109 protein-coding genes (2 of these 109 running past the window's edge) are annotated in these 115,343 nt (G+C 42.6%); 56 read left to right on the top strand and 53 right to left on the bottom strand.

Annotation, left to right across the window (positions count from 1 at the left end; all coding sequences use genetic code 11):
• Both clpX and J0L60_05205 read left to right on the top strand, forming a co-directional pair.
• Positions 1-123, top strand: the 3' portion of a protein-coding gene (gene clpX / locus J0L60_05210) for an ATP-dependent Clp protease ATP-binding subunit ClpX (protein ID MBN8545517.1). It extends 1,128 nt beyond the left edge of the window; the window shows 123 of its 1,251 coding nt (coding positions 1,129-1,251); its start codon lies off the left edge, out of view; its stop codon occupies positions 121-123.
• A gap of 2 nt (positions 124-125) precedes the next feature.
• Positions 126-1,388 (top strand): asparagine synthetase B, encoded by a 1,263-nt coding sequence (locus tag J0L60_05205; protein ID MBN8545516.1) that lies wholly within the window; start codon positions 126-128, stop codon positions 1,386-1,388.
• A 428-nt stretch (positions 1,389-1,816) separates the two neighbouring features.
• Here the strand turns inward: J0L60_05205 and radA are convergent, their stop codons facing one another.
• The 5 genes from radA to J0L60_05180 form a co-directional block, all read right to left on the bottom strand.
• Entirely contained in the window at positions 1,817-3,157 is a 1,341-nt protein-coding gene (gene radA, locus J0L60_05200) for a DNA repair protein RadA (GenBank protein ID MBN8545515.1), read from the bottom strand.
• Positions 3,154-3,906, bottom strand: coding sequence for an NAD-dependent deacylase (locus tag J0L60_05195; GenBank protein MBN8545514.1), 753 nt, complete (start codon positions 3,904-3,906; stop codon positions 3,154-3,156). The genes radA and J0L60_05195 overlap by 4 nt, the downstream gene beginning before the upstream one ends.
• A gap of 38 nt (positions 3,907-3,944) precedes the next feature.
• A complete protein-coding gene (locus J0L60_05190) occupies positions 3,945-4,715 on the bottom strand; it encodes a tetratricopeptide repeat protein (GenBank protein MBN8545513.1) in 771 nt (256 codons plus the stop codon).
• A 29-nt stretch (positions 4,716-4,744) separates the two neighbouring features.
• A complete protein-coding gene (locus tag J0L60_05185) occupies positions 4,745-6,526 on the bottom strand; it encodes a PAS domain-containing protein (GenBank protein MBN8545512.1) in 1,782 nt (593 codons plus the stop codon).
• 172 nt (positions 6,527-6,698) lie between these two features.
• Complete coding sequence (locus tag J0L60_05180; protein ID MBN8545511.1) at positions 6,699-7,640, bottom strand: DUF4097 family beta strand repeat protein; 942 nt, start codon at positions 7,638-7,640, stop codon at positions 6,699-6,701.
• A 389-nt stretch (positions 7,641-8,029) separates the two neighbouring features.
• Here J0L60_05180 and J0L60_05175 point away from each other — a divergent pair, with 389 nt between their 5' ends.
• The 5 genes from J0L60_05175 (at position 8,030) to J0L60_05155 (ending at position 10,796) form a co-directional block, all read left to right on the top strand.
• Positions 8,030-8,419 carry a HEPN domain-containing protein gene (locus J0L60_05175; GenBank protein ID MBN8545510.1) on the top strand — a complete coding sequence of 130 codons (390 nt, stop codon included), beginning with the start codon at positions 8,030-8,032 and terminating at the stop codon, positions 8,417-8,419.
• Entirely contained in the window at positions 8,395-8,703 is a 309-nt protein-coding gene (locus J0L60_05170) for a nucleotidyltransferase domain-containing protein (protein MBN8545509.1), read from the top strand. The genes J0L60_05175 and J0L60_05170 overlap by 25 nt, the downstream gene beginning before the upstream one ends.
• A 181-nt stretch (positions 8,704-8,884) precedes the next feature.
• Positions 8,885-9,016: a 30S ribosomal protein THX gene (locus J0L60_05165; protein MBN8545508.1), complete on the top strand. Its 132-nt coding sequence runs from the start codon at positions 8,885-8,887 to the stop codon at positions 9,014-9,016.
• A gap of 78 nt (positions 9,017-9,094) precedes the next feature.
• On the top strand, positions 9,095-9,994 hold the full coding sequence (locus J0L60_05160; GenBank protein MBN8545507.1) for a rhodanese-related sulfurtransferase: 900 nt from the start codon (positions 9,095-9,097) through the stop codon (positions 9,992-9,994).
• A 43-nt stretch (positions 9,995-10,037) separates the two neighbouring features.
• A complete protein-coding gene (locus J0L60_05155; protein ID MBN8545506.1) occupies positions 10,038-10,796 on the top strand; it encodes a TonB family protein in 759 nt (252 codons plus the stop codon).
• On the opposite strand, the gene J0L60_05150 is transcribed toward J0L60_05155, so the two are convergent.
• The gene (locus J0L60_05150) at positions 10,793-11,932 is read right to left on the bottom strand and encodes a 4-phosphoerythronate dehydrogenase (GenBank protein MBN8545505.1); all 1,140 of its coding nucleotides are present in this window, start codon (positions 11,930-11,932) and stop codon (positions 10,793-10,795) included. The two genes, J0L60_05155 and J0L60_05150, sit on opposite strands and share 4 nt — an antisense overlap.
• Before the next feature lie 144 nt (positions 11,933-12,076).
• Between J0L60_05150 and J0L60_05145 the strand changes: the two genes are divergently transcribed.
• A complete protein-coding gene (locus tag J0L60_05145) occupies positions 12,077-12,418 on the top strand; it encodes an STAS domain-containing protein (protein ID MBN8545504.1) in 342 nt (113 codons plus the stop codon).
• Positions 12,418-12,990 (top strand): ATP-binding protein, encoded by a 573-nt coding sequence (locus tag J0L60_05140; protein MBN8545503.1) that lies wholly within the window; start codon positions 12,418-12,420, stop codon positions 12,988-12,990. Before J0L60_05145 ends, J0L60_05140 begins: the two co-directional genes overlap by 1 nt.
• Before the next feature lie 11 nt (positions 12,991-13,001).
• Here J0L60_05140 and J0L60_05135 read toward each other — a convergent pair whose 3' ends face one another.
• Positions 13,002-13,487: a TlpA family protein disulfide reductase gene (locus tag J0L60_05135; protein MBN8545502.1), complete on the bottom strand. Its 486-nt coding sequence runs from the start codon at positions 13,485-13,487 to the stop codon at positions 13,002-13,004.
• Between the two features lie 53 nt (positions 13,488-13,540).
• Between J0L60_05135 and J0L60_05130 the strand changes: the two genes are divergently transcribed.
• Positions 13,541-14,524: a D-glycerate dehydrogenase gene (locus tag J0L60_05130; protein ID MBN8545501.1), complete on the top strand. Its 984-nt coding sequence runs from the start codon at positions 13,541-13,543 to the stop codon at positions 14,522-14,524.
• Positions 14,525-14,701: 177 nt separating this feature from the next.
• On the top strand, positions 14,702-16,978 hold the full coding sequence (locus J0L60_05125; protein MBN8545500.1) for a hypothetical protein: 2,277 nt from the start codon (positions 14,702-14,704) through the stop codon (positions 16,976-16,978).
• A 61-nt stretch (positions 16,979-17,039) separates the two neighbouring features.
• Here J0L60_05125 and pepT read toward each other — a convergent pair whose 3' ends face one another.
• Positions 17,040-18,290: a peptidase T gene (gene pepT, locus J0L60_05120; GenBank protein MBN8545499.1), complete on the bottom strand. Its 1,251-nt coding sequence runs from the start codon at positions 18,288-18,290 to the stop codon at positions 17,040-17,042.
• Between the two features lie 170 nt (positions 18,291-18,460).
• Between pepT and J0L60_05115 the strand changes: the two genes are divergently transcribed.
• Positions 18,461-19,672 carry an ATP-grasp domain-containing protein gene (locus J0L60_05115; GenBank protein MBN8545498.1) on the top strand — a complete coding sequence of 404 codons (1,212 nt, stop codon included), beginning with the start codon at positions 18,461-18,463 and terminating at the stop codon, positions 19,670-19,672.
• 2 nt (positions 19,673-19,674) lie between these two features.
• A complete protein-coding gene (locus tag J0L60_05110) occupies positions 19,675-20,355 on the top strand; it encodes a hypothetical protein (GenBank protein ID MBN8545497.1) in 681 nt (226 codons plus the stop codon).
• A 76-nt stretch (positions 20,356-20,431) separates the two neighbouring features.
• Here J0L60_05110 and J0L60_05105 read toward each other — a convergent pair whose 3' ends face one another.
• The 11 genes from J0L60_05105 to J0L60_05055 all read right to left on the bottom strand — a co-directional run bounded on the left by J0L60_05105 (position 20,432) and on the right by J0L60_05055 (position 37,031).
• Positions 20,432-22,240, bottom strand: coding sequence for a M48 family metalloprotease (locus J0L60_05105; GenBank protein ID MBN8545496.1), 1,809 nt, complete (start codon positions 22,238-22,240; stop codon positions 20,432-20,434).
• A gap of 223 nt (positions 22,241-22,463) precedes the next feature.
• Positions 22,464-22,628 carry a hypothetical protein gene (locus J0L60_05100; GenBank protein MBN8545495.1) on the bottom strand — a complete coding sequence of 55 codons (165 nt, stop codon included), beginning with the start codon at positions 22,626-22,628 and terminating at the stop codon, positions 22,464-22,466.
• A 61-nt stretch (positions 22,629-22,689) separates the two neighbouring features.
• Positions 22,690-24,405, bottom strand: coding sequence for an aryl-sulfate sulfotransferase (locus J0L60_05095; GenBank protein MBN8545494.1), 1,716 nt, complete (start codon positions 24,403-24,405; stop codon positions 22,690-22,692).
• A 34-nt stretch (positions 24,406-24,439) separates the two neighbouring features.
• Positions 24,440-26,662 carry a DUF1566 domain-containing protein gene (locus J0L60_05090; GenBank protein ID MBN8545493.1) on the bottom strand — a complete coding sequence of 741 codons (2,223 nt, stop codon included), beginning with the start codon at positions 26,660-26,662 and terminating at the stop codon, positions 24,440-24,442.
• Positions 26,663-26,709: 47 nt separating this feature from the next.
• On the bottom strand, positions 26,710-28,419 hold the full coding sequence (locus J0L60_05085) for a metallophosphoesterase (protein ID MBN8545492.1): 1,710 nt from the start codon (positions 28,417-28,419) through the stop codon (positions 26,710-26,712).
• A gap of 16 nt (positions 28,420-28,435) precedes the next feature.
• Entirely contained in the window at positions 28,436-30,175 is a 1,740-nt protein-coding gene (locus J0L60_05080; GenBank protein ID MBN8545491.1) for a metallophosphoesterase, read from the bottom strand.
• Complete coding sequence (locus tag J0L60_05075) at positions 30,172-31,038, bottom strand: periplasmic heavy metal sensor (GenBank protein ID MBN8545490.1); 867 nt, start codon at positions 31,036-31,038, stop codon at positions 30,172-30,174. The genes J0L60_05080 and J0L60_05075 overlap by 4 nt, the downstream gene beginning before the upstream one ends.
• Before the next feature lie 11 nt (positions 31,039-31,049).
• Positions 31,050-31,364: a hypothetical protein gene (locus J0L60_05070; GenBank protein ID MBN8545489.1), complete on the bottom strand. Its 315-nt coding sequence runs from the start codon at positions 31,362-31,364 to the stop codon at positions 31,050-31,052.
• Positions 31,365-31,378: 14 nt separating this feature from the next.
• A complete protein-coding gene (locus J0L60_05065; protein ID MBN8545488.1) occupies positions 31,379-31,954 on the bottom strand; it encodes an RNA polymerase sigma factor in 576 nt (191 codons plus the stop codon).
• Between the two features lie 423 nt (positions 31,955-32,377).
• Positions 32,378-34,699 carry a caspase family protein gene (locus J0L60_05060; protein ID MBN8545487.1) on the bottom strand — a complete coding sequence of 774 codons (2,322 nt, stop codon included), beginning with the start codon at positions 34,697-34,699 and terminating at the stop codon, positions 32,378-32,380.
• Between the two features lie 4 nt (positions 34,700-34,703).
• Positions 34,704-37,031, bottom strand: a complete 2,328-nt coding sequence (locus J0L60_05055; protein MBN8545486.1) for a CotH kinase family protein — start codon at positions 37,029-37,031, stop codon at positions 34,704-34,706.
• Positions 37,032-37,348: 317 nt separating this feature from the next.
• Between J0L60_05055 and J0L60_05050 the strand changes: the two genes are divergently transcribed.
• From J0L60_05050 to J0L60_05005, 10 genes are all read left to right on the top strand, one after another.
• A complete protein-coding gene (locus tag J0L60_05050) occupies positions 37,349-38,083 on the top strand; it encodes a TerC family protein (GenBank protein ID MBN8545485.1) in 735 nt (244 codons plus the stop codon).
• A 119-nt stretch (positions 38,084-38,202) separates the two neighbouring features.
• Positions 38,203-38,481 (top strand): DUF2752 domain-containing protein, encoded by a 279-nt coding sequence (locus J0L60_05045; GenBank protein ID MBN8545484.1) that lies wholly within the window; start codon positions 38,203-38,205, stop codon positions 38,479-38,481.
• Between the two features lie 8 nt (positions 38,482-38,489).
• Positions 38,490-38,738, top strand: coding sequence for a hypothetical protein (locus tag J0L60_05040; protein MBN8545483.1), 249 nt, complete (start codon positions 38,490-38,492; stop codon positions 38,736-38,738).
• Positions 38,739-39,388: 650 nt separating this feature from the next.
• Entirely contained in the window at positions 39,389-40,063 is a 675-nt protein-coding gene (locus J0L60_05035) for a methyltransferase domain-containing protein (GenBank protein MBN8545482.1), read from the top strand.
• A complete protein-coding gene (locus J0L60_05030; protein ID MBN8545481.1) occupies positions 40,060-41,013 on the top strand; it encodes an FkbM family methyltransferase in 954 nt (317 codons plus the stop codon). Before J0L60_05035 ends, J0L60_05030 begins: the two co-directional genes overlap by 4 nt.
• On the top strand, positions 41,010-41,999 hold the full coding sequence (locus J0L60_05025) for a glycosyl transferase (protein MBN8545480.1): 990 nt from the start codon (positions 41,010-41,012) through the stop codon (positions 41,997-41,999). The genes J0L60_05030 and J0L60_05025 overlap by 4 nt, the downstream gene beginning before the upstream one ends.
• Positions 41,999-42,367 (top strand): FdtA/QdtA family cupin domain-containing protein, encoded by a 369-nt coding sequence (locus J0L60_05020; protein MBN8545479.1) that lies wholly within the window; start codon positions 41,999-42,001, stop codon positions 42,365-42,367. The genes J0L60_05025 and J0L60_05020 overlap by 1 nt, the downstream gene beginning before the upstream one ends.
• Positions 42,364-43,446 carry a DegT/DnrJ/EryC1/StrS family aminotransferase gene (locus J0L60_05015; protein ID MBN8545478.1) on the top strand — a complete coding sequence of 361 codons (1,083 nt, stop codon included), beginning with the start codon at positions 42,364-42,366 and terminating at the stop codon, positions 43,444-43,446. The genes J0L60_05020 and J0L60_05015 overlap by 4 nt, the downstream gene beginning before the upstream one ends.
• 2 nt (positions 43,447-43,448) lie before the next feature.
• Positions 43,449-43,964 carry a hypothetical protein gene (locus J0L60_05010; GenBank protein MBN8545477.1) on the top strand — a complete coding sequence of 172 codons (516 nt, stop codon included), beginning with the start codon at positions 43,449-43,451 and terminating at the stop codon, positions 43,962-43,964.
• Between the two features lie 23 nt (positions 43,965-43,987).
• On the top strand, positions 43,988-44,941 hold the full coding sequence (locus J0L60_05005; GenBank protein ID MBN8545476.1) for a hypothetical protein: 954 nt from the start codon (positions 43,988-43,990) through the stop codon (positions 44,939-44,941).
• Between the two features lie 65 nt (positions 44,942-45,006).
• On the opposite strand, the gene J0L60_05000 is transcribed toward J0L60_05005, so the two are convergent.
• The 3 genes from J0L60_05000 to J0L60_04990 are packed head-to-tail and all read right to left on the bottom strand — an operon-like array spanning position 45,007 to position 48,265.
• Positions 45,007-45,507, bottom strand: coding sequence for a YhcH/YjgK/YiaL family protein (locus J0L60_05000; protein ID MBN8545475.1), 501 nt, complete (start codon positions 45,505-45,507; stop codon positions 45,007-45,009).
• Between the two features lie 16 nt (positions 45,508-45,523).
• Entirely contained in the window at positions 45,524-46,900 is a 1,377-nt protein-coding gene (locus tag J0L60_04995) for an insulinase family protein (protein ID MBN8545474.1), read from the bottom strand.
• Between the two features lie 12 nt (positions 46,901-46,912).
• Positions 46,913-48,265, bottom strand: a complete 1,353-nt coding sequence (locus tag J0L60_04990; GenBank protein MBN8545473.1) for an insulinase family protein — start codon at positions 48,263-48,265, stop codon at positions 46,913-46,915.
• A gap of 214 nt (positions 48,266-48,479) precedes the next feature.
• Here J0L60_04990 and J0L60_04985 point away from each other — a divergent pair, with 214 nt between their 5' ends.
• Together J0L60_04985 and J0L60_04980 are read left to right on the top strand one after the other, a co-directional pair.
• Positions 48,480-50,192, top strand: coding sequence for a hypothetical protein (locus J0L60_04985; GenBank protein ID MBN8545472.1), 1,713 nt, complete (start codon positions 48,480-48,482; stop codon positions 50,190-50,192).
• Positions 50,193-50,203: 11 nt separating this feature from the next.
• Positions 50,204-50,632, top strand: coding sequence for a hypothetical protein (locus tag J0L60_04980; GenBank protein ID MBN8545471.1), 429 nt, complete (start codon positions 50,204-50,206; stop codon positions 50,630-50,632).
• A gap of 4 nt (positions 50,633-50,636) precedes the next feature.
• Here the strand turns inward: J0L60_04980 and J0L60_04975 are convergent, their stop codons facing one another.
• The 3 genes from J0L60_04975 to J0L60_04965 form a co-directional block, all read right to left on the bottom strand.
• Complete coding sequence (locus tag J0L60_04975) at positions 50,637-53,993, bottom strand: hypothetical protein (GenBank protein MBN8545470.1); 3,357 nt, start codon at positions 53,991-53,993, stop codon at positions 50,637-50,639.
• Positions 53,994-54,090: 97 nt separating this feature from the next.
• Positions 54,091-54,687: a dihydrofolate reductase family protein gene (locus J0L60_04970; GenBank protein MBN8545469.1), complete on the bottom strand. Its 597-nt coding sequence runs from the start codon at positions 54,685-54,687 to the stop codon at positions 54,091-54,093.
• Positions 54,688-54,714: 27 nt separating this feature from the next.
• A complete protein-coding gene (locus J0L60_04965) occupies positions 54,715-55,329 on the bottom strand; it encodes a DUF4159 domain-containing protein (GenBank protein ID MBN8545468.1) in 615 nt (204 codons plus the stop codon).
• A 216-nt stretch (positions 55,330-55,545) separates the two neighbouring features.
• On the opposite strand from J0L60_04965, the gene J0L60_04960 reads away from it, so the two are divergent.
• The 8 genes from J0L60_04960 to J0L60_04925 all read left to right on the top strand — a co-directional run bounded on the left by J0L60_04960 (position 55,546) and on the right by J0L60_04925 (position 62,632).
• Positions 55,546-57,777: a T9SS type A sorting domain-containing protein gene (locus tag J0L60_04960; protein ID MBN8545467.1), complete on the top strand. Its 2,232-nt coding sequence runs from the start codon at positions 55,546-55,548 to the stop codon at positions 57,775-57,777.
• A 91-nt stretch (positions 57,778-57,868) separates the two neighbouring features.
• Positions 57,869-58,213 carry a winged helix-turn-helix transcriptional regulator gene (locus J0L60_04955; GenBank protein ID MBN8545466.1) on the top strand — a complete coding sequence of 115 codons (345 nt, stop codon included), beginning with the start codon at positions 57,869-57,871 and terminating at the stop codon, positions 58,211-58,213.
• A gap of 36 nt (positions 58,214-58,249) precedes the next feature.
• Positions 58,250-58,915, top strand: coding sequence for a protein-tyrosine-phosphatase (locus J0L60_04950; protein ID MBN8545465.1), 666 nt, complete (start codon positions 58,250-58,252; stop codon positions 58,913-58,915).
• Complete coding sequence (locus tag J0L60_04945; GenBank protein ID MBN8545464.1) at positions 58,902-59,147, top strand: thioredoxin family protein; 246 nt, start codon at positions 58,902-58,904, stop codon at positions 59,145-59,147. The genes J0L60_04950 and J0L60_04945 overlap by 14 nt, the downstream gene beginning before the upstream one ends.
• Positions 59,148-59,149: 2 nt before the next feature.
• Complete coding sequence (locus J0L60_04940; GenBank protein ID MBN8545463.1) at positions 59,150-60,163, top strand: permease; 1,014 nt, start codon at positions 59,150-59,152, stop codon at positions 60,161-60,163.
• Positions 60,164-60,179: 16 nt separating this feature from the next.
• Positions 60,180-61,262, top strand: a complete 1,083-nt coding sequence (gene arsB / locus J0L60_04935; protein ID MBN8545462.1) for an ACR3 family arsenite efflux transporter — start codon at positions 60,180-60,182, stop codon at positions 61,260-61,262.
• A gap of 24 nt (positions 61,263-61,286) precedes the next feature.
• Positions 61,287-62,201, top strand: coding sequence for a cation transporter (locus tag J0L60_04930; protein MBN8545461.1), 915 nt, complete (start codon positions 61,287-61,289; stop codon positions 62,199-62,201).
• A gap of 17 nt (positions 62,202-62,218) precedes the next feature.
• Positions 62,219-62,632 carry a GIY-YIG nuclease family protein gene (locus J0L60_04925; protein ID MBN8545460.1) on the top strand — a complete coding sequence of 138 codons (414 nt, stop codon included), beginning with the start codon at positions 62,219-62,221 and terminating at the stop codon, positions 62,630-62,632.
• Here J0L60_04925 and J0L60_04920 read toward each other — a convergent pair.
• Positions 62,611-63,075, bottom strand: coding sequence for a hypothetical protein (locus J0L60_04920; GenBank protein MBN8545459.1), 465 nt, complete (start codon positions 63,073-63,075; stop codon positions 62,611-62,613). The two genes, J0L60_04925 and J0L60_04920, sit on opposite strands and share 22 nt — an antisense overlap.
• 154 nt (positions 63,076-63,229) lie before the next feature.
• Here J0L60_04920 and J0L60_04915 point away from each other — a divergent pair, with 154 nt between their 5' ends.
• Positions 63,230-64,666, top strand: a complete 1,437-nt coding sequence (locus J0L60_04915) for an aldo/keto reductase (protein ID MBN8545458.1) — start codon at positions 63,230-63,232, stop codon at positions 64,664-64,666.
• Between the two features lie 25 nt (positions 64,667-64,691).
• Here the strand turns inward: J0L60_04915 and J0L60_04910 are convergent, their stop codons facing one another.
• From J0L60_04910 to J0L60_04860, 11 genes are all read right to left on the bottom strand, one after another.
• Positions 64,692-65,411: a fatty acid desaturase gene (locus tag J0L60_04910; protein ID MBN8545457.1), complete on the bottom strand. Its 720-nt coding sequence runs from the start codon at positions 65,409-65,411 to the stop codon at positions 64,692-64,694.
• On the bottom strand, positions 65,412-66,062 hold the full coding sequence (locus tag J0L60_04905; protein ID MBN8545456.1) for a carotenoid biosynthesis protein: 651 nt from the start codon (positions 66,060-66,062) through the stop codon (positions 65,412-65,414).
• Complete coding sequence (locus tag J0L60_04900; protein MBN8545455.1) at positions 66,041-67,153, bottom strand: glycosyltransferase; 1,113 nt, start codon at positions 67,151-67,153, stop codon at positions 66,041-66,043. The genes J0L60_04905 and J0L60_04900 overlap by 22 nt, the downstream gene beginning before the upstream one ends.
• Positions 67,153-67,812, bottom strand: a complete 660-nt coding sequence (locus J0L60_04895; protein ID MBN8545454.1) for a lysophospholipid acyltransferase family protein — start codon at positions 67,810-67,812, stop codon at positions 67,153-67,155. Before J0L60_04895 ends, J0L60_04900 begins: the two co-directional genes overlap by 1 nt.
• A 14-nt stretch (positions 67,813-67,826) precedes the next feature.
• The gene (gene crtI / locus J0L60_04890) at positions 67,827-69,350 is read right to left on the bottom strand and encodes a phytoene desaturase (protein ID MBN8545453.1); all 1,524 of its coding nucleotides are present in this window, start codon (positions 69,348-69,350) and stop codon (positions 67,827-67,829) included.
• Positions 69,350-70,018, bottom strand: coding sequence for a lycopene cyclase domain-containing protein (locus J0L60_04885; protein MBN8545452.1), 669 nt, complete (start codon positions 70,016-70,018; stop codon positions 69,350-69,352). Before J0L60_04885 ends, crtI (J0L60_04890) begins: the two co-directional genes overlap by 1 nt.
• 10 nt (positions 70,019-70,028) lie before the next feature.
• Entirely contained in the window at positions 70,029-70,583 is a 555-nt protein-coding gene (locus J0L60_04880; GenBank protein ID MBN8545451.1) for a hypothetical protein, read from the bottom strand.
• Positions 70,577-71,416 carry a phytoene/squalene synthase family protein gene (locus J0L60_04875; GenBank protein MBN8545450.1) on the bottom strand — a complete coding sequence of 280 codons (840 nt, stop codon included), beginning with the start codon at positions 71,414-71,416 and terminating at the stop codon, positions 70,577-70,579. The genes J0L60_04880 and J0L60_04875 overlap by 7 nt, the downstream gene beginning before the upstream one ends.
• Positions 71,403-72,887 carry a phytoene desaturase gene (gene crtI / locus J0L60_04870; GenBank protein MBN8545449.1) on the bottom strand — a complete coding sequence of 495 codons (1,485 nt, stop codon included), beginning with the start codon at positions 72,885-72,887 and terminating at the stop codon, positions 71,403-71,405. Before crtI (J0L60_04870) ends, J0L60_04875 begins: the two co-directional genes overlap by 14 nt.
• An 82-nt stretch (positions 72,888-72,969) precedes the next feature.
• Positions 72,970-74,445, bottom strand: coding sequence for an FAD-dependent oxidoreductase (locus J0L60_04865; GenBank protein MBN8545448.1), 1,476 nt, complete (start codon positions 74,443-74,445; stop codon positions 72,970-72,972).
• Positions 74,442-74,825, bottom strand: a complete 384-nt coding sequence (locus J0L60_04860; protein ID MBN8545447.1) for a DUF2203 domain-containing protein — start codon at positions 74,823-74,825, stop codon at positions 74,442-74,444. The genes J0L60_04865 and J0L60_04860 overlap by 4 nt, the downstream gene beginning before the upstream one ends.
• Positions 74,826-74,898: 73 nt before the next feature.
• Between J0L60_04860 and J0L60_04855 the strand changes: the two genes are divergently transcribed.
• A complete protein-coding gene (locus J0L60_04855) occupies positions 74,899-75,861 on the top strand; it encodes a YpdA family putative bacillithiol disulfide reductase (protein MBN8545446.1) in 963 nt (320 codons plus the stop codon).
• Positions 75,862-75,932: 71 nt separating this feature from the next.
• On the opposite strand, the gene rmuC is transcribed toward J0L60_04855, so the two are convergent.
• From rmuC to J0L60_04840, 3 genes are all read right to left on the bottom strand, one after another.
• Positions 75,933-77,339, bottom strand: a complete 1,407-nt coding sequence (rmuC, locus tag J0L60_04850) for a DNA recombination protein RmuC (protein MBN8545445.1) — start codon at positions 77,337-77,339, stop codon at positions 75,933-75,935.
• Between the two features lie 230 nt (positions 77,340-77,569).
• The gene (locus J0L60_04845) at positions 77,570-79,285 is read right to left on the bottom strand and encodes an AAA family ATPase (GenBank protein ID MBN8545444.1); all 1,716 of its coding nucleotides are present in this window, start codon (positions 79,283-79,285) and stop codon (positions 77,570-77,572) included.
• Positions 79,286-79,681: 396 nt separating this feature from the next.
• Positions 79,682-80,566, bottom strand: coding sequence for a DMT family transporter (locus J0L60_04840; protein ID MBN8545443.1), 885 nt, complete (start codon positions 80,564-80,566; stop codon positions 79,682-79,684).
• Between the two features lie 104 nt (positions 80,567-80,670).
• Between J0L60_04840 and J0L60_04835 the strand changes: the two genes are divergently transcribed.
• Positions 80,671-82,575, top strand: coding sequence for a T9SS type A sorting domain-containing protein (locus J0L60_04835; GenBank protein MBN8545442.1), 1,905 nt, complete (start codon positions 80,671-80,673; stop codon positions 82,573-82,575).
• Positions 82,576-82,582: 7 nt separating this feature from the next.
• Here J0L60_04835 and J0L60_04830 read toward each other — a convergent pair whose 3' ends face one another.
• Positions 82,583-83,017 carry a hypothetical protein gene (locus J0L60_04830; protein MBN8545441.1) on the bottom strand — a complete coding sequence of 145 codons (435 nt, stop codon included), beginning with the start codon at positions 83,015-83,017 and terminating at the stop codon, positions 82,583-82,585.
• A gap of 335 nt (positions 83,018-83,352) precedes the next feature.
• Between J0L60_04830 and J0L60_04825 the strand changes: the two genes are divergently transcribed.
• From J0L60_04825 to J0L60_04760, 14 genes are all read left to right on the top strand, one after another.
• Positions 83,353-83,859 carry a cytochrome c gene (locus tag J0L60_04825; protein ID MBN8545440.1) on the top strand — a complete coding sequence of 169 codons (507 nt, stop codon included), beginning with the start codon at positions 83,353-83,355 and terminating at the stop codon, positions 83,857-83,859.
• A gap of 20 nt (positions 83,860-83,879) precedes the next feature.
• A complete protein-coding gene (nosZ, locus tag J0L60_04820) occupies positions 83,880-85,832 on the top strand; it encodes a Sec-dependent nitrous-oxide reductase (protein MBN8545439.1) in 1,953 nt (650 codons plus the stop codon).
• Positions 85,833-85,897: 65 nt separating this feature from the next.
• Positions 85,898-86,476, top strand: a complete 579-nt coding sequence (locus tag J0L60_04815; GenBank protein ID MBN8545438.1) for a hypothetical protein — start codon at positions 85,898-85,900, stop codon at positions 86,474-86,476.
• Positions 86,473-86,913: a nitrous oxide reductase accessory protein NosL gene (locus tag J0L60_04810; GenBank protein ID MBN8545437.1), complete on the top strand. Its 441-nt coding sequence runs from the start codon at positions 86,473-86,475 to the stop codon at positions 86,911-86,913. Before J0L60_04815 ends, J0L60_04810 begins: the two co-directional genes overlap by 4 nt.
• Position 86,914: 1 nt before the next feature.
• Positions 86,915-88,132, top strand: coding sequence for a nitrous oxide reductase family maturation protein NosD (locus tag J0L60_04805; protein MBN8545436.1), 1,218 nt, complete (start codon positions 86,915-86,917; stop codon positions 88,130-88,132).
• Entirely contained in the window at positions 88,129-88,851 is a 723-nt protein-coding gene (locus J0L60_04800; protein MBN8545435.1) for an ABC transporter ATP-binding protein, read from the top strand. The genes J0L60_04805 and J0L60_04800 overlap by 4 nt, the downstream gene beginning before the upstream one ends.
• The gene (locus J0L60_04795; GenBank protein MBN8545434.1) at positions 88,839-89,630 is read left to right on the top strand and encodes an ABC transporter permease subunit; all 792 of its coding nucleotides are present in this window, start codon (positions 88,839-88,841) and stop codon (positions 89,628-89,630) included. The genes J0L60_04800 and J0L60_04795 overlap by 13 nt, the downstream gene beginning before the upstream one ends.
• A gap of 7 nt (positions 89,631-89,637) precedes the next feature.
• Positions 89,638-90,117, top strand: coding sequence for an Rrf2 family transcriptional regulator (locus tag J0L60_04790; GenBank protein ID MBN8545433.1), 480 nt, complete (start codon positions 89,638-89,640; stop codon positions 90,115-90,117).
• A gap of 33 nt (positions 90,118-90,150) precedes the next feature.
• Positions 90,151-90,699, top strand: a complete 549-nt coding sequence (locus tag J0L60_04785; protein MBN8545432.1) for a DUF2249 domain-containing protein — start codon at positions 90,151-90,153, stop codon at positions 90,697-90,699.
• A 1-nt stretch (position 90,700) separates the two neighbouring features.
• On the top strand, positions 90,701-91,966 hold the full coding sequence (locus tag J0L60_04780) for a hypothetical protein (protein MBN8545431.1): 1,266 nt from the start codon (positions 90,701-90,703) through the stop codon (positions 91,964-91,966).
• A 7-nt stretch (positions 91,967-91,973) separates the two neighbouring features.
• The gene (locus J0L60_04775) at positions 91,974-92,279 is read left to right on the top strand and encodes a metal-sulfur cluster assembly factor (protein ID MBN8545430.1); all 306 of its coding nucleotides are present in this window, start codon (positions 91,974-91,976) and stop codon (positions 92,277-92,279) included.
• 62 nt (positions 92,280-92,341) lie between these two features.
• Positions 92,342-92,659, top strand: a complete 318-nt coding sequence (locus tag J0L60_04770; GenBank protein ID MBN8545429.1) for a cupin domain-containing protein — start codon at positions 92,342-92,344, stop codon at positions 92,657-92,659.
• Between the two features lie 129 nt (positions 92,660-92,788).
• Positions 92,789-95,017: a TonB-dependent receptor gene (locus J0L60_04765; protein MBN8545428.1), complete on the top strand. Its 2,229-nt coding sequence runs from the start codon at positions 92,789-92,791 to the stop codon at positions 95,015-95,017.
• Positions 95,014-95,982: a DUF4249 family protein gene (locus tag J0L60_04760; GenBank protein ID MBN8545427.1), complete on the top strand. Its 969-nt coding sequence runs from the start codon at positions 95,014-95,016 to the stop codon at positions 95,980-95,982. Before J0L60_04765 ends, J0L60_04760 begins: the two co-directional genes overlap by 4 nt.
• Before the next feature lie 409 nt (positions 95,983-96,391).
• On the opposite strand, the gene J0L60_04755 is transcribed toward J0L60_04760, so the two are convergent.
• Positions 96,392-96,796, bottom strand: coding sequence for a hypothetical protein (locus tag J0L60_04755; protein MBN8545426.1), 405 nt, complete (start codon positions 96,794-96,796; stop codon positions 96,392-96,394).
• 206 nt (positions 96,797-97,002) lie between these two features.
• Between J0L60_04755 and J0L60_04750 the strand changes: the two genes are divergently transcribed.
• The 3 genes from J0L60_04750 (at position 97,003) to J0L60_04740 (ending at position 100,361) form a co-directional block, all read left to right on the top strand.
• Complete coding sequence (locus J0L60_04750; GenBank protein MBN8545425.1) at positions 97,003-97,422, top strand: DoxX family protein; 420 nt, start codon at positions 97,003-97,005, stop codon at positions 97,420-97,422.
• 201 nt (positions 97,423-97,623) lie between these two features.
• The gene (locus J0L60_04745; protein ID MBN8545424.1) at positions 97,624-99,714 is read left to right on the top strand and encodes a T9SS type A sorting domain-containing protein; all 2,091 of its coding nucleotides are present in this window, start codon (positions 97,624-97,626) and stop codon (positions 99,712-99,714) included.
• A gap of 77 nt (positions 99,715-99,791) precedes the next feature.
• Positions 99,792-100,361: a hypothetical protein gene (locus tag J0L60_04740; GenBank protein ID MBN8545423.1), complete on the top strand. Its 570-nt coding sequence runs from the start codon at positions 99,792-99,794 to the stop codon at positions 100,359-100,361.
• An 8-nt stretch (positions 100,362-100,369) separates the two neighbouring features.
• On the opposite strand, the gene J0L60_04735 is transcribed toward J0L60_04740, so the two are convergent.
• Together J0L60_04735 and J0L60_04730 are read right to left on the bottom strand one after the other, a co-directional pair.
• Positions 100,370-101,098, bottom strand: coding sequence for an esterase family protein (locus tag J0L60_04735; GenBank protein MBN8545422.1), 729 nt, complete (start codon positions 101,096-101,098; stop codon positions 100,370-100,372).
• A gap of 17 nt (positions 101,099-101,115) precedes the next feature.
• Entirely contained in the window at positions 101,116-101,799 is a 684-nt protein-coding gene (locus J0L60_04730; protein ID MBN8545421.1) for a response regulator transcription factor, read from the bottom strand.
• A gap of 254 nt (positions 101,800-102,053) precedes the next feature.
• Here J0L60_04730 and J0L60_04725 point away from each other — a divergent pair, with 254 nt between their 5' ends.
• Positions 102,054-104,351 carry a TonB-dependent receptor gene (locus tag J0L60_04725; GenBank protein MBN8545420.1) on the top strand — a complete coding sequence of 766 codons (2,298 nt, stop codon included), beginning with the start codon at positions 102,054-102,056 and terminating at the stop codon, positions 104,349-104,351.
• Between the two features lie 612 nt (positions 104,352-104,963).
• On the opposite strand, the gene J0L60_04720 is transcribed toward J0L60_04725, so the two are convergent.
• Genes J0L60_04720 through J0L60_04700 form a run of 5 tightly spaced genes read right to left on the bottom strand, consistent with a single transcriptional unit; the run spans position 104,964 to position 110,701 of the window.
• Positions 104,964-105,458 carry an NADH-quinone oxidoreductase subunit I gene (locus J0L60_04720; protein ID MBN8545419.1) on the bottom strand — a complete coding sequence of 165 codons (495 nt, stop codon included), beginning with the start codon at positions 105,456-105,458 and terminating at the stop codon, positions 104,964-104,966.
• A gap of 9 nt (positions 105,459-105,467) precedes the next feature.
• Positions 105,468-106,499, bottom strand: coding sequence for an NADH-quinone oxidoreductase subunit NuoH (gene nuoH, locus J0L60_04715; GenBank protein ID MBN8545418.1), 1,032 nt, complete (start codon positions 106,497-106,499; stop codon positions 105,468-105,470).
• A gap of 16 nt (positions 106,500-106,515) precedes the next feature.
• A complete protein-coding gene (locus J0L60_04710; GenBank protein MBN8545417.1) occupies positions 106,516-108,186 on the bottom strand; it encodes a (2Fe-2S)-binding protein in 1,671 nt (556 codons plus the stop codon).
• Positions 108,187-108,198: 12 nt separating this feature from the next.
• On the bottom strand, positions 108,199-109,449 hold the full coding sequence (locus tag J0L60_04705) for an insulinase family protein (protein ID MBN8545416.1): 1,251 nt from the start codon (positions 109,447-109,449) through the stop codon (positions 108,199-108,201).
• Positions 109,450-109,504: 55 nt separating this feature from the next.
• Positions 109,505-110,701, bottom strand: coding sequence for an aminotransferase class I/II-fold pyridoxal phosphate-dependent enzyme (locus J0L60_04700; GenBank protein MBN8545415.1), 1,197 nt, complete (start codon positions 110,699-110,701; stop codon positions 109,505-109,507).
• A gap of 201 nt (positions 110,702-110,902) precedes the next feature.
• On the opposite strand from J0L60_04700, the gene J0L60_04695 reads away from it, so the two are divergent.
• Both J0L60_04695 and J0L60_04690 read left to right on the top strand, forming a co-directional pair.
• On the top strand, positions 110,903-111,913 hold the full coding sequence (locus J0L60_04695) for an RNA ligase (ATP) (protein MBN8545414.1): 1,011 nt from the start codon (positions 110,903-110,905) through the stop codon (positions 111,911-111,913).
• Positions 111,914-111,933: 20 nt separating this feature from the next.
• Positions 111,934-112,254 carry a DsrE family protein gene (locus J0L60_04690; protein ID MBN8545413.1) on the top strand — a complete coding sequence of 107 codons (321 nt, stop codon included), beginning with the start codon at positions 111,934-111,936 and terminating at the stop codon, positions 112,252-112,254.
• Here J0L60_04690 and J0L60_04685 read toward each other — a convergent pair.
• The 4 genes in view from J0L60_04685 to J0L60_04670 are tightly spaced (at most 18 nt apart) and all read right to left on the bottom strand, a layout consistent with a single transcriptional unit that may run on beyond the window.
• Positions 112,251-113,114 carry a hypothetical protein gene (locus J0L60_04685; protein MBN8545412.1) on the bottom strand — a complete coding sequence of 288 codons (864 nt, stop codon included), beginning with the start codon at positions 113,112-113,114 and terminating at the stop codon, positions 112,251-112,253. The genes J0L60_04690 and J0L60_04685 overlap by 4 nt on opposite strands.
• Positions 113,115-113,122: 8 nt before the next feature.
• Positions 113,123-114,295: a serine/threonine protein kinase gene (locus J0L60_04680; protein MBN8545411.1), complete on the bottom strand. Its 1,173-nt coding sequence runs from the start codon at positions 114,293-114,295 to the stop codon at positions 113,123-113,125.
• A gap of 18 nt (positions 114,296-114,313) precedes the next feature.
• Entirely contained in the window at positions 114,314-115,324 is a 1,011-nt protein-coding gene (locus tag J0L60_04675) for a Stp1/IreP family PP2C-type Ser/Thr phosphatase (protein MBN8545410.1), read from the bottom strand.
• A gap of 13 nt (positions 115,325-115,337) precedes the next feature.
• On the bottom strand, positions 115,338-115,343 hold the end of the coding sequence (locus J0L60_04670; protein ID MBN8545409.1) for a VWA domain-containing protein. It continues 1,602 nt past the right edge of the window; 6 of the gene's 1,608 nt are visible here — the last part of the coding sequence; its start codon lies beyond the right edge, outside the window; it ends in the stop codon at positions 115,338-115,340.

The following is a 115,343-nucleotide window of genomic DNA, read 5'->3' as shown; positions in this document are numbered from 1 at the left end:
ATGGTTGATATTATGTTCGATCTCCCCGAGAAAAAGGAAATCGGCAGATGCATCATCACCCGAGATGTCGTGTTTGATGGCGCAGAACCAATCTACCTTGAAAGAGAAAAGAAATCAGCCTGATAATGTCAAAGCCTCTCCCCATATTATTTTTTGTCATCTTGCTTTGGGTGAATGCCCTTCCCCAAAGCAAGATTCTCATCCCCATGGATCTCGCCCAAACAGACCACCTGAAAGCTTATGGAGTTACTTATCGTGCCCTCGCCAAAGGCTATACAGCCGATTGGCTCCTGAACTACCGGGGCGGTTCTTTTGCGATCGATAAATCAGATGAAGTGCTGCTCGACTGCCGGCTTCAGGGTGTAGCTTTTGAAGTGCTTGATCCCGGTGCTGCTGTCGAAATTTACTCTTTTGTGCAGCAGGAGGATCAGAACATGGATGTTGTCAGAATGGAGAAGGCTCCCAAAGTGGCGGTATATGTTCCACCCGGCTTCCACCCGTGGGATGATGCCGTTACCCTTGCACTCGAATACTCGGGTATCCCCTACGACAAATTCTGGAATGAGGAAATTCTAAAAGGAGACCTCTCAAAATATGACTGGCTCCACCTCCACCATGAAGATTTTACGGGACAGTACGGAAAATTTTACGCAAGTTACGCAAATGCTCCCTGGTACATCGAAAATCAAAGAAGATACGAAGCTGATGCTAAAAGACTGGGGTATGCCAAGGTCTCAAAAATGATGCTCGATGTGGCGAAGGGAATCAAAAGTTTTGTGGCTTCAGGCGGGTTCCTCTTTGCAATGTGTTCGGCGACAGATTCTTACGATATCGCACTCTCCGCCGAGGGTACCGACATCGCCGCTCAAATGTTCGACGGAGACGCTGCAGACCCCCAGGCGCAATCTAGACTCAACTACAGCACCACACTCGCATTCACCGATTTTATTCTCGAACAAAATCCCTATGTTTACGAGTACAGCGACATCGACATTCAGCCAACCGAGATTCTCGACTTCGGAAATGACTACTTCACCCTGTTTGAGTTTTCCGCAAAATACGACCCCATTCCCACAATGCTTACACAGTGCCACACAAATGTGGTGAAAGGCTTCATGGGACAAACCACCATGTTCAGAAGAAACCGTGTTAAAAAATCGATCATCGTCCTCGGTGAAAGAAAAGATACCGACCAGCTCAAATACCTTCACGGCACCTTCGGCAGAGGTTTCTTCACCTTCTACGGCGGTCACGACCCCGAAGACTACCAGCACGCAGTCTCCGATCCTCCGACCGACCTCAACCTCTTCAAAAACTCCCCGGGCTACCGCCTGATTCTCAATAATATCCTCTTCCCCGCAGCCAAAAAGAAAAAACAGAAAACCTGACGATTTAGGTATTAGGTTTTAGGTATTAGGTATTATTTTTTTTGATTTGCTTTGATTTGGGGCTAAATTCGGGGTTTTTTCATGTTTTATTTAATCTAAACCTCATCCTCAGAATACAATATTATTTTGTAACAAAACCTCATCCTCGGAAAAGGAGCGACAATCGTCCTCGATTGTCCTACCGAAAATGTTAATGAAAATTTGCGGCAATATGTGGGTAGAATAAACAACAAATCAAATCAGAGCCCTTGCAGCGACATGTGAGTAGAACCCCGGCACCCAACCCAAAAAAGCCCTCTGGGCGACACATGGGTAGAAAACAGCCATTATCTGTATGAAATATCCGGACAATTTTGCAATCCGATTGCAAATTTGTCCAGCTTTTAAACTTTGTTAAGAGATTTGTTGGGGAAGGCTGAAGAACTCCTCTAACCCACCGCCTCCTCTATCGTGGCAACGGCTTTGATTTTCACGCCGGTTTTCCCTTTGGTTTCGGGGAGATTGGCTTTTGGGATGATTGCGGAGGTGAAACCGAGTTTTTCCGCTTCCTTTAGACGGGCAATGATTTGCGAAACTCCCCTTATTTCCCCTCCGAGACCGACTTCCCCGATTACGATCATTCCTGCGGGTAGTGTCTTCTCCTGAGCTGATGAGATTACACTGAGGCATATAGGCAGATCGGAGGCAGGTTCGTCAATGCGCATGCCACCCGAAACATTTATGAAGACATTTTTGTTGGAAAGGTTTATTTTCGCTCTCTTTTCGAGGACTGCGAGAAGTATCGAGAGTTTTCTCTGGTCGAATCCGCTGGTGATTCGAGAGGGATTCCCGAAATAGGAAGGAACCACAAGTGCCTGAACTTCCGTAAGAATAGCCCTCGTCCCCTCGAAAACGGCAGTGATGCAACTCCCTGAATTTACGGTTTTATCTTCGTTAAGGAAGACGCCCGATGGATTCAAAACCTCCATGAGTCCGCTCCCTTGCATTTCAAAAACGCCGATTTCATTGGAGCTGCCAAACCTGTTTTTGATCGCCCTGATAATCCTGAAGAGATTGTTGCTGTCTCCCTCAAACTGCAGAACGGTGTCGACCATATGTTCGAGTATCTTGGGACCCGCAAGCGAACCCTCTTTTGTGACATGACCAATGATCACGGCGGTTCTTCCCGTGGTCTTGGCATTTTCCATGAGCGCGTAGGCTGATTCCCTGATCTGGGAAACAGTTCCGGGCGAGCTCATAAGTTCGGGATTGTGGACGGTTTGAATGGAGTCGATCACGAAAAGTGAGGGGGAAGTGTCGTTTATGGCACCCAAAATCTTGTTCACATCGGTTTCTGCAAGGATGGTGATAAGGTCAGAACGAATACCCAGTCTCTCCGCCCGCATCTTGATCTGCTGGAGCGATTCCTCACCCGTAACATACAATGAGGGTTTTGCAAGAAGTGCAAGCGACTGAAGCAGGATGGTCGACTTCCCTATTCCCGGTTCACCACCAAGAAGGATCACCGAACCGGGCACAAATCCACCGCCGAGTGTCCGGTCAAGTTCACCAATACCGGAAGAGAAACGGGCAATTGAAGAGGATTCTATCTTTTCAAGTTTGCTCATGTTCAACGAACCAGAAAAGGGCCTTTTCCCTTTCGGCTCCTCTTTTACAACGAGTTCCTCACTGAAACTGTTCCACGAATCGCACTCGGGACACTTCCCAAGCCACCTGATGCTCTCGTAACCGCAGGAGGCACAAACAAATTTTGTTTTATCCTTTTTCAATATTCTTTCAGTCTTTTCACTTCGTCGAATATTGCCGGTAACACATCACCCGATCTGCCGTTGATAAAAAGTCGTCTTCCCTGGTGATGGTCCGATTCGTCAATGTTGATATCGACCACCATTGCTCCCGATGAAAGGGCAGCAGAGGGGAGAAGTGCGGCAGGATATACCACACCCGAGGTTCCCACGACTATCATCACATCACACGATTCACAGTCTTCCTCAGCCATCTCATAGACACCACCGGGGAGGTTTTCTCCAAACCACACCACATCGGGTCTGATGAGCGCTCCACAGTCGCATCTTGGCGGTTTATTGTCGTTCAAATCGATTTCGGTGTCATATCTTTTGCCGCAGAGGGTGCATTTATTGCGGGTGATGTTGCCGTGCAGCTCATGCACGCGGGAACTTCCCGCTCTCTGGTGAAGATTATCCACATTCTGGGTGACAACGGTGACATCGAAATATTTCTCAAAATCTTTGATTGCACGATGACCGGAGTTGGGCCGGGCTTCATTAATTATTCGGCGCCTGTACTGGTACCATTCCCACACCAACTCCGGATTCTTCATGAAAGAGTCGAAATTTGCCAGTTCCTGGGCACTGAATTTTTTCCACAAGCCATCATCACCGCGAAATGTGGGGATACCACTTTCGGCACTGACACCCGAACCTGTAAAAAAAACCACTTTCCTCGAATCAGCCAGTCTGTTTATCAACTCCTTCGGTATTACTATATCATAAGACATTAAAGTTTTGTTCTCCCGTAAAACTTCATACCTGAAAGTTATTTTCCTTTGATCTCATTAAGCAGGTTTTTTGCCTCTGCGAGAACTGTCGCATCATCTTCATCAAGGAAAGGAATCCCCGCTATTTTATTCAAATGTGTGCGGGCTTTGTCATACTGATCATCTTCAATATATGCTTTTGCTATCTCAAGATGGAACATTCTGAAATTTGGACGGAGCTTGATCGCTTTATTCAAATACTTTATTGCTTCATCAATATCACCCCAGCCCAGACCAAGAGGAGCTCTAAAGATATAAGCTTTTTCACAAAGTTTATTGTGAGTTCTGCCCAGAACATAATTCGCTGTGGCCTGAATCTCTGATCCGCCGTTACCGAGCTGAAGAGCTTTTTCCACATCAGCTTTTACCGAATTAACTATTCCTGCTGCGCTGAACACATTTTTAAAGAGTGCAATTCTGCCGTTTGCAATAGCCCGTCTGAGGTAGTTGACAGATTTGTCCGGAGCAAGTTTTATCGCTTTCGAGGCATAGCTCTCAGCGGTTTCAAAGTTTGAAAGCTGTGAATTTCCGCCGGAGTGCTCACCGATGTCAACATAGGTTCTGCTGAGTCTCCAATAGATCTCCCAGTTGTTGGGTGAAAGTTTGTCTGCTTCTTTAAACTTCTTAAGAGCATCGTTGTTTTTAAACTGCTTTGTAGCAAGTTTATCTCCCTCTTCGACGAGTTTTTTCCAGTCCTGGGATTGTAAACTTCCTGCGTTGAGAATGACAAGTGCTGCCAGCAAAAAGAAAAAAAGTTTGGTTTGTTTCATGCCTGATTGCCTCTGTTGGTTTGACAATGTTAGTTGATTATTGATTTTACTGCCTCTGTTAGTTTGGTCTTGTCTATTGGTCTCTGAAGAATTGCTTTTACTCCCCGCTCCGAATGGAAATCTGAATCCACTCTCCCGTCATCGCTTAGCAGGACAACAGGAGTTTTGAAGTGGCTGTCTGAAGGATTTACAGCTTCGATAAATTGCTCGCACGACATAAGCGGCATGTTTTTCCCCGCAATAATCAGTGCCGGGGCACTCTCTTTTAACAGATCGACTGCCTCGTAGCCGTTATCCACACTCACCAGTTCGTAATCCTTAAATTCCGTATGAATCATCTCCCTGAGGGATTTCTCTTCGTCCGGTTCTGAATCGACTATCATTATGGTGTTCGCAGGTACAGGCAGGGTGAAGTGGAACTCACTTCCGCTGTCCTCCTCCGAATAAAACCATATCTCCCCGCCGTGTTTTTCCACTATCTCTTTCACAAGGGTCAGGCCAAAGCCGCTCCCTTTTTCCCCTTTCGAACCCTCTTTCGAAACAATCTTGTCGAGGTTGAAGAGTTTCGCCTTGTCATCAGGTGAAATTCCCATACCGTGATCTTTTACGATAAATTCCACCTGACGGGTATTGAATAGCCCTGCGGTAATCTCCACTTTACTGTTCTCGTAAGAGAATTTAATTGCGTTGTTCAGGAGATTTGAAATCACCTGACCTGCGAGTCTCTCATCGGCATGGACATATAAATCTATAGGCACATCAAGCACAATCTCAATATTTTTCCTGATGGCATTTCCCGTAAGATTTGAAACACAGTTATGAATCAGTGCATGAGCCGGCAATCTCTGACTCTCGGGTTTTAATTTTCCCGTTCTAAGTCGTGACCAGTCCAGCAGATAGTTAATGAACTGCAACTGACTGACCGATGCCTCATAGATATATGTAAGATATTCAATCTTCTCATGTTCAGGGAGATCGGGCTCATTCAGAAGGATCTCTGCAAACCCCAGGATACTTGTATATGGACCCCTGAGATCGTGAGATAGTATATTGATAAATCTGTCTTTGGAATCGTTCAACCGTTTAAGGTTTGTCTCCGATTCCTCGAGGTTGAACTGCTTGAGCTTGAGCTTTGTAATATCGGTAACAATTCCCGACACTTTTTCAGGATCACCCTTGCTGTTTCTCGTGATGGTCCGTTGCTCTGATACCCAAATAACCTCTTCACTTTTCGTAACCAGTCTGAATTCAAGTTTTACTTTGTGCTGGGCATGGTTGTTTTTCGCTTCATTCAATACCCGTAGAACATTCGTAACATCTGCCCGGTGAATTATCGAGAAGAGCCGTCCGTGCATTTTATTCAACTCAACGGAAGTGTAGCCTGTTATTTTTTCCACCTGATCATTAAAACTGACGGGTGCATTGGGATTCATTGGATCGCTGTCCTGCCACAGGAAAAAATCGATATCGGTGTGAGCCGAAAGCAGGTCCTTCAGTACCGGGTCACTGAGTTCATTTTCAGAAGTGGTGAGAAAAAAACCGTAGGCTGTGAATCCTTCTTCTTTGGGCACTATCTTTATGAACATTCCATTGCCCGGAATTTCCCTCGATAAAAAGGATCCGGCAAAACCGTTTTTTAATATCGATTCTATGTCGAAAGCTGCGGCGCTCGTAACAGGACGAAAAACTTCCCTGAAACTTCTTCCGTGAAGTGCTGATGCAGAAAGTCTTCTTTCTTTCCCCTTTGTTTCAACACTTTTTATCCTTAACCGGTCGTCGAGATCAATTAGAAAGTCGCTTGTTTGCTGCATTTATTTGTATCGTGAATTTGTTAAAACCAAAGTTCAAAATAAATCAAATTTGCATCACTACAAAGTATAGAATTGGGGTTCTTTCTCTGAATATCAGAATAACCCGTTTAAAAGGAAAAAGCATGCCGGATTTCTCCAGCATGCTCTTTATTCGGTTGTTCTCTTTGGAAAACTATTTGAGCTTGTTCAGCGATATTGATCCACCGCTGGTTTTGCAAATGAGGGGAACACCACCACCGTTTACGCTGCCTGTGAAACTGCTGTTGCCTGTCTTTACATTCGATGCTGGAAGTTCGCAACTTACCGATCCGCCTGAGGTTTTCAGCATCACATCTGCCTTGAAGGATTCAGGGACATATACATCAATGTCACCGCCTGAGGTTGAGCATTCAATTCCCTGATTCTCTCCCGTATATTTGAGGCGAATGCTTCCGCCTGATGTCTTTGCAACGATGGAGCCTGACTGACTATCAATCTCGACATCTCCACCCGAAGTGCCTGCTTCAACAGAACCTTCAACATCCTTAACCTGAACATTTCCACCTGATGTATGAAGTTTTGCAGAACCTTTGAATTTACCAAGCTTCACATCACCGCCACTTGTTCTGGCATCAAGTGATCCTGAAGAATTGGCAACTCCGATGTTTCCGCCCGAGGTTTTAAGAGCAAAGCTTCCGTTCATGTCTTTCAATTTGATAAATCCGCCGCTGGTCTTCACTTCAGCACTGTAGCTTGCGGGTGTTTTCACTTCAACCCTTAAATCGAGATTGCTCAGGCTTTTCAAAAAACTTTTCTTCTCTATGGATACCGAAACTGTGTTACCTGACTGTTCGACTGCGATGTCCACCTTGTCAAGAGCATCCTCATCACCGTAAATCTTTACGCTTACTTCATTCTGGTTCCATGTGGTTACTTCGACATCAGCCGCCACTACTTCAACTCCCAGCTTCCCGCCTGCCGTAACCTGAAATGACTTTTCAAGAAGCAGTTTGGCTACTACATCCTTGTGATCATAGTCGCTGTAGTGGGTTGAGCATGAGGATGAGATCAGGGATACCGCCAACAGAGGGAGTAAAAAGATCGTTTTTTTGATTGTGTTAATTGAAGATTTCATGTGATTTTCCTTGTTATTAAGTTCTGATCTTTTGACCACGAAATATCATAAAAGGTTGCTTTATATTCCACCTTTTTTTAACCGCCCGTAACTTTATTTTGCCGTTCGTTTAGGGGATTCCTTTTCCCTGCGGCAGTCTGACATGTTTTCTTCTTTTACCCTGCTTAACATGATGAAAAACCATGACAAAATGTAATGCGGCTCGATTCATAGACGGGCGAAAAACTGTCCCAACCTTCTTGATCACTCTACAAAAGAACTGTCCTACGGAAACAAGAGAAACAGGTGAATATCCAACCCTCCTCTGTGCCATAGCTTTTTTATTAATCGCTTATTTATTAAGTTTAGGTTCATTTACAATTCATTTTGGATATTTCTTGACCGAAGAGATCAAAAAAAAAGTTAACTATTGGTTTGAAATGGTTTTCTATGATTTGGAAACTGCAAAAGCCATGCTTGAGTCAAAGAGGTATCTTTATGTCGGATTTTTTTGCCATCTAATTATTGAAAAGGCTCTTAAGGGTCATTTTTGGTTTAAAATTCAAGAAGAGCCGCCATTCACTCACAATCTGGTAATTTTAAGTGACCGTTCAGGTCTGTCGAATTTGCTCACGATTGAACAAAAAATACTTTTATCTGAGTTGATGCCTCTTAACATTGCGGGTAGATATTCGCATGAAAAAGAAGAAATTGGAAAAATCCTGACAAAAGAACATTGTAATTTATTGTTAAATAAAACTGAGGAGTTGGCAAATTGGATACTGAAACAATCTCAGTAATCGACAGATTCATATTAAAAATAAAACAATCTTTCAGTCCCAAATATGTCATTTTATTCGGTTCGTATTTAAGGGGAGAGCAGAAGGAATTTAGTGACATAGATATTGCTGTAGTTTTTGAAAAGTACGAAGGCAAGAACATTTTGGAAGATAATGCTTTTTTATTTCGACTGGCCTGGGAGGTGGATGCCCGTATTGAACCCGTAATCCTGTCTCTTGAAAATGATAATAGTGGTTTCGCTGAGTCTGTTGTAAAAAATGGTAAAATTCTATACGCTGCGTAAGAAACCTTGATTGAAATTCACAACTAAATGTAAACAGTTGCAGAATTTAAGTAAGATTCTCTCCTATCATCCAATATTTAATGCTGCCTTGCCCGGGGCAGGCGTATTTTTATTTCCCTCTTGATTATTAACTGATTAAAGTGTATTTTTGCAGACTGTTTATCAATTAAAAAGGTGCATAATGGGCAAAGGCGACCCAAGAACAAAAAGAGGAAAGATCTTTAAAGGATCCAACGGCAAATTCAGACCTACCCTGAAGAACATCAACAGGGCGAAAAAAGAAACTGCCCAAGGCGAAACCTCAGCAAAATAGTCAGTTTTTTTTGAGTTTTGGCAGTACACAGTAGTTTGTATATTATTTTGTACTGCTTTTCTATTTTAAAAGGAAGCCATTCTGTCCGATAACAACAGCTGTGTAGTTATTACTTTTTACAAATACACAAAAATTGAAGACCCTGAAGAATTTCAGCCGGTTCTCCTTAATTTCTGCCTGCAGGAAGAGATTAAGGGGAAAATCTATCTCGCCAATGAAGGAATTAACGGTTCCATTTCAGGTGAGAGAAAGAAGATCGAAATTTTCAAGCAGTATCTTCAGGCTTTTCCCTTCATTGGCGAGATTATTTTCAAGGAAGATCCGATAACCGGACTCTGCCACGAAAAAATGTTCGTGAGAGTGCGAAAAGAGCTCGTCAACTCGGGGGCAAGGGATATCGACCTTAGCCTCGGTGGCAAGAGACTCTCTCCTGAACAGCTCCTGAAATTCTACGAAGAGGGGAAGGAATTTGTAATTATCGACACCCGCAACTGGTATGAAAGCAAGATCGGCAGATTCAAAAACGCTCTGACACCCCATATCGAAAACTTCAGGGACTGGCCCGGTTTCGTTGACCAGATTGAAGACCTGAAGGACAAAACCGTCATCACATACTGCACAGGCGGCATCAGATGCGAAAAGGCATCCGCTGTTATGGTAGAAAAAGGTTTTAAGGATGTCTGGCAGCTCGATGGCGGAATCGTCAGTTACCTCCACAAATATCCCGATACCTACTGGGAAGGCGGCATGTTTGTGTTCGATAACCGGAGGGTTGTCGAAGTAAATACCAAGGAGGAGTTGAAACATGTTGCACAGTGCGAACACTGCGGCAAACCAACCTCCAAATACATCAATTGCCACAATCTGATCTGCGACCGGATTTTTGTATGCTGCGAAGACTGCCGTAAGGAAATGGATTATTCATGCAGTGAAGAGTGCATGAAATCACCCCACAGGAGATCGAAGTATTACGACTAAAAAACTCTTTATCCTGACGGTTTTCATTGCCGCTATTTCACCATTGCTGAATGCTCAGGACACATTAAAAAATTTTCACCCCAATGGTGCTGTTTCCGAAATATTTGTTCTTAAAAACAAAGTAAGAGACGGAGTCGGCAGGATTTTCGACCCTGCAGGTAATCTTGTTTCCGAAATACCCTATATATCAGGGAGAGTTGAAGGAGTTGTAAAAAACTATTACAGCAACGGAAGCGTCATGGAATCTTTTCAGATAGTTGACGGAAGAAGAACGGGGATATATGAGAAATATGACTCGCTTGGAAACCTGGTTGCCACACTTAATTTTTATAACGGCGCCATAAAAAAGTCAGACCCCGTTTCTCCCGACAATCAGTTTGCCGGAGATGAAAGTGACAACAAAAAATATGATCTCGCCTCGGTAAAACTTACCAAAGAGGAAGTGGCGTTTCTTCAAAAATACAAACCTGTAATTCCTCCCGGAGATCCCGCGATTTACGACTCATATGATGAGCCCGCCCGTTTTCTAAGAGGTGAAGAGGAATTCTACAGCAGGTTGTTCTATCCTTCCCGTGCACTCGAAGACGGACTTGAGGGAACTGTTGTCATCCGTGCCCTGATTAACACCGAAGGAGCAGTCGAAAAAACAGAAGTGATAAAATCTCTCGGGCTGGGATGCGATGAGTCTGCAGCAATCACTGTGCGATATACCTCATTCCTCCCCGCAAAATTAAAGGGTCGAGAAGTAAACGCATACACCGATATAACAGTCAACTTTAAGTTACCCGGAAAAGGGAATTAACTCCCGGTAAAATTGTATCTGAGGGACTGAAGCCCCGCTTTTATCACCGGGTCAACAATTTCCCCTTTAATGATATAATTTGTATACTCCCGCCTCAGTTTGTAGTTTTTTCTCAGTCCGTCAAAAGCAGCACCTCTCTCGAGGTCAGGAAGCTTGGCAGTTTCACGCATAGCTGTGGTATCCAAATCAGGATCATAATAAGAACAGAGAATCCTCTCGACAGTTTCCTCGAAACTTCCTGTATCCATGTACTCCACAACATTGTTTTCCACTACAGGCAAGGCCGGAGGCAGTTGCCTTTCCAAACCGAGGAAGTCGCACAAGGCATCATGAATAATCACAGTCCCATTTATCTTTCCTTCAAGCGAGTAACCTGCGACATGGGGTGATGCTATGAAAGTTTTGGCAAGAAGTGAAGGTGAAAAAACAGGTTCCCCCTCCCATACATCCAAAATGGCAGTAACATTACTCTCCGAAAGTTTGAGGTCAAAAGCAGTGTTGTCAATCACCTCTCCTCTTGAAGCGTTGATTACGATCGCATCGTTTTTAAGGAGTTTCATCCCCCCCTCATCAAGAAGGTGAAATGTGCGATCAACTCCCGTGCGGTTAAGTGGTGTATGAAAAGTAATTATGTCACACCTTAGAGCTTCCTCGAGGCTGCGGAATTTTGGATCTCCCGTCTCCCGCTGAAGTGGCGGATCATTAACAACCGTCTCAAATCCGAATGCTTTAGCTATTCTCTCGACACGACTCCCGATGTTGCCACACCCCACAATTCCAATTGATTTCCCTTTTAGTGTAATCCCTTTTCTAACGGCGGCACGGAATATCGAAATAAAAACATACTCAGCAACAGCATCTGAATTGCACCCTTTTGCTGATGAAAATCCAATCCCCTTTTCGGCGAGGTATCCGGTATCGATATGGTCGGTTCCTATCGTTGCAGTCCCTACAAACCGAACCCTGCTCCCATCAAGGAGATCCTTGTTTACCTGCGTTATCGACCTTACAATCAGAATGTCGGCATCCCTGACAATGTCGGAAGTGATTTTTCTTCCATGTACAAGTTCTGTTTGTCCGAGATATTCGAATGTTTGTCGGGCGTTTTCTATGTTTTCGTCTAAAATAATATTCAATTTCATTCAGTATAATTAGTTTTGCTTGAAAATCAATTAATAAATTTAATCTTTTTTAATTTATGATACAATTATATTTGATTTGTTCACGAAATCAACTTAAGTTTAGGATATGGTTTTTATTTCTTCAACAGAGTTGACAAAATGAACTTCGACATAATGATACACAGCGGAATTAAGGTTTTCCGTATTCATAACCCGCGCGCCACTTCAACGATTGCACCTGAATTCAGGAACCTTCTTATCGAGGAGATTACCATGAACCCGGGAGCGATAATAGCAATTGATTTTTCCAAAGTTGACTATATCGATTCCTCTTTTATCGGGTCACTTGTAGCCGGATATAAGGAATCTCTCAAGTACAATGTTACAATAAAAGTTTTTGGGACACAGGAAAGAGTTGAATCAACATTCGAGTCGACAAAGCTTTACAATTTGTTCGAAATATTCAAAAACTTTACACAGCTCAAGAAAACACTGGAATAATGGACCCCTGCAAGGTATCTCTTAAATTACCGGCTTCTGCCAAACATCAAGTCTTCTTCTCGGAAACGGGAATCAGGATTATTGAGTCCTTCGCCGGAATTGAGAAATCTGCGGATAACACAAAATACCTTTCAGACTGCAAGCTCCTTCTCCACGAACTTTTCACCAATGCAATAAACCATTCCGGCACCCCGGAGGTGGAATTTCAATTTTCATTCGAGGAAAACTGGTTTAGTATCGAAATGATTTTTGAAGGAGCCGGATTCACAATAAAACCGGTAAAGGAAGACAGCACTCCGGGAGCCGTAAAACATCAGCCGCCATACAAGGGACTCCAGGGCGAAAATTTCATCCTCCATCTCGATGCTGATTTTGAAGTGGTGTGTGAAGTGACGGGAGAGCATGAACTTACTCTTAAGAACAGGGAACGAACCTCACCAAAAGCGGAAGACAGGTTTTCAATCCCCGAGCATTTCGGATTGTTTATTATTACAATGCTTGGACACGATGTACATTATAAAAGGGACAAGGAAGGGAAGAACTTTTTCAGCCTGAAAAAATCCCTCCCCTGAGAGGTTTTAACCTACTTCAGTAATCCTTCAATGTCTTTTTCGTATTCCGCCTTGGGAATCAGCCCCACATGTGTTTTCACGATATTACCATCACGATCAATTACAAAACTTGTTGGTATCGACTCGATATTCCCAAACAAAGCGACTGTCTTTTCGTCACCATAAACCACAGGATAGTTTATTTTATACTTGGTTACAAACGGTTCCACATCCTTAATGGTTCTTTTGTCATCGAGACTTATCCCGATAATAACCAGGTCCCTTCCGTACTTCTCCTGTAATTCAACCAGATCAGGTATCCCTTTTCTGCAGGGAGGGCACCAGGTAGCCCAAAAATCTATGATCACTATCTTTCCCTTGTAATCGGAAAGTTTAATCATCTTGCCGTCAGTGGCTTTCAGCTCGAAATCGGGTGCCTTGTCATACACTTTAAATCCGAATGAGAATAAAACGGTAACCACTGCCGTCAAAAATATTAAGCCGGATTTACGCGTCATTTTTGCTCCATTAATTTGGTTGAAATAAAAACCATGATATAAATTAAATTTGAATGGTCAAATTCATAAATTTATTCCCTAAAGATACACCTGTGAAAGTATTTTCAACATATCACCTTCCCGGCAACCTCGAAGAAAAGTTTCAGAAACACAACATTCAATATTCTGAAAATCCGTTTAACCGCTCATTAGCCAAAGACGAAATAATTCAAATGGCAAAAGACTGCGACGGACTAATAGCCCTTCTTAGTGATAACATAGACAATGAGGTCATCGGTTCCTTGACCAACTGCAAAATAATTGCAAACTATGCAGTTGGATTCAACAATATCGATCTGGATTCAGCAAAAGCACATGATATCGTGGTAACAAATACCCCGGGTATTCTGACTGATGCCACCGCGGAAATCACATTCGCCCTCATTCTGGCTGCTTCAAGGAACCTAAGAGCCGGCGAAATGATGGTCAGGGAAAACCGATTCACCGGATGGAAACCGGAATTACTGACGGGTCCGGGTCTTACCGGGAAAACCTTGGGAGTGGTCGGAGCAGGAAGAATTGCACAGGCAGTTGCACGGATAGCGGTTGCGTTCAAAATGAGGGTGATTTATTATTCCCGGAGCAGGAAACCTGATATGCCTGGAGAATTCACAGATTTGGAAAACCTGATGCGAACCTCCGATTTCATTTCCCTCCACATCCCGCTTAATCCGGAAACCAGAGGACTAATTTCCGCCCCGTTGCTCGACATGATGAAAAAAGATGCGGTTTTCATTAATACATCCAGAGGTGAAGTAGTGGATGAAAAACATTTAATTGGAATTTTGAAGAATAATAAAATATATTCAGCAGGATTTGATGTCTACACAAATGAACCCGCAATTGACCCCGAACTCCTCCTGCTGGACAATGCTGTACTCCTCCCCCATCTCGGAAGTGCCACATTTGAGACCAGAAAAGCGATGGCTCACCTCGCTGCTGACAACATTATTGCGGTTCTTAACGGCAACAGACCTCTCACTCCGGTCGGCTCCTGATATGATTTATAATACAAAGTTTTACCATTAAAGGATATTTTATTCCCTTCCCTCAAATATTTTTTGGAAGCAATCTAATTTATTAGTATTTTGCCGTTGATAAAGTTGATATGTTTTGATTATTCTCAATTCATATTTAATATCAATTTTTAACCGAACTATTTAAACGATGCCATTATGAGATATTCAATTACATCCGGTGATGAAAACCAGGAATTCAGACTTCTTTCTACACCACTTTTTTGCGGAATCAACCCAATAACCCCGGATGAATCAATTTTCCCTGTGGAAATTGATGCGTCACTGTTTCCAAAGAATTCACAAAGACTCTTTGAACTGACCGGGGCGAAAGAGTACAGGGACATACTGAATATTCATTATGTTACCTTATTAAGGGACCGCAGAGTCAGAAAGGTGACCATCGATCAGACCCGTAACCTGATTGCCGAACTTTTTTACGGTGAACCGGGCAGGTTTCTGAAGGAAATTGATAAGAGAAGTGCTCTCAAACTAAAGGAAACATTCCCTGAAAAAATATTTCTTGACGGTCATGAAATGGAAATTACTCCCGTTTTAAGGGAAATCCTGGATCATCCGGCAAAAAGATACCTCCTGAAGTTCAGTACAAAAAATAAAAAATATATTTCCAGCAATCTCTGGATCAAAAAAGTTTACCACATCCACAACCTGCTCGCTTTCTATCCCGATGAATACCTTAAAAATGTAACAGTACCCAAGGAAAGCCTGACTGATATGATTCGCTCTTTCATGTCGATTATCTCGAACCAGACCACGGATGTTTACTCTTCAAAAACTTCCCACAAAGATGTAATCGCTGAAGCAGCTCTTATTCTTCAGGCACTGCACGACATCCAGGATGACAGAACCAAAGACTTCATTCACCTTCGTTTTGGCCAGGGTCTGGATATGAAGGTTATTGGTAAAAAACACGGTATCTCATCAGAAAGAGTAAGGCAGAAACTTGTCGCTTTCATCGATGATGCCCGTCACGACATTTCTCCGCTCGAAAGAAAACTGCAGGCTCACATACTGAACCAACTGGTCAAGCAACCCGAAGTGCTGCAACCTGAGTTTTTTCACAATGATATAATGGAAGTGGATACTTTCGTCAGAATGTTGAATACAATCTACCCGAGTATTCCATCATATTGTAACAAGTTTTTTGTATCCCAAAATATTTATCGCGAAGAAAACCCTCTCTACGCCCATTATCTGAGACTCCGTGAATATTTCAAGGAAAAAGATGGCGTCACCATGGAACAATTCATGGAAGACTTCTCTGATGTTAAGGGATGGGAAAAACTTAATATTTTCAGAATCCTTCTGGCTATCAAATATTTTAAAATTATCCGAAAAAACAACACATGTATCCTCAGAGGGAGATTGAGTCTGCCAGAAATGGCTGAACACACCCTTCAGGGCAGGAATGAGGCGATGAAAATAAAAGACCTCATCTCTCTTATCAAAGATCTATACGGCAGAGAGTACCATGATTTGAAAGTCTCCCTGTGCCACATCAGAATGAACCCCAATGTGCTGCAGCTCGACCGGGATACTTTCGGCGTAGAAAAACATCTTTCCTATCAGGGTGATGAGTCGCTTGCTATCCAAAAACTTGTTGCAGATTTTCTCGAAGAACAGAAGAAAATTGTTGATGCCTCCGTTCTTTTTAAGCTCGCTAAAAAACAGTTCCCCCGGATCAGGTCAAAATATGAGCTGGTACAAATTCTTAGAAGAGGGAAGGATATTGTCGATCTGGGATTCTTCTGCTTCATTCACAGTTCTGTAAAAATGGACCAAAGGAAGATTGTGAATGAGTACCTTGTCGAAGTATTGAGTAAAAACAACTTTGTAATGCACGGGAAAGAACTTCTGGCTGAGATCAATAAAAAGAGGGTTGTCAGCGTTACCGGGTTCTCCAGCAAACTACAGCATGTCGATTTTATCGATTCCTACGGTGGAAACTATTACGGTTTGAAAGACCACAGGGAAGAGAATAAAAAAACCATCGCGAAAGATCCCCTGTTCATTAGCAACTTCCTCTTCCAGTCGGCATATCCCGATATGAGATTATCGAAGGTACCCGAACTCTTTAAAGAATTCGATGTGGAAACCATTACAAATACAATCCTGACGAGTGATCTTTTCATTCTCTTCGATCATCCTGGTGTACGGGATAAACTCATCCTCTCCAAAAACTGGAAAAGGAATAAACTGTTCTATATCATTCTGTACGCTCAGAAACGGGCTATCACACTCGATGAACTCAACAGTTATATGCAGCCACTGGGATATGATTCAGCAGTTCTGCCAAAAATAAACTTTTATGCTCTTGGCATCGAAGTGGCAAAAGAATACTGCTGGATTCGGGGAAAAACTCCGGTTCCGAAAGACCTGCCAAGACGACGCAGAACACGCAAAAAGAAAGCTTAAACAAAAAAAGGCTGCCCCGAAAGAGACAGCCTTTTTCAATTTTAGGACTCTAAACGAAGGATCAGGAATTTGTTTCCCAGACATTTGCCAAAGTAACAATGTTCTTTACCGACATTTCCATATCCTGAATTGCGACCCATTCTGTCGCTGCGTGGAAATTATGCCCTCCGGCAAAAAGATTAGGAGTGGGCAAACCCATAAAGCTGAGTCTCGAACCGTCTGTGCCTCCTCTTATCGCTGACTGGATTGGTTTTATGCCAAGCCGTTTTAGTGATTCAAGCGCATTGTTCTCAATTTCTGGATGCTGATCAAGTATGTATTTCATGTTTCTGTACTGTTCCATAACCTGAAACTCGTAATTAGCGCCAGGATATTCAGCAATAACATCCTTCAACAGGTTCTCGAGGAATCTCTCGTATTCTTTCAGTTTATCATCTATGAAGTCACGAATGATAAATTTCATCACTGTCTTTTCTTCAGTTCCGTTAAAAGCTACACAATGGACATATCCTTCCCTGCCCTCGGTGGTCTCAGGACAGAGTGAATCTTTCGGCAATTTTTCCATGAAACGGGAAGCAACCCGAATCGAATTGATCATTTTACCTTTTGCGTAACCGGGATGGACATTCTTTCCGAGAATTGTGATCGCCACAGCGTCAGCACTGAATGTCTCTGTCTCCACTTCGCCACGGGTTGAGCCATCGATTGTGTAGGCATACTTCGCACCAAAACCCTTTACATCAAAGTGTTCGGTTCCTCTGCCAACTTCCTCATCTGGAGTGAAGCAGATTCTGATTTTTCCGTGCTTAACTTCAGGATGTGTAACAAGATAGTTCATTGCGTCCATTATTTCAGCAATTCCGGCTTTGTCATCGGCTCCAAGAAGTGTGGTTCCATCTGTTGTAATGATATCAAATCCTGCCATTTCCTTCAATTCCGGATTCGATTCCACATCAATTACCTTTGTAGGGTCTCCGGGCAGAACAATATCCGTACACTGATAATTTCTATGGATTACAGGCTTCACATCCTTTCCGCTGATTGCCGGGGATGTGTCAACATGGGCGATAAATCCTATTACCGGCACATCCTTCTCACTGTTTGAAGGAAGTGTGGCGTAAACATATCCGTGTTCGTCAAGAACTGCATCTTCAAGTCCGATAGCCTTCAGCTCCTCTACGAGTATGCGCGAAAGGTCCATTTGCTTCGCAGTGGTTGGGAACCCCGGAGCATCATCATCAGATTGTGTATCCACTTTTACATAGTCTAAAAAACGGTCTGTTACTGTAAACTTATAATTTGGGTCAAACATCTCTTTCTCCCGATTTATTTTCAAAATAGACTTCAATAATAGAGAAAATTTACACCATTTTCAATTGTTTTTTTATTCCTCACCCATTTTATTTTTCACAAATGGATGCCATAAATCTTAATTATTCCTTATCTTTTACTTTTTAATATCAAAAATTAACAGGTAACCAGATGTCAAACTTAAAGAAGAAAACAATCCTTTGTATCTCAAGTTTTTATAAAGGTTCCGACTTTTTGGTCGCTGCTCATGAAACCGGCTGGCATGTTATTTTTATCACTTCGAGAAGCCTCGAGTATGAAAACTGGCCGAGAGAAAGCATCGATGAAATCTATTATATGCCCGACAACAATAAGGAATGGCATCTTCCCGACCTTATTAAAGCGGTAAGCTATCTCGCACGGCATGTCGTTATCGACAGAATTGTAGCCCTCGACGATTTTGATGTTGAAAAAGCTGCCGCACTTCGGGAGCACCTCCGTGTCCCCGGTATGGGTGAAACCACCATGAGATACTTTAGGGACAAATTCTCGATGAGAATGCTTGCAAGGGAAAAGGGGGTACTCGTTCCAGACTTCATCCATGTCCTGAACTACGATGAAATCAATAAATTTATGGACTCAACAGAACCCCCCTATATTATGAAACCCAGAATGCAGGCTGGTTCGATCGGGATGAAAAAACTTGAATCGAAAACTCATGCCTGGGATGTAATTAATCAACTGGGTGACGAACAGTCAGGCTACCTGATGGAGAAATTCATCCCCGGTGACATTTATCATGTCGATACCATTATTCAGGATCATGAGATCAAGTTTGCTATCTGCAGTGTTTACGGCCTCCCTCCCCTCGAGGTTGCACACCAGGGAAGGGTTTTTACTACCCGCACGGTGCTCAGAGGGAGTGATGATGAAGCCGCACTTCTAAAATTGAATGAGACAGTACTTAAAGCTCTCGGTATGAAAACAGGTGTCAACCATACTGAATTTATCAAAGGAAAAGACGGGCACCTCTACTTCCTGGAAACTTCAGCCAGAGTTGGTGGTGCGAACATAGTGGAACTCGTAATGGCTGCCAGCGGAATCAATCTCTGGGCTGAGTGGGCAAAACTTGAAACCCTCGATAAAGGAAAGAAATATAAATTACCGAAAGTGAAAAAAAATTACGCTGCACTACTGAATTCCCTCGCAAAACAGGAGTACCCGGACCTTCACGCTTACAATGATCCTGAAGTAGTGTGGAGACTAAATAAGCAGTATCATGCCGGACTCGTTATCTCGTCCCCCAAATATGACAGGATTACAAATCTCCTCGATGAATATGTGAAGAGATTCTATGTCGACTTCTTCCATTTTGTTCCGATGGGTGACAAGGCGGCGAACTGACTATGACGGATAAAATGAAATTGAACGGGTTATCTTTTTACATCATCCTTGTCAGTTCCCTCATGATTGCAGGTTGCCTGAATTATTCACAGGAAACTCAACTGAACAGGGATGGCAGTGGCAATATGAAGCTGAGCTACTCCTTTCCCGCAGGCTCTCAACAGGGAAGAGAACTGTCACAGCAACTTGACACTGCTGAAATCAGGAAACAGGTTCAGGATACCCTCTTTACCATTAATAAAATCTCCACCAAAACGGGAGAGGGCGGTGCCTGGTCTGTTCAGCTCGAAATCGGTTTCAAATCGATAGAGGCGCTAAACAACACCCGTCTCTTCAACATGTTCGATATCTCGTTTCAGGACGGGGCTCCGGGTCAAAAAAAATTCCTCCAATTTATAAGACCATCTTCTGAAAGACCTGACCCCCGAATCGAATTTACAAGAACTTTCATCTTTGAGTTCGACGGCGAAGTTATCACACACAATGCTCACAAAGTTGATGAAAGCAAGTATATCTGGGAATTCAAATTCAACGATATTGGTGATGGTAAATATATCGAAGCCACTTTCGCTCCACAGGAACCGAATTATATCGTTTTCTACATCCTTGGTGCTCTGGTTGTGGTTGCGGCTTTGGTATTCTTCGTGCTTAAAAGACGAAAATCGAAACCTGTTATTGAGTAATTTTTCAGCAGAATTGTTTAAAACAAAAAGAGGCTGCCTTTTCGGGCAGCCTCTTTTTTTTGGAATTGTCTTGTTTTTAGTAGACCATTATTCCTGCAATTATTCCGTCGATAGCGTAGATAATTACACCGTAATCTTCGAATACCAGTTGCTGTTCTGATCCAAAATCGTCAACATATGAAGCTTCGCCGAGCAGATTTAGTGCATCCTGAAGATCATCATTTACGCTGAATGATTTACCGTTTATGGTCAGTTTAAGTGAAGGATCGAAAGATACAACTCCTACAACTTTATTGTCACTGTCGAAGTAGATGATAGCTGCTGGTGTATCGTATGACCAGATGTCGCCGTATTCATCTTTGGTCTTTGAAGCAGGGAGTTTCAGTTTGTTAAGTACATCACTCTGGCTCATTCCCATGTTCAGACCGGCGAGTGAAGGAGCGTTCTTGGTGGCACCGGCTTTGAATTTGTTTTTAGGTCTGGTGTTTGGTCTGTCATCTTTCTTTGGAGCAGGGTCTTTTTTCTTGTCAGCAGTCGGAGCTTTTTTGCCTTCGAGTACATCAAGTTTCTCTTTAGCCTGCTGAGCATAATAGCTGTCCTTGAACTTCTGGATGAAGTTTTTCCAGGTGCTGATGGCTTCATTTTTCATCTGACCGTAGGTGTAAGCAAGTCCCATGTTGTAGAGAGCCTCAGGTCTGCTCGGATCAGTTGTGTTGGCAGTCTTAAAGATATCGGCCGCTTCTTTGTATTTGTTCAGCTCGAGCTGCAGGAATCCTTTTGCAATCATCACATCGTATGATTTCTTGGAAACAGATTCAGCCTTGGTAATTGCTTCGGTTGCTGCTTTTGTATTTTTGGTCAGTGTGTTCAATACTGCAAGGTTAACATAAGCCTGGATGTATTTAGGATCGAGTTCAAGAGCCTTTGTAAGAGCTTTTTCAGCCTCTGCAAGTTCGGCGTTCTTCAAATTATATTCGCCTCTCTTAGTATTTACGGTGAATATGTTTGTGAAGAAGTCAACTTTTGAAAGTGTTGTCGGGAGCAGCACTTCAAGCTGGATTCCCTTTTGATTCAATTTCTGTGAAAGTACTGCAACAGCGAGGTTGTTGTATCCTTCTTTGAAGTTAGGATATGCAGAGATGAATTTGTTGAAAGCTGTGATCGAGTTTTTGTAGTCACCTGAGTTAAGGTAGATCAAACCAAATTCGAAATTTCTTGCGTATTCATAGTAGGTAGCGATGTGTTTGAAGACTTCAACGACTCTTGCAGTAAAGTTAGGATGTGTTACATAACTCATGGTGTGAGGTGTGTACTCGTATCCCTGATTAGTCATGAAGTTGAACCATTCGATTCCGCCTAATGGTGAATATCCGGCTCTCATTGTGTAAAGTACTGCATATTTGTCAGCTTCGAATTCCATCTCACGGCTCAGTTTCAGGAATTGCTCTTCTGTGGCATTGGGGTTCTTATTCAAAAATTCGTCGCCTTTTGCAGGGTGTTTCATCAGAACATGTGCAAGTTCATGGGCAAGTACAAATGCGAGCTGATCGATGCTGTTTCCAACCGATTTGAACAATCCGGTGTGAACATAGATGCTGTCGTTGATGTAAGCAAAAGCGTTGATCTCTTCGTTTTGAATCAGCTTAAACTTAATGATGCTGCTTCCGGTAAGTCCGGCTGCCTTGTTAAGTACTTTGGCAATCTCCTGGATTTTTTTGTACTGTTCTGTTCCGTAAACAGGTTTTCCATAAGTTGCAATAACGATACTGTCGTGATTAATCTCGACCTGGTTTTTCTTCCTCTGTGCCGTTAAGTCGGGGGATACAAAGGATGCGATTATAAGCAAAGCAAAAAGCGCTGCTACAAAGTTGAATGATGTTTTCATTGTGGTGTCTCCGGGTTATTAAATTTGAAATTGTTTAATATTTCTACTTACAGGGAAGAAACATGTTCCGGGGTTGTTTCATCCGTGTGACAAACGGCATATTTGTGTGATGATCGTTATTTTTTTGATGTAAAGAAAGTGATGAGTTTTTCGAGTTGCAATTTAGGAAAAGAATCTGTAAAACAAAAAAAAAGCGTCCGGGGGAACGGACGCCTTTTAAAACTTATTTTATGTCCGTTACTTTTGACATGTCGTCAAGTTTTACGAATTTCTCGTTAAACTTGAAGGAACCTTTGTCAGTCTTCACCGACTTGATCACCTTAACCGATGTAAACGGATCTTTTTTCTTGCCTTTTGCTTTATCGCCGAAGGATTGAACTTTTGCCATTTTTTATTCTCCAATTATCAAGACTACAAAAATAAGGATATTTGCACGATCTGCAAAATATTTATTTCAAGAATAACATTTTCTTCGTTTGTACAAAGTCTCCTGCCATAATTCTGTAGAAATAGACTCCTCCGGGCAATGATTCACCGTTAAATTCCAGCCTGTGTCTTCCGGCTTGGACCATGCCATCGACAAGGCTCATCACCTCTGTTCCCAAAACATCGAAAACACTTATCTTTACATGCGATGCCTCTTTCAGACTGTATTCAATTACGGTAGAGGGATTAAACGGGTTTGGATAATTCTGATACAAAACTATTGATGAAGGGAGCTCTCCATCCTCTTCTTTGATTGATACAGGGTATTTCTCCAAAAAATCGCCCGGAGTGAGATCTTTTCCAACAAGTCCGGGGTGCGAAGGCGAGTACCTTTGTGCACGGAACACCATATTCAATTTTTCTCCCGGGTGTGTCGGGTCATCCGGGATGCTGTCACCCTGAAACACGGGTCCTGTATTGATTACGGGACTGACATATTTCCAGACAATCTGACCTGCAGATGTGACCTCAGTCAGAATACCATGAATTCCGTCGCAAACGAGTGTGTTGCCGTTTTGTAATCTCTGGGCTCCCGAGATAGCCCAGGAATACATGGAGGCTGGTGGACTGGCAAACCAGGTCCAGGTTAAACCTGCAGGACCAAAAGCTGTTCCCGACACTCTCGAGTAGAAACCAAGACTGTCAACGGGCGGAACGAACTCATCTGCCGACGAGTAATTTCTTCCCAGCCCGTTGTTGAAGACAAGGATATTTCCCTGGCCAGGTAAACCCGGGTCGATCCATTGTGCATCATGTTGCTGGAACAGTTTTTGATTGCCTGCATTTCCCATTTTGTAGCAGATTGGATTTCCCCACCTGTACAAAAGGTCACCACCTTTTCCATATCTTCCTCCGGAGTGCCCTGCCGACTGGGCAGTCGTAGTCGAGTGATCGATTACCCAGACCTCACTGTTGCCTCTGACGCTCATAATAATCTGATCAAACTGTGCATTATAATTGACCGAGTTCATGTGATTCCAAAAAACAGGAAGTTGTTTTCCGTCGCCATCGGCATCAATCAATTCAGGATGATTAACCACCACACCATAGTTCAGCTTTGTCGAGTCGAAATCCTGAATTAAATGGTCCCATGTATGCCACTCCCAGACAACATTTCCTCCAACGGGGAAGGTTTTTTGAACCTCAACCACGAAATCGGGGAGCATGTACCCTTTGGTGTTTATTTCAGGTTGGAACTTGGCTGAATTAAATCCTGATGCCAGCAATTGGGCAACGGTTTTTTTCTCAACCGCCAGCATGATAATATTTCCGTTTGGAAGAGGTCGAATGTCATGGTGCGACATATAATTCGCGGTTGAATAGTCAAACTGCCACACGAGGGAATCATTCCAGTCATACTCCTCAACCCTCCCTCCTTCACCTCCACCGCTGCTGAGAGACCCGTGGGTCATGCAGGAGCGTAAAAGATGACCGTTTGGAAGCAAATAGACGGATTGACCGGGGGGGAGAGTGCTCTTTGTCCATTTGTGGACGACTCTTCCCTCATTGTTAAGGAGATATGTGGCTGTGTATAATTTTGGAGCCAGAAGTGTATAACCCTTCCACGCCTGCAATGTGTCGTGAACAAACAGACCAACAGTGCGGGGTTGAGCCTGTGTGAAAGTAGTGCATAAAAACAACACTGTGATAAATAAAGCTTTGAACTTGAAGTTTTTCATAAATGTACCTCTGTGGATATAAGACAGATTGTCGCTATTTGAGTAAAATCATTTTTTTAACTTCAGTGAAGTTGCCTGAGGAAATTCTGTAAAAATAAACCCCGCTTGAAAGGCCTGACGCATCGAATCTTGCTTCGTAGGAACCCGCCTGTTTATAGTCATTGACCGGAGTGCTGACCAAATTTCCTATGTTATCATAAATCTCCAGCCTGACCGTCCTCGCAACAGGTATCGAGTACCTGATTGTTGTTGAGGGGTTGAAAGGATTCGGGAAATTTGGATACAGGCGGTACTCTCCCGGTAGCGCCCCCTCATCCCCGATATCAGTTGGAGATGAAACGAAGTACCTGGCAACCCTGAACCCGATATGGTACCAGGGATGGTTTGGATCCTGGGGCCCGCGATAGTACGAAGGGTTCCTGTTTGCAACCCTGGAATGCCCCCACTGACCATTGTACCAGTTCCCGCCCCTCATCCCCCTGTACGGCTTGCCGTCGGGCATAATAAAGCCTGTTGCGGGTCCTTTGGGATTGTCAACGGGACTGATTGAATAGTAGTTTTGACCGTACCAGTCGTTTACAAACTCCCAGACATTCCCCGCCATATCAAAAAGTCCGTAGGCATTCGAGCCGTTCGATGTCTGGTAGGAAGTCTGACTTCCGGGCCAGTTATATTCTGATTTAAGTTTTAATTCACCGTTGTAAAACCCGACAGGAGTCGTCCACGGATAGTTGCCTGTTTCATAGGGATCACCTGAGTTGGGCCAGTTGGCTAACGATACATTCGTCGAGTCATTTCCCCACGGGAAGACATAGTAGGGATTGTACCGACCTCCTCTTCCGGCGTATTCCCACTCTGCCTCGGTCGGCAAACGGTATCCCGGTTTTGTGAAGTCACAACTCCATGTGGAAAGATTGTAGCATGGGACGAGTCCCGCCTGCTGACTCAACCAGTTGCAATATGCTGCCGCTCCGAACCACATAATTCCCACAACGGGGTGTTTTGCCCGGAAATCAGCAACTGAAAATGCCGTTCCGTTCCAAGCTATGCTGCTGTATGAAGCATAAAGACTGGTGTAGCAATAGATGTTTGTGTCACCCGTCGCATAAACAATGTTGTTTCTTACTTCGATTAAGCCCTGCGATTTTGCAGAATTTAGAAAATCACAAAATTGTTGATTGGTGAGTTCGTACTTTCCTATGTAAAAAGAGTCCAAGTGTACCTGATGCAGCGGGAGTTCATCACTCGGGTGCTGAGGATCGACATAACCGTGGTGATCTCCCATTACAAAGTTACCTCCTGCGATAAGTACAACCTCGGGGAGTGATGCCGGCAGTGCCGACTCGCCTCTTACACAAATCACCCTTTGAGACACATTTTTGGTTTCGTAAGATGTTAAACCGTATGAAAAATTCAGATACCATGCCTTGGTGGTGGTACCGTTAAGGGTTGTCGAAGACCAGTAGTTCGCCGGTGAAATATTTCCAAAGAAGGATGTGTCAATCGAAGGATTTTTCAAGATCTCACTGTTAAGTGACTGCAGTTCCTTGATGTTCGGCAACCGCCAGTCTGACTTCCCGCCGAGTGAGAGGTTCTCGCTGTAATTCAGGGCATCATCCCAGGTAAGGGTGTTTGTCCCCGGGTTGCTTTGCCAGACAAGACCTGTTGATCTGTCCAGAACAGTCCCGTCGTTGTTGTTAAGAAACCTGGTTGATACCGAAGGATTAGTGGATACGGTTCTTACCGCACGGACATGAAATCTTTTTGTTCCTCCGGCGCTGATTGTTTCGGTTTTGGGGTGAGCCCCTATTCCTCCACCGGCATTTGTGACCCATATTTTTGCAGCATTGTCAACCTGTTTGTCAGATGACCACCAGTATTCGGCAGTTGTCTTGGTGAAGTAAGCGGTATCAAGAGCGGGATTGGTTTTCCCGTGATTCAAAATGGAGAAGAGTTCGTGGCAGGTTGGCAAACGCCAGTCGCTGTAGCCGCCAAGAACAAGGTTTTCACAGTAAACCGCAGCCGACTCCACGGTCATCTCTCCACCGTCAACCTTTTGCCACATGAGACCCGCAATGTTGTCGGTTACTGTCCCGTTTCCGTTATCTGTGAAGGATGGTGCATTTATCAGGTAGTCCGAGTCCTCGCCAAAGATTGCGGTATAATTGGCGGTCTGACCCGTGTCAGGCAATTTTTGAGGTGTAATCGCCTGTCCTGACGAAATATTGTTTGACAGGATCAAAATTATCGCAGTCAAACATATCTGAAATTTTAACTGAAACACAAAATTTCTCATCTTGCAAGTCATTTTAATAAAAGCATTCTCTTTGTTGCGGAGAATGCACCTGAAGAAAGTCTGTAGAAATAGATCCCGCTCGATAAATTCTTCGCGCTGAATTTATATTCGTGAGATCCGCCCTTTTGGACTTCATCTACAAGTGTACTTACTTCGACTCCGAGCATATCGTACACTTTTAATGACACATACCCTTCAACCGGCAGTTCGTATCTGATAACAGTTTCACTGTTTCCAGAGGGTGAACCGGCTGCAAACGGATTTGGATAATTCTGATGAAGTTTGTATTCATCGGGTATGGTCTGAGGCTCCTGCTTTATTCCCGTGGGACTTTTTATTATGGTGTACGAATGACCAATATCACCATTGTGTCTTTGTGAATTCTCTTCTGAAGGCAAATATGTCCTTATATATTCCACTTTTGCGCTGGTATCATTCACCGTCAGGAGTAAGTAACCCCGACTGGGAAGAAATACACCATTGACATAGCCATACTGGGTGGCTGAAATATTCGTAAAACTTTTCGATGATGGCTGAGGGACTTCCTGATAGATAACCCCATCCTTTTCCTGTCTGCCATAAAAATGATCGTGACCGTGAAAGAAAATGGAAACATTATTCTCCACCATTAATGAGTGAATTGGTTTCTCCCATCCGGGCCTGTTCGTGAAAAAGCCCCATGTCGAGTCGAGGTTCAAACCTCCCATTTCAAACAGACCGGCATACTCTGTACCGCCTCTGCCGTCGTTCCCGTTTCCACCGACAATCTGATGGCAAAATACGAACTTGAACTTTGCCTGGCTTGTGGTAACCACACTCTTAAACCAGTTGTATTGTGTTGCACCGAGAGTCCACCCCCATCCCGGTTTTGTTTTTGTGTACCAGTACGGGTCGATAACTATAAACAGGGCATCACCCCACTCCCAGGCATAATAGTTCTGACGGAGCCCGACAAATTGTTCGGGCGTGGAATTTCCAGAATAAAAGGCATCAGGTTCAGGATTTGGATAATACAGTTTCCGTGTATTCGATGCCAGAACAGGAAGACTTGTTGCTGTTCCGTCCAGTCTCCATCCAAGTTCCCCTTCGTGATTCCCGATAGTAAGAAACAGAGGGATTGAATGGCATGCATGATCGAAATACTCACGAAGCAGGAGGTGCCTTTTGGTTATTTCGAGCTGAGTCTGCGAAGCGAGTTTTTCTGACATAAAAGTATCGCCAAGATCCAAAAGAAAATCAGGTTTTTTGGAAAGAATATTCTGAAGGGTAAGAGTATATACTGCCGGGATTGAGTTTGTATCCAGATGTGGATCAGCCTCAACCGCGAAAGTAAATGTAGATCCAGCGGGCCTTGCAGTGTGAAAAGTATGTGTCCCCCTTGCGAAGAAGTTGGTCATCCCAATTTCACGGTACCGCATGCGATAATAGTATTGTGTATTCGGACTCAGATTTCCCAAAACTTCAACAAACGGTATGCTGTCCAAACACCTCTTTACATTTGTGGAATTTGTGAAGTTGAGTGAATCGGTACCATATTCGAAATAAACATCCAAATCTCTGTTCGTGCAGGCATGAATTGTAATCGAGTTTGCTGTCGGTCTTCCCAAAAGCTCCCCGCAAGTAAAGGGGAGAGTGTCAGAAACGGCAGTAAAATCCGAGGCAAAACATGCGATGCTGAAAAGAAATGTGATTAAAATTGTTCTGATACTTTTTTTCATTGGTAATCTTGTTGGATTATTTTATAAAAATCGCTTTTTTGGTAAGAACGGTTGAGTTCATTTTCAACTGATAAATGTACACACCCGATGAAAAGCCTGTGTTGATGCCATCCCGTTCTTCACTAGTCAATCTGAACTGATATCTATAGTGCCCGGCTTCTTTATACTCATCAGCCAAAATCGAGACTGTCCGCCCGAGAATATCATAAACTTTCAGCGTGACATGCCCCGCCTCAGGAACACTGAAACCTATCACGGTTTCGGGGGTTCCTCCCGGGGAGGAAGCTGAAAAAGGATTCGGGTAGTTTTGATCAAGTTTCATCGTCGTCGGCATTTCATGGGACTCTTCAACTGAAACCGGATTCGGAGCAACCTTGTATGAGAAAGCCACTGCTCCATTATGGAAAATGGAATTCGTATCCGCAGGTAACCATGCTGAAACAAATTCCACTTTTGCACTGTCGCTGTCAACTGTTACCCTGATATGCCCTGTCCCCCGGACTTTAACAGAAGTGTACGCATCGGCATTGGCGAGCATTCCGATTTCATATGTTGAATCGCTCGGCATGGGAATTTCCTGATACACAACTCCGTCGAGTATCTCCTGAGCAAAAAGATGATCATGTCCCTGAAAAAAGATGTTCACTCCGTGATTGACCATCAGTTGATGTACGGGCGCTGCCCATCCGGGACGGTTTGTGCTGAACCCCCATGATGAATCCATGTTTCTACCGCCCCATTCGAAATATCCGGCAGGAATTATGCCACCCCTTCCCCATCCCCTGACATGATGAGCGAATACAAACTTGTACTTTGAAGTGCTGTTTTCGAGGGTTTGCTTGAACCAGTTGTACTGCTCCTGACCAAGAGTCCAGTCCCAGTTACCGGAACTTGCACTTGCGAACGAGTATCTGTAGGCATCCAGGACTATGAACTGAGCGTCACCCCAGGTCCAGGCATAATAATTCTCGGGCTGACCGATGCCAAAACCTTCAACATTCTGATTGCCTGTGTAAAATTGATCGGGCACCGGATTTGCATAATAAAATTTTCTTGCCAGTGTGCCCCAAATTGCCAGATTATTTGGCGGATTCTGTATCAGGAAGTACCCGTTTTCCCCTTCATGATTCCCCAGGCAAAAGAAATAATGAGAGGAATTTGCTGCCATCCCGATATAAGGAAGGTAGTTCAGATGCAGCTTCATCATTTGTTGTTGAGTCATCGCCGGTGGATTTCTGTCATCTCCAAAGGTATCTCCCAGATCCATCACAAAATCAGTTGTGTCGTTCTTTATGTTCTGGAGAGTCACTTTCATTGCGGAAGAATTCCCTTTTTTATCATAAAGGTGGGAATCCGACATCAAATCAAACTTAAAACTGCTCCCTTTGGCTCTCTGTGTGTGGAAAGTACACTCCGGACCGCTTAAAAACTGGGTGTTGCCGCTCTCCTTGTATCTTATTCTGTAAAACCAGCGGCTGTTTGGGGTTAGTCCCGAGATTTCATACCGCACAGGTGTATTGGGCACCGATGACCGGGTTACAGTCTGATATGAATAAACAGAAGGAGCAGTCCCGTATTCAAAATAAATCTGCATCACTTTTTTTGGCACTATTGAGACAGTAACCGAAGTGGCAGTTGGACGACTCAACACTTGTTCACTAACGAACAACGAGGTGTCCAGACCTGCCGGAGAAGCGAACAGGTTCGCAAGATTAAAAAGTGTTAAAGCGATTAAATATTTGAATAATAGTCTCAAAGGGTCTGGTTCCTTCTTTTTTGCAACATTTTCTGAAATTCAATTTTCTGATCAGAATCCAGAATTTCCATTACTGCTGCATCTTCCTCGTTTCTAATCTTTTGTTTCTCTGCTTCTCTTGTCTCGCGATCATTCATCTTCTGATTTCTTAACTGTTCTCCCTTTTGATTGGAGCGGATAAATATCTGACGGATTTTCTCAGTCTGATCGGGAGTCAGATTAAGCCTGTTGACATATTTGGCAACTTTCTCATCGATGGACGGAGGTGCGGGTCGAACCTTTTTTGGTGAATCCTGTTTTGCATCGGGCCTTTCCTCCTCAATTTTCTTCTCCGGCGGTTCCTTCCTCTGCTTGTCAGGTTTCACATCTTTCCCCTCCTTGGGTATATCCTTTGGAGGTTTTTTACCAAAGAATTCCACCAAAACAGGTTTCAGTTTCTCTTTTTGCTCCGGTGAGCAAATCGAAATCAGATCATTAAAATGTTCGAACCTGAGCAATTCGACTTCAGTCTGCAGTCTGCCAATCTCGAGCGCAAATATCTTTGCGGCAGAAGTGTCCGGTTTATCTTTAAACAACTCTTCAGCCAGCAGTTTTTTCAGTGTGGTAAGCGAGTCGTTCCTCAATTTAATCTGTTCAACTTTGTTCGTCTGCATTTTTTCCAATCGATCGGTTTGATCGCTGTTAAGATCAAGGACTTTTTTCATTAGATTAATCGACTCGCTGCCCCCTTTCGATTGCTGTTTGGGTGGAGTCTCCCTGTCTTTTGAAGTGTAGATCCAAAAGAGTGAAAGTGTTACCAGATTTACCACAACAAGAAAGGCTATCAACCAACTCTTAAATTTGTTCTGATTTATCCAATCCATGTCTGTCTCATCTAATAATTAATCCGGTCTTGTTCAACCTGAAAAACTTCCTTTAAGTCTCTTACAAGTTCTTTTTGGGTTTCATTTTGCGAGTTTACCTTAAAAAACCAGATAAGCGTTGCACAATTAATGAGAATGATCAGGATCATCAGCAACTGGCCAAAACCCGGGACCAGTCTGTACGCAGGTCTCCTTATCTCCAACTTTCGTGCCCGGTTCTCCATTACTCTGGTATATAAAAACGGGTTCCCGTCAAGTTTCTTCATATGGTCCAGGGAATTCAGCGTCTTCTCAACCAGATCGAAAATTTGTTCATTTTTTGTCATTATCAGCCGTATTTCTAAAGATTTTTTTTGTAATAGTTGAATAGAATCCTTCTCAGGTTTACCTTTGCTCTGTGGAGCAGTGACTCAACTGCCGAAATGCTCAGATTCATTACTTCCGAAATCTCTTCATAACTCATCTCATCATTCTTGGAAAGGAGAAATGCCACCTTTTGGTTTTCAGGCAACCGGTCCAGGGCAAGATTCAAAACCGCTATCATTTCTTTTTTTTCGAGTTCACCCGCAGGAGTATCAGATTCTTTGCCCGTTACCCGATCCTCCACATTTTCTTTACCGAACAACCTTATCGTAATCGCAAACCTTTTCTTCCTTTTTGCGCTTTTCAGGAAATTCAACGATTTTGAGATTGTAATTCTGTATATCCAGGTCGAAAGTTTTGATTCCACGCGGAATGAGCCAATCGATTCGAAAACCTCGATAAATACATCCTGGGTGATATCTTCTGCTGATTCTTCATTCTGCAAAAACTTGTACGCACAATTCATCACCATATTCTGGTAGCGATCAACAACAAAACGGAATGCTTCACTATCACCGGCTTTAAGTCTGCTTACTATCTCGAGGTCATTCATTCAGGGAATTGTTGTTTTGTACATTCATTTGACAATTAAATTATTCAAAACTTGCGGTGACAACTTGAAAAAATTTCAGGTTATTGTTTCTTATCCATGGGTAAGTGAAATCAACGGTATGAGAAGAAAGAATCCTGTTCTTCAGAACGAAAGAATTTGCCTGGGAACTGCTCGGAGGAACTGTTGACTGTTCTAAATTAAATTCGATTAAATTGTTAGATAGTTGAAATTACCAACAGGTTTAAAATAAAAAACGGAATTCTCTTTGGGAAAGAAAAATCCGTGTCATATGTGCTGAATCAGTGGGATCCGAGAGTAATCAGCTTCCTAAAAGATAATTACATCTTCACAATCTCCTCTGTGTGCTTTGTGTTTATTTTACTCTTTGCGTTCTTTGTGTTCTCTGCGGTTGAAGATATCTCCCTAATCGCACACCTTTATGGGGAAGTCATTCAAATATTCCCAACTCACTGGACGCTGGGGAGTAATATTAAATTTCTGTGCCGTTTCCTTAACTTTTTTGTTGACGAACATGTTCAGTTCCTTCACATTTATGACACCGTCTTTATCAAAGAAATCAGCGGCACATTTTAACCCTTCGATGAGGGAGAAGGTAAAAACCCCGTGCCCGAGGTCCTTTATCTCTTTTGCGGTCTGGTCAGCTTCGGAAGCTGCCATGATATACAAACCTCTGCTTTTTGAAAGGTCAATAATTGCCTTTTCAGATTGAGCACCTCGCATGGCAAAATTCTCGAGAGCCTGCCCTGATTGACAGGCATCAATAAGTATCAACTGTTTCTGCGCTTTTATCTTCAGCGAATATTCTTTCATTTCCTTTCCTGAAAGTGCGTAGGGATTTCTGGCAGAAGGATTTCCGTAAATTTGTTGCACTTCATGAAGAATAAAATAAAACTCCTGCATGTTTTGATCGGGATCATCATCCGAGGCACCATGTCCTGAGAAATAAAAGACAAATGTATCCTCGGGTTTTGCGTTCGCCACAATGGTGTCGAGAGCGGCTCTTACATTTTTAATCGTAGCTTCCGTGTCATACAAGGTTTTTACAACAACGGACTTGAAAATATTGTTCTTTACTCCGGAGATTTCTTTGCTGATCAGTTCAGCATCAGCACCGGCAAAATTCAGATTATATTTACTGTTCTCATACTCGTTAACTCCAATAGCAAGGATGTAAAGGTTGGAAACGGGTTTTGGTGCATCATACTTGATTAAAATTGTGTTCGATTTTCCCTCAAGCCTACCCTTGCTGAAGGCACTTGCTTTAAAGATATTGTTGCCAACCGTCAATTGTGCAGGAAACACTTCTTTTATTTTGTTACCGGCCTTCGGTTTGTTGTCTTTGTAATATTTTACATCGACCAGTTTACCATTCTGATAAAGCCTCAGTTCGTCGATGCCTCCACCCTCATCCGAGATGGTTATATTTACTGTTTCTTCGGGATTTTTCGAAATTTTTGATTCGTTTGTGGAAGTGAGCTTTACTGACGGGGGAACCATCACATTGGTAAAAATTTCCTTTTTTGTTGGTATATAACTTTTGGAATCGCCTCCCGCTCTGACCGATCTAAAGAGGGAGGGGATGTATGACTGCTCAAAATATGCCTCAAGAGGAATGATATCCAGTTCCTGAACATAATACAAGAGTCCCATAGCCCCCTGTGATGCATCAAAATAGCCATCAGGTGTTACCACTGCCCAGTCGGTTGAATCGAATGCAAAAAGAGTCATCACCTCTTTGCCGGTCTGTGTTTCGAAAAACTTTACACTTCCGTCCATCTCCCCCGTGAGGAAATACTTCCCCTTCGGATCAACGGCAAGCGGTTGAAAATCATTGGGTGAGAGAGTAATTGAATCAGTAATTTTCATCGACACCCTGTCGAGAAGTTTCAACGCTTTCCCGCCTCTAAGTGCCACCTTTTTGCCGTCTTTTGTTGCCGTTGCACGGTAGGGTGTGAATTTCAAAGGAACAAATTTCTCCTGAACCTCTGTTGCCAGGTCCCACTGCGTTATCATGTTTGCATGAAAGGCAATCACTTTTCCTGCCTCATGCAAGACAATATTTCCAATGGAATAGTCACGAACAGCCATCATCATCAGGCTGTCTTCAGACATCCCGGGTTTATAATCATCACTTGTTGTCCGGGTCCCGTTTATTTTCTTAACTTCTTTTCCTGATGCAAGCTCGATTACCGGGATGGTCCCTTCCATTTGTCCGATAATGATTTCTTTCCCCGAAGGTGAAAAATCGACAGAGTGCACCAAAGCCGAGGCAGGCTCAAACTCCCTTAGAGCCTTCCCTTTATTAATGTCCCACAGAATAATTTTGTTTTTATAGTCGAGCGAGACAAAATATTTTCCGTTTTTTGCGACCTTCAACTCCTTTACCATGTAGGAGTGCCCAAAATATGTCGTGGTTTTTGTCAGGGTTTCCAAATCCCAAAGTTCGACATTGTTGTTTCCCATCGCCATCAGAAGTGATTTCGAGTCGGTCGTAAATCCCATCGAATAAACCGGATAAATCAGGTTTTTAATGCAGTTTATCAGTCTTCCCTCTTCCAAATCCCAAATGAACACCTTTCCGATCGAGCCCGTCGCCAGGAATTTCCCGTCATCTGATACGGCAAGGCAATAGACCTGAGATGTGTTTTTTAGCTCTACTTTAAGTTCAGGTGCCTGAGCAAAAAGCGTAAATGCAAAGAGGAGGAAGAAGAAAATTCTGACCATTCGATCACCTTAAAAGAATCATTTTTCGTGACATTGAAAAACCGTTTACTGAAAGCCTCAGGAAATAAACCCCCGATGGCAGATTTTGTGCATTAAACTCTGTTTGATAACTGCCGGCAGGTTTGAAATCGCCACCCAGTTCGGCTATTTCCTCTCCGAGAGAGGAGTATACTTTCAGCGAGACCATCCCGCCTTCCTTCAATGAATAGCGAATTACAGTTGAAGGATTAAAAGGATTAGGGAAATTTTGCATCAGACCGTATCCTGCAGGAGCAACTTCATCCTCAACCGAGACGGGTACATTGGAATATCCGGGTGTTGGCGCCATCTGCATCCAGACACCGGCTCCGTCTATGGTTCTTGCAAGGGACATATTTGTTGTTTGAGGTCCAAACGAAATTGAATCAATGATATCAACCCCGTTGGTATCGGTCAGAAAGACAAGTTCACCCGACTTGCTTAATTTGAAATTTGTGTGAATACCCGGTTCTGTTTCCTCCTCATCACACCAGATGACCAGAAACTGCTTCGGAACCATCTTGAGTCCCGGTTGTGTAAATCTCCACTTTACCAGATTATCACTCTTGTCGGTAAGATATTTCCCGGTCAAAAGAATTGTATCATTAGAGGAATTGTAGAGCTCTATCCAGTCGTCGAAATCACCTGAACTGTCGGGGATTGTCGTGTTATCCGCCAGCACTTCATTTATTTTTAAGCCCGCCGTTACAACACCGGGAGTTGAAACAACCATTTTCCTTGCTTTTGGATAAACAGCCACTTTGCCCGACATGTCTCTCGTCCTGAATGTTAATTTCCCTCTGAAATTTGCACCCAAAGGAGGTATAACTGCTGTGTACCGGTCGCTCTCCTCCACTTTTTTCGTTCCCAAAACGGGAGAAAACACCATCGGTATTTTTGAGATACTTCCTGTACCCAAATTTTCAAACTGAAGTGAAACGCTGTCGAGACCGGCATTGGAGAATGCCGACACTTCCACCCTGATGGAATCGGTGCCGGAAGGATTTTTGGGTGAATAGTCAATCTTGTAAACAATGGGATCGGAGGAAACATAATTCAATTGACTGCCGATGGAATTCGTCCTCGCAAGAATATACTGTTTAATCCCCATTTTCACATGCTGAAGGGAAAAGGAAGATGCCGAGAAGGAATTCAGAAACTGGTTGAACGAAAAACCGTAATCGAGCACACGAAAAGTATCCAAAAGTGCCGATGGAGTAATCATATCCCGCAGTGAGTCTATCCTCTGATTTAACACCGGCAGAGTGAAAACATTTGTTTTATAATATGTTAGCAGATGGGTATAAAGATTTCTGATCTCGGGAACCACAAGCATCTTTTCTATGAGTGGTCGCTCACCGGCACCAATTTTCGGAAATGTATATGGATTTGCGGACGACCAGTTGGTGTTAAACCAGTCGATACCGAATGTGTTGTCATAATCATATGGAATGACATGCATCAGATTTTCTGCCGGCTCATGATAGAGATAGTAGTTGTTCATGTTCGACCAGTAGTCGTCCCACTGACCAACCAGAACATTCATCGAAAAATACTTTAATGCATCGAGAACATCCAAGGTTGTTTCCAACGAATCCAATAGCTTTGTGGATGGAGTGTTTTTGAGAATTCTCGTAAGCCTGATCAATTTCGAGAAATCCATCCCCGCTTCATTTGTCGAAAGTTCATAAGCCGGCCTGCCACCACCAAGAGTGATATAGGGCTGTGGATTTTCACCAAGATACACGAGGTCTGCCGGATAAAGACACTTCCAAAGATTCCCTGAGTCATCGGCGTATTGTCGAGACAAAAATTCCTCGTCAATATGTTCGGTATTCAAATACAAACCATAATACTTGTTGTTTATGTAGACTTCCATGTGGTTTGACCGTGAGCCCCTCAAACCTGCACTTCGGAAAAGGTCAAAACAAAGTTTGCTCCTCACAATCGAAGGATCGTTGTGCTCTCCGTTCAGATTCAGTTTCTCGAGTCCATGAAAATTCCTCCCCTTAAAAAAACTGTTTATCGACACTTTAAACGATTTTTTCTGTGCATTCCGGGAAGTGTTGCCCCTTAATCTGAACCCGATGGAATCGAGTGTCTCATCAAAATGATTGTTTCTGAAACGCACTTTTGCCACAAATTCACTGTCACTGGTCACATGCGAATATATCCACGCAAGATATGCCGGAGCTATCGTTATGTCAATCCGCCCGACATGGGTGTCATCAAAAACTTTTTCCCAATCCTGCACCACCGTCTGACTTAAAACAGAAATGGCAAAAAACCACAAAAATATAAATGTCTTTTTCATATAATTTTCTTTTAATCAAGCATGAAATATAACGATAAGTCAGAATAAACGAAGAAAGAATAGCGAGGGCTGAGGGATGAATGACGAGGGATGAATGGCGAAGGATGAATGGCGAAGGATGAATAGCGAAATTTCAGCCTTCAATTATTCTGCCTTCTGCCTTCAATATTCAGCCCTCAGTTTTCAGCCTTCAGCCTTCGAATTTCTGCCATCAATTATTCTGCCCTCTATTTTCCGCCTTCTCATCTTTTTTCTTATTTTTGCAAGTCGCATTACTCAGATAACAATCAGCAGAATAACAAAGAGGAATTTATTTAATGGAATGGATTACCAACCCCGAAGCCTTGATAGCTCTCGCCACCCTTGTCGCACTCGAAGTCGTACTTGGAATAGATAACATAATCTTCATCTCAATTCTGGCAGGTAAACTGCCCAAAGAGATGCAGGCAAAAGCAAGGAATGTGGGTCTCGTTCTCGCAATGGTGACCAGAATACTCCTCCTTCTCTCCATCACCTGGATAATGAAACTGACATCCCCCATTTTCACGATGTTTGGAAACGAAATCAGCGGTCGCGACCTGATTCTGATAATTGGCGGTCTGTTTCTTTTGGGGAAAAGCACTTTCGAGATTCATGACAAACTCGAAGGTGAGGAACACTCTGCAGGGGGACAGGTTGCTAAATCATTCGGAATGACAATAGTACAAATATTGATTCTCGATATTGTTTTTTCTCTCGATTCAATCATTACAGCGGTTGGAATCGTTTCACAGATTGAAATAATGATTACAGCAGTTGTGATATCAGTGATATTCATGTTGATATTTGCCTCTCCTGTCAGTAATTTTGTGGACAAACACCCGACGATAAAAATGCTTGCCCTTTCATTCCTCCTTATGATCGGTTTCACCCTCATAGCCGACGGTTTCGACTATCACATCCCAAAAGGATATATCTATTTCTCGATGGCATTCTCAATTTTTGTTGAGACTCTGAACCTGAAACTCAGAAGCAAATCCGTTAAACCGGTTAAACTGCATAAAAAGATGTAATGCGATTGTAAAGTAAATCCTGATTTTGTACTTTTGCAGATATTCATTAACTAAATTGCTTAATCGGAATGTTAAGTATATTTAAGAAAATAACTTGCTCCGAGGAATTTGATTATTTGATGATCATTTTCGGTGTAATTGCATTCGGAGTGATATTCCTTTCTTTTTTTGATGAGACAGCTCTCAGGCTCTCCCCGGTCTGCATTTCCGTGGCCGAATACGGAACGGAATGCTCCCTCTGTGGAATGACCCGCTCCTTTGTAGCAATTTCAAACTTTGATATTTCCAAATCCCTCGGCTACAACCGAGCCGGAACAGCACTTTACTCTATATTTGTGATCAATTGTGTATTCGCAATAAAGCGACTCTACATCATCTACAACAAAAAGAAAAAATGAGGTAAAAAATGGCAGTCCTCTCTTTGGTTTGGGGTATCCTTGCTCTAGTCGGAATGATCGTGGCATTTTTCCCCTGTCTTGGCAGTCTCAACTGGTTAAATATCCCGTTTGCTGCTTTTGGTTTGTTAATCAGTATTATTGCTCTAAGTTCAGCTCCGCAAAGTGATAGGGGAAAAGCAATAGCGGGAGTCGTGTTGTGCGGTCTCGCTGTAATCCTGGGAACTTTTAGATTAATTGCAGGAGGTGGAGTAGTTTAGAAATCTACTTTTTAAGCCGGAACAATCATTTTGAGGCTGTCTAAGTTCAGGCAGCCTTTTTTTGTAAGCCCTCAACGAACATGGCACACCGCTGACCACCCCCCTTGCCCCCCTCCTTCTAAAGGATGGGGGAAATTTAATTGTGAATTGTCGCCGTTTCTACGAACATGTAACCCCGCTCCGGGGGTATTGAATGTATTATATTTCTTCATCTACGAACATGTAACCCCGCTTCGGGGGTAAATATGGATTATCCTTCCTTTTTCTACGAACATGTAACCCCACTCCGGGGGTAATTATGGATTATCCTTCCTTTTTCTTCGAACATGTAACCCCGCTTCGGGGGAAATATCCTTCGCATCCTTATTCATCTTGATTATCGTGTTCAAAAATCATGTCACCACAAGGGTATCGCTGGTCGGTTGGACAATCGAGACGATTGTCGCTCCTTTTCCGAAATCAGAGTTTTTTCCCTTTCGTGAAATCCGTGTTAAATCCGTGAAATCTGTGTTACCATCCCCTCTGCGAAACTCCGTATAATCTGCGTGTATCTGCGTCCCCAAAAAACAGCTCATAGTTCATAGATCATAGTTCATAGCTCATTAATCACACTTTCTTCTTATTTTTGGTGATTTAAATTTTTATTTTTGATGACCAAAGACATAAACAGCCCCGAACATAACGACAACCGAAAGTATGACTATACCGGCATTGAGAGCGAAGTGCGGAAGGAGTATGAAGTAATCGAAGGCTTCATTGATTCCCCCTCCTCGATTATTGATCTCGGCTGTGGAAATGGTTCGTTGCTGCATTCCCTGATGCAAAAGAGGAAGTGTACCCGGGCAGTTGGTCTCGAAATTTCAGAGTCAGGCGTTGAGATATCAAAGAAAAAAGGAATTGATGCCCGTTTGGGACGAATCGACGAACCTCTTCCTTTTGCCGATGACGAGTTTGATATTTCGGTTTGCAATGTGACAATACAAATGGTAATGTATCCCGAGGTGCTGCTAAAAGAGATGAAACGCATCTCCAAGAAGCAGATTGTATCATTTCCCAACTTTGGATTTTACAGAAACCGTCTCGATATGCTGTTACACGGGAGAATGCCCAAACCCTGCCTGTTTGGATATTCGTGGTATTCAACAGGTCATATCCATCAACTTTCGATAAGTGATTTCAAGGAACTCGTTGGAAGTGTCGGCGGACTTGAAATCGAAAAATTTTCCACTGTTTTTTCGAATAACAGTTTCAAGGACTCTCTCACGGGGATGTTTCCAAACCTTTTCTCTCTTTTGCCACTCTTTTTACTGAGAAAAACCGTATGAATCTTATAGACAGAATTTTCCTTTCCAAAGAGTTGACCAAAGACCCACCTGTTCTGGTGGATATCGGTGCCTCTGGAAGCATCCACAAAGAGTGGAAGCCTTTCGCAAAACACGCGGTATGCCTCGCTTTTGATGCTGACGACAGGGAGTTCGGCTACATTTCCGATGAATCAAAAGGTTTTAAAAAACTCTATATCTACAATTCCCTCGTTTCTGCCTCTGAAGGGGACAAGACGGATTTCTATCTGACCGCTTCTCCCTATTGTTCGAGTACTCTCGAGCCCGATAATAAAGCACTCGAGGAATGGGCTTTTGCCTCAAAATTTGGAGTGGATAAAAAGGTGTCGGTTAAAAACACAACGCTTCCAAAAGTTTTGAGCGATCTAAAGATAAAAAAAATTGACTGGTTAAAGACCGACACACAAGGGATCGACCTTAGTATTTTCAAGTCGCTCCCGGAGGATGTTCAGAAAAAGGCTCTCGTGGTTGAGCTTGAGCCTGGCATCATCGATTCATATAAAGGTGAAGACAAGCTTTACAAGGTTTTTGAATATTTCGATGCGCTCCCCTTCTGGCTTGGGGCCATGACCGTAAAGGGTTCGCAACGGCTCAGGGAAGACGATGTTGAGAGCCTGCATCTTCCAAATAAATTGAAAAAGTTTATTTTCTATTCTCATAAAAATTCACCCGGCTGGGCTGAGTTAAAATATTTCAACGACTTCAGCGAAAAGCTCTCTTTGAGGGATCACCTTCTCGGTTGGGTATTTGCCGTTCTTGAAAAACAGTACGGACACTCGCTATCTATTGCCCATCACGGTCGGGAGAGGTTTTCGAATCCCCTTTTTAATGAAATGATCAAATTTTCAGAGGGGAAACTGAAAAAAGAACTTCTCAAACTGAAATTCCTTCCTGCCGTGAAGGAGAAATTCGCGAAACTGTTCAACCAATGACATATAATTTCTGCACCCTTTTCGATTCCAACTACCTGACCCGCGGACTGGCACTGCATCAGTCGATGATGAAGTTTATCCCCGATTTCAGGCTTTTTATATTTGCTTTCGACGACAGGTCCTATAAAATCCTGACGGCTATGAAACTTAAAAATACCGAGGTAATCAGTCTAAAGGAATTTGAAGACCCCGAACTTATGAAGGTCAAACCGACCAGATCAATCGCAGAGTATTGCTGGACGGCTACATCTTCAACCGTTCTCTATGTACTGGATAAATTCGGAGTTGACCACTGCACTTACATAGATGCAGACATCTGTTTTTACTCGTCACCTGAACCAATCTTTAATGAGCTTGGCGACAAATCGATACTGCTGACAGAGCACAGGTATTCCCCTCAGTACAACAAGGAAGTGAAAAGCGGAAAATACTGCGTTCAGTTTGTCACTTTCAAAAATGATGAAAAAGGAAGAAAAGCCCTGACATGGTGGCGGGAAAGATGCCTCGAGTGGTGCTACGACCGTTATGAGGACGGAAAATTTGGAGATCAGCTCTACCTGGATGACTGGACAGAAAGATTCGAAGGTGTGCATGTGATGCAACACCACGGGGGTGGTCTCGCAGCCTGGAATGTGCAGCAATACGAATTTGAAAAAAAATCAGATAAAATTACAGGAACGGTGGGTTCATCCGGTGAAAAATTCGATGTAATTTTTTATCACTACCACTACTTGAGGTTCTTCAAGGACGGCAAAATCGAGCTTGGAAGAAGAATCCTGACAGATGATGTTTTAAATATCTTCTATAAACCGTATATTCACAAGCTAAATCAAATAAAAAAAGATATTTTAGTCGATTATCCCGGTTTCGACCCCCACGGTGCAAGAGAAAACAAAATTCTACCCAAAACACCGTTGATTTATCTTTACAGGAAACTAACCGGTGTCTACAATGTGTTTGAAGAGAAAACATTCTTGAGGAGTTAATGGCATATTTTATTGATCTGCAAACCAAAGATGACGAAAGAGGCAGCCTGACTGTTATTGAAAAGGTGCTCCCTTTCGAAATTAAACGGGTTTATTATATCTACAATAACAGCAAGGACCTCCCAAGAGCCAAACACCGCCACAAAAAGACCGTTCAGGCAACTATCTGCCTCAAAGGGAGTGTGGAAGTTTACAACAACAACGGCACAACCAAAGAGAATTTCCTTCTTGACAGTCCTTCTAGATGTCTTATACTCGAGCCTCAGGACTGGCACATCATGCACAAATTCAGTGATGACGCAATTCTTCTTGTACTTGCATCATCCGAATATGATATCGACGATTATATACACGAGGAGTACAAGTGATCGAGTACGAAAATCTGGGGAAACTGAATCAGCCGTTTTTTGAAGAATACCAAAAATCATTCGCCGAAACCCTCAAATCAGGCTGGTATATACTCGGGAATAATGTTAAAAAATTCGAAGAGGAATTTGCGGACTACCATCGTGTCGCCTACTGTCTCGGTGTAGCTTCTGGTCTCGACGCTCTTCTTCTTGCACTGAAGGCATTTGAATTCCCCCCGAATTCCGAAGTGATAGTGCCTTCAAATACTTATATTGCAACTATTCTCGCCATTCTTCATGCGGGACTGAAACCCGTACTCGTTGAGCCCGACATTAAAACTTACAACATCGACTCACGAAAGATTGAAGAAAAAATCACAAACAGAACCCGGGCAATAATGGTTGTCCATCTCTACGGTAAGCCGTGCGAAATGGGCTTTATCACAAGAATAGCGAAGAAATTTGATCTCAGACTGATCGAAGATGCCGCCCAAAGCCATGGTGCCAAGTGGAGAGACCGACTCACCGGAACATTCGGTGACTACGGAGCGTTCAGTTTCTATCCGACAAAAAATCTCGGGGCTCTCGGTGATGCAGGAGCCATGCTCATGCAGAATGAAGACCTCTACAAAAAGATTTTACGACTCCGGAATTACGGTTCCGACATTAAATACTATAATGAGGTAGTCGGCTACAACTCCCGCCTCGATGAGATGCAGGCAGGTTTTCTCTCGATTAAGTTGCGAAAGCTCGACGAAATAAACGAGCACAAAAGGGAGCTTGCCGAGATCTATCACAACGGTTTAAAATCTGATTTTATAAAGCCATACCGCTCTGATGACCATTACGATGTCTATCACATCTACAATGTCAGACACAAGAAAAGAGACAAACTCCGCGAATATCTCCTGAAAAATGAGATTAAAACAGACATCCACTACCCTGTTGCTCCTCACAAACAAAAAGCGATGCAGGGCATAATCGAAGGTGAGTACCCCATATCCGAGGAGATACACAACACAACTCTCAGTCTTCCGATCTCATATTTCCACACTAAGGATGATATCTACAAAGTCGTGGAAGTAATGAACAGGTTTTAGGGATGGAAAAGGAAAAAATTGACCACATTTTTACCTATAACCCTTTACTGAAGACTGTTTACAGATTCGGGAATATTCCTGTCTCGATGGTGCTGGCTCTGTACATAATTCCCTTTTTGCTCAATCCATCTTCAAGAACTGTTGACATCCTCTTTTTTTCTTCCGTTGTCGTTATATTTCTTATCATCAATTCTTTTTTCTTCAAAATATGGCGAATCGTTCCCTTCAGGATTCACGCACTTGAGGACCGGCTCGTCTGTTCAGAGTTTTTTCTCTCATCCGGAGAAAAGGAGCTGCTCTACTCCGATATCGAGAATTTGAAGGGTGGAACATTTTCGGGGAAATTTAACGGTATAATGATCGCAGAAAGTATAGCGAAAAATATCCAAATCGGCTTTTTTGCAAAAATCAATAATGCCCGTCTGCTCGAAGCAATACTGATAAACAGGTCACCTCAACCCGTATATGACAAGGTGACTACACTTCTGAAAGAAAGACGGGAAGAACTAAAAAAGTAGTTAACCTAACCGGAGGCTTCTCCATGAAGTTTTCAAAAGTTCTCACAAATGTTATTGTTGCAGCTTTTTTCATCCTCTTTTACACCGGTTGTGACACCGTAAAAGTGCAGGAAACCATCTATCTCGGCGATGTGGATGTGCAGGCTCCGATCAACACACCCCCTGTAAGAACCATCCACAGAAACAACGGCAATTCAGAAATAAAAGTTTCTCCGAAACTGGTAATAAACCAAAACAAAAGCATTACGACATCAACCTCGGGGAGTTTCTATTCCAGCCTGAGCCCGAGGGATTCACTAAAGCCATTTTTCAGAGAACAAAATCTCGAGTGGTCTTTCCCTGACATCGTTGCCGGAGTGGATATCGACATTCCACTCACAAAAAGCATCTTCTTCACCGGAGGTTTTCATTTCTCGAATATCGGGAATCAAAGTGCAATTGGTGGTGCTGCCGGGTTTGGTGTGGGTGGTTTGAATGGATCAACTGCATTCAGAATTGATGCGGGGGTGCTGGTTCAAAAACATCTCTACAACGCCGAAACTGTGGTAAAACGGGTGGAAACCTACAATGATGGCTCAAAGAAGGAGTTCATTTCAATCTACAGCGACAACGCCGCCACTACAAATCTGAATCCATATGTGACACTCAGCTTCAATTCAGCTTATGAAAGTCCTGTCAATTTTTACATCGGGGCAGGATACTTTACACAGAGCCTCCTTGGTTTCGTTCCCTCCAATTATGTGGGTGACCGTCCATGGTGGCTGCCTGTTTGGAACACAGGGATTGAGTACATTAAAACTGACAAAAGAAACGATGTGAATATCGGATTCTACTTCTTCAGTCCGGGTGTTATCTACAAATTTATGGATAATGCAAATGCACTGGTGGGAATAAAACTGTTGAAAACCGTGGGAAACGACACCAAAGCTGATGCGTGGATGCTTATGCCTTCAATTCAGGTGGATTTCTCTTTCTGAGTAAAAGCCTGATTTTGTCCCGGATTGGCTTTACACAAAGTGCTGATTAAAGCAGGAGTGACTGACTAAACCACAACCTTCACAACGACTTTCTTCACTAACTGCTTTTCAGAACCTGTCATAATGCCCGGTTTGTGACCATCCTGAGGGAAGAGCACCATAAAATATCCCTCGGGAAGTCTTAGTAGATCGCCATTCCCTTCGTAGAAGACAATGTCTTTTTCTGTATCAAAATCTGATTTTGGTTTGAGGTTTTCAAGCCCGGTTATCCCTATATTCTCCTCACCTTTCGGAATATATTGAACATCGAGATACTTCCTGTGAGATTCAAAGTCACCCTCGCTGTAAGCCTTTGTTTTATACGATGTCACGATTGCATACACATCCTTGCCATCTATCTCATAAATACCCTCCGGGGTATCAAGTGTGTAAGTGTCGGTGAGATATTCAAATCCCTTTTTCAGGTTTTCACTTATCGATGCGTAGGTTTTGTAATTTTCAAGCTTGTCGAATATCATTGATTTTCCTTCCAAAAAAATACCGGGAGCACGAAGTAATTTCTTCATGCCCCCGAAATTAATGTTATTTCAGATCCAAACTCTCGAGTTGAGGTTCAACTTCTTTTTTATCGCCAACAATAACAGTAGTGAATCTGTCAAGGTCGAGATATTTTTTAACCATGGCTGAAACATCTGCAGGTTTTGTATTGATTATCTTTTGAACATAATTTTTAAGATAATCATCCGACAATCCGTGGAAATTGATGAAACTCAACTGACCGATTACGCCGGCACGGCTTGAATTTCTAAGAACAAAAATTCCGGCTTCATAGTTTTTGATGCCGTCAAGTTCTTTTTCAGAGGGAGCTTCATCACGCAGTCTTTTGATTTCAAACTGAATCTCTTTAATAGCTGCACCCGTAACACTGCTCGTAACATCAGCTTCCTCACTCCAGAAACCGGAGCGGTATCTTGTCATAACGCTGCTTCCGGGTGAGTAGGTGTAGCCCTTGTTCTCACGAATGTTTGCGGTAATACGTGAGCCAAATGAGCCGCCAAGAAGTGAGTTCATCACCATAAATGGAACATAGTCGGGCATCGAAGGATCGACAGCGGGGATTCCATAAATGATTTTCGACTGTTTCGATCCCGGTCTGTCGACGAGGGAGAATTTCTTAACTCTCTGAGGCGTGGCAGGATTAGTTAAAATATCCGGTCCGGCTTTCCACTTCCCGAATGCCTGTTCAATTGCAGCCATCACAGATTTTTCATCGAAAACACCCGAAATGTAAAGGTGTGATCTCCATGCACCGAAATTGTCTTCGTGATATTTTTTTACCATGTCAACGGTGTAACCTTTCAAAGCTGCTTCCGTTGGCTCGGTAATACCGTATGGATGATCACCGTACACAAGTTTATAGAGTTCCTTGTCTGCCATTGCATCAGGTGATTTTTGTGATACTGCAAGATTTGTAAGATAATTTCCTTTGATTCTCTCAAAGTCTTTTTGATCGAATTTAGGGTTCATTACCACATCAGCCATCGTTTTCACGAGGTTCGGGGTGAATTCTGAAAGGACATCAGCTCCGAGCTGTGACTGGTCAGTACCTGCATTTGCAAAAAGTTCGCCACCATAGGCAGCTACTTCTTCGGCAATCGCCTGAGCTGATTTGGATTTTGTTCCTTCAAGCAAAAGATCTGCTGCGAAGTCCGATATCCAAACCTGTCCCGCTGGTTCATTCAAACTACCGGTTCTTACGATCAGTCTTACGGTTGCTTTCGGAGTCTGGCCATAGGGTACAAGAGTAACTTTCATCCCGTTTCTGAGAGTAACAGTTTTATATGAAGGAACGGTAAAATTCTTCGGAGTACCGCCGACAGGTGGCTGTTCTTTTTGTGCAAAAAGCGGACCTGAAAGAAGAAAAGCTGCCAAAACGAGTGATAATATTTTCATTTTCATATTGCTGTCTCCTTATTTCGCTGCTTTTGCATCAAGTTTGATAATAGTCCTGTTACTCGATCTCAAATATTCCTTTGCGGTTTTTTGGATCAGTTCAGGTGTCACCTTTTTGAAGGAGTCTTCAATGGTATTAATCTTTCCCGGATCATCATTGAAGAGTGCATAACAAGCGAGAAGGTCGGCAAGTCCGAAACCAAAAGTTCCTTCCACTACATCATAGAGGTTGGAACGCATCTTTACAAGTGCTCTGGAAATTTCATCTTTTGCCAAAGGTTTTTCGATGACCCCTTTCACAACTTCATCGACAGAAGCAATAATCTCTTCAGGAGTGACATTGCTTTCATGCAGGAGGTAGAAATCCCACAGCATTGGTCCGTTATAGTTGAACATGTTTCCGAGTCCGGAATTTATTCCACCATATACACCGGAGTAGTATCCCTTTTCGGAAATCAGTTTCTGATAAAGTCTGCTGTCCTGTCCCTGAAGAAGTACCTGATCGATGATTCCCATCGCAAAATATTCGGGTGTTCCGACTGCAGGCATTTTATAACCAAATGCTATCGCCGGTTTGTTGGCTAACGAATCAACTTTCACCGAGATTCTCTCTTTTTCCTGTCTCGGTTCTGAAATGTCTGGCAGTTTTTGTTGCTTCCCGGCAGGAATTTTTCCGAAATATTTCTTTACGAATTCCTTTGCTTCAGGTTTTTCAAAATCGCCGGTGATAACGAGGGCAGCATTATTTGGTATGTAATATTTGCTGAAGAAGTCTTTCACATCTGCAAGGGTGGCAGCATCGAGGTCTTTCAGATCACCGTAAAAGTTGTGGGCATTATACCAGTTTTCATTTGCGGCCTGGGGAAGATCGAGCCACGGAAAACCGCCATAAGGCTGATTCAGCACATTTACTTTCACTTCATTCGTTACCACACCCTGCTGATTCACGAGGTTTTCCTGTGTGATATCAAGTCCCGACATTCTGTCAGCTTCTGCCCAGAGAATCGTTTCAAGTTTATGTGACGGAACGATAGCGAAATAATTTGTGAAGTCAAATCTTGTGGAGCCGTTAAGGATTCCGCCGTTCGACTGAACAAGTTTGATAAATTCCATTTTACCCAGATTTTTCGAACCCTGAAACATCATGTGTTCAAAAAGATGCGCAAAACCTGTCCTGTCTCTCGGTTCAATTCTGAATCCGATGTTATAATAGACAGCCACTGTAACCACGGGTGCTGTTTTGTTCTGAGAGAGAACAACCTTTAGCCCGTTGTCAAGTTTGTAATATTCATAGTCAACCTTTAGCTGTGCGGACACACTTCCGGCAACCAGAAAGAGAAAGAGAAACAGATAACTTTTATATCTGTCCATTAAGACCTCCATTATTTTCTAGAATGTTTAGTACAAAGTTAAAATTTAGTGAAGAATAATTCCAGATTAAAATCAATAGTGACAAAAGGATTTATTTTGTGTGGAATGGTTTTCGTGCATCAAAAGCCTGAGTTATTGGAGGGGGCCCGTTGACTGGATTTGTTTATAAGAAAATATTTCGATATTATTCAGTTCATTCTCAAAATTTTTAATCATGACACAACGAACTGACTCAAACGCCGAATCCCTTTTCAAAGCCGCCCGGAAGGGTGACAAGTACGCCTTCTTTAAGCTGGTGCCAAATTTCTATAAGGAGATTTATCATCTTGTTTACAAGATAATTCCCTCTCCGGACCGGGCGGAAGAGACACTTAAAGAGATTTTTGTGCTTGCGGCAGACAATGTTGCTCATATTAAAGAGGGAAAGGATTTATTTGAATGGCTGCGCAAAATCTCTGCAATTGTCAGCCTTTATAATTTGCGGGAGCACCCCCTCTATAACGGCGGGGATCAGGAATTACCCCCCCTCTCGCCACAATTTTCGGAGGTTGAAGCAGTCTATGCCTCATTCACCGATCTCGAAAGAGTCGTCCTCACGCTCTATCTTCAATTTGATTATACCCCCGAAATCATTGCAGGTTTTATTACCGATCAAACAGAAGAGGGCGTGGTACAGATTCTGAACGACAAACTGGAGCGACTCTGTTATTTTACTCCCTTTAAAGAATGCATCGTTGACCATAAAAGTGATTTTATTAAACTTGTTTCCTCTTATAATATTCCCGGTGCATCACCTGAACAGTTGGTTGAAAACAAAAAACCTGAATTTCTGGATAAATTCGCCGATTTTATCGATCTTGTTCGAGATATCTTTGCATCGACACCGGTAAGAGCAGGAATTCTGGATGAGATTCAGGATGAACTGATCAATGAGAACAAAATAAAAGAGAGACGCTCCCGCAAGAAAGAGATTAGGAATCAGGAACTTCAATCACTTGCACGGTCAACTGCAAGTCAAACCTCCTCGGGTATCGGCGGCAAAGCGATCGGCAAAGCAAAATCTCTCGGTTACAAAGCATCTTTTATCGATGTTCAGAAACTTTTGGTTATACTTCTGATTCTTGTTCTAACTGGAGCAGGAGTATATGGATACCTGGAGTATTCGAAATTTAACACCCCCTGGAGCGTCAGGGCACTCGAAGGCGATGTTTCAATCAACGGGACAACGGAAACTGATCTTAATGAGAATGAGGTGGCAAGCACCGAAGAAGCCTCGACCGCTGAAATCATTATTCCCTCTGAGGCAACAATAAAACTCTACCCGAAAAGTACTCTCAAGTTGATTAAGGGACACAAGGAACAGAATATATTTGATGTCAACGGCACCGGATTCGAACTGATGACAAATCTGGACACAGGGAAATTTGTCGAATTTGCTGACCAGCCTCCATATTCCATCCGGTTCGGAGATGTGAGAATCACAACAGAAATGGCACAACTTCAATGCTCCCGGATTCTAAATCAGATCAAACTCAATTTTGGCTGGGCTGAGATCGTAATCGAGAACCACAGAATATCTCTTGCGTCAAACTACTCGGTTTCAATCGCTAAAGGAAATCTGCTCTATATTCCGGTTTATGCATTTACCGACTCCGCTCAGAAAAGCAGAATTAATATAATGAATGAGAAGGGGCTGGATCCTGAGACCCTCGCTTCATTTATCGTAAATTCCACAGAACTCGATGCGCTCTCTCTGCTTTATCTCCTGACCAAAACCACAACCGCAAACAGAGAAATGATCGTATCAAAACTCGAAAGTTTCTTCCCTGCGATCACAGACGAAGTAAAACAGGGTTTAATTAATGAAAAACCGGATTCTTTGGAGTATGTGAGGGGTTTCTTAAAATGGATTTTGCTTTTTCAATAGGAGTTTAAGGTATGGGACAACAACAATTATTACTTATCGTTCTGGGAGTAATCCTCGTGGGGCTGGCTGTCTTTTCCGGGTTAACGCTTTGGGAATACTTCTCTTTCCAATCGACTCTTGACCAGCTTGGTGTTCGGGGTGACTATCTGCTCAATGATGCGATGAAGCATTTTTATACTCCTGCAGCTTCCGGTGGCGGAGGCAACAAATCGTTCGCCAAATGGACGCCTCCAACCCAAATGCTTACGGACAAATACTTTATTAAAAGCTACAATAAAAGCAGAACTAGAGGAACCAGAACATCTGCAACTTTTTATATAACCACCACGCTGCTCGATGCTAAAAAAGCCAACATCCCCATCCAGGGAAGTGTAACCAACAAAGGCGTCAGAACCAGAACCTATTACGACAGCTCAAAAAGGAAATGGTATAAATTCTGATCGATTATTTGATCAGATTATAATATTTGCGTGTAAGATCCTCAAAATCTTTAGTAAACCCGCCTTGCAGGGCTTTATTGATGTTGTCAGAATAGCTTTTGTCCTTCTTTTGCCCGTCCAATTTAAGGGCACCGGGCGAATTGCCTTTCGAATTCGTTCCGGTAAATGATTCTCTTTCCTTCTCAAAATCCCGTTCATTTACAGATCTGGTCGCATCAAGCATCTTCGAGAGAATTTTATCCTGCTTCTTCACAAGTTCATCATTTACTCTGCCTGTTCTCATATCAGTGATAATCTCCTGCATCTCCTGTGAGATTTTGTCGAGATTGGCAGGGATGCTCTTTGACTTTCCTGCAGCCTTGGCTTCCTTGTTCATCTGATCGAGCGACTTTTTAATATTTTCCTGTTCCTGTCTCAATCTCTGAATCTGAGACATCTGCTCCTGTGTCAACTGTCCGCCACTCCCTTTCATCATCTCCTGCATCTGCTGATTTAGAGTCATCTGCTGTCCTGCCATTTGACCCATCTGCTGCATCATCGACATCATACCGCCTTGTCCGCCGTTACCCTGCTGCATCATCTGTGCGAGGGCATCCTGCATCATACCGGCAGCCTGATTGAGGAACGACATAGCTTCTCCCTGATTTCCTGCAGCCTGTTTGTTGTTCCTGTTTTGCATGTTGTCCAGAGACTTACCCATCTCTCTTCTGGCACCGCCGAGTGATTTTGCCATCTCGGGACTGACCGCAAATGACTTTTGGGCTAGTTCACCCAGACGGGCAAGCATCTTGTCAAGATTCCGCTGAATTTTGTCCTGCTCTCTCATCTCCTGATTGAGGAGTGCCGAAGGGCTGCTGCTTTGTGTCTTCTTTTTCAGATTCTCCTGCTGCTTCGAAAGATCGACAATGTCGCTGATAATCTTCATCATGTCAGCCATTGTTTGCATCTGATTTGCTTCATTTATAGAATTTTGAAGCTCCTGCAAGCCTTCTTCCATCTTTTTCATATTCTTCGACATCTTCTGCTGATTCTGCATTGCCTGCTGTTTCTGTCCCTTTTTCAGATTTTCCTTTGCCTCGTCAGAGAGTTCATCATTCTGTTGTTTTTCAAGTTCATCTTGAAGTTTTTCTGCCTGTTCATTAGGCATATCCTTCATATCCTTCATTTTTTCACGAAGCTCCTTCATCTCTTTCTCAAGAGCTTCCATCTGCTTTTTTATCTCATCCTGCTTTTTGGCGAGCTGATCCATCGTCTTCTGATCAGCATTTTTAGTCTCGTTTTGCATCTTGTCGAGCTGTTCATTGAGATTCTGCGACCTTTTTATAAGCTCGTCTATTTTCTGTTCAACCTGTACCCGCTTCAGCAGATTCATGGTTCTTTCAAGGCTCTTTTTGAAAGTCTCCTCGTCCATTTTCATGTTTTCGAGATTTTGCTGAGCATCCTTGCGGTTAAGGTTTTCAAGATTTTTGGACATCTTGTCCATCAATTTTTTCATCTCGTCGGTTGAAATCTCCTGAAGCATCTTCTGGAGTTCCATAAATTTTTCCATGGTCTGAGGCGAGAGAAGATTGTTTTCCTGCATGTTATTTTGGACATCTTCCATTTTTTGCGACAACTGTTCCACTTTATCCTGGAGTTTCTCGAAGTTATCGATCATCTTTTCAAGTTTTTCCTTCTCCTCGAAGCTCAGATCCTTTTTGTCGCTTTTCATCTCCTTGCTTGCCTTGTCCATCTCCTTTTGCAGTTTTTCTGCATCTTTCAGGACATCATTCAGCTCTTTCAGAATCTCTTCCTGTTTCTTGTCACCAGTCGCAAAGAGTTCTTCAAGTGTGGGGACTCTTACAATATATTCCCTTGATTTGGCAGTTTTTGGCCCGGATACTGCATCATTGTCAGCCACTTCAAGATAATAAGTTACCTCATCTCCCTGCGAGAGAAAGAGTTGTGCAAGGCTCCATGTATATTCAACTCCCGTCTCTTTCACCTGTCTGTTGAACGGAACAGGTATGGAGTTGAATTTCTGTTGAACTGTAGCCGCATCCTTGCTCTTTGAAATTCTGTAATGCAGGTTCAGACCGCTGAAACCAAAATCATCGGAAATGATGAGTGATATGTCCTGCCTCTGGCTTCTGGGAAGGGCGGTGTTCGAATCAGGACTTACGACCGTTATTTCGGGATCAGCATCAAAAAACGCCTTTATGCTGTACTTTACGGGTGAAGTGTTGGTATATCCCTTGGTGTCGGTAATCTTGATAAAGTACTCGTTGTCTCCTGTGATTCTGAATGCACCTGATGCAGAAGTACCGGAAACTTCCAATGGGATGTTCATTCCTTCAAGAAATTCGAGTGACGCTGATGCGAGTTCTTTGTTGGATTCGAGAGAAAATGAAATTGCTGTTCCCTTTATTCCGGAGACATTTCCATTGTCTGTTTGCTCAGAGGGTCTCTCACCTGTATATCCGGGTGGAGTGATGGAAAGCTTAAAAGTTCTTACGAGGGGTTTGTCGGTGACGGTAATCTTGTAAATCAGGCTTTTGGAGTCTTCAACCATTGCATAGTACTCTGTTGAATACTTGATTGCTGAAATCGTAAAGGAAAAGCTGCCGTCTTTGCCTGATTTTAAAATTTCTTTCACAAATGCGGGTTGTGATTCATCTTTAAAATAAAAATCGAGCGACCGTACTTCAGGACCGGAAACCTTCACAGATATTGTAATGCTGTCTCCCTTGGCAGCTTCAATATTCCCCGGCTTCACTTCGAAACTGTATTTTTGGGGTGGAAGGAATTCGGCATTATGATCGAGCAGTCTTCCTGCTGCATCTCTCATCCCGTTGCTGAAAATGAAGGAACCGCCGCTCAGGATGAGACTTGCCAAAGTCCACACAAACAATTTCTTAGCTGCATTAAACGAAACGGCACTTCCAAATTCAAGATCGCTTACTCTTTTATATACCTCTTCAAAAGCGGCAGAAACCAGTTTTTCTGAGAATCCCCGTCTGTCATCCACCTTTACAAGCTGCATCGCGTTCATCAGGTCATCTTTCACCTGGGGAAACAGACTGCCTGCAAGTGCAGCCGATCTGAACGGATCTGAAGGTACAATCATAAATCGTTTGTAGAGCGGGGTAAGAATGAAATGAACAAATGACCCGCCGGTGATACCCAGCCAGGTATAGAAAAGTACTGTTCTCACGACTGGTTCAAAAAAGAACAAATATTCCAGAAGTGAAAAAAGCGTGAAAAGCAACAGCGATGCAATCAACAAAACCTGACCGCCAAAAGCCAGATCTGCCATCATTCGCCTGTTCTCGAAGCGTGCAAGCTTTTTTAATATCTCTTCGTAATGTGCAGTTCCGTTCAAAATTCTTTCCTGTTGTGTAAGCGCAAATAAAACTCTTTGGATAACAATATTTATTTCAACTTCATTTATACTGTCTTATTCAATTTATTGTTTCTTACTAAAACGAACCCGTTTTGACTTCACCGGCGCGTTCATAATCTGCAAAGATAACTCCACTTGGCGAAAATTTACAATCAACCATTTTAAATGCTGCCGGAATCGTGCCTTCCGAAAACAGACGCTTGCCACTCCCCAAAGTGACGGGAAATATTTTGAGCTTCAAGATATCTACCAGATCATGCTTCAAAAGCGTTTGGACAAGATTTCCACTGCCCCAGACTTTCAGGTCGGGACCGTCCTCTTTCTTTAATTTTTGAATCCGTTCAACTACATTGTCATTGAGAAGGATGGTATTGTTCCACTCGGGTGAAAAGTCATTCCGAGAGACAACATATTTCCGGGCTTCATTCACACCCGGCCAGCCTTCGCCGTTCTGTGGCCAGTAGGAAGCGAAAATATCGTAGGTTTTCTTTCCCAATAGTAATTCGAATGGAAGTTTCATTTGTTCTTCCATTATCGTACCGGCAAATTCATCAAAATACGGCACTGTCCAGCCACCATACTTGAAACCGCCGGAAGTATCCTCCTCCGGTCCGCCCGGAGCCTGGTAAACGCCATCAAGGGTAATGAATTCCAAAACAACTATCTTTCTCATAATTTTCTCCTTATATTGGTGGTTTGCCTACTGTGTAAGTGCGAATAAAACTATATTTGTTCCGAATTGAAGGGCTTCAATCCTTTTTTCTTCGGGATCATTGTGTACATCTGCATCCGCCCATCCGTCACCGGGATTGCTTTCATAAGTATAAAAAAGAACCATCCTTTCGCCTATAAACAAACCAAAACCCTGAGGTGGTTTCTCATCGTGTTTGTGAGTTTTTGGAGGTCCATCGGGAAAGCGATACTTCATATTGTAAATTTTATGATTGAACGGAATCTCCTTTAATTCCTGACCGGGGAAAACCCTTTTTATTTCCCGTCTGAACCCTTTGTCAAATCCGTAATCGTCATCGACATACAAAAATCCGCCGTTTTCAAGATACTTCCTGAGATTGTTTATCTCCTGATCCGTCAATGCGATATTTCCGTGACCGGTCATAAAGAGAAACGGATAACTGAAAATATCCTCTGTCGCCAGATCGGCAAATCTGTATTCAGGATTCACCTTCAGATTCGTGTTTGCTTTTAGAAATTTCAACAGGTTGATATCCGCCGACTGGTCATTATACCAGTCGCTTCCACCTGAATACTTCACCCGCGCCATCCTGAAATCTCCCGGCTGGGCAAAAGCCGGCATTGCAAACAACATTAACAAACAGAAAAACAAGAATGATTTCACTATGGTATTACTTATTTAGAAGGTTTTTGTTTCACATTTGGCTGGTAAATTTTTACTTCCATTTTTGCAAATTACGGAAAACGGGGTCGCTCTGTAAGGGCAAAATCGGGGGATTTGCTTTTTATCCGGAAATTGTTTTTATATTTGTGTAAAATATTTTTATTTGGAGATATTATGAACGGGATATTGCAGATCAGACAGAAAAACTTGAAAGTGAATTTATCAGGAAAAGTTTTCAGAATAGCAAAAGCTTCTCTTTTCCTGGTTTTTCTATTGACATTTACATTAGATGCTCAATACATCAGACTGTTCTCAAAGTTTAAGAACTATTCAATCTTTACCACTGCATCTTGGGATACAACATTATATGTTGCCGCCGGATGGTCACCGGAATTGCTCGTTTCCCGCGATGGCTGGCAAACAATGTCTTATAAACGGTATAACTTTCCGGTCGGGGCACTATGGCAGGACATTAAAGAAATTCAACTGACCGGCCCTTCAACTATCTTCTTAAAAGGACAACAAAGCCACTATGTCTCCAGAGATACCGGGAACACTTGGAGCGTCCTGCCCGGATACAATACATCCCGTATGGTGTTCTCTTCCCTGCGGGAAGGGATGTACTGCTCACAGGGAAAGGTACATTTCACTCTTGATTCCGGAAACACCTGGATTGAAAAAAATATGCCGACTAATTCCAGCGGATATGTGGCAATTGCCATATTTCCAAACGGCAACATGATCGCGCGAAATGGCGTCAATCTGTTGACTTCTATTGATACAGGAGCAACCTGGTCGAGCCAGATTCTTCCTCGCAGCGATATTTATGATATCGCCTTCTTGTGGGGTAACGGTAATGCATTCTACTCACCCGGTAACGCTGTCTATCAAACTACAAATTCGGGTGTAACATGGTCGCAGATACACACTTCAACGGATGTGTTGAGGATTTTTCACATGACCTCCCCCGACTCGGTTTATGTTTATTGTCCCGCAAATTTGCAACTTCGTCTCTACAGAAACTACTTTGCGAGTTATGAATTGCTGCATCAATTTACTGCCGGTGCCCGCCTTGACGATCTCTCATTTGCATCCCGCTCGAAAGTGATTGCCGTTACTTACGGAGATTCGCTTGACAATTTATCGGTCTCAAATGATGGAGGACACACTTTTATCCCTGTTGAACCCAACTTTGTTGACCGGATTTACAGCCTTAAATTTTTTAACAGCCTTGAAGGGCAACTTATTTATAAAGCCCCTCTAAAAATTTATTTCACTTCCACTTCCGATGGAGGTTTAACCTGGAGTGCAAAGGTACCTATTGAACCTTTTAACGGCTTCTCAGGCAATATATATCCTGAGAGCCGCAACTCAGTACTGTTTATAGACCAGGGGACAAAAAAAGTATTGAGATTTACTCCTGAAACCGGATATACCACTATTTTCAAATCTAACTCAGGTTCACAATCACCCCGATATCTGTACAAGTATGGTGACTCAACAATATTTGTTGCCTCTGATTCCATCCAAGGCAGTTTTTCCGCTTCAAACCTTTGGAAGAGTACAAATAACGGGCGAACATGGGAAATAATCAATCGCTATGATAACGGTTATTATCTTGGCAGTATCTATATGCATAATGATTCCACCGGATTTGGGACATTAAAAGGGAATGTGATTAGAATTACCAAAGGAGGAAGATCATGGCAAGGAATTCCAATGTTCAACGAACCGGCACTCACTGAAGCACCAAGCACCTACCGTGTAATCAAAAGTTTTAATGACTCAACGGTTTTTGTCGAAGTGAATAGAACCATTTATAAAACTACCAACAGCGGGAAAAATTGGCAATCCCGTCTGTTTAACGACGCAAATGATATCATCGATGCCGACTTTATCTCAAAGGATACCGGTTATGTGATACTGTCGACCAACAATCCATACCCTTTTAGAGTGACAACAAACGGGGGTATAAACTGGTTGGGAGTTTACTGGTTGGATGATGTTTTTGAACCGCAATTTTTAAGTGTTACCGACTCGAATAAAATCTTTTTGGCGACCAGCTATGAAATATTCGTTACCGATAATCTGGGAGGACAACCCCTGGGAATGAAGGAGGATGGCCATCTCTCCAATATACCGGTTGAATTTGAGCTTTCTCAGAACTGGCCAAATCCTTTTAATCCTTCAACCAGTATCAGTTATTATCTGCCTGAATCCGGGATTGTGAAAGTTTCTGTTTACAACATTATGGGTGAACTCGTCAACTCACAGCAACCGGAGTTTGTTCCACAAGGACAACACATAATCAAATTTGACGGTTCTCACCTCCCTTCAGGTGTTTATATCTTAAGTGTCACTTTTGCCGGACAGAGAAGAAGTATCAAAATGCTGTTGTTGAAATAGAACTCTGTTGAGCTGCCGCAACAGAATAAAACAGAAATAATTTTTGGATTGCCGGATTTTTCTTATATTTCGTTAACTAACGAAATGAATTATGGAAGAAAAAGCAAAATTCTTTAAAATACTCTCCGATCCCAATCGGCTTCGTATTCTCAAAATGCTTCAGATTAAGCCTCTTTGCGTCTGCGAGATTACCGATGTTCTCAGCCTCGCCACTTCGACCGTCTCCCAGCACCTGAAAATATTAAAGGAATATGGCTTCATAATTGAAGAAAAGGATGGTAAATGGGTAAATTATGAAATTCACCCGAATCCGTCTGACAAAAGAATATCTGCCCTCCTCTCTTCTCTCGATTTTTGGATATCTGATGAATCCTCAATTTTAAGTGACAAGGAAAAGGTTTTGCAGACTGACAGAGTTACATCGTGTGCCAAATAAATATTTATCCATTATTTCGGTAATCAACGAAACAATATGAACATCTATCCAAAAATTGAGCTGACTCTTCGCACCGTTTCTGCCGCGGAACAGAATATTTCGTCAGAAAGAAAAGACCTTTTGAACAAATTTGCTGAATACATTGCAGACAAAAGAATCAAGGGCCAGCCCGTGAATCTGACTTTCATTTGTACACACAATTCAAGACGGAGTCACCTCTCTCAAATATGGGCGCAGTTTTTTGCAGTATATAACGGACTAAGGGAGATTAATTGTTTTTCGGGAGGAACTGAAGCAACTGCCTTTAATCCCAGAGCCGTCAGTTGTCTCAAGGAACAAGGATTCCTTATCGAAACCGGAGAAGGTGAGATTAACCCGGTATATTCTGTTTCTTATTCAGATGAAGCCTCTCCGATCAGATGTTTTTCAAAAGTATATGATCACCCTGAAAATCCGCAAAGGGATTTTGCTGCTGTAATGACCTGCTCTGATGCAGATGAAGCGTGTCCATTTATACCAGGAGCTGAAAAAAGATTTCCCGTAAGGTACGAAGATCCAAAAATGTTTGATGATACCCCTCTCGAATCAGAAAAGTACAGCGAGCGATCTATTCAAATTGCTTCGGAAATGAGTTATCTGTTTTCAAAATCAGCCACCCTGATAAGTGGTATTAACCAAGGAAAAAAATATGACAACGATTAAAGTTTACGGCAGCGGATGTGCAAACTGCAAAAAACTCGAACAGCTTTGTTACGATGCAGCCGCAGAAATGAATATAAATGCCAACATTGAAAAAGTTACCGACCTAATGGAGATAATGAAATCGGGAATTATGTCAACACCCGGTCTGGAGATCAATGGTAAAATAGTCTCCTCGGGCAAACTGCCAACCAAGGAAACACTTAAACAGTGGATAACCGAAAACAGCCACTAAAAATGAATAAAAAGCTGTATTCAATCCCCGTTGCAGTAATTTTATGGGGTTTGATCTATTTTAACCTGACCCTCATCACTGACTTCATTGTTTATGATATGGCAGGCCTGGAAAAAGGCACTCACCTTACTTCCGCCATTCATTTTTTTATTTATGAAGTGCCCAAAGTTCTTCTGCTCCTCACCATAGTTGTCTTTGTTGTGGGTATCATAAGGTCGTGGTTCTCACCCGAACGCACACGAAAACTTCTTGGCGGGAAAAAGCAATTTCTTGGGAATATATTGGCGGGCTTACTCGGAGTTGTTACCCCTTTCTGCTCATGTTCTGCGATTCCTCTTTTTTTGGGTTTTATTGAAAGTGGTGTCCCTCTCGGTGTAACATTCTCATTTTTGATATCCGCACCGATGGTGAACGAAGTGGCGGTAGTGCTTCTCTTTGGGCTGTTCGGCTGGAAAACCGCTCTGATCTATGTAACCACAGGGCTGTTCATTGCAATCTTTTCAGGTTTTATCATCGGGAAGCTTGGTCTGGAAAAGTATGTCGAGAGCTGGGTTTACCAGATAAAAACAAATAACGGTGAACTCGAGAATGAAAAGCTCTCTCTTACCGAAAGAATCGAAAAAGGTATCGAAGCTGTAAAGGAGATTGTTGCAAAGGTATGGGTTTATGTTGTTATCGGAATAGCTGTTGGTGCGGGAATACATGGATATGTACCTGAAGACTTCATGGCTTCCTTTATGGGAAAATCTGCATGGTGGTCAGTTCCACTTTCCGTACTGATTGGGATACCAATGTACTCAAACGCTGCCGGGATAATTCCAATTGTGCAGGCACTGCTCGAAAAAGGTGCTTCACTCGGTACCGTGCTCGCTTTTATGATGTCGGTAATTGCACTGTCATTACCTGAGATGATAATCCTTAAAAAAGTGCTGAAAATACAATTGATTTTGACTTTTGTTGGTGTTGTCGGCACCGGAATAATGCTGACAGGATTTTTATTTAACTTTATTTTTTAACCAATTAGAACTTTAAATGAGCTCACTGACTAAAAAACTCTCATTTCTCGACCGTTTTCTGACATTATGGATTTTTCTTGCGATGGGTATAGGCGTCGCCTCCGGATATTTGTTCCCCTCTGTGGTCAACTTTTGGAATTCATATCAGAGTGGTACAACCAACATCCCTATCGCAATCGGTCTGATACTTATGATGTACCCTCCTCTGGCGAAAGTCAAGTACGAAGAGCTTCCTGATGTATTCAGAAATATTAGAGTGTTGGTACTCTCACTCGTTCAGAACTGGATAATCGGTCCCGTCCTGATGTTTGTTTTGGCAATACTTTTCCTGCCGGATCATCCCCACTACATGGCAGGTCTGATAATGATCGGACTTGCGAGATGCATCGCCATGGTTATAGTTTGGAATGAACTCGCAAAAGGCGACACCGAGTATGCGGCCGGACTAGTGGCCTTCAATTCCATTTTCCAAATCCTCTTCTTCTCACTCTATGCTTGGGTCTTTCTCACGGTCCTTCCGGAGTGGTTTGGATTGCAGACCTTCAAGGTGGACATAACCATCGGTCAAATTGCGGAAAGTGTTCTGATTTATCTCGGAATCCCTTTTTTCGCAGGTATGATTACCAGGTTTGTAGGATTAAAAACATTCGGAAAAGAGTGGTATGAAAAAAAGTTCATCCCAAAAATCAGTCCAATCACACTTGTTGCACTTCTTTTTACAATCATGGTCATGTTTTCACTAAAAGGCGAATATATTGTAAAAATACCACTGGATGTTGTTAGAATTGCAATCCCGTTAATTATTTATTTTGTGATCATGTTTTTTGTATCTTTTTACCTGGGTAAAAAGATTGGTGCCGACTATTCAAAAACGGCAACCCTCTCATTTACAGCCGCAAGCAATAATTTTGAGCTCGCCATTGCAGTTGCCATTGCAGTTTTTGGAATCCATTCCGGGGAGGCTTTTGCAGCCGTGATTGGACCTTTGGTAGAGGTCCCCGTGCTGATTGGTCTGGTAAATGTCTCTCTGTGGCTGCAAAGGAGATATTTTGGCAAAGTGGATGAGGGAACCGTGAAATCACCTGATGTTTGTCCATAATTTTTTGTTGATGGAGATTACAGAATGTCGCATAATCACTCGCATAACCATTCCCACCACCACGGTTCGGCAGGTACCACATCCGAGAAAAATCTTTTCATTACCATCGGATTGAATTTCCTTATTACGATTGTACAGGTTGCCGGTGGTATTATTTCGGGAAGCCTTGCCCTCCTGTCTGATGCTCTGCATAATCTAAGCGATGGCATCGCCATTGTCATTACTCTTATTGCAATGAAACTGAGCAAGAGACCAAAATCGTTTAAATACACTTTTGGGATGAAAAGGGCGGAAGTGCTGGCTGCAATTTTCAATGCGAGTACTTTGATAATCATCAGTTTTTTCCTGATAAAGGAGGCAATTGAGAGGTTCGGAAATCCTGAACCGATAAAGGGCACCCTGATGCTGATCGTGGCTTCTGTCGGACTGGTTGCAAACTTCGTCGGTATTCTGCTTCTAAAAGCCGGTTCAAAGGATAATATAAACATCCGCTCTGCATACTTCCATCTTCTAAGCGATACAATTTCAAGTGTGGCTGTGATTATTGGCGCAGTATTTATCATCTTTTATCAGGTTTACTGGATCGACCCGGTATTAACCATACTTATTTCACTGTATATTCTGAATGAAACTTTCAAAATCGTGAAAGAAGCCGTGGACATGGTGATGATGTCGTCCCCTGCCGATATTAATATTACTGAAATTAAAAGTGTTCTAGAGGGATTGCCTTCCGTATCAAATATTCATCATGTCCATATCTGGAGACTTAACGATCATGATACACATTTTGAGGCTCACATCGAAGTAAATGATATGACGGTCAGTGAGTCCACGGAAATGCAGAAGGAAATCGAACACCTCCTGCACGAAAAGTTTGGAATAAACCACACTACGCTACAATTTGAATGCAACAAGTGTGAAAACAAATCAATGATCTGATATCTGAATATTCTGATTTGAATAAATTAATCTTCGATCCTCCCTTCGAAAAAAATAATTTACCGGACACCAAAGGAATCTACCTTCTTGAACTGGAGCTTTCGGCCGCCCGATATATTGAGGCGGGTAAACGGGGGAGTATCCTGTTCAAGAAGGGAATATATATTTATGTCGGAAGTGCCTACGGTCCCGGCGGTTTAAGAGGAAGGCTTAGTCACCATCTCAGGCCTGCTCCAAAACCACATTGGCATATTGATTACTTAAGACAACATGCTCCCGTGAAGAAAATAACGGTGTTTGTGGTACACAAAGAATATGAACACGAACTGGCATTAAAACTTTCCAAAGAATTTGATGTGCCTCTACCCGGATTTGGTTCCTCAGGTTGCGGCTGTCCTGCACACCTGTTTTACCGGGTAAAGGAAAACTGATACTTCGTTCCCTCGGAATCTCTTCTTACCAAGAGTCCCATCAACATTTCATCTTTCATGTAGGTAAAGTATGTAGTCCCCTCTGCGGGATTTTTCATCCCTGAAAAGATATAACCATTCTCTTTTGAGGCAGTAATATACGCCTCCCATCTGATGTGGTTCTTTGTGTACTCAATCACTGTGTACATGTCGTTTTTGAGATCCTGAAACACTCCTACAAAATAGTCATCGCTTTCGAGAGGTGACTCGAAAACAAGCCGGAATCCGTTTGAATCGCTGTCATCTGTATTCAAATAGAACCCTTTACCCGCCATCTCACTTTTGATAAGGGAAGTATCGCTTTTGAAATCGAGTAATTTCGTCATCTCTCCATACGACAAATATTGCCCGAACGATGGCATGGTAACTAAAAATAATATTATTGCGAGGTATCTCGGTATCATCGGCGCTCATAAATAGTTATTGTATCTTCACCCGCAAATTTAATTCAATCAGGATGTGTCTTTAATGTAAAATTTCATCACCTGTTGAAAATCAATTATTAGCAAATAATTTATTATATTTGAATTCCAATAATTGCTCGTATAAGGAAAAGACATGCAGAAGAGAAAATTAGGAAAAACCGGCATTGAAGTCCCGGTTTTTGGGTTTGGCGGGTACCGGATTGATAAAAGAGTCCGTTCACACGCAGAAGCCTTAAGAAAAGCTCTCGTCTCCGGTATCAATTTTATAGATACTTCGACAAATTATTCCGATGGAAACAGCGAACTTCTGATTGGCGAAGTCCTAAAGGACATGGAAGAGTCTTCCGATTCAAAAAGAGCCAATTTTGTAATTTCTTCCAAAGCAGGTTACATCCAGGGGAAAAATCTCGATAACCTCAAACGAAGGGAAGCAAAGGGCACACCTTATCCCGAGATAATCAATTGTTCTCCCGACCTGAAACATTGCATTCATCCTGAATTTCTAAAGGATCAGATCACGGAATCGCTTAAACGACTCGACTGTGGTTATCTCGACATCTTCTTTCTGCATAACCCTGAATACTTCCTGATGTACTCCACCGAGAGAGACCAAAGCAAACTCCGCAAAGAATATTACGGAAGACTAAGAGCAGCCTTTGAGCATCTTGAGGAAGAAATTAAAGCCGGCAGGATCAGAAGTTATGGCATCTCTTCCAACACCTTCGGACAACAGAGTTTCCATCGCCACTTCACTTCACTCGAAGAAATTCTAAAAATCTCTCCGGCCGGGAAAAATGATGCCGGCGTCTCTGTTATTCAGCTTCCCTTGAATCTGACTGAAAAAGATGGCCTGACTCTGGTAAATCAGGCAGAAAACGGGAAAAGCGTTATCAAACTCGCTGCAAAACATGAGCTCGGTGTGGTCATCAACAGACCCCTCAATGCAATTGTGAACAACAGGATTGAAAGACTAACAGACTTCAGCATGGACGGCAGTTACAATATTAAAGACCTTCAGAGTTGTTTCAGAAATGTGGATACACTCGCCGAAAACATTTACCATGAAGTTAAAAGGCTGACGCGCACAGGATACGACAAGTATCTTGATCTGAAGGACTCCTTCGGCATGGCAAAATTCCTGATGAAAAATTTCGATGACCTCGATAATCCCGTTTCATTGAACGACCTTATAGAGTTTTACATAAATCCCAGGGTTAGAATCATTAAATCAACCGTGATCGAAAATGAATCAATGCCTCCAATCGTCGCGGAACTCGCACAAAACTTCCTTTCCGAAATGAGGAAGTTTCTCCATATCCTTAATACAATAGTTATTGCAAAGTATAACATGAACAACATGAAACTTCATGGTATGTTGAATAACTACCTGCCACAGAATCTGAGAGGTATTTCGCTCGGCAGCAAGGCACTCGTCATGACTGCATCACTCCCGTATGTCTCTTCAGTTCTGGTTGGCATGAGGCAGCCGGCTTATGTGGATGAGGTTCTATCAATTTCAGATGAGATTCCGATCCCGGAACCCGAAGCATTTTGGTTTATGGAGAGGTGATCTTCGAAAGATCGATAATTTCAGATTAATGTCTGTGGCTGAGAATCTCTTCTTTTGAGAGTCCTTTTTCTCTTATTTTATAGAGTCTCCACCATGGTACTGCGGGATAACTGTGGTGCTCATAGTGATATCCAAAAAAATAGCAACTGAGCATAGCAAGAATATGGTTTTTAACCTGTGATCTTGCGTTGTGCGGTTTCATCTCTTCCGTATGTGGATATTTATGCGGAAGATAGGTACCAAAATAAAAAAGTTGAAGTGTCCCCAGAAATGCAGGCAATACCCAAAACAATATAATAGCAGCCTCTGAAAACCATAACTTGAGAATATTGTATCCGGCTGCCATCACGATTATTTGCCATATCGTAGTATATCTGATCATAAATGTAACCCACCACACCCAAAAATTCTGTGATTTCACATTAAAATCGGGATCCCGATCGGTCCCGGGAAACCGGTGATGGTCGAAATGGTGCGTTATCAAACGATTATACGACATCCCCGCAAAGAGAAATGTTGCCAGATAGCCGGTTATTTTGTTGATCAGTTTGTTGCTGCTCACCGTCCCGTGCATTGCGTCATGACCAGTTATGAACAATCCCGTATAGAGATACGACTGGATAATGATGTGTAGATAGAATAACGGAGATAATGGATCGGGAGTTGTGTAGTTCAGAATGTAAAAAAGATGTGATCCCCATAATGAAATAATGAGGAAGGCAACGGCAATTCCTTTATTCGACATTTATCTTACCAGAATCATTTCAAGCATCAGGAAGAAAAGAAACTGAATAAGAACAAGGAATATAGGTAGATCGTGCTTTGGCTTTTGTTTCAGGAAAAAAAATCCGAGAGCACTGACAGCCGCAATTACAAACCAGGCTATGTAATTTTGAAACGGTATCTTGTCGTTCATCCAATTCCAGTATCCAAGATGCATCGCGACCGGCTCCATTACAAAGTCAAACGCCACGGTTGCTGTTGCCGCCAAAAACACCAGTGCTGCAACATTTGCCGTCGCTTTTGTGAGTGCAGAAACTATCGCATAAATGATCATAACCCAGTTAATTCCAATGATAACAGGAACTCCAAAAAGTTTTGGTCCAAGTGTGTCACCGTAGGTGTAGTTGCCAAATACGGCTCCTGTTGATACACCAATAACTTCAAGAGAAAATGTGAGAACAAATGTTGCAACCGCCCATATTATTACTTTTTTATTCCAGTCACTCCTGGTCAAATATATGACAAAAGCGACGGAAAGAAAAAGTGTAATGGGGGTAAGGTCTTTCATCAATGGCAGAAAATTCTCGAGGGAGTGCCCGAGAATTCCAACAGAATAGAAAAGGGCGAGCAATATCGCTCCGCCGTATTTCTTTATAAAGTTCTGCCTTTCCATTCAATAATGCCTGTTTTCGTGAAATAAAGAGAACGCCAACCCGTAAAATACATAATAATCATTTGAATCGGGTGACATAAAACTTCGACAACCGGATTTGAATTGCTTATTCGACCGGTAAACCATCTTGAGAACAAAGTTAATAAAACGGGTGCCACCCAGATTGTATTGAAGAACACAAACACGAACGGCACAAGGTACACAAGTACAAAAAATGTGATCATGATAACAAAAAGTACCGCCGGAATATCGAAACCCGCATAAAAATTCTTTGTAAATCCCCTGATTGAGGATAAAAATCCTGAGTACATCCTGCACCTTATAACCTCGCCTCCCAGTGCTGTCATCATCCTCATTCCCGAGCGTTTTATCAGACGCGAAAGCTCCATATCCTCCACCACTTTGTCGCGGACTGCGGAGTGACCACCTGTTGCTGCGTAGGCGATCCGTGTCATCATAATAAACTGGCCGTTTGCAGCCACAAACTTTGGCGATTTCGATTTGTAAACTTGCTTCAAAGGTAAGAAATTCAGAAGGAGCCAGTTCATTAAAGGTATAACAAGAGCGGAACCAAAGCTGTTCAATAACTGAGTCGGGAAAACCGAAAACATCGACAGGTTAAACTTTTTCAGCGTATTCAATGCAATTGCTGCTGCATCTTCCCTCAGAATGACATCAGCATCGATAAACAACAGATATTCCCCTTTGGCTTCCTCTGAAAGCTGATGACAAGCCCAATTTTTACCAAGCCATCCCTTCGGTAAAGGCTCCCCTCGAAGAAGTTTCACCCTGTCGTCTTCCGCAGCAATTTCTTCAACAATTTCACCAGTCCTGTCTTCAGAATTGTCATCGAGCACTATGACCTCAATGTTTCGATGATTTTGGTTCAGGCAGTTTCTTACGCATGTTGCAATATTCTCCTCTTCATTCCGGGCAGGAATCAAAATCGAGAGAAACGGGAGCGACTCATTATTTTCCGGACTACCAAGATTTTTGCCGGGAACAGGTGCCGTCAGCAAATTATATAAACTCACACAGAAGGTGATGAAAGCAAAACCGGTGATGACTGAGAAAAGTATCAATTCAATCATCACTTGAAGATATCCCTTACAAATGATTTGGACGCTGCCTTGGCATTAAGTTCTCCAAGATTTTCCATAAATGCCGTTTCAAAAAATGTAAAATCCTTTTCAACTTTCGAGGCAGGAACCGGATTTCCAAACGAACAATATAGTGCAGGAAGTTTATCCTCCTCATACTGCACCTTGAAGGCAACGGGAATAACCACGGAGCGGTCGCCAGTCCCCCCCACAAATTTCGATATCCCCGCTTTCAGATTCAATGGACGCAAATCATACGGTTGAATTTCTCCCTGAGGATAGATTACTGTCAGATTTTTACTGTCCGAAAGAAGCTCTCTGGTATATTTAACTGTTTTAATGATGCTTTTTGTATCGTTAAGATCGATTCCATACGCCCCCATCCAGTTAAAAAACCGGTAAACCCTCAACTGCTCCGAGAGCATTAAAATATGGAAATTCCTGTTCGGGAGAAATTCTCTCTGTATCTTCTGAATGAAAAAACCGTCCCACCATGAAAAATGATTAGGTGCGAAGGTTACTGATACATCATCTTTGACTTCGGGAAATTCATTCGTGACATAAAAGTGAGAGAAGTGCTTCTTCATCAATCGTTCGAGATAGAAAGTGAAAAGAAGGTCGAACCACGGTTTTTTGTCAGCCTTTATCATCTGATTACACCCTCTCACTTTTCATATTTTGCCACAAGTTCCGACACTATTTTACCCGAGAGAATGACCAAAGGAATACCCCCACCGGGATGAGCACTCCCTCCGCAAAAATAAAGCCCGCTATACTCTTTCGACTTGTTATCCTGCCTCAAAAAAGCAGCGTACTTGTTGTTTGAGGAGATGCCATACAAACTGCCGTAAACCGATGAGGTCTTTTCCTCTATCATTTCAGGCGTGAGAACTCTCTCAAAAACTATTTGTTCATTCAAATCAATCTTCAGCATCTTTTTAATTTTGTTGATTATGCTCTCTTTGATTGAGTTAATGTCGTAGTAATCTTTTGAAGTGGCGGGGGGCATGTTAATCATTACAAACCAGTTCTCGAATCCTTCAGGTGCGTCATCTTCATTCACTCTGGATGAAATGTAGATATATATAGTCGGGTCTTCAGGAGCCTTTCCGGATTCAAAAATCTCGTCAAACTCTTTTTTATAATCATCCGAAAAGAGAATGTTGTGCATTTTCAGTTCAGCATGTTCCCCTTTCACACCCCAGTAAAAAACCAGAGCAGAGGAGGATGGTTCGGTTTTGTAATATTTCCTTGCAGCGCGTACCTGCGAATCGTTCAACAGTTTTTTATAAGTGTTCGTCACATCGGAGTTTGATACAACAATATCAGCCTCGAATACCTCATCACCACATCTTACTCCAACCACCCTGTTGGGGTCGTCTATCACTTTACCCCTGCAACATACACCCTTTACATCATTTTTTGCCAGTACAATTTCATCAACTGCTCGATTTGTTTCTATCTTTACACCCGATTTCAAAGCAACTTCCGTAAGTGCCTTGCTGAGTGAGTATATCCCTCCTTTAAGTGTGTAACCGCCAATTCCATATTCAACATGCTGGATAATGTTCAGTGTTGCCGGTGCAAGATAGGGATTTGATCCGTTGTAGGTTGCGTACCTGTCGAAAAGCTGTACTGTTTCAGGGTTGCTGAAAAAGGAAGCGTTTGCCTGATGCATGGTACGGAAGGAGCCAATTTTTGGCAGATTCAACAGAGTAAGAGCAGCTTTTTTGTTAAAGAATGTCGTCCACTCCCTGAAACTGTTAAAAAGGAAAAGTTCGGCGGTAAGATCATATATCCTTTTTGAATAATCAAAATAGGATTCGACAACTTCCCTTTTTAAATCAAATTTCTCTGCAAGCTCTGAAATAAATCTGTCGAGATCGCTGAAGGCATCAATCACTTTCCCGGAGGGATAAAAATAGCGGCACAACACATCGGGCTGAATGAACTCAAGGTAATCATTTGCATCAAGTTCTGCTTCCTGAAACAATTGCTCAATCACAAAAGGCATCGTCAGGAGGGAGGGACCCGTATCAAATCTAAAACCGGATTCAGCTATCTCGTTGGCTTTCCCCCCTGCCTTCTTATTCTGTTCAAGAATTGTTACCTGATGCCCCGCCTTCTGAAGCCGGATTGCAGCAGAGAGACCGCCCAATCCCGCCCCGACTACCACCACCCGCTTCACTATATCTCCTTCTTAAACAAGAGATAAAAGAAAAACCACCATGAGATCATCGAAAAAGAATAAAAGAAATCTTCAACGGGAATTGTTGTGAACCGCATCCCCCAGATTGCCTCAGGTGAATACCACACTATAGGTGGGGCTGTAAGGAAGTAATTCACAAGGAGAAAAGGGAGATAGGTAATCAATATTGATAACCAGTAAACACGGGATTGAAGGATTGCCGGCTTGAAAGTTGCTGCTACCATCAGAAATGCCGCTGAAAAAATCATAACCGTGGAAGTATAATATTGCGAACTGTAGTTTCCCGCTGCCACTATCAGAACCGCTCCCGCGAGGTAATAATAATTTTTGTTGAAGGGAAGAGGTTTTTCAGGAATGTACAGCTTTACTGTCTCATAAATAAAGAGACAGGAGTAAGGCACGGTGACAAAAAAGAGAATTTCTTCGAGAGGTAAACCGAAAAGGTAAACCCCCGCCAGGTATTCGGGAGAGAAACCCCAGTCACCCCTCGAGGTGGCTATTGCGTCCCAAACAAGATAGACGGGACTTACAACAAGTACTGAATACAGGTAAAAACGGAATTTCCTGTAGAATGAAATCTTCTTTTCGAAGGAAAGTATCACGGGGAAGATTACCGTTAGCAGGTTAATCAGCAGATATCTGCTCATCTGTTATGCCTTATTTAAGCAGTGCCCGCATTTTTGCAGTCTGATTTTTATCCAGTCTCTCAGATTCAAGCAGAAATTTTACAAGCCCTGTTTGTGTTTTTTTATCAAGTTCAGAATAATCCTTTTTCAGAAGCAGATCGTAAACAATTGCAAGATCTTCATCTCTCTCTTTTGCGTGCCCAAGGATAGCAGGAATAAAGTGAAGGATGGAAAAACGCATAAAACGAATCTCCAATGACCTCGGCTGCTTTTTAAGGGCATAGGCAAGTTTATCAAGACCTGAATTTAGAAGGTCAAGTTTTGTAAACGGGTTTATTGCGTGCTTGGCAAGAAGTGTCTCTGCACCTCCGAGATATGCAACAACAAAGGGATCCATTGACTTCAGTTTTTTACCAAATTTTTTATCGATATATTCCTTAAGTTCTTCTGCCTTTGCTTCGTTCTCAACTCCGGCATAAAATGTCTTGCGGATATATTCTTTTGTCGAGGGGTCGAGATCAGCTTTCTCAGCATTCACCCCGGTAAAAAGAACAGCGAACAACAAAAAAAGAATGCTCTTTAACAAGTCTTTAAAACCTTTACTTCTATTATCGATTTTGTAAGTAACAACAATTTAACCGGATCAGGCACTCTCGTTCTTTCTTTCATAAGGTGTTGCACCTTCTTGGAACAGATTTTATCAAACAGTTTTATGTAATAAAGATACGCCGAGTAAACGCCCAATCTGACTCCGGGAGGCAGTTTTCTGATACCTTCGAGAGAAAGCTTGAATTCTGCTCTTATTGAATCTTCCAGAAGCTTTTTATTTTCATCATCTATTCCGTGCTCTGAATCAACATTCGGAAGATAGATTCTACCCCTCTCGTCGATATCAGATTTAATATCTCTCAGGAAGTTAACCTTCTGAAATGCTGAACCAAGCGCCATTGCGGGTTCGAGTAACTGATTAAACAGTTCATTGTCACCCTCTGTGAAAACCCTTAGGCACATCAGTCCCACTACCTCCGCAGATCCGTAAATATATTCGTCGTACTTTTTCTCTTCGTAGTAGTTGTTGTAGAGGTCCATCTCCATACTGTCAAGAAATGCATCAATATATTCTCGATCAATTTTGTATTTATTCACCACTTCCTGAAAAGCGTGCAAAATCGGATTTGTGGAAACTCCCCGCTCAATCGCCCTGTAAGTCTCTTCTCTGAATTCTTTGAGCAGGGTTTGTTTATCATGACCATGAAAAGTGTCAACTATTTCATCAGCAAGCCTGACATAACCATAGACCGAGTAGATTGGCTCACGGAATCTCTTTTCAAAAGCAAGTATCCCCAAACTGAATGAGGTGGAATACTCCTTTGTGAAAAGGGAAGATGTTCTTGCGCAAATGCTGCTATAAAATTCCATAATCTTTCTCTAATCTTTCCATTACAAGTTTTGAGCTTATCACAACCATCGGTAATCCGGTGCCGGGTGTAGTCGAAGCACCAACATAATACAAATTATCAAATTTTTCATCTTTGTTTTTTGGTCTGAACGCACCCACCTGATCCATGTCGTGAGCAAGCCCAAGTCCCGAACCTTTGTAGAGATTGAAAGCTTTTTCCCATTCTACAGGGTCCATTATTTTTTTGGTGATTATGTTACCCGAAATATCATACCCTACTCTCTGTGAGAGATCATCGATAATATTCTGAGCAAGTTCTTCCCTGTCGTCCCAGTTTTTCTTATACCTGAGATCTGGTACAGGACAAAGAATAAATATATTCTCACAACCCTCAGGTGCACAATCAGGAAATGACTTTGAGGAAACATTCACATAATAATACGGTTTCTGCGGCGATATGGAGGATGTGAAGATCGTGTCTGCATATCCTCTGAAATTACTGCCGAGGAAATAGTTATGATGCTCCAGATTTGGTATCTGTCCCTTAACCCCAAGATAAATAGTGAAAGGTGCAAGAGTCCAGTGCATCTTGTCGAGTTTTTCATCGGAGAATTTGGGTCTTCCAAGCACTCTCCCTCTGAATGATGCCGCATCGGCATTTGCAATGAAGATGTCAGCTTCCCATTTCTTCCCCGTCGAATCAACCATTTTGGTTACGGAACCGTTGTTTTCCTCCACTCCGGTTATCTCTGTGTTGTAAACAATTTCAACTCCTCTTTCTTCAAGAAGTTTTAAAAGTTCATCAACTAATTTATACATTCCACCCTTAACTTTCCAATATCCATTGTGCCTCATCTCAGTATAATTCAGGAGTGAATATACTGAGGGGGTTTGAAATGGTGTCGAACCAAGAAAAAAAGCCACCAGTGAAAAGATTACCCTTACTTCCTCCGACTCAAAAGTCTTCTCAACCTCGCTCCACATTGTCTTGAAGAGATAAGGAAGATGTTTCATCGGAACACCTGTCAGCTTAAGAACATATTCGAGTTTGCTGTCAAAGTTGGATTTTACAACTTTCCCCTCGGTATCATGGAAAAATTCACCGGCTCTTTTTAAATATTTGTCGGCCTTCTCTGCCAGATTCGGCTCAAGCCCTTCGAACTCTTTTTCGAGTTTCTTAAGACCCTTAAATATTCTGTAAGGTTTGGGATTCCCCTCGAAGTAAACCGTGTAGAGGGGATCGAGCTCCTGCATTGTGACCGGATTTTTTATGCCGCATGATTCGAAAAGTTCATCCAGTTCATATGTCATACTCATGAATGATGGTCCCACATCAAATGTGAATCCGTCCATTTTCAACTGGTTTAGTCTGCCACCCGCTTTGTTGAATTTCTCGATTATCGTAACTTTATGACCTTTTGATGAAAGCCTCAAAGCAGCGGATAATCCACCGAGTCCTGATCCAATAATAACTACATTCTTCTTTTGCATCTTCTGTGTATTTCTTTATCTTTTAACAATTTAACCTTGTAAAAAAAAATTAAGTTCAAAACTTCGACAAAAAAATTTTTGTCTAAGCTTTGTCTAAAATACGGTTTACCATGTTCATCGCACCGACCGTCACGGCGACAGTTCCCTGCCCCGGGAAAACAGTGTCTCCGGTGTTGTAGAAACCCTTGAATGGTGTCACACCTGAGTGCATCTTAAGGAGATTGTTCTTTACCGAATGAGGAACCCCGCCGACAAGTCCTTTAAATCTGAAGGTATATCTCTCAAAAGTGGATGGTGTGCCGAACTCAACAAATTGTTTATTATTCGCCATTCCGGTGAAAGCCTGATCAAATTTCTCCAGTATGAACTTTCCGGTTTCATTTTTCCTTCTCTCATACTCCTGTCGATCAATCCCCGCCCAGTTTTCGGGCTTTGTATGCAGCGATATCGTTACGCTTTTCATCCCTTTGGGTGCTTTTTGTTCATCGTCGGCAAGTGAAAATGTCACAAAAAAGGATTTTGATTCACAGTGCGGCACCCCCTCAGGTACATGTATCTGCCAGTAGGCAGTTTTTACATCCTCTTCAAAAGGATAGTCAATTGCAAAATTAACCATAAATGCACCCCACGCATCCGAACTGTCGGGGAGGGATTTCACAAAATATTCTTTTATCTCACCAGAAGTAATCTCAGGGATATTCCAAAGAGGGATGTTTGTAATCACACCGGCTGAGCGGTACTCTGAGCCGTCTCCGGTTTTTACCAGATATCCGTTTGCATTTTTCTGTATGGCGGTAACCCGTTTTTTATATTTGGCATCACCTCCGAATACTTTGAACTTTTTTTCAATCTCTTTTGCAGGGAAGAAAAGTCCTCCATAAGGGTAGTATGTTTCAGCCGGATAGGCCAGCCCCAAAGCTGCAGTCAGAAATGGAGAATCGCTCGCGGTATTCTGGGTTGTGATCAATAGTTGCTCATCAATAAAGCTTCTGAACAGAGGGTCTTTGTCCAATCCGAACTTTTTCATCACCTTTTCAACTGGTTTAAAAAGGTACGGGAGTAACGGCAAGCCCTTCAGATTTGACGGCTTCGCAAGAGAAAGCATATCACCCAAGGACACAGGGGGAATTCGACCGTTGTTTCCGATGAGTGAATAGCCGGTCCTGTCAACCCAATGAACAAGCTCCCAGAATTCCCTTAAACGGGGAAGTTTGAAAAAGCGCTCAGTCTCATCAATCCACTTGTCCAAATTAGCGTATCTGACTAATTCCCTGTCTCCAAGTTTTATGATCATACCGGGATCGAGTCTTTTTACTTTCGGTTCAATACCGAGTTCATTGAACATCCTTTGCATCGGCTGTGCTGCAGCCATTCCACTCAAGGTGGTGGCGCCCGCATCAAACAGAATTCCTTTTCTCGAATAGAAAGAGGCACACCCACCGGGTACTGTGTGAGCCTCGAGGAGCAACACTTTCCTACCCGCCTTCGCCAGAAGTGCCGCTGCAACAAGCCCCCCGTACCCTGCACCGATTACTATCTGATCATAATTTCCACTCATAAGTCGAGATAACCTGCAGGGATCTCTTTTCTTCCCCTGAAGCCGTCATTCAGTCCGTGATAAAATTTGATATCCTCCTCATCGCTTCTCCAGCAAAGCAACACTTCCTCACCGTCGATAACTGAAGGAAAATCGACAAGCCCAAACTCAAAATTCCAGTCTTTAAAGAAACAACCAATTTCTGAAAGTTCTTCTATGTAAAGGAGAATTTTATCTTTTTTCAGTTCGATTTTTTCTTCGATTTCTTCGGTTCTTGATTCAATTTGAAGCAACAATTTTAATTCTCTACCTTCCACCAAAATGTCATCCACAATTTTTCTGACGAGCGGAAGTGTTTTTTTCGCCTCAAGAGGGGTAAAATATTTAATTTCTGTTTCCATTCTCTTTACCTAATTTTGATTCAGCAATTTTACATATTACTGTAACAACAGAAACCGGAAAAATATTCAACTTATGAGATATGATGTACTGATCATTGGTGCGGGTCCAATAGGGCTCGCATGTGCTATTGAAGCAAAACGAAACGGACTCACATATAAAGTGATTGAAAAAGGTTGTCTTGTAAACTCCATTTTCAACTATCCTGTCAATATGACATTCTTTTCAACATCGGAAAGACTCGAAATAGGAGAAGTACCTTTCATATCACACGGCACAAAGCCCACCAGAAGTGAAGCCCTCGAATATTACAGAAGGGTGGCTGAATCATGGAAACTCGATATCAATCTTTACGAGAGGGTATCAGGTGTATCGGGAACAATCGGGAATTTTACCGTCAGTTCTGATAGAGGTGTTTACGCTTCCAAAATCGTAATCGTTTCAACCGGTTTCTTCGATTTCCCGAACCTGATGAATATCCCCGGTGAGGAACTTCCAAAGGTAAAGCATTACTACGATGATCCCCATCTCTACGCAAACATGGATATTGTGGTAATTGGTGGTGGAAATTCCGCAGTCGATGTGGCGCTCGAAACTTTTCGGAAAGGTGCCCGGGTAACAATGGTGGTCAAAAATCCGGAAATTGATAAAGGTGTGAAATACTGGGTAAGACCCGACATCGAAAACAGAATAAAAGACGGAAGTATCATCTCATATTTCAACTCAAGCGTGGTAGAAATCAAACCCGAAAGCGTTATAATCTCAACCCCTGATGGTGAAAAGGAAATCAAAAACGATTTCGTCCTTGCAATGACAGGTTACAGACCTGACTATGATTTCCTTACACAAATCGGCATCGCAACTCTCGATCCCGTTACAATGGAGCCACAGTATGACAACACAACTTTCCAGACCAATATTCCGGGGATTTTCCTCGCGGGTGTAGTCTGCTGCGGTCAGGAAACCAGAAAATGGTTCATTGAAAATTCAAGATATCATGCAACAAATATTTTTGAATACATCAAAGGGATATTGTGACGATTATTCCGGAGTACCTGATCCGCCTTTATACTCTATTATGACGAACTCCTTTAATTTAGTGGACTATTTTAATTTTCTTCCTCTTCCGGAAACTCCTCATCACCAACCCGTAATTTTTTTGTATCAAACCCCCCAAGTCGGGCTATTTCCGCACCCCGTGAAGTCAGGTTCCCCCGTCCGTCCTTCAGAAGGTTGTTTGCATCTGTAAAATGCCTTTGCGCCCTGTCCAGCGACTTCCCGATGTCTTCGAATTTTTCGACAAAACCCTCCAGTTTTTTTAGGAAATCCTGGGCTCTCTTTGCTATTTGTATCGCGTTCTGATTCCTTTTTTCTGTCTTCCAGATATTTTGGATCGTTTTCAGAGTTACGAACAGGGTAGTCTGGGTAACGATGATAATTCCCTTGTCAAAAGCCTCGGTGTAAACCTCCTTTGCTTCCTTCATCAATATGTTAAAAGCCGGTTCTATCGGAATAAACATAAGGACATAATCCAGCGAATTGATTCCTTCAAGGTTGAAATAGCTTTTCTCACTCAATAATTTGATATGCTGTCTCACCGACCTGATATGCTCCTTGAGGAAGTACTCCCGACCGGCTTCATTGTCGGCGGCATGATACTGTTCGTAAGCCTTGAGTGAAGTCTTCACATCAACTACGATTTGCTTACCCCCCGGAAGGTATATTATTGCATCAGGACGAAATCCCGAACCTTCTGAATCTTTAGTCGAGAACTGAACATCGTACTCGCGCCCTTTCTCCAGACCTGAGGTCTCGAATATCCTTTCGAGTACCACCTCGCCCCAGTCCCCAAGGGTTTTGTTGTCCCCTTTTAATGCATCTGTAAGGTTTTGTGCCCCCTCACTCAATTGTCTGTTCAGCTCCTGCAAAGCCTTCAACTCGGTTCTCAAAGAAGATCTTTCACGGGTTTCCTCGGTGTAGATATTCTCCACCCGTGTTTTGAACTCGGTTATATTTTCTTTGAAAGGTTTCAGTAGCGATTCGAGGTTCTGTCTGCTCTGCTCGGTGAATGTCTGGGTTTTTGACTCAAATATCTTGTTGGCGATGTTTTCAAATTCTTTGGTAAGGGCTTCCTTGGCTTCTTTTAACTCCTTAAGACGGAGTTCCAGACTCTCTTTCTCTGAAATGTAGCGTTCATTCAAAGCCGCATTTTGGGCTTTCAAGTTTTTGAATGCCTCCTGAAGCGACCTTACCTCTTCTTCAAGCACGGGTACCCGGGAGGCACTCACTTCAAATCTCCCTTTTTCCGATTCCAGTCTGCGAAGCTGTTCATTGTAAATGCTTCTCTCCTTGTCAAGCTGTGTCTTTAGAGTTGCAGCCTCATTTTCATACCTGCTGCTCTTCTCCACAAGCACCGCCATCTCACTCTGAACACCCGATTTTTTCATATTCGCAACAAAGTATCCGATGATCAGTCCCAGTATCAACCCAATTACTAAAAAAACTATTGTTTCCATCTGTCTCTCATTGTTATTTTAATGCTTTTTCTACCCATATTCCGCCACAAGGGCTCATTTTTAGGTATTAGGTATTAGGTATTATTTTTTGTTGGTTTATAAGCATTTCGATGAATATTTACCCGCGCTTATACCTTATAATTCATAATTCATAACTAACCACCCCCATCCGTGATATCCGTCTCATCCGTGTTCCATTCCCCCTCTGTGTCCTCTGTGCGCTCTGTGGTTTATTCCCCCTCCACCACCGCAAAATCACTTTTCCCGACAAAGATAATCGCGAATGCCTTACAAACAATTCCCTCTGCAGCGAGTTCGGCTTTGTATTTTGAAACCTGTTCCATGGCTTTGATCTTTTCGGTTTCAAGGGTCTCTTTGCTGCTTTTTTTCAGGTATTTTAATTCAAGCAGAAAGTTATCTTTACCGGGGTTAAGTTTGGTTGGAAGCAGCAACAGGTCGGAGTAGCCTTCCTTGTTTTCATATTCGCTTTTTACGATATAAGCATTATTGTCCATCAGCAGGGTCATGAAGATCATCTTGATACTTTTCTCACTAAACTTTTGAAGGTCACGGTTCGACAGGTTTTTCAATACTCTATGAACATATTCAACGAATTTGGTGACCTTTCCTGATTCCGACATCTCTATAAGGGCATCTCTCACAGGTATGCTTTCATATTGTATCTTGTGCCGTGCCTCAAATAGATGTCTGAAGTAATCCCAGTACATCACTTTTATTACATAATTGGGAATCACAAAATCATATACCTGGAACCTCTCTCCCTGTATTGTGAGAAGTCCGTTATAAAAAAGAATTGATATCGCCTCAATCCTGGTGTAGGGCAGTTCAAAATTAAACTGCATGATTAGTTTCTCACTTATGGATTCTCTATTCAGAATCTCCTGGGTTATGGAATCAGAGATTTCACCTGGAAGCAAATTAAGAATATTCGCAATCTTTTTGTAATCGGAAGTTACATTCTGATCCGCCATTTCGTTGGGATATTTAAAATTGCTGTTGAAGTGGGATAAAAATGTAATCACCATCTGAGGGTTATAGAGTCTTTCAGAAGCGTCAGGTGAAAATCTACTCCCGTTGTACCAGGATCGCATATCTGCAACGACAGTATCAATATCGAATTTACCTTCTTCATATATGGTATTTTCAATCATACTCCGAAGTTCTTCTTCAGTAAATCCTGCCATTTGGTGGAATTTATTGTCAAGCGTGATGTTCTGTGCGACATTAAATCCGCTCGTCATGCTGTCCAAAGTTACGGGGGTGACACCCGTTGCAAAGAACCTGTCGATTATCCCTTCTCCCATAAACTGCTTGATTACTTCATAAAACTTGCGAACCCAGCCGTTCCTCGCAACAATTTCCTTGAAGTGATCCGTATTAAATGAAAACAGTTCGTTTGTGAAGTGGTCGTATTCGTCGATAAGTACATACACCTTCCCGGCAGGAACATATTTTCGGAAGAGAGTAAAAAATTTCCTCATCAGATCCGGACTAGACAGATTACCCTCAAAAACCCGGAAATCGTCTTCGGAACCTATGGAATAAGTATTTAAAAATTTCATTATTTGAGATGATACTTCAGAATTAAACTCTTTCTCGATGCTGTCAGCATTGTCCGTCTTTATCCCGCTAAAACTAAAATTAAGAATGTAATAACTGTTCCTTAATGGCGTAACATTCTCAGGTTGCCCAATGAAGTATTGCCCGAATAATTCATCGAATCTTTCTCTGTGTTGGATTCCATAGTAATATTCAAGCATGGAAAGGAGAAGTGATTTACCGAATCTGCGGGGACGGAGAAAGAATAAATATTTATCATTGATTGATTCGAGAACCTTTATGTATTTGGTTTTATCCACATAAAAGGCATCTTCTTCAATCAAACTTGCATAATTTGATGATTTCGATGGTATATTCTTCTTCATTTCTTGGCTCATAAATTTAGCTTTGTTCTTATACGAATATAACAAATTTCTCTGCGAACCTGTAACCCCGCTACGAGGGTATTATCCTTTCCATCATTTTTCATCTTGATTATCGTGTTCAAAAATATGTCGACGAGGGGTATCACTTGTCGTTAGGACAATCGAGACGATTGTCGCTCCTTTTCCAAAATCAGGGTTTGTTCATCTTCCGTGGAATCCGTGTTAAATCTGTGGAATCCGTGTTACAATTCAACCCTCTCCGCGCAAATCTGTGAAATCTGCGTGTACCGGGTCCGCAGTGGCGGATCTGCATCCTAAAAAATTCAATCCTCTGTCTTCAAAAATTCAGCCTTCAGCCCTCAAGTATTCAACCCTCAAAATCCAGCCCTCTCAATTTCATCCCTTACTTACAAACCATATACCCGAGATGATAAGTATCAATCCTCCAATGTGCATTATTGAGATGGTCTCACCATCAAGCAAGCCCCACGCTACGGCAACAATCGGTATCAGGTAAGTAACGGTTGATGCAAAAACCGCTGAGGTTGTTTGAATCAGTTTGTTGAACAGAATGAGCGACATGGCGGTTCCGACGATTGCAAGGATAAAGATATATCCGAGGGATTGCATCGCCAAAGGATGCGTTGTAACTGTCCCGAAAAATCCTGCTAATACCAGGATTGTGAATGCGACGGGAAGAACGGTTAAAAAAGAAACTGCAGTCAAAGCAACGGGTGGAATTCCCATAAAGTGCTTCCTGAGAAAGTTGTTTCCCATACCATAAAACATGGTTGCCAATACGACAAATAGAGCGTAATAGTTAATATTACCGAGTCCGCCGCCACTGAAAAGAATCAACATCACAGAGCCTGCAATTCCCATTATCAGTCCTGCTGCCTGATTTACTTTGAATGGCGAAGCGAAAAAAATGATTCCAATTCCAAATGTGAAAATCGGAGTCATGCTGTTAAGAATTCCAGCGAGCGAACTGGATATCTGCGATTGTGCCTGTGCAAAAAGGATTGCCGGCAGGAGATTGGTCACACAAGCGAAAAAGAGGAAGTGCTTCCAGTATTTTCTGAGAAACTGGTGATGATGTTTCCAGGCAACAGGCAACAACACCAAAGCAGAGAGAACAACCCTCAGCGCTCCCACCTGAATGGGCGAATAAGCCTCAAGTCCCCTTTTCATCAAAATGAAAGAACTGCCCCAAATCACTGCCAAAACAATAAGGGAGAGAAACGGGAAAACTTTACTGTCGGAACGGAGATGTTTTTTCATTGCACTTCAATTATTCCAAATTGCAAAACTAACCATTTCACCTTTTATATAGTGTAGAAATTTAGTATTTATGCAGTCGATATTTTTTGAACCTTGGCACTAAAATGAAATCCTTAAAATTCCTTAAAATTCTCTTCCTGCTTTCACTTCTTTTTCTACCTGCAACACTCCGATCACAAACACCCGGAAACTGGTGGAACGATGCAGTGTTTTATGAAATTTTCGTAAGAAGTTTCTATGATGCAAACGGAGATGGCAAGGGAGATTTCCGGGGATTGATACAAAAACTGGATTATCTGAACGATGGCGACCCGAACACAAAAACCGATCTTGGAATCACGGGTATATGGCTTATGCCGATAAATCCATCTCCAAGTTATCACGGTTACGATGTGAATGACTACAGAGGAATTGCTTCAGACTACGGAACAATGAACGATTTCAAGGAATTTCTTGTAAAAGCACACCAACGGGGAATAAAAGTAATTATCGATCTGGTTATGAACCACACTTCAAGACAAAATCCATGGTTCGCCGCTTCAACCGATCCTTCCTCGCCTTATAGGAACTATTATATCTGGCGAAACACGAATCCCGGTTACACAGGAACCTGGGGACAGACCGTTTGGCATCCATTCAACAGCAACTACTATTTTGGGATGTTCTCCAGCGGAATGCCCGACCTCGACTACAGCTACGCGCCCGTTAAGAATGATATGTTTAACATCGTCCGTTACTGGCTCGATACTCTGAATGTTGACGGATTCAGACTTGACGCCATAAAACACCTTTTTGAAAACGGTCAGATAATGGAACATGTGCCGGCAACATTTTCGTTTCTGCAGGAGTTCAGGACTTACTATAAAAGTGTAGATCCGAATGCGTTTGTGGTAGGCGAAGTGTGGTCTTCAACTGCACAGGTGGTACCCTACTCAAACGGTACGCGACTTGACGCGTGCTTTGAATTTGATCTTGCATCTGCAATCATCAATGCCGTAAAAAATTCTGCCCCGGCCGGACTCGCAAACAAAGTGTCATCCGTGGTTTCATCGTATCAGCCGTTGCAGTACGCCACATTTCTTAGCAATCACGATCAGGACAGGGTTTACGGGATCCTCAATCAAAATGAGAAATGGATGAAACTTGCCGCATCAGTGTATCTTACACTTCCGGGAATTCCGTTTATTTATTACGGTGAAGAGATCGGCATGAATGGATATGGTCAGGATCAGAATAAAAGACGGCCCATGCCCTGGACACCGGGGACAAACGGCGGATTCACAACGGGCACTCCCTGGTATGCTCTTGGAACACCCTACACCACAAATAATATTCAGACCATGTCAGGCGATCCGGGTTCAATTCTGAGTCGCTACAGAAATCTGATTCATCTTCGCAACAAAGAGGAAGCCCTTCGCAGAGGTGGATACCGCGCCGGCACTTCATCAAATGCAAATATTTATTCATTCGGAAGAGACCTCGATAATGAGGTTGTGTATGTGATTCACAATTTCAGCGATTTCCCCGTCGCCAATTTTACTGTCTCAATGAACCAGTCTAACCTTGATCCGGGAAATTTCTTCGTTTATGATCTCGAGTCTGGAGCAAGTCTTGGTCAGGTTACAGTTAATTTTCAGGGAGGTTTTGCAGGTTTTGCGATTCCGGGTGAACTGGCGGGAAAGGGATCAATGATTATTAAACTTCAGACCAGTCCGTCAGGCATCGAAAATGAATCGGAAAATCCGGGTTCATTCAATTTGTATCAAAATTTCCCCAATCCATTTAATCCTTCGACAACAATCAACTACACTATAGCCAGACAGGCTTTTGTCGATGTGTCGGTTTACGACATCAGAGGAAATTTTGTAAAGCGACTGCTTTCCGATACCCAGGAACCGGGAAGCCATACAATCGAATTCGCACCAAATGGTATGGCTTCAGGCGTATATCTTGTAAGAGTAACGGCAGGAGCCGAAACGAAGACAATAAAAGCTACTCTTTTGAAATAAAGAGGATTTAGACTTCCTTATCTCTCATAAAAGCTTTTAACTGTTTTTCTTTGTTTTCCTGATTGCTCTCTGTGAATCTGATGATTACATAAGCTACAAGTCCAAAAAGAAATACAAATAGAAGCATCCAGGCGTTCGCCTCGAGAGTACCCATGATGGCTCTGTAAATCTCGAGTGCCCATCTCTCATCTGTCAACAAATAGGTGTACGCACCTGTTTTTTCGTTTGTGTTCAGGTATTTTTCCAGATCCCAGATTCGCACTCCGCCCGAGATTCCCACAACAAATATTGTGAAAAGAATGTACCTGCTCCATGCTATGTATATGTCTTCCTTCACCAAACGGTTGAAAATGGTATCCAATGGTTTCCTGAATGCATATGCAATGATAGCACAGGTTAGGAAGCTGACGAGAAAGTTAAAGATTAAAAGTGTGATGAACATTTTGTTCCTCAAAGGTTATTAAATTGTCTGTCGTATTTTACGGAAAAATCCTGAATTATGTTCCATTTTTTAATGCAGTAATGCAATAATGCAGTAATCCAATAATCCCCTGCCAAAAAATATTTAAAAAAATCCTTGACATTGGTTAGGAAAAACCCTATATTTGAATCAGACTTTTTTATCTGATTATAAATTCAACAGGAGATTCTTTGAAAACAGCTCAAAAAATGAGAAATCAATTTCAGATTTTGTCGATTTCCTTCTTTACCTGATCTGTTTGAAAAAATTTTGAAGTATAATCAGACTTTTTTATCCGTTTTCATAAAGGAGACAACATGTCTATCAAATCAATTTATTCAGTATTCTTTTTCGTAATGTTTATGGTAATAGTTGCAGGAATCGCCGGCTGTGGAGGCGGAGATTCGCAGGCTAAAAAGAAATCAAATGCTGCGGGAAGTGAAGAACAGGTTGCTGCAAACACCTCTGGCCTCTCGGATTTCGAACTCGAGAATGGGATTGGTCCCGTCAAAGAGAAGCTCACCCTGGGAGAAATCGACCTTGCAAAAGCTTCAAAAGGTGAAAAGATTTTCAATGAAAAGTGCTCTGCCTGCCACAAACTCGATGAAAAATACACAGGTCCTCCCCAGCGGGATGTGACGAGCAGAAGATCTCCCGAATACATCGTAAACATGATGTTGAATCCCGAAGAGATGTTGAAAAAACATCCTGAAGCTCAGAAGATGCTTGCACAATACATGACACAAATGCCTTCACAAAATCTTACAAAAGATGATGCCTTGGCAGTACTGGAATATTTCAGATCAGTAAACAAACCCAAATAAACTTAACCGAAGGCAATATCATGAAAAAGATGATCCAATTTTTGCTGGTTGCAGCATTTATCCTCCCGGTGATACTGATTACCGGATGCGGGAAATCCTCGTCAGCTCTCGATACAGGCGATGCCCCTCAGCGTGTTTATGTAAAGCCCGGAGAGTATGATGAATTTTATACTTTCATGTCGGGCGGGTTTAGCGGTCAGGTCTCAGTTTACGGAATCCCTTCGGGAAGATTGTTCAAAATCATTCCCGTTTTTTCCCAGAATCCCGAGACAGGTTATGGTTATTCGGAAGAAACCAAAGCAATGTTGAACACTTCTCATGGATTTATTCCATGGGATGATGCCCACCACCCATCGCTCTCACAAAAAGAGGGAATGGCTGACGGCAAGTGGCTCTTCATCAATGCAAACAACACCCCAAGAATAGCCAGACTCGACCTTAAAGACTTTGAAACTGCCGAAATAATTGAAATTCCGAACTCAGCAGGCAACCATGGTTCACCATTTACCACTGAAAATTCTGAATATGTGGTGGCATCAACACGATTTTCCCTCCCCATCCCAAATGAAGATGTGGACATAAAGTCCTACAAAGAAAACTTCAAAGGAACCATCTCATTTATTAAAGTGGCACCGGAAAACGGAAGAATGAATCTTGAATTTCAAATTCTTGCACCCGGATTCAACTACGATCTCGCCCGTGCGGGAAAAGGCCCTTCACACGGTTGGGCTTTCTTCACTTCCTACAATTCTGAACAGGCAAACACTCTGCTCGAAATCAATGCTTCAAAAAATGACAAGGATTTTATTGCAGCCGTAAACTGGAAAAAAGCAGAAGAGTATCTGAAAGCAGGAAAAGCCAAAGATATGCCCGCTGACTACTACCACAATTTTGTCGATGAAAAAACAAGAGTTGCCAAGTCGGAAAACATAAAGACAGTGAAAATTCTCGACCCAAAAGACTGTCCCGGAATGATCTACTTTCTGCCGACTCCAAAATCACCTCACGGAGTTGATGTCGATCCAACTGGTGAATATATCGTAGCGGGTGGTAAACTCGCCACAGTTCTCCCCGTTCATTCCTTCACCAAAATGATGGATGCCATCAACAATAAAAAGTTTGACGGTGACATCAACGGTATTCCTGTTCTGAAATATGCCGACATCAACGCAGGTGAAGTGAAAAACCCGGGTTTGGGACCTCTACACACCGAGTTTGATGACAAAGGATTTGCCTACACTTCCGCATTTATCTCCTCTGAAGTGGTGAAATGGAAACTTGGTACATGGGAAGTGGTTGATCGCATCCCCGTTTATTATTCAATAGGACATCTCCTTGTGATGGGTGGAGATACAAAAAAACCGTTCGGAAAATATCTTATTGCCCTCAATAAAATCACCAAGGACAGATATCTCCCCACGGGACCTTCGCTTACCCAGTCGGCTCAACTAATCGACATAAGTGGTGACAAGATGAAACTTTTGCTCGACTTCCCTACCACAGGTGAACCCCACTATGCACAGGGAATTGAAGCCTCGATCCTGAGAAAAGACTTCATGAAAATTTACAAAAACGAGGACAATGGCAACCCCTACGCTACAAAATCGGAAAAAAATGCCAAAGTCGTCAGGGAAGGAAATATTGTCAGAGTTTACATGACAGCTTCCAGAAGCCACTTCAATCCTGATAACATCGAGGGTATCAAAGTTGGCGACAAAGTTTATTTCCATGTAACGAACCTCGAACAGGACTGGGATGTCCCCCATGGTTTTGCCATCAAAGGGATGACAAATTCCGAACTCCTTGTGATGCCGGGAGAGACAAGAACCATACTGTGGGAGCCAAAACAACCGGGAATATATCCGTTCTACTGCTCTGATTTTTGCTCGGCTCTCCATCAGGAAATGTCGGGATATGCCAGGGTTTCGCCTCAGGGTTCGAATGTACCTCTGGCATTTGGAACAGGAAAATAAACTTCTCCGGGAGGAGTCACCTGACCTGATTATTTGACTCCTCCCAAACTATTTAAGACATAACAATGAAAACGAAATCAAAATATTTATCAGCCTTTGCCTCACTTCTTCTTCTTGGAACATTCCTTTTCCCAATCTGGAAGATAGATATTCAGGCACCTCAGTATCCTGAAGGAATGGGGCTATACATCTGGATAAATAAAATCACAGGCGAGGGACCAAACGATCTGAACACCCTGAACGGATTAAATCACTACATCGGGATGAAAACCATAGATGAAGAGTCTATCCCTGAACTCAGGATAATGCCTTACATAATAGTTATACTCACATTTTCAGGACTCCTGGTTGCATGGAAAGGCGGTTCGAAAGCACTTCTTTTTCTGTCGATAGCCATTATTCTGCTGGGTTTGGCAGGCATGTACGATTTTTATATGTGGGAATACGATTACGGACATGATTTGAATCCCAATGCACCCATTAAAGTGCCGGGTATGAGCTACCAGCCACCGTTACTTGGCAGCAAACAGCTACTCAACATCAACGCCACATCCCTTCCCTGGATTGGTTCTCTTTTTATCGCAATCCCTTTGATTATGTTTGCATTTGTTATTTATTCAGAAAGAAAAGGCAAACTAAAATGAAATACGCAACATTCCTCCTCGCTCTAATTTCACTCGTTGTTTCGGGCTGCTCGGGAAAAGATCCTGAACCAATCAACTACGGAAAAGACAACTGTGCTTTCTGCCAAATGTTGATTACCGATCACAGATTCGGAAGTGAACTTATCTCCCCAAAGGGAAAGGTATTCAAATTTGATTCCATTGAATGTCTTGTCGGATATTGTCAAATGCCGGGTAATTATGATGATAAAGAAAGTGCCGTTTTTGTCACATCAATGATCGAACCCGACAAACTCTTTGATGCAAGAACCGGAATGTTCATCGTCAGTAATGAAATAAAGAGTCCGATGGGTGCGCATCTCGCTGTCTTCAGATCCCATGAAAAAGCAATCGGCACCGTCAAGGATAAAAATGCTGTTCACTACAACTGGACAAAACTCCTGAAAGAGCTGAAATAAAATGATCCGGTTACTCCTTTTTTTAACTGTTTCCGTTGTTATAAACGCTTCCTCGATTGTTGTATCGAAGGAGAATGGAATGAGTCTTGAGTCGGCTCTCTCCAAAACAAAAGCGGATACAATCGTGATAAAAAAAGGAGTATATCACTTGCGAAATGTAATTATATCCCGCAAAGTGGTGATAATTGGAGAGAATCTGCCGGTCATTGATGCGGGTGGCAAGGGTTCGATTTTCTTCGTCAGAGCCAACAATGTTACCATAAAAGGTCTAAAGCTGATCAATTCAGAAGTCAATTACAAATTCGAAAACGCTGCTATTCGTTTGGAAGAAGTGAGTGACTGCTCAATTGTCTCAAACGACCTTTACAACAACTTTTTTGGCATCTATTTACAAAAAACAGGCAGAATTACTCTATCCGGAAATAAAATTCTCTCATTTGCAAAGCAGGAGACCAATTCAGGGAACGGCATTCATTTGTGGAATTGTAACTTTACCACCATTTCCGGCAATACGATCTCGGGTCACAGGGATGGAATTTATCTCGAATTCAGTAAAAACAACCAAATCGAAGGCAACTCCGCAAAGAGAAACCTTCGATACGGGCTTCACTTCATGTTCTCTGACAGCAGCAGATACTATAAAAACAGGTTCTCTGAGAATGGTGCAGGAGTGGCAGTCATGTATTCCTCACGCATCGAAATGACAGAAAACATCTTTTTCGACAACAAGGGACCGGCTTCTTACGGTTTGTTACTCAAAGATATCAACTTTTCAACGATCCGTAAAAATACTTTTTCAGGAAATACAAAAGGTATCTATCTTGAGGCATCCGGCAGGTCAAAGATTGAGAACAACATCTTTGTAAACAACGGCTGGGCTATTGAGTTGATGGCAAATTCGATGGACAATGAATTCACAGGGAACAATTTCTATTCCAATAATTTTGATGTCGCCACAAATTCCCGACAAAATTTCAACAAATTTTCAGGCAATTACTGGGACAACTACAGCGGCTATGACATAAACAAGGATGGCTTTGGTGATGTCCCGTATCACCCTGTTTCTCTTTTTTCGGTGATTGTGACAGAGTATAAACCTGCACTTATTCTGATGAGGGGTCTCTTTACACGACTGCTCGATTTCGCGGAAAGGGTATTCCCATCACTTACACCGAAGCAGCTTATTGATGAAAAACCGCGGATGAGGAGTTTGACATGATAAAAACCATTGGACTTTCAAAGTTTTACAAAAAGCAGACCGCTCTTTCCGATGTCACACTCGAGATCGAAAAAAGAAGTGTAACTGCCATTGTTGGTCCAAACGGTTCGGGGAAAACCACCCTTCTGAAATCGATTCTCGGACTTGTCATCCCGAATGGTGGTTCCATTCTTTTTGAGGGCACCTCTGTTAAGAACAACACAGACTACAGAAAAAAGATCGGTTATCTTCCGCAGAATCACGGTTTTCCTGCAAATCTTATGGTAAAAGAGTCAATCAGACTGTTGAAAGATCTTAGAAGCGATATTGAAGATTACGACCTTGAACTCTACGAAAAGTTCGGACTGGAAGAGCATCAAAACAAACAGATAAAGCAGCTTTCAGGTGGTACGCTTCAGAAACTTTCCGCAGCCATTGCATTCATGTTCAAACCGGAACTGTTGATTCTCGACGAACCTACTTCATCCCTTGATCCGGTAGCATCAGGTATACTGAAAGATAAAATCCGGCAGGTTCACCGGTCAGGAACAACTGTAATACTCACTTCACACATTATGCCCGAGGTGGATGAACTGGCAGATCAGGTAATTTTTCTTCTCGAGGGGAAGGTCAGGTACAGCGGCAGCATCGACAATCTGAAAATTTTGAACGATACACCCAGCCTTGAGAGAGCCGTGGCAAGTATCATGACAAAGGGATTTGTACCATGCACGATATGATTAAGATTTTTAAATATCAGATAAGAGATGTACTCAGATCGAGACTGGTGATTTTCTATTTCCTCTTTTTCCTCCTTTTCACATCTTTGATTTTTCACTTCACAAGTGAACCGTCCGGAGTAATAGCCAATATCCTGAGCATTAATGTTTCGTTTGTTCCCTTGCTTACACTCCTGCATGGCACCACTTTCTACTACAACAGCAAGGGATATATTCTCTTTATGCTTACACAACCCGTTCGCAGGATCAACCTCGTGACAGGAATATGGTTCGGTGTTTCCATTCCACTTGTTCTGGCTCAGTTTCTCGGAATACTGATTCCATTTCTCCTGTTTTCTGATATTACGATGGCATTGGCGGCACCACTCGGTTCACTTCTTGTTACGGGAGCATTTATCACATTCATTTTTCTTGCGATAGCTTTCTTAATCGCAATTTTTCAGGACGACAAGGCAAAGGGTTTTGGACTCTCTCTTTCCCTCTGGTTTTTGCTTGCCCTTCTCTATGACGGGATCATTCTTGCAATCTCGATCTACTTTGCCGACTGGCCTCTCGAACTCCCTCTGCTGATAATCAGTTCTTTCAACCCGATTGATCTCGCAAGAATTTTCTGCCTGATTCACCTCGATTCTGCTGCACTCATGGGCTACACAGGTGCAATTTTTCAGGAGTATTTCCAGTCGGCAACAGGAACCATCATCTCTGCCTTTGCTCTCTGTTTGTGGACTGTGTTGCCTCTTTCAGCCGCACTTCTGAAATTCAACAGGAAGGATTTTTAGGACCAATATGATTTTCTCAAAGAAATGTGAATACGGACTTCAGACCGTTCTGCTTCTCTCTACGCTTCCCTCGGGAACGACAATATCTGCAGGAGAAATTTCGGGTATCCTGAACATCCCTAAAGATTTCACGGGAAAAATCTTACAACAGCTTACCACATCGGAGCTGATTGATTCAAAAAGGGGAAATGGAGGTGGCTTCAATCTTGCCCTTCCCGCTTCACAGATCAAAATGATCGATATCATCAATGCCCTCGACGGACTCGAGGTTTTCAACATGTGTGTCCTCGGATTCAATAAATGCAATCCGGATGACCCCTGTCCTGTTCATCACCAGTGGAGCAACCTTCGGGCGACAGCTTATGAACTTTTCTCGAACACCAACCTTGAGGAGGTGAAGGAAAAATCGATCACAAAAATCAAAAATATCTTTGATGACGAAATTAAGCTTGCGATGGTCAGGAAATCCAATAATCCAATAATGTAGTAATCCAATAATCCAATAATTTTGAGGTTTAGAATGTCAGGAAATGAAATAAATGGGAATTTAGTGGAATTTATCGCAAATTCTCCGAAGCTTAAACTGGATGTAAGAGAGACTCTCGCAGGTGGGGTTGATCCTTTTCATCTGATAATGGACCATATTTCCATTTTGAAAGAAGGAGAAGTCTTTCACCTCGTCAATTCCTTTGAACCAATGCCTTTGTACACAGTACTTGCAAAAAGGGGTTACGACCACCATACCGAAGTTGTTGATTCCGTCTTCAACATCTATTTTTTCAGGTCTGGCGATACGCTAAGTGCATCGCAAGATGAGCACAAAACAACATCAAAAGAACCAGAGCGACCCGATGTGATCGAGATGGATGTAAGAGACCTTGAGCCCCCTGAGCCAATGATTAAAATACTCGGCAAAGTAAGAGAACTTGACGAAAAAACAATCCTTCTCGTTCACCACCACAGAGAACCAATGATGCTTTATGAGAAACTTGATGAGATCGGTTTTCAGGCTATTACGACTAAAATAAATGACAATTATTACAAAGTAGTTATCTCAAAGAAAGATTAGCATGGTTCCGGGATTCGCAACAAAACTTTCACCCTCGTTCAGGCTTGTTTCGACTTATTTTATTTCAGCGATTGTCTCTCTTATAGCGGTTTGTATTATGCTGCTTTTGAGTTATGATGAGATCACAGGACACCATTTCTCTCCAAAATTGCTTGCGATCACTCACATGACCGTTCTTGGCTGGATAGCCCTGACTATTTTTGGTGCAATATTCCAGTTGATTTCCATAATTCTAAAGGTGAAACTCTTTTCGGAAAAACTTGCTTTCGCGCAGTATGCTTTCCATATATCGGGGATGATTTTGCTCGTTTATTCATTTTGGGTGTTTTCATTCGGTGCCCTGATGATATCGGGAGGATCACTGATTGTGATATCGGTGGTTCTTTTTCTCATTAACATGGCAGTCACCCTTAGCAAGCGAAAGAAAAACAACCTTACCGGACTTTTTCTGATGGCATCAAATATCCATCTGTTCCTCGTGGTGGTGCTTGGCCTGCTTCTCGCCATCAATCTAGGTATCCCCTTCATTCCGGGTGATCATCTGAGTCTCCTTACCGTTCATGCCCATATCGGAATAGCAGGGTGGATTGGGATGGTAATAGCCGGTGTCTCATTGAAACTCATTCCTATGTTTACACTGTCCCACGGCTTTTCTGTAAAACCGGCATGGGGAGTTTTTATCCTCGTCAATTCGGGCGTTCTTGGTTTTTCACTTTTTAGAATTGCAGGTTTCGGAAGTGCGGGTGACTATGTGTTTGTCCCCTTCCTTGCTGCGGGATTCATTCTTTTCTTTGTTCAGATTATTTTGATAATCAAAAAGCGGATGAAGAAGAATCTCGACCTCGGGATAAAATTTTCTATGTTTGCCTATTCAGCCCTGCTTGTTGCTGTTCTGCTTAGTGCGACATTCTTTTTCGGACATTACGATAGTGTTCAGAAGTTGAATTTTCCCGTTCTTTATGGTTTTATTCTGATTTTCGGTTTCATCACTCAACTGATTCTTGGACAGATGTACAAAATTATCCCGTTCCTGATCTGGTTCCACTATTACAGTTCTCAAGTCGGTTTGAAGGATGTCCCTTTGCTGAAAGACCTTTATAACAGGAATCTCTCAAAAACGCAGTACTACATCACAAATTTTTCGATTCTTCTGATTGTCATCGCAATTCTGATTAACTTACCATCCTTGATTTTGGCGGGATTTTCCTTCTACTTCACGGGGATTATCCTTTTTTCATACAATATTCTTTCAATCTATAAAAGGTGATGACTTGATACCATCCAATGAAGCCGTTCTAAAATCTTTGGAAAATGTAATTGACCCTGAACTCAACTTGAACATAGTTGAACTGGGTCTGATCTACGATGTGATCATCAGGGAAGATGTAATCCTTGTCAGAATGACCCTCACCACTCCCGGCTGCCCCATGCACGACAGTATTCTTCAGTGGGTCGAGAGAAATCTCCAAACAGGTTTCCCCGAATACAGAATATTTATCGATCTTGTCTGGGAGCCACAATGGAATCCCGAAAAGATGTCACCGGAGGCAAAAAACAAACTCGACATGATGTTTGAGTGAATGCAGTAATCCAATAATGCAATAATGCAGTAATCCAATAATCCAGTAATTTGAGGCATAAAATGTTAAATATAGATATAAATGGAAATCTTTCCGAATTAATCAATTATTCAGAAAAATCGATTGTAAGCAGACAACTGTTAAAAAACACATCGGGAAATGTCACCCTGTTCGCTTTCGACAAAGATGAAAATCTGACCGAGCACACTTCCCCATTTGATGCTCTTGTTAATGTAGTCGAAGGGAAAATGGAAATCAAAATTGGTGGTGAACCCTTCGTTGTCGAAACAGGATCGATCATAAAACTCCCTGCAAATGTACCTCACGGGTTAATCGCTCTCGAAAAAACCAAAATGATGCTCATTATGATTAAAGGATAATATTATTTCTACAAAAAAATATCTGCCAATTCCTTAATATTAGAGAAATAATTTGTCTTTTTATTGAATAACCGGTTGCCTTCCAAAGAGCGCAACCGGTTTACCGTTTCTCACAGAGGAGTTTTCCGTTTGAAATTTTTTCCTGTTCTGTTTCTGTTCTCTTCATTTCTTATTTTTTCACAAGCAAACCCCGAACCATACAAAGCCACTCTAAGAGGATTTGTCTCCGATTCCACAAACGGTGAGGCAGTGATCTACGCCAATGTGGTAATCAAGGGTACAACGACAGGTGCCACTACCAACACTTCGGGATATTACATCATCACTTCAGTACCCGATGGCAAGCAGACCATTATCTATTCTATGGTCGGATACAAAACAAAGGAAATTTCGGTCGATTTGCCCGCCGGTAAAATCACACAAATAGATGTGAAGCTGGTTCCATCCTCATACACAACCCAAACCCTTACCATTTACGGCGAAAAAACTGTCGAAGCCAATGCTACTGATCTTGGGCTCGAGAAAATTACCGCCCAGGAAATAAAACTTCTTCCAAAGGGAGTGGAAGCCGATATTCTCCGGACTCTGCAGTATACTGCAGGAGTCAGCACAACGGGTGATGTTTCGGCCCGTTATTTCGTAAGAGGAAGTGACAATGAACAGAATATTGTTCTCCTGAATGGTGCCACCATTTACAATCCGTTCCACGCTCTTGGCATCTTTTCCGTTGTCGATCCCGAAATCGCTTCTGCACTCGAATTTCACAAAGGGGGCTTCTCTGCCGAACACGGGGGAAGACTCTCGTCGGTGCTCGATATTATCACAAAAGACGGCAACAAGAACCACTTCAGCGCCGGCCTGAATGCATCTCTCCTCTCAGGAAAAGCTTTCGTGGAGGGACCAATACCGGGCGGAAGTTTTATTTTGACCGGAAGAAAAAGCTATTTTACTGAAACTCTGAAAAAATTCCTGAACAACAAAACTTCCCCTTTCGATTTTTACGATTATTCCTTCAAGGTAAACTACAGCAATCCTGAAATACTTGAAAACTCAAAATTTGTCTTCCATCTCTTTGGGAGTCAGGATGATCTTAAAAACAACAACCCTGTTAAAGAAGATTATTCCCTAAAAAACAATGTCTTCGGTTTGAACTGGTACCAGGTTTGGGCTGCTCCGATTTTTTCCGAAATGACTTTTTCCCTTTCATCTTTTGATGCAGCAGTCACTCCAAATCTTAGTAATGTGAAAGACAGGAAAAATTCGGTTACAGATTTCTCTTCGAAATGGAATTTTACTTATATCTTCGATTCGAGAGATGAGCTCGGAGTCGGACTTCACACCACGGTGTTCAATTCAACTCTCGATCAGGAAAACCTGCGCGGCTCAAGAACCAAACTCGAGTCGAGTGGTGTCTCGATGAATATCTATTTGAAATATAAATTCCTGACATTTGAAAATTTTGGGCTTGATGTCGGCGCACGAATTCTGATGACTACCCTGACAAAAAACCGCGCGGGATTTATCGAACCCAGAATTAAATCCACTTACAAACTGACTGACTGGCTCACTGTAAAAGCCTCTTTTGGCAAATATTCACAGGAAGTAACCACTCTGGTTGATGAAAACGACCTCCTTTCCATTTTTGAGCCCTGGATTGTTGTGCCCGATTATCTCACGACTCCTGAGGCTTATCATTACATTGCAGGAGTGAAAATCGCTCCACTTCCCGGTATTGTTCTCGAACTCGAAGGATACTACAAAGATATAAGGAACCTGACCGATTTTAATGACCGTAAATTTACCGCAGGAGACCCTGATCTGATTCAGTTGAACGGGGAGTCGTACGGTTTTGAAGCAGACCTGATAATGCAGTCAGATATGTTTTACTTCAAAGCCGGTTACTCACTCGGATGGGCTTATAAATTCAAGGATGGTGCCAGATACTCACCAAGGTATGATACACGACATTCCCTCAATTCCATTCTCGGATTTAATCCGGGAGACGGCTGGAATATTTACCTCACCTGGAATTTCTCGACAGGAAGACCCTACACTCCACTTGCAGGATACCTCGACCGGTTCAGAATAGATGATTTTTGGACACAGTGGCTCGCTCTCGGGCAGTATGACCCTAAAAGCCTCTACGGTCTTGTAAATTCCGAGCGATTCCCTGTTTATCACAGGATGGATATCGGAGTCTCAAAAACACTTTTTATTTATTTTATGGCTTGCACACTCGATTTCAGCATTATAAATGTTTATGACAGAAGAAATATCTTCTATTTTGACGACAAAACGGGTGAACGGGTTGATATGCTCCCCTTCCTTCCATCCCTTTCCCTGAAGGTGCAAATATGAAAAATCTCGCTTTTAGTTTAACTCTGCTGGCTGCAATTCTTTGCTTTACGGGATGTGATTCATCTTTCGATCCCAAAAAGAATTACGAGGAAAAGTACATACTCAATCTGGTAATCAAAGGTGACTCTGTCAAACAGATCGCGATTGCCGCCAAAACCTATGATGTACCGGGATTTAATCCCAACGAAAATTCCGTTTCTCCGTTTATCCAGGGTGCAACCATTTCCATCTATTCAAAATTCTACGATAACACCTACACTTTTAAGGATTCGACCTCCACAGCAATCGGACAAAAGTTTGGGGCTCCCGCACCAATTTATGTCCTGAACCAGATGAAAGCCCGTGTGAATGATACCCTCACTCTGACTGCTGTTATGCCCGACGGTAAGGTTCTTAAATCGAAGTGTGCTGTTCCCCGTGATCTGGATTTTAAGCTGTCGAAGAATTTTATCTCCACAATTACCCAAAATCCATCGGAGAAAGCTCTTACCATTCAGTGGTCGGGTTCACCGGATAATATTTATGTTCCAAAGCTTGTCCTCTACTACGCTACTGATAAAAACGGTGTGGTGAAGGGATATAAAAAAGAGATACCTCTCAAGTTTGCCGATGTGTCAGGTACACAAAAACCTCTATACCCGGGAGTAACAAGAGACAAGATTTTAATCTACGAGTATGCTGCAATTAACAAAATAATGTCGGAGATTTCGGCAGGTGATCAGGACAAGTATTCCTATGTAATTCAGGATGCCGTTCTTGAAGTGCTGGTTATGGATAAAAATCTCGGGAATTATTACGGCTCGACCGAGGGATATCTCGATGACTTTTCTGTAAGGCTCGATGAGGTCATTTTCTCCAATATAGAAGGAGGTCTCGGTGTCTTTGGAGCATACCTTGTCTCCTCCCGAAAAATAAATATCGAAGAGAATTTTGTTCAGTCGTTTGGTTACAGAAGCAGATTGTAAATTTTATATGTTGTAATATATAAAATTTACAAAGTGATCGTAAGATATTTTTTAGTAAGAAGTTATGAATGTCGAATAAGAGAGGTTCCTCTATCCACATGTCGCCACAAGGGCTTTTTTGGTGATGGTCGGCATTCTTCTATCCATATGTCGCCCGGAGGGCTTTCTCGAGGTTGAGTGCCGTATTTCTACCCATATGTCGCCCGAAGGGCTCTGACAAAAAATCCGTTTAATCCGTGGAAAATCCGTTTAATCCGTGTAACCATTTTCCCATCTGCGTTAATCTGTCAAATCTGCGTGCATCTGCGTCCTTTAAAATAAAAAACCGCCCTTTTTTAGGGGGCGGCACCGGGCTTTGCATTATTGAGGTAATGCGAAGGGGTAATGATTTATGCGAAATATCTTCTTTTTACTCTGCGGGCACTGAATATGTTCTGTCCATTTTGATTTGCTCTGTGATGGCATACATCATTCTGCGTGCCTCGTCATCCTTCTCCATTTTTGCCATTGTCTCGATGGTTCCAAAGAAATTTTCATCACCTGTTTTAAAGAGAGAAAGGGCTATCAGGATTTTAGTTGAGGGATCAAGTTCCTTTTTCATCTCTTCTGCAAGAAGTGGAGCGACTTCCTTTACTTCGTAGAGACCGGCCATATAAATCGAGCTTTTTCTCAAGCCTGCGTTATTTGATGTGATACCGTTCTTTAACGATGTGATCGAATTCAAATTGATTCGATCTGTACTCTGAGATTTAATCTCAGGTGTTGCTGCAATGAGCATTAAAACTACAACGATGGTGCTGGTTAAAGTTTTCATTGCTGTCTCCCGGTCGTTTGTGATTGAAATTATTGTTAAACTCTGAGTTCAAGTTACTCCTCAAAATTGTAACATGTGCCACCGTCAGGTAAACCTTTGTAAAATAATGTAACCGTTTACTTTCTTTTGTCTATATTGAAGGAACTCTTTTATAAAATTACATGTTATAACATATAATTCACATAACTTCAATACAGGAATAAAAAATGAACGATCTCGGAATACTTATTCTCAGAATTTTTGCTGGCGGCTTCATGGCATTCGGTCATGGCTATGGTAAATTTTTAAACTACTTTTCAGGGGAGGAAATAAAATTTCTCGATTTCCTTGGAATTGGCATGAAAGCGAGCTTCTTCCTCGCAATGTCAGCAGAATTCTTTATGGCAATTTTTATCGTACTTGGGCTTTTTACGAGAACAGTTGCAATTCCACTCATAATCACGATGGCTGTCGCTGCATTTATTGCGCATGGGGCTGATCCTTTTCAGAAAAAAGAGATGGCGCTGCTCTACCTGACAGTCTTTGGCACCCTCTTCTTTACCGGCGGTGGTAAATACTCCCTGTCTGCACTTCTCGCAAACAAAATTCCTTCAGGCAATAATACGGTATCATTTTTGGTAAAATAACAGCCTGATAGCAGTTATAAAACAAGATATCCCATAGTGGCGGAGAGTTGGCAAACCATTTCAACCTCCGCTTTCTTTATTACACATCCCTCTCAGCCTGATTCTTTAATCAACAGCTAAATGTTTTGTAGTCTCCCTTCTAATGATTAATTTTAGATGCTGTTTATCTAATCATTGGATACAAACAAAAATGGAGAAACCATGAAACATATCATCACAAAATTGTCGTTATTTCTGTTGTTCCTTGGGCTTGGTGCACTAAATGCACAGGCACTTTCGGGAACATATTATATCCCTCAGGGTGCAAATCCACAAGGTTACGCATCCCTTTCTGCTGCATGCGCCGCTATTTCAACAAATGGTGCCAACGGCGTGGTAACCTTTATCATCGACGGTAACCTCACCGAAACCGCTCATTGCTTCATAAACAACACCACCTTTACTGCAACAAACAGACTGGTAATCAAACCTGCTGCCACAAAACAGCCGGTTGTTACTCTTACAGGTGTAAATGCTTCGAATGAGTTTTTTACAATACTCAACTCAAGCTATGTAACCATTGACGGTTCGAATGGAAACAACGCTGACGGTACAAGAGACCTTACATTCGAGGCAAACCTCGCAACAGGAAGATGGGCTCTCGAAGTTCAGGACAATTCAGACTTTATAACCATTCAGAATGTTAAGATTCTTAATGTAAACAGCTCGAGAACCTTAAACACTGCAGGTATCGCGGTTGACGGTTCAATCGGTACAGTCGGTCAGTGCCCTGACAACATTCTTATCTCCAACTGCCAGATAGGAAGTGACGCTTCTTCATTCGAATCAGGTATTGGAATGTGGGGAAATGATCCTACTTCACCCGTAACCGGAACCATTCAGGGATGCGACATATATGCAGGCAGAAGAGCCATAACAACCTTCTACATCGCAAAGAATTACTATGTTGGTAACACCATCATAATCTCTGATCCAAGAGACCGTACTTTCTATGCAGGTGTTTATCTTACAGGAAGTGTAACCAACGATACTACTGTTATAGCAAACAACAAATTCCCCAAAATTGCCGTGAATACCGCTGCAAACAGATTCGCCGGTGCAATTGTTGTTTACGGTAATACCGGTGTTATAAATGTTGCAAACAACTTTATTGCTCCAAACTTCACAAATTCAGGTGTTTCCACAGCCAACAGATATTACGGAATCGTTTTTGGCTCCGCAACATGGAACGGAATCATCAATATCGGTCACAACTCTTTCAGAATTGATGCTCCTGCAACCACAGGTATCAATGCATGCATCGGTTACGAACTAAACTCAGATGCCACAATGAATGTTGGAAACAACATTTTCCATCAGGGAAACAGTACCCCAACTTCATATTTGATCCACTTCCCGATGACCGCAAGCGCCACCAATATTATCAATTTTAACTGGAATGCCTATTACCTCGCAGGTATCGGTTCATCATTCGGTTATTATGGAAGTGCAGCCGTTGCCACTTTGAACGACTGGAAAACCACAACTTCACAGGATCCCCAATCGATCTACAAAATGGTCAATTTTGTATCCAACACCGACCTACACCTGACAGGTGCTTCAAATGGTGACTGGGATTTAAGAGGAATGCCGATGCCTGAGGTAAAGTTTGATATCGACGGCAATCCAAGAAACGCAATGTTCCCTTACAAAGGTGCTCACGAAGCTTCGATTTCACTTCCTGTGGAACTGACTTCATTTACAGCTCTTCAGACAGGTGAAGCCGTAGTTCTTGACTGGACAACAGCCACCGAAACCAACAACCTCGGTTTCGAAGTTGAAAGATCAACAGACGGACTTACATTCAACAAGATTGGCTTTGTAAAAGGTGCCGGTTCAACAACTGACAAACAGGTTTACAAATTTGTTGACAACCCGGCTCTAACCGGAACTGTCTACTACAGACTCCGTCAGATTGACCTGAATGGTGAATTTGCTTATTCAAACATTATCGAAGTGGATGTTGCCGGCGTGAATTCTTTTGCTTTACAGCAGAACTATCCAAACCCGTTCAACCCTTCAACAACAATTAAATTCTCTCTCCCCGCAGCTTCCAGAGTTAACATCACAGTTTATGACATGATGGGTTCTGAAGTTACAAAGATTGCTGACAAAGATTTCGCAGCCGGTTCACATCAGTTGAATTTCAATGCATCAAATCTTTCGAGCGGAAGCTATATTTATACAATCACTGCTACTTCTGTTGATGGCAAATTGTATAAAGAAACAAGAAAAATGCAGCTTCTGAAATAGTAATATTTCTTTTCACGGGACGCGGACGCACTCAGGTGTATCCGCGTCCTTTATTATTTTAATTCATACATGAACCGATGACAGCAATTATTGATTACGGCGAGAGACCCGAATATCTTCTCTGGCAACTGGAGAAGCTTGGGGTAAACCTCAAATTTACATCTGTTGAAAGCGAAATACTTTCAGCTGAAAAAATCATCCTCCCCGATTGTCACGACCTGAAGAAAGCAATCAAAAGGCTCCATCTACTGAATCTGTTTTCAATGCTTCGCATGATAAAGAAGCCGGTTTTGGGGATCGGCAACGGATTCTCGATAATGTGTGAAAACACTCACGAGACAGGCAAAGCCGGACTTGGGTTTTTTCCGCTGTCACTTGCTGTTCCTTCTGTAGTTCCATCACTTCCAGCAAAACTAAGTGCGGATATTTGCGATAATGTGATCTTTATGGATGCTGTGACTCTGGACGGGTTGTATTTCGAAAAGCTGTTTCTCCCCTCATCGAATGAATTTAACGCAGCAGTTCTCACTGATCACAATGAGATTCCTGCTGCATTCAAAAAGGGGAATTATATGGGTGTGGTTTTCAATCCTGCCTTTTCAGGCCCGGCGGGTAACCTGTTTCTCAATAAATTTATTGAGATCTGACCGGAAAATCAAAGTCTGCTTACAAAGTATGGCAGCATTTTTCTCCATGTAGGCCAGTCGTGTGGCATGTCGTGTCCCCAAATCTCAAGTTCATGCGGTATCCCTTTACTCCGAAGAATGTTGGAAAGATTGATTGACCCCTGAGGAGCCTCATATTCTCCTTGACCTGTAGCAATTATTATCCTCTTGTTGTGACGCATCTGATTTAACAGATTCTCGTCATTCAGGTTTGAGAGATAATCGACCGGGGAATTGAAATAAACATTCTCATCGTAGTGCCCTTTTGTGTAAGCTTTCAAATCATAATAACCACTCATCGGAATCGTACCGGCAAACAGGTCAGGTCTTCTGAAAAAGATGTTTGCTGCATGAAGTGCTCCGAGTGAGGCACCCGTCAGCATGATGGGTTGCAGACCACCGCAGTTTGAGTGGATAAATGGCACCACTTCATCTGTCACATAGTAGTTGTATGTCATGTGCCTGAGGGCTTTATGGTGTGGCATCATCGAATTGTTCAACCAGCTCTCGTTGTTAATGCTGTTTATCGAGAATACCTTGATTTTTCCCGATTCGATGTAGGGTGAAATAGCATTTATCAGTTGAAATCTTTCATACTCAAGGAAATCCGCACCGGCTGTAGGGAACATCAGCAACGGAATGCCCCAGTGCCCGTATACAACAATTTCCATGTTCTTCTCCAGTCGCGGGCTCCACCATCCGTGTATTTCTCTTTTCATCTCTCTCTTTTTCCTTTTTATAATATGTTAAGTTTCTTTAAAAGATCATTTTTATACATCGCCCCAATCGGAATGATGTTTTTATCAACCATAAGATTGTTTTCCGTAATGTCGGCGATTCTGTCGATCCTGACAATAAATGATCTGTGGACTCTTACGAATTCTTTCTTCGGAAGTTTAGCCTCTATGTGCTTCATCGTTGAATAAATCAGATGCTTTCCTGTTTGTGTGTGCAACTGGATGTAATCACCTTTGGCTTCTATAAAATTTATGTCAGCCAGATTGAGTCGCAAAAGTCTTGAATCAACCTTTACAAAAATGTAGCCGGGCGCCGTCCCCTCGGCATATTTGTTGTATATTTCAATGGCTTTATCGACCGATTTCAAAAATCTTGCATAACTTATCGGCTTCAGAAGATAGTCAGTTACATTGTGCTCAAAAGCTTCGACAGCATAATTCTCTTTTGCGGTAACAAATATTATCTGGGGACTCTCTTTCAGGGTTTCTATCATTTCAATGCCGGTCATCTCGGGCATTTCAATGTCAAGAAAAACCAGATCAATTTCCTGATCTTTTAATACTTTTACAGCATCTATGGCATTGGAGAAGGAACCCGCAAGTTCGAGATTCTCAGTCTGAGCAACGAACTTCTCAAGAATCTTCCGCGAAATTTCCTCGTCATCAACTATTAAACAATTCATTTGTCTACCGGGTTTTGCATGCCTGTATGGTTGTTCAATTTTCTGAATAAATAATCAGGGTTAAAGGGCGAATTTAGCTATTTTTTCAAAAATATTTAACAATTATTTACTAATGTTTCGGGATTCTTTATCCCATATCGGGTTATTTTTCTTTTTTCTTGAAATTTGCCCGATTCAGGCGTACCAAAAGTTGTTTTTTGCATCCCGTTTTAATATATATCAGATGTATTTTTGATTTATTTAGTGAAGCCCGGATGAAAATAATTGTAGTCTTTCTGCTGCTTACTACTTCAATGTTTGCACAGAATATAAAGATCTCAGGAAAAATAACAGACGAAAAAACATTGAATCCCCTGGATAATGTCCTCGTTTATTCTGTAAGTTTCCAAAAAAGCACTTATTCCGACAAGACAGGCTATTTCGAATTAAACCTGCCAAAAACTGAAACGGTGACACTTCGATTTCTGCTTGCCGGTTATTCCCCTTTGTATATGGATGTGTCGGTCAACAACTCCGGTTCGGTGACCGCCGATATTTTGATGACACCTGTTGCAATACATCTCGGTGAAGTTACGGTAACCAGTCCACGGTATGTTTCCTCCCTGCAGGAGTCACCATATCCACTCGGCATCATCGAAAAAAGTGAAATCGACAACAACAGCAAATTGAGTCTTGCCGAGTTCCTTAAGGAGGAGCCCGGTGTCGCTCTCACCCGTGATGGAGTCTGGGCTACCGATATCTCCGTTAGAGGAATCAGGGGGACAGGTATCGTGCTGATGGTTGACGGAAACCGACTTGAAACAGCTACTGAACTGAGCGCACGAATGTCAATGATTGACCAGTTCGATATCGAGAGAGTGGAGATAATAAAAGGTGCTGCATCATCGATGTATGGTACAGGAGCCCTGGGAGGTATCGTAAATGTAATCACCCAAAACCGGAAATTCAGGGACAACTTTTATTATACCGGTTCCATCGGTGGTTTTTTCAACAGTGTGAACAAGGGTTCGGGAACGAGCCTTTCCTTCAACACCGGGGCAAACAACTGGTTTGCGAAGATCCGGGGTTCATTCAGGGGGGCTTCTGCTACTGAAACACCAGATGGAGTCATCTCCAACAGTCACTATCACGATAACAGCCTTAGTGCATCGTTCGGTTTTAAACCTCTTCTGAACCATGAATTTGAATTGAATTATCAGAGATATGGTGGCGACGACATCGGACTTCCGGGTGGCTCCGCTTTCCCAGCAGCAGCGATTGCCCGCTATCCCACTGCAAAACGGGAGATGTACTCAGCCGAATACAAATTCTCCGAAATATCATCCATTCTTTCAAATGTCAGCGTTAAATACTGGCATCAACTGATAGTTAGAGACGCCGAGGTTGTACTTCCAACCGCCAGGTTGCTCCCGTATGCTGACCATGTGAGCGATGGCATTCAGGCAGTCTCAAACTGGCTCTTCAACAGCAACTACAGATTTGTACTTGGTGTCGATGCCTGGCAAAGGGAAATGGACAGCAGAAGACAACGCATCACCCAAAACAGAACAAAGGACACCACAACCATTACCGGTGAAAGACCTGTCCCGATCTCCAAATTCAGAAGTGGTGGTATCTTCTTTCAAAATGAAATAGACAATATCGCTCAGAATTTGAATATTGCCATTGGCGGCAGATTTGATTTAATCAATATCAAAAGCGAAAGATCCTACAATCCCGAGTATGTTTCGGTGAACGGAGTGGTGAACAACAATCCTCCGTCTAAAAAGATTTTGTGGGAAGCAAAAGATGAAAACAATTTTTCCTGGAGCTTGAACATCGCCTCCCTCTACAAAATAACGAGAGAGCAACAGGTGAGTTTCAACTTTGGGAAGTCTTTCCGCTCCCCTTCGCTCGAGGAGAGGTTTCAGTTTCTCGACCTTGGCGGTCTGGTTAAACTCGGCAATCCTGCCCTCGATCCGGAAGAAGGCTGGTTTTACGATCTCGGATACCGGTTTTATTCATCGGGAGCGATGTTTAAAGCAAACTTTTACCTTAACACACTCACAAACCTCGTTGTGGAACAACCCGGATACACATTTCAGGGAAGACCTGCCACGCAAATGGTTAATTTCGGAGCGGCAAAAATCTTTGGTTTCGACCTTGCATTCGAATTGAAACTGTTGAAGGAAGTGATTCTTTACGGAAATGCTTCCGCAGTAAGAGGTGAGGATTCAAAGAAAACCGAGGACCTCCCTTTCATCCCGGCAGATAATGCCACGATTGGTCTTAGGATAAAAGCAGTGGAATTTGCGGACGCATCAGTCGAGTTGACGGGTGTTGCAGACCAGAATAAAATTGCGGCTGCTGAAAAGCGGACACCCGGTTATGGTCTGGTCAATCTAAACATTTCTTCCAAACCGTTCAAACTCCCCTATGGCGAAATCAGATTGACCGTCGGTGTGGATAATCTCCTCGATCGCTCATATTTCAATCACCTAGCCACCAACCGTGGCCTGATCAAAGGAGAACCGGGGAGAAACCTCTTTATTAAAGCGAACATAACTTTTTAGCTATGAACTATGATCTATGAGCTATGAGCTGAAATAATATAGCCCTTGTGGCGACATATGGGTAGAGAAAATCTCCGAGTCCCAAGAGAGCCCTTGTGGCGACATATGGGTAAATATTCATACTTCAATCAGATATTTTCTTTTGAAATTACCCCACTTTTTCCGAAATAATATATTTTTCTTCAACAAATGTTTTCTTACCATTTGGTAAAATTGGGGTTGGTTACCTGGATTTCATCCATATGTCGCCCAGAGGGCTTTCTTGGGGTTTGCCGCCCGATTCTATCCATATGTCGCCCGGAGGGCTTACTTGGGGTTCGTCACCCGATTCTATCCATATGTCGCCCGGAGGGCTTACTTGGGGTTTGCCGCCCGATTCTATCCATATATTGCCCGGAGGGCTTACTTGGGGTTTGCCGCCCGATTCTATCCATATGTCGCCCGGAGGGCTTACTTGGGGTTTGCCGCCCGATTCTATCCATATATTGCCACGCGGACCAGGATAAAAAGCATCGTTGAGAGCATGAAAACAGAAAAGGCCGCCTCTTTTGAGACAGCCTCTTTTTTTCAATTTAGCTCATAGCTCATACTTCATAGTTCACAGCTAAAAAACTATTTGTTTCCTCGTAAAAACTCTATTCTTTCCTGAAGTTCTGAGATAGGGGTGAGGAGTTTGTCTTTACCGTAGATGGCGTCTTCACGGCTGGTAAAGGCTATTTCATATTCCTTGCTCATTACGATGGCTTCTTCCGGGCAAACCTCTTCGCACAGACCGCAGAAGATACAGCGGAGCATGTTTATTTCAAATTTTTCGGGGTATCTTTCCTTTTCCCTGTCAGTTTCGGCTGCCTGCACTTCGATAGCAAGAGCGGGGCATACGCGTGAACAGAGTCCGCAGGCTACACATCTTTCTGTTTTGTCCTCTTCTTCCACCAGAACGGGGCGTCCTCTGTAGTGACCGGAAGGCATAAACTTAACTTCGGGATACTCCATTGTATATTTTGGTTTGAACATGTTTTTGAGTGTGATTGCCAAACCAGCCGCTATTGATGGAAGATATATCTTCTCCATCAATGTAAAATCTTTCATTCGTTTCTTAACTGCCATATCGATATCCTAATTGAGAATCATTGCTAAAACTGCTGCCCAAAGCACATTCAGAAGTGAAAGCGGGAACATAACTTTCCAACCGATATTCATGAGTTGATCATAACGGAAGCGGGGAAGACTCCACCTGACCCAGATGAAAAAGAAGAGAAGTGCTCCCATTTTTATGAAGAATGCACCTACCTGCAACAATGCCTGAACTCCTGCCGACAGACCGAGTTTTTCAATATACGGAACCTGCCATCCACCGAGGTACAGGGTAACGATAAGTGCTGATGCAATTATCATGTTTGCATACTCTGCAAGGAAAAATGCCGCAAACTTCATGCTGGAATATTCGGTATGGAAACCGCCAACCAGTTCAGGTTCAGCTTCGGGAAGATCGAAGGGAAGTCTGTTCGTCTCAGCAAAAGCCGATGTAACGAATGTGATAAAGCCAATCGGTTGAATAAATGCATTCCACATCAATCCTGCCTGTGATTCCACGATCTTCTGAGGCAAAAGTGATTCCGAAAAAATCAGAACACCCGCAATTGAGAATCCCATCGATATTTCATACGAAATCATCTGTGCGGAAGATCTGATTCCACCAATAAGTGAATATTTTGATCCTGAAGACCAACCTGACATAGTGATTGCATACACACCGATTGATGTGAGTGCAAGTACATAAAGAATCCCGGCGTTGATGTTCGAGACTACCGAAAGGTTTATCGTCCTGCCGAACATCTCCACATCAGGCCCGATCGGAATGACCGCGTATGTGGCAAATGCTACAAAAAGTGCGAGAAATGGTGCCAGTGTGTGTATCGGTTTATTTGCCTGATCGGGAACAATATCCTCTTTCAGAAGGAGTTTGAACACATCGGCAAATGGCTGGAGAAGCCCTGCGGGTCCTACTCTGTTGGGACCAACCCTGCTCTGTGCCCAGGCAGATATTTTCCGTTCAAAATAAACCAAATAAGAAACCGTTAGCAGCATGATATTTGCTATTATAAGCACTTTTACCAATGCAATGCCGGCAATTATCCAAGATTCCATTTAATCTGTCTCTTCTTTAAACTTTAAGTAATTCTTTATCAACTGTAATTCCCGTTTCTCCAAGGTCATCATATGTGATGCCGTGGAACCCGGGGTGATGCTTTGTAAATTCTTCCCAGACATCCTCTGCCATTTCGAATTTGCCTTTTAATCCGAGCAAATGACCGAGATCAAGAAGTATCTTCCACGACGGTTTGGCATCATATTTTTTGTAGTTGCCCCAACGGTCATATTTCGTTCCAAACTTATCGAGTCGGCTCATTGCAAGACCGTCAAGACTGCGATCCATTTGTTCAGTGGTAACCGCAGGACGGATTCGCTGTGCTCTGTTTTGGAAATTAACGAATACACCATTCTTTTCTGTCCAGGTGGCTGCAGGGAAAACAACATCGGCATGTGCCGTGGTTGCATTAAAATTGGAAGCTATCACAATCAAAAGTTCGAGTTTCTTCAATGCCTCTGCCCATGCAGAATCGAAGGATGCGAGATCCTCTTCAACCACAACCAGAGCTTTTACTTTTTTCTCGTTGATGGCCTTCAGAATACCTTCCAGATTCAATCCATCTTTAACAGGTTTTACACCAGCCTTCAGGGCACCAATATCATTCGGTGATTTTTCATCGCGTATCAGGATGTCGTCACCGCTGCCGGGAATTATATGTCTCGGGAAATCAAGATTATTGCAATGGAGGTGATTTGCCACTTTGGAAAGAATAAAATTATCCTCTACCGTAATTCTCCCTGAGCCGATAAGAGCCATTTCGCCCGGTTTGTAGCTGTGAAGATCGGATGCCGCCTTCGACAGTGCCTCATCCCAGGTTGCTTTACTCAAGCCGGCTTCCCTCTTGATGTGGCAACCGTCGACTCTGTCTTCAGCGTTCACATTTTTCCAGGTATTCAAACGACCGTTGTCGCACATCCAATAGCTGTTTACATCATCATTCTGACGAGGGGTAAGTCTTAATATTTCATTACTTCTGACCCACACATCAACATTACATCCTCTCGAACACCCCGGACAGACCGAGGAAGTATTCGACATATCCCAGACTCTCGATTTGAATCTGAAGTCCCTGTTTGTAAGGGCACCTACAGGACAGATATCTGTAACATTCAATGAATACGGATTATCAAGTTCTTTTCCGGGGTAGGTTTGAATTGTAACCCTGTCACCCCTGTTTACAAAGGTGAGCTGGGTTTCCCCGGCAATTTCATCACAGAATCTGATGCAACGCGAGCATGAGATACAACGGTCACCATCAAACATCACATAAGGTCCCAAAGGAACCCTTTTTTCTTTGTGCTGTTTTTCTTCCGTGAACCGGCTTTCACCGATGCTGTGACTGTAGGTGTAGTCCTGCAACTTACACTCACCGGCTTCGTCACAAATAGGACAATCAAGCGGGTGATTTATAAGCAGGAACTCCATAACAGCCTGACGGGCGGAGAGGGCTTTCGTGGATTCTGTATGTACAACCATACCTTCAGCAGCTTGTGTTGCACATGCAATCGCGAGCTTTGGCATTCTTTCAACTTCGACTAAACAAACACGACAGTTGCCGGATACGGTAAGTGAAGGGTGCCAGCAGAAGTGGGGTATATCCACTCCGACTTCCTTGGCCGCCTCAATTATCGTTTGCCCCGGCTTAAAATCTATCTCCTGTCCGTCCAAAATAAACTTTCCCATTCAGGTCTTCTCCTATGCTGCGGTAGTTATCAGTTTGGTTTGCGGTTTAATAAACACTTTTGTAAAATTTTCGAATCTAAGCAGATCGTCGGCAAGAACTTTTATCTCTTCCGCCGTTACTGCATCAATTTTTTGTATCACTTCTTCAACAGGGATTATTCTCCCGTGATTCAGTAACAGATTGGCCATTCTGATCATTCTGTTGGAAGTGCTTTCGAGTGTCAGAAGGATGCTTCCTTTCAAATACTCTTTTGCTCTTTTTAGTTCACGGGGATCGATTTCTCTTTCCCTGAACTTGTTGAGCTCTTTTTCTATATTCTTCATCGCTTTGTCAAAATTCCCGGTATTTGTCGAGAAATAGATGCCAAACGAAGAGGCATCTTTGTAAAAATTGATAAAGCTGTTAATCTGATATGTAATTCCGAGTTTTTCTCTTATGTTCTGATAGAGTCTGCTGCTCGTTCCTTCCCCGAGAATCAGGGAAAGAATATTAAGAGGCAACCTCTGTCCGCTGTTGTAGCCGACACTTTTTGCTCCCATAATCGAATAAACCTGCTCGGTCTCTCTCAGCATCACATGCTCGATACCCGGATGAGTTCCTGCGTAATCCCTCTTTATTTCAGCACGAATTGTCGATTTGTGCAGATGCTTCTGAGCCAGCTTCACAAGCTGTTCATGGGTAATGTTACCCGAAGCGGAAATCAGCAGATTCCCCGGTGTATAGTGATGAGCGTGATGTGTACTCACCATATCATGACTAAACGACGAAATGGTCTGCTCTGAACCCAAAATTGAGTATCCAAGAGGCAGACCCGGGAAAACCAGCTCTTCGAATTTGTCGAAGATCAGTTCATCAGGATTGTCATTTAAATCGTTTAACTCGTCAAGAATAACACCAATCTCGTTCTTGATATCCTTCTCACGCATGAGTGGATATTGCACCATGTCAGCTATTACATCGAATGTCTTCCCGAGATTGGAAGCCATCCCTCTGGCATAATAGCATGTATGCTCTTTGGCTGTAAAAGCATTGATGTAACCACCGAGAGATTCGATATCGTCGGATATCTTCTTTGCAGTGCGCCGCTTTGTGCCTTTAAACAGCATATGTTCGAGGAAATGTGAGATGCCACTCGTTTCAATGGTCTCATCACATGAACCCGTATTGTACCAGAAGCCCAGCGAAAATGACTGCACATAAGGTACATGCTCGGTGACAATTGTAGTGCCACCGGGTAATATTGTGATGTTAATGTTATCCAAACTTGTCCGTGAAAGTACGATAAATCAAACTTTAAATATAGATATATTAAAGACTTTAAGCAAACTTGCCGTAGAAATCGCCAATCTTTTTATATGCTCTTCTCAATATATCATCCTCAGGTAAAAACACCACTCTGAAGTGTCTTGTTCCCGGAACCTGACCAAATCCGCTGCCATGTACCACAACAACACCTGTCTCTTTTATCAGGCCGGTAACAAATTCAAAGTCTGTCTTGTCCGTTTCGATCTTTGGGAAAGCGTAAAAAGCACCTTCAGGTTTAACGCAACTGATTCCTTCAACCTGATTCAACATTTCAAAAGTAATGTCCCTTCTCACCTGAAGTTTTTTCATTGCTTCAACGAGGTGTGACTGGTCACCTTCAAGAGCTATCTTGATTCCGTATTGTTCAGGGTGGTTTGCCGAAAGCCTGGATCTTAAAATTCTGTTTATGGCTCCAAGATAATCCTTCAGTTTGGCTTCATTTCCGCTTACAATTCCCCAGCCTATTCTGAAACCGGGAACCATGTAATTCTTGGAAAGCCCGCCGAATGTAATCATCGGAACTACCGAATTGAGCGATGCTATCGAAATGTGTTTCTGGCCATCGAAAAGGAGTTTATCGTAAATTTCGTCGGCAAAAATCACCAGATTGTTCTCTTCAGCCACCTTGATGATCTCTTCAAGAATCTCTTTTTTGTAAAGAGAGCCTGTCGGATTGTTTGGATTAATGAGGACAATCGCTTTTGTCTTGCTGTTTATTTTTTTCTTTATGTCATCAATATCGGGTTGCCATCCGTTTGATTCATCAAGGTAGTAAGGATTTTCGTAGGCGGAAAGTTTCGCGGAAATCGCTGTATAAAGGGGGTATCCCGGTGTCGGAGTGAGGACATTCTCGCCATCGTTTACAAGTGCCGTCAGACAAATATCTATGGCTTCACTTGCTCCGTGTGTAACGAAGACATCACGGATGTTTTTAATTCCTTTTTTTTCGCCTTCATCCCTGATTGCCTGAACGGCTTCCTTTATACCCGAAGAGGGGGCGTAACCATTTTTATTCATCAACATTGCCCTGTAAGAGGCCTCAACCAGGTGACGGGGCGGTTCAAAATCGTAAATATTGGGGTCACCAATATTCAAATAAAGCATCTCTTTACCTGTTTTTGCCACTTCATCTGCCACAAGTAAAATATCTCTGATCGCATAGGTGATATTGTCGGTTCTTACGGCGGGTTTTATTGCATCTGATATCATAATACTGTTCCTGATTTCAAAAAATTGTATCTTTAAACTTACGGAAATTTTACGAGAGAATGCACTTTTGACACGGTGGTCAGAGTTTTATGAACCGGTTGTTTTTGCGAAAAATTTTTTCCGGTTTTAAGACCGCTCTGATCCATTTTTAATGAATTGATGCTTAAATTAGAGTGGTAATTTTTAAGGAATCAGGATAGAATGAGAAAACTTGCAACAATTCAGATTATATCAGATGTGCAGCCGATTGAAGGTGCTGACAGAATCCAGGTCGCCTCGGTTCTCGGCTGGAAAGTCGTCATCAAAAAAGATGAATTCAAACCGGGAGACCCGGCAATCTATTGTGAAGTTGATTCCTTCCTCCCCGTAAAACCGGAATTCGAGTTCCTTCGCAAGTCATCTTATAAAAAGATGTCCGACGGTACCGAGGGATTCAGACTGAAAACCATAAAATTGCGAGGCGTAATAAGCCAGGGATTACTCATCCCCGTTTCATCACTCCCCGGTTATCCCGAAGTGCCGCCTCCGGGAACCGATGTCACTGATATTCTCGGCATCCTGAAGTATGAGCCCCCGATTCCCGCCCAGCTCGCCGGTGAGGTTAAAGGTCCATTCCCCGGTTTCATTAGCAAGACTGATGAAGAAAGAATTCAAAATCTCATCGATTCCCTTCCCAACTATAAAGATTCACTATTTTATGTCACCGAAAAAGTGGATGGTACTTCGATTACGATTTATCTTAAGGATGGTCAGTTTGGCATCTGTTCAAGGAATCTCGAGCTGGTCGAAAATCCCGAAAACACCTACTGGTGTGTCGTTAAAGAGCTGGACATCGAGAACAAACTTCGGAACCTTGGAAGAAATATTGCCCTGCAGGGTGAACTTATCGGTGAGGGGATACAAAAAAACATCTACAGACTTCGCGGGCAAACCATAAAATTCTTCGATGCCTTCGATATCGATAAATATGAATATTTCGACTACCCTTCGTTCAAATCGATAATCGATGAATTTGGTCTGGCAACCGTCCCAGTAATTGAGGAGGCGCTCCAACTCCCTCAATCTGTCGATGAAATACTGACAATGGCAAACGGAAAATCTGCCCTGAATCCCGATGCAAACCGCGAAGGTCTGGTTTTCAGAACCACTTCGGGGAAGAGATTCTCATTTAAGGCAATAAGCAATAATTTTTTACTGAGTGACGAAGAATAACTTTTTAGATCGGAAGAGAAATGAAAATCGGAATTATTATCGAAACAAAAGAATTTGAAAAAGCGTGGAATGCTTTCCGTTTTGCGGTTACCTCATTGAAGCAAGGACATGAAACAAAAGTTTTCCTGATGGGTGAGGCTGTAGAATGCGAGGGACTTACTCATGAAAAATACAATGTGGATGAACAACTTAAACTCTTTGTCTCTCTCGGCGGTGAACTTCTCGCATGTGGCACCTGCCTGAAATCACGACAACTTGAGGATACCACTTCATGCCCCGTTTCCACCATGGTGGATTGTCTGAATATGGTGGTTTGGGCGGATAAAACCGTTACTTTTTAGTTCCCCTCCTCAAGAGTGATCATTTTGCTTCTTTTTTCCTGCATATCAAGAACTTTAATAATCAAATTGCCACCTATTTGGTAACCTTTTGTCTGTTTTTTCTCTTTTCCCTTATCCGGAGATTTATTTTCAGGTTTATGGGCAAAGACCAGAACTATTTCCTCACTTTTCCCGGGTGCAACCACTACAGGCTCGGGTGTCGAGGAGGCAGAGACCCCTTTTTTGGACCCCGTGTTGAGAATCGGTTTTCCATCGAAAGATACGGTGACGGGATAGGGGAAAGGATTTTTAACGGTGATAGTGGATTTCACATTTCCCCCGGTTTCCTTAAATTTACCGGAGATATGCCGGCTTCCGTCAGCAAAGGCTTTGCCTGTCTCGCTCATTATTTTTCCGAGTATCGACTCGGGTGAAATTTTTCCGGAATAAGAGACATCCCAGCTCCTGTAAAAAATTCCTGTCTTCAGTGAAATTTCCAGCGGCAGCGGTTGATGCAGGGAGTCTTTTCCTTTAAATAAAAAAAGCAGAGGTATGTTGATGGTATCAGACTCGCCGGCTCCTATTGAAAAATCGGCTTTATCAGGAATTACACTCTTGCCACCGAATTTCACATCAAATTGCCCCGGAGTGATTGCGAGGGCAAGATTATTCTTTACTATCATGGGAATGGATATTTCAAGAGTATCTCCCGTAAACTGAACAACCTGCAAGTCGGCAGGGTTAAGAGCTGCCTCCACTCCCTTCTCTTTCGAGGAAAATGCCAGGTAATCGACAAGGAGAAAAAGCACTACAACTGTTGCAAAAACAATTGCTCCCAGTCTGATATGATTATAATATTTTCTGTCAACAGTTTCGAACATTGTCCACCTCAATTTTGAGTTGAGTCGGGGGGAATTGTCTCCTCATCGACTGCCGGTTTTTTCTTCTTCACGGTATCAGCCTTTGCGGCGTCAATCGAATCTTTTTTAGCTTTCGCTTCCTTGTCTCTTCTCATCTTCTCTTTTTCCCGTTGCAGTTTGTCAAACTCAACCTTGTCAATTGAGTCCTTGTTTACCGTAACGGTATCCTTCACTATTTTACCTCCTTTGATCATTTTGGTAAGATCGTTACCAAAAATAAAGAGGAGAACCACAACGGCTGTAAGGGCAAGCAAAAGGAGAAATGAAGCTGAACCGCTGGATACCTTCTGTGACGGGGTTTGTTTATCTTCGTTTGCATTTCGAAGATGAAAATCGATATACTCCTCACAATGACCAAATCTCGTTGATTTGTCCTTGGCAGTCATGTGATAAATCATTTTTACCACGCCGGGAGAGATATGAGGATAGTAGTCCAGGGGGTTTTTTATAGGTGTATTCACGATCTCGTTCATCAGATCATACTCTGAATCCAGACCCGTGTTGAAGGGGAGGTTCCCGGTCAACATTTCGTAGAGAGTCACACCAAGCGAATAGACATCCGTTCTTTGATCGACCGCCTTCGGGTTCTTTATTTGTTCGGGAGACATGTAGTAGACAGTTCCGAGTTTCGTGCCTGTCTGCGTCATCCCCTTGTCGCCAAGAATCTTGGCTATACCAAAATCGGTAATCTTCGGGTTACCGCTTTTACCATCAATGATGATATTTCCGGGCTTTATGTCACGGTGAATAATTCCTTGTGAGTGGGCATATGCAAGACCGCGAAGAATTTTATGAAATATCGGCAGCGCCCTGTCTTCCGGAAGCAGTCCCGTTTTCCGCAGCATCTCTTTAAGAGTCATGCCATCAACATATTCCATTACGATGAAATAGTCATCACCATACTGAACCAGCCGGGTAAGTTTGACGATATACGGATGTGTCAGTTTATACTGTGCCTTGGCTTCAGTTTTAAACCTTTCGACGATTTCCGGATCAGTGGTAAGTGCCGGATGCAGCAATTTTATCGCCACTTCCTGCTGCATATGGATATCCTCGGCAAGATATACCGTACCCATTCCGCCTTCACCGATTTTACGGATTATTCTGTATTCGTCTTTTATTATCTGGTTTTCTGTAAACATAAAATCTTTGTCGTTGGGTTAGTTTCCATTGCCTTGTTTGGTATCAGTTTTGTCCGTCTTTTTGTCTTCCCGTTTATTATCTGACTGACCGGAAGTGTCAGCGGGGTTTTTCGCTTGTGCTGTGTCTTGTGCCGTTTTTACAGTTTCCTTTGATTCGGGAATCTCAACTTTCTGATTAAAGTTGCTTAAGACATACCACAGAATCAGCACCAGCAGCGCAACACCTGCAACTATCCCTGCCTGTGTGATTTTTGCCTTGTCCTTCAGACTTGCAGCCTTCTTTTTCCCGTCAGCGACTTTGATAACCTGAACTGTAATGTTGTCCTTGCCACCACGCTCATTTGCAAGATTCACAAGTTTGTTACATGCTTCGATGGGAGGATTCTTCAGCACAATATCCCTGATCTCCCTGTCTTCCACATGACCCGTCAATCCATCCGAGCAGAGGACAATGAAATCATCCTTAAACAACACCTCATCCCTGGGATCGACCTGCGGTTCAGAGTTGCCGTTGGGACCAAGAGAGCGAAGAATTACATTTTTTTGTGGGTGATGTTCAGCCTGCTCCTCGGTGATAATTTTACTGTCAACCATCTCCTGCACAAGAGAATGATCCCGTGTCAGTCTCTCTATCTCATCATCACGGATGCGGTATATTCTGCTGTCTCCGATGTGCGCAAAATAGAGGTGATTGTTGTTAATAAGCACAACCACTGCAGTCGAGCCCATTCTTCCGAGTTCAGGGTCTTCTTCCGCTTTGACGGAAATCTCTCTGTCAGCAAGTTTCAGGGAATTGAAGAGCTCCATTCTGAGGTCGGCACCCGGTTTCACTCCCTCGAAGTGCTTCTTTATGGCTTCAACTGCGGTAGTGGAAGCAACCTTGCCTCCTTTGTACCCGCCCATGCCATCACAAACAATGAAGAGTTCGCCAAATACACCGCTGTAGTAGCCGAAATAGTCTTCATTCGCCTTTCTTACCTGACCGACATCAGATCTGTTCCCAAACTCGAGTTTAATTTTATCTGCCATTTCCTTTTCCCGGCTATTT

This window comes from Ignavibacteria bacterium (assembly GCA_017302895.1).
Taxonomy (GTDB): Bacteria; Bacteroidota; Ignavibacteria; order Ignavibacteriales; family Ignavibacteriaceae; genus UTCHB3.
The sequence above is the reverse complement of the archived record's forward strand: the minus strand, read 5'-3'. Positions and strand labels throughout refer to the sequence as shown.

Excerpts from the sequence above, each read along its gene's own strand:
- J0L60_05205 (MBN8545516.1), top strand. The coding sequence starts at position 126 with ATGTCAAAGCCTCTCCCCATATTATTTTTTGTCATCTTGCTTTGGGTG.
- J0L60_05195 (MBN8545514.1), bottom strand. The coding sequence starts at position 3,906 with ATGTCTTATGATATAGTAATACCGAAGGAGTTGATAAACAGACTGGCT.
- J0L60_05190 (MBN8545513.1), bottom strand. The coding sequence starts at position 4,715 with ATGAAACAAACCAAACTTTTTTTCTTTTTGCTGGCAGCACTTGTCATT.
- J0L60_05185 (MBN8545512.1), bottom strand. The coding sequence starts at position 6,526 with ATGCAGCAAACAAGCGACTTTCTAATTGATCTCGACGACCGGTTAAGG.
- J0L60_05180 (MBN8545511.1), bottom strand. The coding sequence starts at position 7,640 with ATGAAATCTTCAATTAACACAATCAAAAAAACGATCTTTTTACTCCCT.
- J0L60_05165 (MBN8545508.1), top strand. The coding sequence starts at position 8,885 with ATGGGCAAAGGCGACCCAAGAACAAAAAGAGGAAAGATCTTTAAAGGA.
- J0L60_05145 (MBN8545504.1), top strand. The coding sequence starts at position 12,077 with ATGAACTTCGACATAATGATACACAGCGGAATTAAGGTTTTCCGTATT.
- J0L60_05140 (MBN8545503.1), top strand. The coding sequence starts at position 12,418 with ATGGACCCCTGCAAGGTATCTCTTAAATTACCGGCTTCTGCCAAACAT.
- J0L60_05135 (MBN8545502.1), bottom strand. The coding sequence starts at position 13,487 with ATGACGCGTAAATCCGGCTTAATATTTTTGACGGCAGTGGTTACCGTT.
- J0L60_05130 (MBN8545501.1), top strand. The coding sequence starts at position 13,541 with ATGGTCAAATTCATAAATTTATTCCCTAAAGATACACCTGTGAAAGTA.
- J0L60_05125 (MBN8545500.1), top strand. The coding sequence starts at position 14,702 with ATGAGATATTCAATTACATCCGGTGATGAAAACCAGGAATTCAGACTT.
- pepT (MBN8545499.1), bottom strand. The coding sequence starts at position 18,290 with ATGTTTGACCCAAATTATAAGTTTACAGTAACAGACCGTTTTTTAGAC.
- J0L60_05115 (MBN8545498.1), top strand. The coding sequence starts at position 18,461 with ATGTCAAACTTAAAGAAGAAAACAATCCTTTGTATCTCAAGTTTTTAT.
- J0L60_05110 (MBN8545497.1), top strand. The coding sequence starts at position 19,675 with ATGACGGATAAAATGAAATTGAACGGGTTATCTTTTTACATCATCCTT.
- J0L60_05105 (MBN8545496.1), bottom strand. The coding sequence starts at position 22,240 with ATGAAAACATCATTCAACTTTGTAGCAGCGCTTTTTGCTTTGCTTATA.
- J0L60_05100 (MBN8545495.1), bottom strand. The coding sequence starts at position 22,628 with ATGGCAAAAGTTCAATCCTTCGGCGATAAAGCAAAAGGCAAGAAAAAA.
- J0L60_05095 (MBN8545494.1), bottom strand. The coding sequence starts at position 24,405 with ATGAAAAACTTCAAGTTCAAAGCTTTATTTATCACAGTGTTGTTTTTA.
- J0L60_05085 (MBN8545492.1), bottom strand. The coding sequence starts at position 28,419 with ATGAAAAAAAGTATCAGAACAATTTTAATCACATTTCTTTTCAGCATC.
- J0L60_05075 (MBN8545490.1), bottom strand. The coding sequence starts at position 31,038 with ATGGATTGGATAAATCAGAACAAATTTAAGAGTTGGTTGATAGCCTTT.
- J0L60_05070 (MBN8545489.1), bottom strand. The coding sequence starts at position 31,364 with ATGACAAAAAATGAACAAATTTTCGATCTGGTTGAGAAGACGCTGAAT.
- J0L60_05065 (MBN8545488.1), bottom strand. The coding sequence starts at position 31,954 with ATGAATGACCTCGAGATAGTAAGCAGACTTAAAGCCGGTGATAGTGAA.
- J0L60_05060 (MBN8545487.1), bottom strand. The coding sequence starts at position 34,699 with ATGGTCAGAATTTTCTTCTTCCTCCTCTTTGCATTTACGCTTTTTGCT.
- J0L60_05055 (MBN8545486.1), bottom strand. The coding sequence starts at position 37,031 with ATGAAAAAGACATTTATATTTTTGTGGTTTTTTGCCATTTCTGTTTTA.
- J0L60_05050 (MBN8545485.1), top strand. The coding sequence starts at position 37,349 with ATGGAATGGATTACCAACCCCGAAGCCTTGATAGCTCTCGCCACCCTT.
- J0L60_05045 (MBN8545484.1), top strand. The coding sequence starts at position 38,203 with ATGATCATTTTCGGTGTAATTGCATTCGGAGTGATATTCCTTTCTTTT.
- J0L60_05040 (MBN8545483.1), top strand. The coding sequence starts at position 38,490 with ATGGCAGTCCTCTCTTTGGTTTGGGGTATCCTTGCTCTAGTCGGAATG.
- J0L60_05035 (MBN8545482.1), top strand. The coding sequence starts at position 39,389 with ATGACCAAAGACATAAACAGCCCCGAACATAACGACAACCGAAAGTAT.
- J0L60_05030 (MBN8545481.1), top strand. The coding sequence starts at position 40,060 with ATGAATCTTATAGACAGAATTTTCCTTTCCAAAGAGTTGACCAAAGAC.
- J0L60_05025 (MBN8545480.1), top strand. The coding sequence starts at position 41,010 with ATGACATATAATTTCTGCACCCTTTTCGATTCCAACTACCTGACCCGC.
- J0L60_05020 (MBN8545479.1), top strand. The coding sequence starts at position 41,999 with ATGGCATATTTTATTGATCTGCAAACCAAAGATGACGAAAGAGGCAGC.
- J0L60_05010 (MBN8545477.1), top strand. The coding sequence starts at position 43,449 with ATGGAAAAGGAAAAAATTGACCACATTTTTACCTATAACCCTTTACTG.
- J0L60_05005 (MBN8545476.1), top strand. The coding sequence starts at position 43,988 with ATGAAGTTTTCAAAAGTTCTCACAAATGTTATTGTTGCAGCTTTTTTC.
- J0L60_05000 (MBN8545475.1), bottom strand. The coding sequence starts at position 45,507 with ATGAAGAAATTACTTCGTGCTCCCGGTATTTTTTTGGAAGGAAAATCA.
- J0L60_04995 (MBN8545474.1), bottom strand. The coding sequence starts at position 46,900 with ATGAAAATGAAAATATTATCACTCGTTTTGGCAGCTTTTCTTCTTTCA.
- J0L60_04990 (MBN8545473.1), bottom strand. The coding sequence starts at position 48,265 with ATGGACAGATATAAAAGTTATCTGTTTCTCTTTCTCTTTCTGGTTGCC.
- J0L60_04985 (MBN8545472.1), top strand. The coding sequence starts at position 48,480 with ATGACACAACGAACTGACTCAAACGCCGAATCCCTTTTCAAAGCCGCC.
- J0L60_04980 (MBN8545471.1), top strand. The coding sequence starts at position 50,204 with ATGGGACAACAACAATTATTACTTATCGTTCTGGGAGTAATCCTCGTG.
- J0L60_04970 (MBN8545469.1), bottom strand. The coding sequence starts at position 54,687 with ATGAGAAAGATAGTTGTTTTGGAATTCATTACCCTTGATGGCGTTTAC.
- J0L60_04965 (MBN8545468.1), bottom strand. The coding sequence starts at position 55,329 with ATGCCGGCTTTTGCCCAGCCGGGAGATTTCAGGATGGCGCGGGTGAAG.
- J0L60_04960 (MBN8545467.1), top strand. The coding sequence starts at position 55,546 with ATGAACGGGATATTGCAGATCAGACAGAAAAACTTGAAAGTGAATTTA.
- J0L60_04955 (MBN8545466.1), top strand. The coding sequence starts at position 57,869 with ATGGAAGAAAAAGCAAAATTCTTTAAAATACTCTCCGATCCCAATCGG.
- J0L60_04950 (MBN8545465.1), top strand. The coding sequence starts at position 58,250 with ATGAACATCTATCCAAAAATTGAGCTGACTCTTCGCACCGTTTCTGCC.
- J0L60_04945 (MBN8545464.1), top strand. The coding sequence starts at position 58,902 with ATGACAACGATTAAAGTTTACGGCAGCGGATGTGCAAACTGCAAAAAA.
- J0L60_04940 (MBN8545463.1), top strand. The coding sequence starts at position 59,150 with ATGAATAAAAAGCTGTATTCAATCCCCGTTGCAGTAATTTTATGGGGT.
- arsB (MBN8545462.1), top strand. The coding sequence starts at position 60,180 with ATGAGCTCACTGACTAAAAAACTCTCATTTCTCGACCGTTTTCTGACA.
- J0L60_04930 (MBN8545461.1), top strand. The coding sequence starts at position 61,287 with ATGTCGCATAATCACTCGCATAACCATTCCCACCACCACGGTTCGGCA.
- J0L60_04920 (MBN8545459.1), bottom strand. The coding sequence starts at position 63,075 with ATGATACCGAGATACCTCGCAATAATATTATTTTTAGTTACCATGCCA.
- J0L60_04915 (MBN8545458.1), top strand. The coding sequence starts at position 63,230 with ATGCAGAAGAGAAAATTAGGAAAAACCGGCATTGAAGTCCCGGTTTTT.
- J0L60_04910 (MBN8545457.1), bottom strand. The coding sequence starts at position 65,411 with ATGTCGAATAAAGGAATTGCCGTTGCCTTCCTCATTATTTCATTATGG.
- J0L60_04905 (MBN8545456.1), bottom strand. The coding sequence starts at position 66,062 with ATGGAAAGGCAGAACTTTATAAAGAAATACGGCGGAGCGATATTGCTC.
- J0L60_04900 (MBN8545455.1), bottom strand. The coding sequence starts at position 67,153 with ATGATTGAATTGATACTTTTCTCAGTCATCACCGGTTTTGCTTTCATC.
- J0L60_04895 (MBN8545454.1), bottom strand. The coding sequence starts at position 67,812 with ATGATAAAGGCTGACAAAAAACCGTGGTTCGACCTTCTTTTCACTTTC.
- J0L60_04885 (MBN8545452.1), bottom strand. The coding sequence starts at position 70,018 with ATGAGCAGATATCTGCTGATTAACCTGCTAACGGTAATCTTCCCCGTG.
- J0L60_04875 (MBN8545450.1), bottom strand. The coding sequence starts at position 71,416 with ATGGAATTTTATAGCAGCATTTGCGCAAGAACATCTTCCCTTTTCACA.
- crtI (MBN8545449.1), bottom strand. The coding sequence starts at position 72,887 with ATGCAAAAGAAGAATGTAGTTATTATTGGATCAGGACTCGGTGGATTA.
- J0L60_04865 (MBN8545448.1), bottom strand. The coding sequence starts at position 74,445 with ATGAGTGGAAATTATGATCAGATAGTAATCGGTGCAGGGTACGGGGGG.
- J0L60_04860 (MBN8545447.1), bottom strand. The coding sequence starts at position 74,825 with ATGGAAACAGAAATTAAATATTTTACCCCTCTTGAGGCGAAAAAAACA.
- J0L60_04855 (MBN8545446.1), top strand. The coding sequence starts at position 74,899 with ATGAGATATGATGTACTGATCATTGGTGCGGGTCCAATAGGGCTCGCA.
- rmuC (MBN8545445.1), bottom strand. The coding sequence starts at position 77,339 with ATGGAAACAATAGTTTTTTTAGTAATTGGGTTGATACTGGGACTGATC.
- J0L60_04845 (MBN8545444.1), bottom strand. The coding sequence starts at position 79,285 with ATGAAGAAGAATATACCATCGAAATCATCAAATTATGCAAGTTTGATT.
- J0L60_04840 (MBN8545443.1), bottom strand. The coding sequence starts at position 80,566 with ATGAAAAAACATCTCCGTTCCGACAGTAAAGTTTTCCCGTTTCTCTCC.
- J0L60_04835 (MBN8545442.1), top strand. The coding sequence starts at position 80,671 with ATGAAATCCTTAAAATTCCTTAAAATTCTCTTCCTGCTTTCACTTCTT.
- J0L60_04830 (MBN8545441.1), bottom strand. The coding sequence starts at position 83,017 with ATGTTCATCACACTTTTAATCTTTAACTTTCTCGTCAGCTTCCTAACC.
- J0L60_04825 (MBN8545440.1), top strand. The coding sequence starts at position 83,353 with ATGTCTATCAAATCAATTTATTCAGTATTCTTTTTCGTAATGTTTATG.
- nosZ (MBN8545439.1), top strand. The coding sequence starts at position 83,880 with ATGAAAAAGATGATCCAATTTTTGCTGGTTGCAGCATTTATCCTCCCG.
- J0L60_04815 (MBN8545438.1), top strand. The coding sequence starts at position 85,898 with ATGAAAACGAAATCAAAATATTTATCAGCCTTTGCCTCACTTCTTCTT.
- J0L60_04810 (MBN8545437.1), top strand. The coding sequence starts at position 86,473 with ATGAAATACGCAACATTCCTCCTCGCTCTAATTTCACTCGTTGTTTCG.
- J0L60_04805 (MBN8545436.1), top strand. The coding sequence starts at position 86,915 with ATGATCCGGTTACTCCTTTTTTTAACTGTTTCCGTTGTTATAAACGCT.
- J0L60_04800 (MBN8545435.1), top strand. The coding sequence starts at position 88,129 with ATGATAAAAACCATTGGACTTTCAAAGTTTTACAAAAAGCAGACCGCT.
- J0L60_04795 (MBN8545434.1), top strand. The coding sequence starts at position 88,839 with ATGCACGATATGATTAAGATTTTTAAATATCAGATAAGAGATGTACTC.
- J0L60_04790 (MBN8545433.1), top strand. The coding sequence starts at position 89,638 with ATGATTTTCTCAAAGAAATGTGAATACGGACTTCAGACCGTTCTGCTT.
- J0L60_04785 (MBN8545432.1), top strand. The coding sequence starts at position 90,151 with ATGTCAGGAAATGAAATAAATGGGAATTTAGTGGAATTTATCGCAAAT.
- J0L60_04780 (MBN8545431.1), top strand. The coding sequence starts at position 90,701 with ATGGTTCCGGGATTCGCAACAAAACTTTCACCCTCGTTCAGGCTTGTT.
- J0L60_04770 (MBN8545429.1), top strand. The coding sequence starts at position 92,342 with ATGTTAAATATAGATATAAATGGAAATCTTTCCGAATTAATCAATTAT.
- J0L60_04760 (MBN8545427.1), top strand. The coding sequence starts at position 95,014 with ATGAAAAATCTCGCTTTTAGTTTAACTCTGCTGGCTGCAATTCTTTGC.
- J0L60_04755 (MBN8545426.1), bottom strand. The coding sequence starts at position 96,796 with ATGAAAACTTTAACCAGCACCATCGTTGTAGTTTTAATGCTCATTGCA.
- J0L60_04750 (MBN8545425.1), top strand. The coding sequence starts at position 97,003 with ATGAACGATCTCGGAATACTTATTCTCAGAATTTTTGCTGGCGGCTTC.
- J0L60_04745 (MBN8545424.1), top strand. The coding sequence starts at position 97,624 with ATGAAACATATCATCACAAAATTGTCGTTATTTCTGTTGTTCCTTGGG.
- J0L60_04740 (MBN8545423.1), top strand. The coding sequence starts at position 99,792 with ATGACAGCAATTATTGATTACGGCGAGAGACCCGAATATCTTCTCTGG.
- J0L60_04735 (MBN8545422.1), bottom strand. The coding sequence starts at position 101,098 with ATGAAAAGAGAAATACACGGATGGTGGAGCCCGCGACTGGAGAAGAAC.
- J0L60_04730 (MBN8545421.1), bottom strand. The coding sequence starts at position 101,799 with ATGAATTGTTTAATAGTTGATGACGAGGAAATTTCGCGGAAGATTCTT.
- J0L60_04725 (MBN8545420.1), top strand. The coding sequence starts at position 102,054 with ATGAAAATAATTGTAGTCTTTCTGCTGCTTACTACTTCAATGTTTGCA.
- J0L60_04720 (MBN8545419.1), bottom strand. The coding sequence starts at position 105,458 with ATGGCAGTTAAGAAACGAATGAAAGATTTTACATTGATGGAGAAGATA.
- nuoH (MBN8545418.1), bottom strand. The coding sequence starts at position 106,499 with ATGGAATCTTGGATAATTGCCGGCATTGCATTGGTAAAAGTGCTTATA.
- J0L60_04710 (MBN8545417.1), bottom strand. The coding sequence starts at position 108,186 with ATGGGAAAGTTTATTTTGGACGGACAGGAGATAGATTTTAAGCCGGGG.
- J0L60_04700 (MBN8545415.1), bottom strand. The coding sequence starts at position 110,701 with ATGATATCAGATGCAATAAAACCCGCCGTAAGAACCGACAATATCACC.
- J0L60_04695 (MBN8545414.1), top strand. The coding sequence starts at position 110,903 with ATGAGAAAACTTGCAACAATTCAGATTATATCAGATGTGCAGCCGATT.
- J0L60_04690 (MBN8545413.1), top strand. The coding sequence starts at position 111,934 with ATGAAAATCGGAATTATTATCGAAACAAAAGAATTTGAAAAAGCGTGG.
- J0L60_04685 (MBN8545412.1), bottom strand. The coding sequence starts at position 113,114 with ATGTTCGAAACTGTTGACAGAAAATATTATAATCATATCAGACTGGGA.
- J0L60_04680 (MBN8545411.1), bottom strand. The coding sequence starts at position 114,295 with ATGTTTACAGAAAACCAGATAATAAAAGACGAATACAGAATAATCCGT.
- J0L60_04675 (MBN8545410.1), bottom strand. The coding sequence starts at position 115,324 with ATGGCAGATAAAATTAAACTCGAGTTTGGGAACAGATCTGATGTCGGT.